Below are 115,343 nucleotides of genomic sequence, written 5' to 3'. Positions count from 1 at the left end.
CAAAGAATAAGAAGAACTGCCTTTGTAGCTTTAAATAATATTGCCAATCTAGGATTGGAAGATTATATGAATGATACTTTTGTGGAATTTTCAAATTCTATTTTTAGCTTTGAGGAAGTAAAAAAAGAAATGGATTATATAAGAGGTAAAAATTCAGAAAGGGGGTCAGTTAACGTCAAGAAATTTTTGGAAGGCGTAAGCTATTACATTGATAAATAAGGGTTATTTGAAATTGTTATAATTATAACAAAGATGCTTTTTGATACTTTTTGAAACTTTTTGAAATTCAGCTTATACAATTTGAATAATCAATAAATTCAGAAAATTAACCAATCGAGAAGTTGAAGAGGAGGAAGTTTCATATGATAGAAATTTTAAAGGGAATGGGTCTCTTGCTATTTACATTAGGGCTATTTTCATTATTCAGTTTTAAGGCTCCTAAGGGAAGCAAAGCTATGTCAGGACTAGCAAACGCAGCGGTGGCAACTTTTTTAGTTGAGGCTATTCATAAATATATAAGTGGGGATTTTCTGAATTTTGCTTTTTTAGGAGAAGTAGGATCAGTAGCAGGATCTATGGGAGGCGTAGCAGCAGCAATCTTAGTACCAATATCTATGGGTGTAAATCCAATTTATGCAGTTGTAGCAGGTGCAGCATTAGGTGGTTATGGAATATTACCAGGATTTATAGCAGGCTATATTATAGGACTTATAGCACCAGTATTTGATAAAAAATTACCAGAAGGATTAAATACTATATTAGGTGCATTATTAATAGCCCCTCTTGCAAGATTTATAGCATTTGGGGTAGATCCTATAGTTAATGCTACATTGGTTAATATTGGACAAATGATATCAGTAGCAGCACAACAATCTCCACTAGTAATGGGATTCTTACTTGGTGGAATAATGAAAGTTACTTGTACATCACCTCTAAGCTCTATGGCAGTAACAGCCATGCTTGGGTTACAAGGGTTAGCAATGGGAATTTCAGCGCTGGCTTGTGTTGGAGGATCATTTACAAATGGAATTATTTTTAAAAGACTTAAACTTGGTAATAAAAGTAATATAATAGCTGTTATGTTGGAACCTTTGACTCAAGCACCTATAGTAACGAAAAATCCAATTCCTATATATGGATCAAACATTTTAGGTGGTGGATTAGCAGGACTATCAGCAGCATACTTTAATATAATAAACAATGCACCTGGAACAGCATCACCAATACCAGGGCTTTTAGCTCCATTTGGGTTTAATAATCCCAAAACAGTTCTTATAGCTCTTTTCTTTGCAATAATAGGTGGTACAATAGGCGGTCTTGTGGGATCAGTTGTCTTTAAAGGCTTTGCAAGAAATAATGATAACTCAGAGGATAATCAATTTAATAATGAAGTGAAAGTTAAAAGAGAGATATCTTAAACTTTTATGAATATAATGAAATAGAAAAATTTGAAAAATAATTAAAAAGCTAACTTCAATTTAATATAAATTACCCTAAATATTATGTTTCAGCTAATACTTAGCCGTAAAAAGCATTGTTAAATTTCATTTTTGATTTATTTTGAATCTAAAACGAAATGAGCAATGCTTTTTATGTTGAAATTTATATATTAATATTTACATAAATAACATTCTGAGTAAATATTAATATACTATAGCGTATATAATTATATTGGAGGGACACATGAAAAACAAAAATTCAGGCAATGAAACCTACTTAACTACTGATTTAGGGGAACCTATAGCAAATAATCAAAGTTCTTTAACAGTAGGTGAAAGAGGACCAGTTTTACTTCAAGATGTGCAACTTATAGAAAAATTATCTAGCTTTGATAGAGAGAGAATACCAGAAAGGGTAGTACATGCAAAGGGAGCAGGAGCACATGGATATTTTAAGCTATATAATTCTATGGAAAGATACACAACAGCAAAATTTCTAAATGATGAAAAGAAAGAAACTCCGGTGTTTGTTAGGTTTTCTACAGTAATAGGCTCAAAAGGTTCAGCAGATACAGCACGTGATCCAAGAGGATTTGCAGTGAAATTCTACACAGATGAGGGAAACTATGATTTGGTTGGGAATCACTTACCAGTTTTCTTTATAAGAGATGCAATGAAATTTCCTGATTTAATTCATGCCTTTAAACCATCTCCAGATACAAATATTCCAGATCCTAATAGATTTTGGGACTTTGTATCTAATACACCAGAGGCTACTCATATGATAACCTTACTTTTTTCAGATAAGGGAACTATTAAAAGCTTTAGAACTATAGAGGGATTTGGAGTAAACACATATGTGTGGGTAAATAAAAAAGGAGAAAGAGTACTTGTAAAATATCATTGGAAACCTATGCTTGGTGTTAAAACTATAACAAGACAAGAAGCACAAATATTAGCTGGAATTGATCCAGATGTAGCTATAAGGGATTTATATGATACCCTTAATAAATGTGAAATTGTTGAATATGAGTTATTTGTTCAAATTATGAAAAGAGATGAGGAATTATGTCAAAGTTTTGATCCATTAGATGCAACGAAAACTTGGCCAGAAGACAAATTTCCATTAATGAAAGTTGGAAAACTTACATTAACAGAAGCCCCTAAAAATTTCTTTCAAGAAGTTGAACAAGCAGCCTTTTGTCCAGCAAATTTGATTCCAGGAATAGAAGCTTCAAATGATAAGTTATTACAAGGAAGATTATTCTCATACAGTGATACGCAACACCATAGAATAGGAGCTAATTTCAAACAATTACCAATTAATAGACCTAAGGTTCCAGTTGTAAACAATCATCAAGATGGACCTATGAGATATCATTCAAATAGTGGAAATGTTAATTATGAGCCAAACACTTTAAATAATGGAAATCCAAGAGAAAATCCTTCCTTTGATGTAAAACCAGATTTTGCTGAAGGAAAAATTGAAAGAAAAAAAATAAGTTTAACTGATGATTTCACTCAAGCAGGAGAAAAGTATAGGGCGTATAGTGATGAAGAAAGAGATCATTTAATAGATAATCTAGTGAATGACTTATGGTGTGTTGATAAAAAAATACAACTAAAAGTTATAGAATATTTCACAAAAGCAGATAAAGAGTACGGAATAAGAGTAAAAAAGGGTCTTAATATTAGATAGTTTTTATTCATTAAATGGACAATATGTGAAAAGTATTTTTTATATCAAGATTTAATGAGGGGAATATTAACAGATATCTTACACTAAGGATAATAAATTACACTTAGTGCAACTTATATTTTAATGAATTCATTACTTTGACACTGGATGTAAATTAGCTCAAAATGACTTTCCAAAAATTAAAGTACTTTTCATTGTGTTTTGAATACCACAGGTTATACCTGTGGTTCTAAAGAGATTTTAGCTATGAGTGGAAAAAACAATACCTCCATTGTAAGATAATAGTAGGTTTTTTGACCAAAATTAAATTACAAGGAGGTATATACATAATGGATAATAGTAGTTTAGCACATAGCAAATAGAATTGTCTTATTTTGAAATTCTTCTATATATTATTTTTGACCTCCTGCCATTATAAATTCTTCTTTCCCTTTTTTATATTTTAAAGTGTTCGGCTTTTTGTATATACAAATATTATGCTAACAATTATTGACATAAGTTTAACATTTTGGTATATTATTATTGTAAGTATTATGAACGTTTTCAAATCAAGTTTTAGATTATGAAAGTTCATCATCATTTGTATTTTTTGCAATCATTCGGCTGGAGAGTTAATATTTTAAAATTATATGAGGGGTGTTAAATGTGGAAACTTTAAAAACAAGGTATATTGATTTACCTACCATGGCTAAATATTTAAAATCAGTTGGTCCTGAAAATATTATAGAGCGTCTTATCCCATATTTAGAAGATGACTATAGACGTTGGGAGGATTTTTCTAAAATTCCAAGAACGGCACACCACACAGATGTAGGTGTTCTCGAATTAATGCCTATAGGTGATTCAGAGACTTATTCATTTAAATATGTGAATGGACATCCAGAAAATCCTAAACATAACTTTTTAACAGTAATGGCTATCGGTCTTTTAGCAGAAGTATCAACAGGATTTCCTTTGCTTTTAAGCGAATTGACATTGACAACTGCTATTCGTACAGCAGCTACCTCAGTAATGGCTGCAAAGTATTTGGCTAAACCTAATCCGAAGAAAATGGCACTAATTGGAAATGGATGTCAAAGTGAATTTCAAGCACTTGGTTTTCATCACATATTAGGCGTGGAAGAAATTTATTGCTACGATGTAGACACAAATGCTACTGGCAAATTGATGGACAATCTAAAAGATGTAGAAAATCTTAAGTTAATAAAATGTAACAGCACAAAAGAAGCATGTAAAGATGTTGATATTATAACAACTATTACTGCAGACAAGAAAAATGCTATAATCATTACACCAGATATGGTGGAACCTGGTATGCACATAAATGGCGTTGGCGGAGATTGCCCAGGAAAAACGGAACTTGATTCAGAAATTCTTCATATGGGAGATGTCTATGTGGAGTTTGAGCCTCAAAGTCGTCTAGAAGGAGAAATTCAGCATATGAATAAAGAATTTAAAGTGACTGAAATTTGGAATGTAATTAAAACTGGAAAGCCAATAGACAGAAAGACCGATGAAATTACTATTTTCGATTCAGTAGGTTTCGCTTTAGAAGATTTTTCAATTTTACGATTGATGTATGACATTGCCAAAGATGAAAATATAGGTGTACCGCAATCTCTTGTGCCGATATTGGAAAATCCTAAGAATTTATATGGTATGTTAAGATAAAAAAGTAGGAAAATTTGCAGCAACAACTTTATAATTAAAAATCCGGGTAATTAATTATATCCCGGTTTTTTTTGTTACTCGTTATAATAATTATAAAACAATATCTAAACAAGTAAGCACTTACTAAGTAAAATAAGTTTAACCGATGGTTTCACTTAAGCAGGAGAAAAGTATAGGGCATATAGTGATGAAGAAAGAGATCATTTAATAGATAATCTAGTGAATCACTTATGGTGTGTTAATAAAAAAATACAACTAAAAGTTATAGAATATTTCACAAAATCAGATAAAGAGTACGAAAGAAGAGTAAAAAAGGACCTTAATATTAAATAAAAATATGAATTTGATATGTTTTATGTGAAAAATCAGGAGGATTTATAGCCCTCCTGATTTTTACATTTTTTCATAATCTGTTTTATGGCAGCGTGGACATGGTGGTAAAGTGTCACTATCTTGATCAAGATTTACTATTTCTCCACAGACAGTACATTTATAACTTCCCTTACCTGGCTTTTCTCCAGTATGATACATAAATATCACCTCCTCTAATTAAAATTCTATATAATACACAAAAACCCTTCATAAAATGTAAAATAAAAGAAGAAAATAGGAATAATTAATATTATAAAATAATAAATAGTGATTCGTATAGAGTAAACGTTGCAATATTGAAGATTATAACTAAATGAAAAGTAGTTTCATTTAGTTCAGGGGATATATTATAATATGATTGAAAATCAAGTAATAGAGTGTTTGCTAAGTTTGTACATAAAATTTTATAATAATATTAAATAATATTCAGTGTATTAGCAAAAGATAAATTAGATTATATTGAAGTAAAATATATATGATTAATATACAGCAGTGGAAGAAGGAGTGGATAATATGAGAAAGATATCAATAATAGGAGCAGGAGCAGTAGGAGCAACAACAGCCTTTGCATTACTTCAAAAAGGAATATCATCTCAAATAGTTTTAAATGATGTAAATCAGGAAAAAGCTATGGGAGAGGTTCTTGATTTAATGCATGGTAGTTCTCTTTTAAAACCTGTTGATGTTATTTTAGGAACTTTACAGGATACAAAAGATTCAGATATTATAATAATAACAGCTGGAGCAACTCAAAAACCTGGGGAAACAAGACTAGATTTAATATCTAAAAACTATCAAATATTTAAAAGTTTTGTGCCAGAACTTGCAAAACAAAGCCCTAATGCTATATTTTTAGTAGTAGCTAATCCAGTAGATGTATTATCCTATATAACTTATAAATTATCAGGTTTCCCAAAGGAAAGAGTTATAGGTTCAGGAACAGTATTAGATACAGCAAGGTTAAGAACTCTTTTAGGAAAGTATATGGGAATAGATGGACGTAACATACATTCATATATAATTGGTGAACATGGAGATTCTGAACTTGCAACATGGAGTTCAACTAGAGTATCTAATTTACCAATAAATGAATTTGCAAAACAAATGGATTTGCCATGGGATAAAGGATTAGAAGATATTATAGAAAAAGATGTTAAAAATGCTGGATATGAAGTTCTTAACAAAAAAGGAGCTACATATTATGCAGTAGCAATAGCTGTAACTAGAATATGTGAAGCCATTGCAAGAAATGAAAAGTCAATTTTAACAGTTTCATCCTATGTTGAAAATATGTACGGCGTTGATGATGTATATATAGGAGTACCAGCTATAATATCAGAAAATGGTGTGGAAAAGCTACTAGAAATAGATTTAGAGGAAGAAGAAAAACTAAAATTAAAGAATTCTGTTGATGTTTTAAAAGGTGTTTTAAAAAGTATAAATTTTAAATAGATACTGCTTGTCATTTAGATGCATAAATATGTTTGCCTATGGATAATTTAATATTAAATAGATATTAGGAGGTAAAATTTTATGAATAATTTAAATGATGGAATGATAGGAAATTTACCTAAGAATATTAACAAGGAAGTTCCAACACCTAAAAGTGATGCTAAATTTATAACAAAACTGGTTAAGCATTCAGGAGAGGTTGTTGGTTACGAACTTTCAAATGGTGAAAAAATTTCAAAAGAAGAAGGTATAGCCTTAGCTAAACAAGGTGAAATACAAGGTGTAGCTGTAGCTACTAGAGAAGGGGAAGAATATCTTAGAAGTTTACCAGATGAAACAGAGGGAAATAATTTAAGTAGTCTACCAGTTATATCAGATTAACAATCTTAACTGATTTCCATTATAGAATTTATGTTATTCTATAATGTTAATTTAATAGCTAAAAGATGTTACTTAATATTAAACTCATTCACACCTAGTAGGTTTTAAAATAAAAAGCATAGTAACTATTTAAATAAAACAATAAAAAGTCTCTATTAGGGGCTTTTTTATTGTTTTATTTTATATATTTATTTTGTAAATATATAAAATAATATGATACTATATATTGGTATACAAAAGTAATAAATGTATAAATTAAAATATTGAAATTTATACATAAATACCATGAAATAGAATGCTTTTAATAAAAATTATGCTAATGTAATAAAAATTTAACAAAAATAAGATATTTATGATTATAATTGATAATGTAGAATTATAGCAAAATAGAGGAGAGAAAAATGAAAAAGAAGAGGAGAAAAAAAAGATTTGAACAGAGATATCTTTTAGTTTCTTTTGCATTAATTGTCATAGCAACAGGGGTAATTATGACAAAAAGCTACATAAATACTAAAAGAGAAAAACAGGATATAGAAAATGGATATTTGACTCTTAAGGGGTTAGAAAATAAAGATATGGAAGCAATAGAAAAAGAAGTATTTGCTGTAAATGAAAAAGCTGAAGCTGAAAAAAATAAAAAAGATCCTAATTTAAGTAATGAGGAGTATTTTGAAAATTCAGTATTTATGGGAGATTCAATAACGGAAGGGATGAGTTTCTATAAAGCAATAGATTCTTCAAGAGTTGTTGCTGTAAAAGGTCAAAATGTTGTTGGTGCTAAGAAAAATGTGGACAAGGTCATGGAGAAAAATCCAAATGAAGTTTTTTTATTATATGGAATGAATGATTTAGAGACATTTGATAAGAGTAGAGATTTTATTAGGGAATATACATCTTTAATTTCATGTTTAAAAGAAAAACTTCCTAATACTAAGATATACATTGAGTCAATTTTACCTACAAGTTCAAAGGTGAAAAATAAGAGCCTTACGAGACAGAGAATTGACGAGTTTAATAAGGCTATAGAAGAAATGTGTAAAACATTAGAGATTAATTGTATAAATACAACTACTACAATAGATGGTAGAGAGGATTTATATGAACCTGATGGATTACATCCCAAAGCTGTTTACTATGATGAATTATTAAAATACATAAAAAATAATATATAAAAGGAATTTAGAAAGGCTACAATAATGAAAGATAAAGGACTAAACAAGTATTTCTTAATTATATTTTCAATAACTTTAATAGTGTTATTGGGTATAAGTTCTATTTTAACAGTAAAGGTAAAGGATGTAGATCTTAATGAAATAATGAGCAATATAGAATCTAACTGTGATTTTTCTAAGTTAAATCTAGGATCATCAAAAGACTTAAAAAGAACATATGGAATAAATCCCGATGATATAGAGGATTTTAGAATATATACTCCAATATCAAATATGAATGCAGATGAATTGCTTTTAATAAGAGTTAAAAATGCAGATGATACTGAGGCAATAGAAAAAAAGATTGAGGAAATAACAGAGAAACAAGGCAATAGTTTTAAAGACTATGCACCAGACCAGTATGCTTTAATAGAAAGTAAACTGCTTTATTCTAAAGGCAAGTATTTTATATTGTTTGTAGGTAAAGATGTTGAAAATGCAAGTAAAGCATTTAAACAGTGTTTTAGATAGAATGAATCTTCATTCTATAATTTTAGTGTTAGATGAGTAAATCTATATGGTGGTAATCAGATAAAAATTTGAAATTTGTTAATTGGAGTGATATACGTTGGTTTTTAGTAGTTTAATATTTATATTTATATTTTTACCTATAACATTGGCTATTTACTATATTTCACCTAGGAAGTTTAGAAATTTTGTGCTTCTTTGTGCTAGTTTGGTGTTTTATGGATGGGGAGAACCCGTATATATAGTTATAATGGTTTTTTCTACGATTTTTGATTATATGAATGGTTTATTTATATCAAAATATAGAAAAAATAAACCTATATGCAATGCAATATTTTTAAATTCAGTTGTTATAAATTTAGGAATATTATTTTTCTTTAAATACTATGGATTTTTAATAGATAATATAAATTCTATTTTGGGATTAAACATAAATTTTCATAGTTTACCACTACCTGTAGGAATATCATTTTATACATTCCAGACATTATCATATGTTATTGATGTGTATTTAGGAAAGGTAAAAGCTCAAAAAAATATAATCTCATTTGGAGCATATGTTACAATGTTTCCACAGTTAGTTGCGGGGCCTATAGTAAGATATTCAGATGTAAATAAAGAATTAGATAATAGAAAGGAAACTTTTGATAACTTTGGCTGTGGAGTTGAAAGGTTTATAACAGGGCTAGGGAAAAAAGTTCTACTTGCAAATAATATAGGATTATTATGGACAAGTATTAAAGCTTCTAACATAAGTGAAATATCTGTATTTACTAGTTGGATTGGAATATTAGCATTTACTTTCCAAATATACTTTGATTTTAGTGGATATTCAGATATGGCAATAGGACTTGGAAAAATGTTTGGATTTAACTTCATAGAGAACTTTAATTATCCATATGTATCAAAAAGCATAACAGAATTTTGGCGTAGATGGCATATATCACTTGGGAGTTGGTTTAGAGAATATGTGTATATTCCACTTGGTGGTAATAGAAATGGACTTAGAAACCAATGCAGAAATCTTTTGGTGGTATGGTTTTTAACAGGGCTTTGGCATGGTGCTAGTTGGAACTTTATATTTTGGGGATTATATTTTGGGTTTTTCATTTTAATAGAAAAACTATTTTTATTAAAATACTTAGAAAAAAACAAAGTTGTTGCTCATATTTATACCATGATTTTAGTTATATTAGGGTGGGTGTTCTTTGATTTAGATACACTTACTAACGCATTTACATATATAAAAACTATGTTTGGACTTAATGGAGCTAAATTTATAGATAGTGCTTCAATATATTATTTAAAAAACAATATATTTTTATTTATAATTTTAGGTATTACATCAACTCCAATTATAAGTAATATAATAGAAAAATTAAAAGAAGATATGAATGGAAAGGTTATGAATATGCTTATTTTAGCTAATATATTTATAATGCTTATATCAATAGCATTTTTAGTAAATGAAAGCTATAATCCTTTCTTATATTTTAGATTTTAAAATGAGGTATATATATGGAAAAAAACAAAAAAATTAAAAAGGATAAATATAGAAGAGCATACAAAAGAATTCTATCTTTAAGTTTTATTTTAGTTATTTTAATGTTTGGTGGTTTAAATATCATTAAACCAGTTAAGACTTTTTCAAGTGAGGAAAATAGAATTCTAGCTGAAAAACCAAAGTTTTCAAAAGATCTTCTTATGGATGGTAGATTTACTAAGAAATTTGAAAAATATTTTTCGGATCAATTTGTATTTAGAGATTTTTTTATAGGGGTAAAATCAGACACTGAAAGATTAATTGGAAAAAAGGATATAAATGGAGTCTATATTGGGGACGATGGATATTTAATGGAAAAATTTCAGAAACCATCTAAAGAAAAGATGGATGAGATTATAAAGAGTTTTGATACATTTTATGGACTCGAAAAAGATATCAATAAGAATATAGCAATTGTACCTAATGCTATAGAAATATTAAAAGATAAGTTGCCTAAGAACTCAACTGATGAAAGTCAAAAGAAGTATATAGATAATTTGAAAAATTCTTTAGTGGATAAATTTAATTTTATAGACGTATACAAAGAACTAGAAAATCATAAAGATGAAAATATTTATTATAAAACAGATCATCACTGGACAACAGAGGGAGCATATTATGGATATAGAGCTATAATGGAAGGACTAGGTTGTACACCAAAGAATAAAGAAGATTTTTCAATAAATAAAGTTACAAATGATTTTTATGGGACTCTTTATTCAAAAGGTGGATTTAGACATTTAGATGGAGATGATATTAATGTATATGTACCTAAAGGAAACACTGATGTTTTAGTTAACTATGCTGAAGAAGATAAAAAGGCAACTACATTTTATGATTTAGATGCTTTAAATGGAAAAGATAAATATGCTCTTTTCTTTGGTGGTAATCATAGTGTTGTTAAAATTAATACTCCATGTGAAAATGGAAAAAAGCTTCTTATTATAAAAGATTCTTATGCCAATAGCTTAGTTCCATTTTTATCACAGGATTTTAGTTCAATATCAATGGTGGATTTAAGATACTACAATGGTGATATATATGAATTTATAAAAGAAAATCAAGTGGATAATGTGTTGTTTTTATATAATGCAAATACCTTTTTCCAAGATGATTCAATAAAAAATCTTATTCCCTTAGAATAAACAATAGCTGAAATAGAACTTTTATTTTCTATTTCAGCTATTTTCCTATTTGAATGTAATTTGAACTGCTATATGTATAATAGGTAAACTTTGCATATAACAAAATCAAATAATAAAAACACACATATACTAATAGTATATAAATTCATGAAAAGTAAGATATTTATTATTGACAAAGCAAACCCATAGTTGCATAGTATAAATTGAATAGATATTTATTAGTGAAATCAAATAATTTACTAAAGAGACAGCGATATTTAAACGAATTTCAGTGTGTTAGAAATATTAATCCTATGTTTAGGAAAAACTTGTATAGTAGACATAATAGAAAATCAACATAAATAACGTTTGTTATAGAAGTGTGATGGAGGATTTTATATAGGTATATAAATAGTTAATGTTACTTTTGTAATTAGGTTAAGGAGGGGTGTTCTTGAAGAATTTAAATGAAGAAAAACAATTAAAATATATTGAGAATGAAAAAGAAATAGAAGAAGACGGGATAGTAATCGATGATATTTTTATAAATAACAAAAATTTTTTAAGAACTATACTTAAAAATAAAATATCTATTGAAAGAAAAGGATAATTACTATAGTTATATTTAAATAAGCATGTATAGGCAAATTGTTAAAAACAATTTGCTTTTTTATATTTGTTTTTCAAATAGAAAATATATAATTTATTTAAAATTCCTATTTGGAAAAAGTAGTATAATAAATTATAATGGAATTTAGAGGAAAAACAGGAATTTTGTAAAATTTGGGAGTGATAAAGTGAAAAAAAGAATTGTTTTTGTAAGTCATTGTATGCTTAATTCATTTTCAAAGGTAAAAAATGAATCAAAGTTAAGAAGTGAAGAGTACATAAAAAATAAAAACAAATTTTTAGCTTATTTAATAGAAGAAGAAATAGGAATAATTCAATTACCTTGTCCTGAATTTACTTTGTATGGTCTTAAGAGATGGGGACATGTAAAAGATCAGTTTGATACGCCATTTTTCAGGAATCATTGTAGACTTATACTTATGCCCTTCATAGATGAAATGGAGGAGTACTTAAAGCAATATGATGTAATTGGAATTATTGGAATTGACGGTAGTCCAAGTTGTGGAGTTAATAAAACTTGTATAGGACATTGGGGCGGAGAATTAAGCAATAATGACAAATTGCAATCAGTAATAGGGTCAATTAAAGAAGATAATACAAGTGGTGTATTTATTGAAGAATTCAAAAAGCTTTTAAATGAAAGAAATATAAGTGTACCATTTGAGGGGTATTTACCTAGTTCCATAGAGAATTTATATAAATTTTGCACTAGAGTAGATGTAGAAAATTAAAGCTAATGAGCGAATTTAGTAAATGATTTTTGGCTTTATATGGAATTTGATCATATAGTTTTATATTATTTAAGATAAGTTGTATAGAATAAAGAGGTGACGAAAGCACATATGAGTTTAACAATAAAAGACTTAACAGTGAAGTTTGATAATGTAACGGCAGTAGATAAGTTAGATTTAACAATTGAGGATGGTATATTAGTTAGTCTTTTAGGGCCAAGTGGTTGTGGAAAAAGTACAACGCTTTTTACTATTGCTGGATTTAACAAGGCTGAAAACGGAAATATATTGTTTGATGATAAATGTGTAGATGAGGTTAAACCAGAGAATAGGAATATAGGTATGGTTTTTCAAAATTATGCATTATATCCTCATTTAAATGTATATGAAAATATAGCATTTCCACTTAAAATGAAGAAATTTAAAAAAAGTGAAATTAAAGATTTAGTAGAGGAGATTGCAAAGCTTGCAAAGATAGAAGATTTACTTAAAAGAAAACCTTCTCAAATTTCAGGGGGACAACAACAAAGGGTAGCAATAGCAAGAGCATTGGTAAAGAAACCTAAAATTTTACTGTTAGATGAACCACTTTCAAATCTAGATGCCCACCTTAGAATTGATATGAGGGAGGAAATAAGAAGAATTCAAAAAGAACTAAAAATAACAACGGTTTTTGTAACTCATGACCAAGAGGAAGCAATGACCATATCAGATAAAATAGCTTTATTAAATAAGGGAAAGCTTCAACAGTTTGATAAACCACAAAACTTATATATAAAGCCTAAAAATTTGTTCGTATCTAAATTTTTGGGAAATCCTCCTATAAATATAGTTGAAGGGTACATAGAAGGCAATACTCTAAATGTACTTAATAAATCAATAGATATAACTAACTTATTAAAGGAAAAATCTTTAGAAGATTGTAGCTATGATATAGGAATAAGGTGCGAAGATTTTTATGTGGTGGATTCTTTAGAAAAATGTGATATAGAGGGACAAGTATCTATGGTGGAAATAATAGGGCGTGAAGCTATTGTAAAAATAATAATTAAAGATAAAATGCTCCGCTGTATAGTTCCATATGAAAAATTAAATTCTATTTCAGAGAGGATTTTTCTTAAGATTAAAAATGAAAAGATTTATATTTTTAGCAAGACTACAGGTGATAACTTGTTAGTATAGGAGTTGATAGATTTTGAAAGAAGAAAAAAATATTAAATCCTTTATAAGAGGGATTGTATACATATCTCCTGTATTAATAATACTTATTATTTTTAGTGTATATCCAATTATAAAAACCATAGATATGAGTTTTTATAATAAATATAATTACATAAAAGATATTGTTTTTCAAAGAGGACTAAATAATTACAAATATATTTTTAATGATACTGAGTTTTTTATAGCACTAAAAAACACAGTGATTTATGTCTTATGGGTTATGCCATTATCTATAAGTATATCTTTATTAATCGCTGTATTTTTAAATTCAAAGATAAAATTCAAAGAATTATTTAGAACTATTTATTTTATACCATTTGTAACATCAACTGTTGCAATATCTATGGTTTGGAGATGGATATTTAATAGCGAGTACGGAGTTTTAAATTATCTACTAGGAATAGTTAATATTAATCCTATTAATTGGCTTACAGATCCTAAATATTCAATGGTAGCATTAATAATACTAAGCATATGGAAAAGTTTAGGATATAATATAATAATTTTTTTGGCAGGTCTTCAAAATATAGATGACCAATATGGTAAAGCTGCTCAGATTGATGGGGCAAACAAATGGAGAATATTAACTAAAATAACAATACCATTATTATCTCCAACCATATTATTTGTATCAGTTGTAAGCTTAATAAACTCCTTTAAGGTTTTTGGTGAAGTATATGCTCTTTTTAATAAAATACCAGGACCTTTGAATAGTTGTTTAACAATGGTTTATTATATATACAATAAATTTTATAACCAATATCATTATGGAATAGCCTCAGCAGCTGTTGTGGTTCTTTATATAATAATACTTATTTTAAACTTTATTCAATTTAGGGTAGGAAAGAAAAAAGTTGAATACACAAATTAGATCAAGTGACAAATTACAAGTTGTAAGTGATGAAATGTAATTATAGTTTAACTTGATTTAATTCAACTTGTAACTTGAAATAATGCTTTCAATTCATATAGAAGTTGGGAAGGTGATTATATGATTAAGGATAGGTTTACTAAAGTTTTTGTATATACAGTATTAGTAATAGGGGCAATTATTACTATAGCACCATTTCTTTGGATGCTAAGTACCTCTTTAAAACCCTTTGGTGAGGTGTTCCAAATGCCACCAAAGTTACTACCTTCTAAATTTATGTGGAACAATTATTTAGAGGTTCAAGAAAGAATACCTATTATAAGATTTTTCTTCAATAGTTTTACCATAACCTTAGGAGTTACAGCTGGAACATTAATTACTACAATACTTGCAGCCTTTGGATTTTCAAGGATAAAGTTTTGGGGAAGGGATGTTATATTTTCAATATTTATTGGAACTATGATAATTCCAGGGGAAGTAATTTTAATTCCAAACTATATAACTATTTCTAAATTGGGATGGATAAATACTTACAAGGGATTGATTATTCCATGGACAATAAGCGTATTTTCAGTATTTTTGTTAAGACAATTTTTTTTAACGGTGCCAGAAGCTTTGTATAAGGCAGCTAAAATAGATGGTTGTAGTGATTTTAAGTTTTTGTGGAAGGTGATGGTTCCAGTATCAAAACCAGCTCTTATAACAATAGCATTGCTTAAGATTATAAATAGTTGGAATGAATTTTTGTGGCCACTTATAATCACAAATATACCAGAAATGAGAACATTACCTGTTGCTCTTATGACTTTTACGTCTGAGGCTGGCAATGATTATCATCTTTTGATGGCTGCAGCAACTATTATTATAACTCCTATGATAATAATATATTTTGTTCTTCAAAAGTATATTATCTCAGGAATAACTAAGTCAGGAATCAAAGGGTAATAATAAGATTTAATCTTATTAAAATATATAAGTTAAAGTGGGGGACACATATGAAAATTAAAAAACTCATAGCACTAACAATGGCTCTGTCGTTAACATTTGGTATGACGGCTTGTGGTGAAAAAAAGGATAGTACATCTAATAAGGAAAGTGACAAACAAATAGCTACAGAAATAAAAGATCCAGTAACTATTGAGTTTTGGCATGCTATGAATGGAGATAATGAAAAGGCTCTTAAAGAAATAACAGATGATTTTAATAAGAAAAATCAGGGTAAAATCACTGTGAATTTGGTTTATCAAGGACATTATAAAGAATTGTTCTCAAAACTTGAAGGTGCATCTAAAGCAAATAATTTGCCAGCACTTACAATGATATATCCAAATAGACTTACAGCTTATGTAATGAATGATTTAGTAGAAGACTTAAATCCATATATAGACAATGAAAAAATTGGATTTAAGAAAGATGTTTGGAATGACATACCTGAATTCTTAAGAGATAATGGTATGTGGAATGGAAAACATCATTCTCTTCCATTTAACAAAGCAACATATTTACTTTTCTATAATGAAGATATTTTAAAGAAGAATAACGTAGAAGTTCCAACTACTTGGGATGAGTTAAAGAAAGCTTCAGAACAATTAACTAAAGATACTAATGGGGATGGAAAAAATGATACATACGGATTATCATTAAATGCTTCTGTTGGAGTTGATTCAAGTTTTTGGGTTGAACAAGCAGGTGGACATCTTATAAATGAAGATAAAGAAGAATTATTATTTAATTCTGATACAGGGGTAGAAGCTTATGATTTCTTATCAGGATTAGTTAAGTCAGGTAGTGCAAAAATAGCTAAAGAAGATAACTATATAACAGGTCCTTTAGGTAGGGGAGAAGCTGCTATGGGAATATCATCAATTTCAACTTTACCTGATATAACAAAAATATGTAAAGAAAATAATATAAACTTTAAAACAGCAGTATTACCTCAAGGTAAAGAGAATGCAGCTCTTTTCTCAGGAACAGATGTAGCAATCTTCAATACACCATCTCCTGAAGAAAAGTTAGCAGCATTTGAATATATAAAATACTTTATGGAAACAGAAAGTCAAGTAAAGTGGGGAATGAATTCAGGATATCTTCCACTTAGAAAATCAATACTTGATTCTAAGGATTTTAAAGAATATATAAATAAAGATTGTCCATCTAAGGGAGATGCTATTAAAGAATTTGACTATGGATATTGCGATCCAAAGGTTTTAAATGGATATGCTATACATGATAATATGTCAAAGGCTCTTGATGAAGTTTTACTAGGAAACAAAACATCAAAACAAGCTCTTGACGAGGCATTAGAAAGAGCTAAAAAGGAAATGGAAGAAGCTAAAAACTCTGTTGGACAATAGATAAGTTGTTTTTTGATTTTAAAAAGGCATTTTACTATATATTTAATGGTGAAATGCTTTTTTTTCATATCTTACAATACTTTGTGCTCATTAAACCTCAATTTTGAAAATTGTACATTCTTATAACAATATAATTAGATCAAGCGTTACTTATATTAAAAATTTTAAAACCTAAAGAAAGGTTAGGTCTAAGTATTAGCAAAATATCTGACGAACAAGTAATAGTGTTGGTATAAGGCACATTCAAAAAAATAACAAGTCAATATACATGGTATCTTGGACTTGTTATTTTCTTTCATGTGCCTAAAAAACTTTGTGTAGCCAGCTAGTTTGAGTTACTTGGATCTAACTTTTCGGGTTAGATGAATTTTTTGTGTTAAAGAATGATTCTCTTTTTTAGTGAAGCCTTTTTTACAGAAAGTTCTTCTATATCTGCATTTACAAGTTTAAGCTCTTCTTTTAATATAAAGTTCAAAATGGTCTTAGGAGTGAAATTGTCAACGAATATTTTAATTTCATCTTCATTTATGTTAAGTATATCTTCTTTGTTATTGCAAGCAAATTTCTTAGAAAAATCCTTTTTAGAAGGTTCAAACCCTTTATGCTCAAGTGTCTTACTTAAGTTAGCTATCTCTTCATCTATATTTGATACTGTTATTGTAGAAATATTAGGGTACATTATTTCTAAATAATTTAAATTAATACTACTTAAAGATAGATTTCTTTCTATAACATAATAGGAAGTTGTTTCTAACTCAATTACTTCTTTTAGTATGGTATTTACAATATGAGTTAAATGGTATCCAGAGTGAAAGGTATTAACAAAATCAGGAAGTTTAGACTTTGTTAATTTTAAAAATGATTTATTCATTCCACCTATAAAGTAATAGCTTACATTCTCATCCTTAAACAGCAAACCTTTTATAGAAGGATCATCTTCAGTTACAAATTCAATTCTATTATCATTAACAAGAGTTAAAACATCCTTCGAGGGAGTTTTAATCTTGTCATGAAGAACTTCAGTGATTAATGAAGCAATAGGTTGAATATCATTTTGATTTTTATATATTACTTTTACAACAGATTCATTGGCCACAGTAAATGGCACCTCCAAAAATCATATTTTATTAAAGTATATTCATTAGGATGTAATTAAATGTTAAATATCATAATATAGAACACCAATTAATATATTGTATATATACTAATATATGGAAGTGATATAAATTATTATGAAGTTAATTTGTTCTATAGGTCCTATAGTTAAATCTATTTATGATATAGACAATATGTTATGTAGTGGTATGGATATACCTAGATTTAATTTTTCTCATATAAGCTATGAGAAAAGTGAGAAGTTCATAAACTATATTCAAAATAAATACAAAGAAACAAAAATATTAGGAGATATTCAAGGAAATAAAATTAGAGTTTCTAATATTTATGAAGATAAAGAAATAAAGGTTAATACTGGACAAGTTATAATTTTTTCAACAGAAGACTTTTATAGAAAGAGCTTAAACAAAAATAATATAGTTCCCATAGTTTATAATGGCGAATTTGATGATATTTTAGAGGCAAAAGAAATACTAATGAAAGATGGAACTATGAAATTTAAAATAGTTGAAAGGAATAAAGACAATATAAAAACACAGGTTGTTTTAGGAGGCATAATAAGAAAAGAAAAAGGTATAAATGCTAAAGGAATGAAAAGAAAATACACTTATTTAAGTTCAAAAGATAAAAAAGATATAAAATGGTGTTTATATAAGCATTTAGATATAATATGTTTATCTTATGTAACTGGGGAGGAAGAACTAAAGGAAGCAAGAGAGTATATAAAAAGTTTTGAAAATTTTATAGAAAATTTTAAAATGCCACTTATATGGGCCAAAGTTGAGTGTAGAGAAGCTTTTGATAAATTAGATAGTATAATCAATGAAAGTGATGGGATAATCTTAGGAAGAGGAGACCTTAAAAGTGAAGTGAATATTGAAGAAATACCCATACTTCAAAGGAATATAACTAGTAAAATGAAGAATAGCAAAAAAGATTTGATAATAGCTACCTATGTATTGGAGTCATTAAAAAAATCTCAGATTCCATCTATAAGTGAGGTTAATGATATATTTAATTTTATAGAAAAAGGAGTTAATGGGTTTATGCTTTGTGGAGAGGTATCTATATCTAGGTATGCACTAAATAATATAGAATTTATGAGAAATTTGGTTGAAAAATATACTTTTGTAAAAGAATAGAGTTATAGAGACTTATACACAATTAATATAATAAGGAGTTGTTGTATGTTAAAAGATAAAAGAAAGTCGGTTATTTATTCATTATGTATAATAGTTCTTTCTTTGACATGTATAATAACATCTGCAATAGCAGTAATTAATTCAGCTAAAGGAATAAGAAATCCTTATATAACAGATATAGTAACCCTTACATTAGGTGGAATAAGTTTTGTAAATGGATTAAAATATTATGATGAAGTTAAGGTGAGAAAACACTCTTACTTATTTTTTATAATAGGAATATCACTGGTGTTTTTATCAATATATGGTTTACTTAGTAATTAACAAGATTAAGAAATTGATATTATTATAATAACAAAATTATCTGATAGAAATAGAGTGATAAGAATTAGTAAACCAATTTATTTAAGTAAAAAGAGTTAATGATATGTTTTTTACGTCGTTCACAAAAACTTACAATAAATTATATATACAAAGAAAAATGAGGGCTAAGCATTAGCAAACTATCTGATGAACAGTTAGTATGCTAATACTTAGCCCTCACTTTTCAGCTTATATGAAATTTCTTGGTTAAATATAAGGTTTACAATATGGTGTATAGTAGGTGAAATGTTAAATTTTCTTTAAAAAAGTAAAAATATGTGATAAAATTGTTATGGATTTATATGAGATATTATAGAAAGGATTGATAATATGGGGGATTATAGAGAACTATCTATAGCTATGGAGAATGCTCTGCAAATGAATGAATACAATGAATTTTTTTCTATATGTAACAGGGGTATAAATAGTAACTTTTCTACTAAAGAAAAGGCACAAATATATTTTATAATGGCTTCAACACATAGAGAATTAAATGAATTAACAAATGCATTGAAAGCATATAGCTCAGCTATTAATTTAGATAAAGATAAGCTTTATGCATATGTTAGAAAAGCTGAAATTTTAAGAGACCTTGGAAGAATAGAGGCTTGTGATCATTGTTGTTTACAGGGGCTAAAGGTGTTTCCAAATGATAATAAGTTATTAAGTATAAAACAATCAGTTGCACAATCATCAACATTTATAGAAAGCAATATGATAGAAAGAGATAGAAGGCAAAATTCTATTTATCAAAGAGATAATGAAGATAGATTTGATACTTCGGTAAATGAGTTATATGGAAATAATATAAATGAATTAGAGTATGAAGATGATGACGAGTATGAGGACTACTATGATGATGAAGAAAGGAATAATACTTTAAAAACTGTAGTTGAAATTGTAGCATGCATAGTAATCTTAATTTGCTTAGGCCTTGGAGGATTCTTCGGGTATAAGGCTCTTTTTGTTAATAAGGCCATAGATAATAAAGATACTATAACATCTTCAAATAAAGATGATGATGCTACAGAAGAAGTAAAAAAAGATGCAAAAGAAGATACTAGTGAATCTAGAAAAGAAGAACCTAAAAATGAAAAAAGAATTATAAATAATAATAGAATGAAATATTTAATTAAAGATGAAGATCCAAGTGCTGCTTTTTCATCATATATAATAGGCAACCCAAGTTATATTTTTCCAGAAAGTGATAGGATTAAGCTAAAATATGAAGATGTTATAAATAAAACCTTAGATGAATTATTTGTAGCGAGGAATGAAATTTTTGCAAGGTTCGGATATATGTTTGAGAAAAATAGTGTACTTGATAATTATTTTAGAAATAAGCCTTGGTACAAGCCATCTCCTGCAGCTAAATCAAATACTGGTAATGAAATAGAAGCATCTAATTCAGATTTAATAAGACAAGTTGAGGTGTCTAGAATTGCTCATTATAACTATGGAGAAAATGGCATAGATGGATATGTAATAGAAGACAGTAACACAAGAAAAATAAATAGGGATGAACTTAAAAATTTAAAAGATTGGGAAATTATTGTTGCTAGAAATGAAATCTTTGCAAGGCATGGATTAGCATTTTCAATACCGCAACTTGACGATCATTTTTCAAATCAAACTTGGTATAAAAAGGGTGGATTTAATGATAAGGATTTGACAAGTTTAGAAGTTGAAAATATAGATTTAATAAAGCAAGAAGAAAATAGTAGATATAATAAAATACTTAAAAGATGATTATAGGGAGGAATACAATAAAATGATATGTAAGGTATGTGGAGAAAAAATCAATCCTTCTATGAGCTTTTGTACAAGCTGTGGAGAACCAATAGAAACTAATAAGGGTAACATGAACAATGGGTATAAGAATAGTAATTTTAATGAGGAATCAAGCTATAGAAATAATAACTTTAATAGACAAAATAAAGACTATGCAGGTGATTTCAAGATAGGATTCAATAGCTTTATACAATATTTTATAATGATATTAAAGAATCCTATTATGGATATAAGAGAAATACATATGTATTTAAGCAATAGAACAGCTCTAATATTTACAGCATTTTTATCACTAATATATGGATTAATTCAATGCTTAAATATTCATGTAATTTATAAAGGAATAATAGTTGGGTTAAATGGGTTTTTATCTGAAATAGCATTTGGATACTTATACAATATAAATAACTTTGGATATTATGGAGAACTTCCTTATTTGAAAATATTTATACAGGGATTAATTTTTATATTAATAAATATTGGGTTAATATGTACAATAACTATGTTAGCATGTAAGACTTTTTTGAAAAAACAAGTAGAAATTATAGATATTTTAAAAGTAACATTAGGATCCCTAGTTATTTTAAATATAATAACATTAATAAATACATTAGCTATGGCTATAAATATAAAACTTTTAATTATTGTTTCCGTTACTGGATTATTTATTTATTTAGGAACTTTAATGTTCAATCTAGCAAAATTTTTTGAAGGGCATTCTAAAAAAATATATATAATACCAACTATAATATCATTAACATTAATAATAAATTATTATATATTTGTATCGTTAATATCTTAAGAAAATAAGGTCTAGAGCGTATTCAAAAAAATAACAAGTCAGTATCCTAGTATATTTGATTTGTTATTTTCTTTCATGTGTCTAGGATAGTAAATCTTAGGACTTATATAAAAATATTATTATATATAACTTTAATGATATAATATAAACAGGAGGCAAAATATGTTTTGTAATAATTGTGGGGAAAGAATAAATAATAATAGTGCTTTTTGTGGAGTATGTGGTGAAAGGGTAAATAATAAAAACCAATTAGCTAATATTAATTATGCAAATAGTAGTAGAAAAATGTATACTAAAAATAGAAAGAGAAATCCTATCGCTAAAATAGTTGCTATTTTAGTTTTATTGTTATGTGTAGGTGGAGTATATGGGTATAATAATTATATATCTGTAAATAGCTCTAGAGAAAAAGTATCTAGGGAATTTTTAATGAGTCTTAGAGATGCAGATTATGAGAGGTTTCTTAAAACTATATATATTTCATCAGAAGAGTATATAGATAATGCAAATGTGAAAAAAAATTTTTTAAAAGAAACTAGGGGATTTAGAAGCAAAGTAGTTGGAGAACTGGGAGAAGGCTGGGAAAATAAACTTATATACATCGAAAGACAAGGCGATAATAAAGTTGAGGTTTTATGTGATGGAAAAAGTATTATAGATATACCAACTGTAAAAATTAAAAATAAATATTATATAGATACATCATTGGAAGACTTAATTTAATATTTTGGTAAAAGATAAGAATATAAGTAATAGTTAGTTAAGTGAGCCAAAGGTCTTATTGGAGGAATATTAATGGTAGATGAAGTTAAAAACGAAAAGGTATATAGAAGTATTATTAATCATATAAAAGAAGAAATATTAAAAGGGAACTTAATGAAGGGAGATAAACTTCCTTCAGAAAGGGATATGGCAGATAAATTTAAGGTAAGTAGAGCATCGGTTAGAGAAGCTCTTATAGCTTTAGAAATGGTTGGTTTAATTGAAAGTAAAAGAGGTTCGGGTAGTTACATAAGAGAGTCTTTTGATAATAGTTTTTTTGAACCAATGTCTATAATGTTTATTTTAGAAAATATTTCAGTAAGATCCATATATGAGTTCAGATGTGCATTGGAATTGGAAGCTATAGTAATAGCAACTGAAAAAATAGAATATGAAGAAATACTAAATTTAGAAAATATATTAAATAATCTTATAAAGTCAGATAATGAAGAAAGTAAATCAGTTTTAGATAAACAATTCCACTATGCAATAGTAAAAGCTACAAAGAATTTTATTCTAATTAACTTCTATGAAACAATATCAAGACTTATGGATAATTTTATAAAACAATCAAGGGGAAAAATCTTATCTTCAAAGGGTAGTGAGGTTTTAATAGAATATCATACTAAAATTTTTAATGCTCTAAGGGATAGAGATACAAATTTATCATATAAAGAAATGAAAGGTCATTTTGAACTTATAAAACAATCATTAAATCTGTAGATTAAGTGAAATGATTTTTATGTGTTATTAGAAAATGAAATAATTTTACATAAATAACCAGTGGTTTTAAGCTACTGGTTATTTTTATGTTTTTAGAAAAATAAGAGTCTAATGAAATAAGAATTTTGGTTATAGGTGAGTATACTAAAACACTATACCTTTTATTTTGGTTTTTGTCTCATGGATATAACTTAAATAAAATTGGTTTTATAAGAAAATTATAAAATTACATTAATAAATTGTTTTATATTGTTGGAAATTTTGCTTTTAATTTAGATAAAGACGATATATATTATAAAAAGTATCAATAAGTTAAGACTTTTTTGAAAAAGTAATATTTAGTTAAATTTATAGCAAAATACCTATGAGAATATTAAGAAAATTAAAACTTATAAATTTTTTTAATTTTCTTAACTCCTTATATCAGAGGATGTAAAGGGTTTTATTATATTTTTAGAGAAAGTTATTTTTTTAACAATTGTAGAAAATGTTTACACCAGGGTATATAATGAAATTACAAATTGGTCTTACCAATTAGCTTTATTGGTAAGATGGGTCCAAGGATTAAGATTTAAATTAACATATATTGAAAGGGTGAGGTCAGTGAATATATTAGTATGTATAAAACAAGTTCCAGGAACTAATAAGGTAGAGGTTGATCCAGTAACAGGAGTACTTAAAAGAGATGGTGTAGATTCAAAAATGAATCCATACGATTTATATGCACTAGAAACAGCTTTAAAAATTAAAGAAGAAAAGGGAGGCACAGTAAAAGTTATTACTATGGGACCTCCACAGGCAACTAAAGTTATAAAAGAAGCTTATGCTATGGGAGCAGATGAAGGAACCCTTATTTCAGACAGAAAATTTGCCGGAGCAGATGTACTTGCAACATCTTATACATTATCTCAAGGGGTTTTGAAATCTGGAGAAGTTGATTTAATAATATGTGGAAAGCAAACAACAGATGGGGATACAGCTCAAGTTGGACCAGAAATGGCAGAATACTTAAATATACCTCATGTGTCTAATGTAAGAAAATTAATTGAAATTAAAGAGAAGTCAATTGTGGCGGAAATGGACATGCCAAATACAATAGAAGTTACAGAAATTATGTTCCCAGCATTAATCACTGTAGAAAAAGATATTTTTGAGCCAAGACTTCCTTCTTATAGAAAGAAAGTTGCAACAGAAGACAGAGAAATAAAAGTTGTAGCACTTAAAGATTTTAAAGATAAAGATGAAAATAAATATGGTCTTAATGGATCACCAACTCAAGTTGAAAGAATTTTCCCTCCTACAGTAAACGATAAGAGAGAAATGTGGACAGGTAGTGAAGAAGAGCTTACAAGCAAAATTTCATCAAAACTTAAAGAATTAAAGTTTGTTTAGGAGGTATTTATTATGGGTAAATTAGTTGTAAATCAAGAAAAAATTAATAATATAGATGAACTTATCAAAATTTGTCCTTTTGGAGCTTTAGAAAATGTAGGTGGAAAGTTAGATATAAACTCTAGCTGTAAAATGTGTAAACTATGTGTCAAAAAAGGACCTAAGGGTGCAGTAGAATTTGTTGAAGATAATGAAAAAGTTAAAATAGATAAAAGTAAATGGAATGGAATAGTTGTTTATGTAGACCATGTAGATGGAGAAATACATCCTGTAACTTATGAATTAATAGGAAAAGCAGAAGAACTTGCTAAGAAAATTAATCACAAAGTTTACTGTGTATTTATAGGAAACAACATTAAAGAAAAAGCAGAAGAACTTCTTCATTATGGAGTAGATGAAGTATTAGTTTATGATTATAAAGACTTAAAGCATTTTAGAATTGAACCTTATACAAATGCTTTTGAAAATGCAATAAAAACTATAAAGCCTGCAGCTATACTAGTTGGAGCAACTACAGTTGGTAGATCATTAGCTCCAAGAATAGCAGCAAGATTTAGAACTGGTCTTACAGCAGATTGTACAATATTAGACATTAAAGAAGATACTGACTTAGTTCAAATAAGACCAGCTTTTGGTGGAAACATAATGGCTCAAATAGTAACTCCAAATTCAAGACCACAGCTTGCAACTGTAAGATATAAAGTTATGGATGCACCAGAAAGAAGCGAAAAAGCATTAGGAAAAATAACAGTCTGCAGTTTAGAAGAAGACAAGCTTCAATCAAAATTAACAGTTTTAGATGTATTTAAGAAAGAGCAAGAAGTTAGTATTGCTGATGCAGAGGTTATAGTAGTAGCAGGTAGAGGTATAAAGGCTGAAAAAGATCTTCAAATGATAGAAGAACTTGCTTCATTACTTGGAGGAAAAGTAGCTGCAACAAGACCTTTAATTGAAAGTGGATGGTCAGACAGTAAAAGCCAAGTAGGATTAAGTGGAAGAACAGTAAGACCTAAATTAATAATAACTTGCGGAGTATCAGGGGCAGTTCAGTTTACCGCAGGTATGAATAATTCAGATTATATATTTGCAATAAACAAAGATGAAAAAGCTCCAATATTTAAAGTAGCACACTATGGAGTAGTTGGAGACTTATATAAAATAGTTCCACAATTAATCGAAGAAATTAAAATGGCTAAGGAGGCATAGTGCTATGACTTATAAAAATGTTGATAAAAAAGATTTAGAATATATAGTATCTTTAATAAATGATGAAGAAAGAGTTTTATTTGGTGAAAATATAAGTGAAGACTATAGTCATGATGAACTTGGTGCTGTAAAGAAAATGCCAGATGTTGTAATTAAAGTTTCTTCAACAGAAGAAGTATCAAAAATAATGAAATATGCTTATGACAATTCAATTGCTGTAACTCCAAGAGGTTCAGGTACAGGACTTGTTGGTGCAGCAGTTCCAATACATGGTGGAATAATAATAGATTTAACTTTAATGAATCAAATATTAGAATTAGATGATGAAAACTTAACATTAACAGTTGAACCAGGTGTACTTCTTATGGAAATAGCAAAATTTGTAGAGGACAATGACTTCTTCTATCCACCAGACCCAGGTGAAAAAACAGCTACTATAGCTGGTAATATAAATACTAATGCTGGTGGTATGAGAGCTGTAAAATATGGAGTAACTAGAGACTATGTAAGAGGATTAGAAGTTGTTTTACCTAATGGAGAAGTTATAGAAGTTGGTGGTAAGGTAGTTAAGAATAGTTCAGGATACTCAATAAAGGACTTAATAGTAGGTTCTGAGGGAACTTTAGGAATAATAACAAAGGCTATATTAAAGCTTTTACCATTACCAAAGAAGAAAATAAGCTTATTAGTTCCATTTGAAAACTTAGATACAGCTATAGAAACTGTACCTAAAATAATAAAATCAAAATCAATTCCAACAGCTGTAGAATTTATGCAAAGAGAAGCTATAGTTGCTGCTGAGAAGTTCTTAGGTAAGGCTTTCCCAGACAGCCAATCAGATGCATATTTACTATTAACTTTTGATGGAAATAGTGAAGAAGAAGTTGAAAAAGCTTATGATAACGTAGCTAAGATTTGTATCGAAGCTGGAGCAATAGATGTACTTATATCTGATACTGAAGAAAGACAAGAAGGTATATGGTCAGCAAGAGGAGCATTCCTTGAAGCTATAAAATCATCAACAACTGAGATGGATGAAGTTGATGTAGTTGTACCTAGAAATAAGGTTGCAGTATTTGTTAAGTTCATACATGAACTTGAGAATAAGTTTGATATTAGAATTAGAAGTTTTGGACATGCAGGTGACGGAAATCTTCATATATACATTTTAAGAGATGATTTAGATGAAACAACTTGGAATAAGAAGTTAAATGAAGTCATGGATTGTATGTATAAGGAAGCAAGTAATCTTAATGGCTTGGTTTCAGGAGAGCATGGAATAGGATATGCTAAGAAATCTTATTTATCTACATCTTTAGATAAAGAGTCATTGAATTTAATGAAAGCTATAAAATTATCTTTTGACCCTAAGAATATTTTGAACCCTGGTAAGGTGTGTCAATAGAATAGTGATTTTGTGAAGGCAGCTAAGTGTTTAGCTGTCTTTTTTTATAACTATTTTTCTTTGGACAATTTTTAAATTTTATTAAATGAATCTCTTCATTTAAAACTTCCTAAACAATTACTTGTAAGTAACTTACTATTTTCAGATATAATAAAATATATAAAAACTTTACATAAACTAAAACTATTTAAGTCTTAATTACGAATAAATAAATGAAGCTTCAAAAAGGAAATAAAGAGGTGCAAATGGAGGAAGAAAAACTAGTAAAACAGATAAGAAACAAGGGTGACAAAGATGCAGCTAACCAACTTATAAATAGCTATTATAAGTACATATATCTTTATGTATACAAGCAAGTAAATAATCAAGAAATCTCAAAGGATATAACGCAAGAAATATTCATAAGTATGTTAAGGTCAATAACGAGCTATGAAACAAAAAAAGCATCTTTTAAAACATGGCTCTACAAAATAGCCAGTAATAAAATCATAGATTATTATAGGTCAAAAAACTATAAGTACACCACAAAAATAGTTGGTATAGAAGAAATAGATATATCAAATACAAAAGACATTGAGGCAGAAATAATACAAAAGGAACACATAAAAGAAATAATAGACATAGTAAACAACTTAGAAAGCAACATACAACAAATATTCAGACTAAAAGTGTTTGGAGAAATGACATTTAAAGAGATATCAGAAATACTTGAGATAAGTGAGTCCACAGTTAAAACTAAATACTACAGTACAATAAAGAAAATAAAGAAGGAGTTAAAGTGAGGTAAAAATGAGGAAAGAAAACCTAGAAAATACACAGAATGAAATCCTAAAACTAGATTTTATAGATAATGAAATAGGGGAAATAATCAATAAAGGAATAAAGCCTAAAATAACTTTTTTCCAGTATATAAAAAACATGTATACAGAGTTAGGCTTTAAGGTAATATTCCACGACATAAAAGAACTATTAATACTTACAGCAATAATCATAGTATTTATCTTAAATATATCGGCTAACATAGTGTCTATAGAACAAATAAGAATAGAACAAGTATATGGAGTAATGTTTTGTACTTCACCATTAATTTACCTAGGAAACTCATTCTACTCATTCTTTAAAACAAAGCAAAGTGGAACATTTGAGCTAGAACTTACCTGTAAATATAATATATATCAGCTTGCATCACTAAGAATGTTTGCATTTTCAATAGTTACTGTATTAATCAACACAGGATTAATAATAATGCTATTTTTTTTAAATAGAGAAATAAACATCCTTAGAGCTTGGGGGATTTCAGTATCATCAGTATTCTTATTTTCAAGCTTACTATTATATATCGCAACAAAAATAAAGAATAGAATTTCAAAGTACATAGTAGTTGCTATGTGGATAATAGCGAATCTATGGATAAACTTATTTCATAAAGAATTAGCAATTATAATATTTTTAAAGCTACCAATGGTAGTACACTTAGGAATAACATTAATATGCACAATACTTTATATAAAAAGCCTAAAGAAGCTAACTTATATTAGAAGTAATAAGGGAGAGATATAGATGTTAATAGTTAACAATCTAACAAAGAAATTTGGGAATTTTACAGTTCTTGAGGAAATAAATTTAGAATTAATAAACGGAGTATATGGTTTATTAGCTCCAAATGGGGCAGGAAAGACAACCTTGATTAAGTTGTTATCAACCTTAATATTTCCAACTAAAGGAGAAATCCTTTATGATGGGGAGAATATAATAAAATTGGATGATTGTTATAGAGACATACTAGGATATTTACCTCAGGACTTTGGATATTACAAGAACTATACAGCAGAGGAGTTCCTAATATATTTATCAGCCTTAAAGGGAATTGAGGGAAGTAAGACTAAGGAGAGGGTAAGGGAATTACTAAAGCTAGTAGCTCTTGAGGATGTAAGCAAAAAGAAGCTTAAGAAATTTTCAGGGGGAATGATTCAAAGAGTTGGTATAGCTCAAGCACTTTTAAATGACCCCAAAATCCTAATACTAGATGAACCAACAGCAGGTCTTGATCCAAAGGAAAGAGTAAGATTTAGAAATCTTTTAAGTGAGCTTTCAAGAAATAGAATAGTAATTGTTTCAACTCATATAGTTTCAGACATTGAGTTCATTGCAAATGAAGTAATTATGATAAAGGATCACAAAATACTACATAAAGACAGCATTAAAAATATATGTAAAACAATAGATGGAAAAGTATATGAAACTGAAATAGAATTTGATAATGCAAGAGAATTTAGAAATAAACATATAGCACTATCGGAAAAGCAGGAAGATGGGAAAATGAAAATTAGATTTGTATCTAATGATGAATGTAACGATACTTGGGTAAAGGTATCACCTAACCTAGAAGACTTATTCCTTTATGAATATAGTGAATCTTTAGAAGGGAAAAAATAGCCTATGAAATTAATTAGGCATGAGTTTAAAAAGGTAATTACTTCAAAGGTATTATGGGGACTAACCATTATATTTATAATCTTTAATGGCTTTATAATATATGAAAAGTCATATAATAAGGACGAATTAAAGGTATTAAATAAAATAATAAGTAAAGTAGGAAATAAAATAACTCCAGAAATGAAGGGAAACTTTAAAGTGTATTATGAGGATGAATTTTCTAATGCTCAAAAAATAATTAAGGATAAGACATCTCTAGAATTTGATACTATAGGAGAATTTAATAGGACATTTACACCTAATAGTGAATTTACGACGAAAGAGTTAAAATTCATTGAAGAAGTTGGTATTGTAGAGGGTTATTATAATTCTATTGAGAATCTAGAAGTAGCTTATAATGATATAGAGATAATGAAGATTGCAGAAGGGATAATAGAAGAGGGACGACTAACAGGAACGGATGCGGAGGAGATAAGAAGTACCTATAAAAAGTTTGAGAAAAGGTTTAATGAATTAAAAGGAAATGAAGAACACAAGTATTTGTTTTTTATGGGAAAACCTTATAAAATGCACAGTTTATTATTTAAAGATATTTTTGGTAAATTAAATATTGAAATAGCAATAATAGTGGTTCTACTTACTACATTTTTATTAAATTATGAGTTTGAAAATAAAACACATCTTAATATTTATTCTTCTAAAAGGGGAAGAGAAAATATTAAGGATAAAGGAATAGCAGCTATAGTTTGCACATTGATTTTTACTACAGTTATCTTATTTTCAACCTTATTAATATTCTTTACAGTATTTGATTACTCAGGAATATGGGGAACTTCTGTAAATAGCTTTTTCAACTGGGAAAGTGGACTACCATATATGTGCTGGTGGAGCTTGCCAGTAATACAATATTTAGCTTCATTAATAGTTTTAATGTATATATTGCAATTAATATTTTCAGGAATAACATTTGTAATATGTAAATTTATAAGAAACACATATATGGTGTTTTTCGTTTTTTTTGTTATTTATGGTATAGGAATTGTATTGCCACAATTAGTATCAAGTAATCAAGGGTTATTTACTTTGTCATCCTTTACACCATATACCTTGGCATATAATCTAGCTTTAAGGTTCATGATGGTAGGAGCAGTATTTCCAATGAAGTTTTATGAAATTACTAATTTAAGTCTATGGATCATTGGAATATTTGATGCAGTTTTAGTATGTATAAAAAGCTTTAAAAAAGAAAGTATAGTTTAAAGACGAGGAGAATATAAATGAGAATTATAATAAATGAAATTAAGAAGATTTTTAATATTAAAATGATCCTTCTTATGATTGTTGGAGTTTTAATTTTATATAAGTTATATGCTTCATTTGAAATTGAGTATTTCCCAAATGGAAGACCTGATGGCGATACTTATAGGATAACGATTGAAATGCTAAATAAGTATGGAACCTCCATGGATGAGGATGAGTTTAAGGATTTAAAAATTTGGAGAGAAGAAAAGGAAATAGAAGCAGATAAATATTTAAGCTCTAGAGAAGAATTTACTAGTTTGAATATAGATACCTATAAGAAATTTCAAGAGAAAGATCATGAAGAAATACATGAATTAAGTAATAAAATCTTCTTTAAAGAAGGTGTAGATGTTTTTTGGGAGTTACAAGGCATGGACTCATTAATTGGGTTATATGAACATAAAGACAGCGTTATAGATAAAAGTCAAAAGAAAGCTTTAGAGAATAGAGAACTAGAAATTATCGAAAAGGAAAGTAATGAATCTATACTTACAAATATTATATTTGATAATTATAACAATTTTATAGGTGGTTTTGCTCTAATTATATTATTTTCAATAATTTTCATGCTATGTCTAATATTTATAAAGGATAGAGTGAATAAGGTTGAATATTTACAATATACAAGTTTTGTAGGAAGAGGATTATTTAAAAAGAAAATCATTGCAGGAGTAATTTCATCATTATTATTAACTACATTATTTATAGCTATAGCCTTTAAGTTATACGCTGGAAATAATACAAGTATGTTTTATAACTGCAACATTAATGGATTTTATAACCATACCTTTTGGTATGATTTAACCTTTTATCAATATATAGTTATAACTGTTGTACTAACATATATTTTATCAGTGATTACAGCTCTTATTACTATGTATTTATCAAGTATGGCTACAAGTTATATTAAGGTAATAGCAATGATTGTTCCTATTGGAGGAAGTCTTGTATATCTAGGTTATAATTCAATAATTACAAAAGGAATGTTTGTGTATGTCTCACAATTTAAGACTCCAATTATCTATGCAGTATTGATTATTAGTACTTGTATTTTAATAGTTAAGAAGTTAAGAAGGACTAAAAGGGTGGATATATTGTATTAAATTCATCTCTTTAGTCACATTTGTTAGTCTCTAAACTAATAAGTTTAGAGACATTTTATTCAGTTTATGAGTTTTATATAAGATCTATTCTTTCTTATTTTATAGACTCTATGAATTTAATGGCTTGGGTTCAGGAGATCATAGAATATGCTAAGGATCTTATTTATCTACGTCTTTAGGTAAAGAGTCATTGAATTTAATGAAACAGCAAAATTTCTGATAAATTATAAATTATTTTAAATAATAAATACACTATGTTTTAAATACTACAGTTTATATCTGCGGTTCTAAATAACTTTCAGCTATAAGTGGAAAAAATAATACTTTGTTTAATAGGTACAATAGATAGTATATAATAATAGTAATAGACTGTAATAATAAAAATAAAAGTTTGAAAGATACTTAGGAGGTAACTTATGAATTTTAAGCCCCTTCCAATAGGAGTAGATAATTTTAAAGATTTAATAATAAATAATTATTACTATGTAGATAAAACTTTATTAATTAAAGATATTATAGATAATAAAGCAAAGGTAAATCTTTTTACTAGACCAAGAAGATTTGGAAAAACTTTAAATATAAGTATGATAAAACACTTTTTTGAGGCTAATAAAGAGGATAATTCTTACCTTTTTAAAGATTTAAAAATAATGGCTGAAGGTGATAAATATACATCACAAATGGGTCAATATCCAGTGATAAATCTTTCTTTAAAATCAGCAAAACAACCAACCTTTGAATTAGCTTATGAATGTTTATTGAATGAAATTATTGATGAATTTAAAAGACATGATTATGTTTTAAATAGTGATAAATTAAGCTATGAAAAAGATGCTTATATAAATATTATCAATAAAAAAGAAAATAAAGGTAAGGTTGTAACTTCTATAAAATTTTTATCGCAATGTTTAGAAAAATATCATAATAAAAAAGTAATAATATTAATAGATGAGTATGATGTACCCTTAGAAAATTCTTTTTTCAGAGGATTTTATGATGAAATGATTGATTTTATAAGATCACTTTTTGAATCTGCACTAAAAACTAATGATTACTTAGAATTTGCAGTTTTAACAGGATGCTTAAGGATTTCAAAGGAAAGTATTTTTACTGGTCTTAATAACTTAGATATAATATCAATTTTAAATAAATATTATGATGAATATTTTGGTTTTAAGCCTGAAGAAGTTAATAATATGCTAAAGGATTATAACTTAGAGGGAAAAGAAGATATAGTTAAAGAATGGTATAATGGATACATATTCGGGGATGCTGAAGTTTATAATCCATGGAGCGTTGTAAAATATGTGAAAGATTTATATATTGATAAGGATGCTTTTCCTATATCATATTGGGCAAATACAAGTTCAAATAGCATCGTAAAAAGCTTAATAGAAAAAGCAGATGATGATACTAAAGCAGAAATCGAAGAACTTATTGCAGGAAAAATAATAGAAAAGCCTATACATGAGGATATAACTTATGGAGATATAGATACTTCTATGGATAATTTATGGAATTTCTTGTTTTTCACAGGTTACTTAAAAAAAGCATGGGTTAAAATGAATGAAGATAATGAAATAGTTGTAGGATTGACTATACCAAATGAGGAAATTAGAATAATTTATAAAAATACAATTTTAAATTGGTTTGATACAAATGTTAAAAGTCGTGATTTAACTAAGATGTATGATGCTATGTTAACTGGAGACACTGAAGCTTTTGAAAATGAATTAGTAGAGCTTTTAACAGAAAGTATAAGCTTTTATGATGCTTATGAAAACTTTTATCATGGATTCTTACTTGGAACTTTAGTTAATATAAAAAGATATATTATAAAATCTAATAGGGAATCTGGAAAAGGTAGGAGTGACATAGTAATAAGATATCCTAATAGGCGTGGTGCTGCAGTTATTTTAGAATTAAAGGTAGCAAAAAACATACGAGAACTAGAAAAGAAATGTGATGAAGCCTTAAAACAAATAGAGGATAAAGAGTACGATAAACCTCTATTAGAGGAAGGTTATACAAATATATTAAAGTATGGAATAACATTTTATAAAAAGGATTGTATGATTAAATCCAAGTAACCAAGGACATGATCTTGTAACAAAATTTAATTTATAAATGAAGTATGGTGCTAAGGAATATTGGATTATAAATCCTATGCAAAAAGCAATAACGGAGTATACTTTAAATTCAGAAGGGTTATACGAAAAGGCAGATATTAAAGTAGGTACTAGAATAATAGAATAAGTTGTTCTTGAAGGGGTTAAAGTGGGGTTAGAAACATTATTTTTATAAAATCTTAATTAATAGAATACAAAAGAGTGTCTAGATAAGAAAAACTTTACTAAATAAAAAGAAGCTTGATAACCAAGCTTCTTTTTTTCATGTATCATTTGATATAAAGATAAAAAAGAATATTAGTAAAAGTACGTGTTGTTTTCTTTCATGTGCCTTATGCATTTAAAGATTCTTTTGAGTTTACAGGATAATCTTTGGATTAGGGGCAATCAGGTTTGAGTGAAGTAATAAATAAGCGACATGTATTGCATATATTTATATTAATGTATTATATTTACAAATAATAATTTGAGGTGTATAATAAATATTACAAGTAATATAAGTAATACAAGTTATACCCAATATGCATATTGCACAAGAAAGAAGGAAGAAATATGAATATTAAAGTACCAGAAGGTAGATTTATAAGTACGGTAAAAGTGGGTGAAAAGGGTCAGATTGTAATTCCAAAAGGAGCCAGGGATTTATTTGATATAAAGCCCGGAGATACGTTGCTTTTGCTTGCTGATAAAGAACAGGGAATTGCTATTGTACAGAACGAAGGGTTCATGAATTTTGCAAATGAAATTTTTAAAGCACAGGAAAATCCTGAGGAAGCAGAGTAATAAGTAAAAGCATTCTGATATTGTAATATTATTTATTTTTGTTTGTAGTGGAGGTTAATATGAAAAAGAAAAAAATAGTAATAGTTGGCGGCGGTATCTCTGGTCTTACAGCGGGTGTTTACGCATTAAAGGCTGGGTTCGAGGCTGAAATATATGAAAAACACAGTATCGTGGGTGGTGAATGCACTGGCTGGGATAGGGAAGGTTATCATGTGGACAATTGTATTCATTGGCTAATTGGGACCAAAGAAGGATCCTGTCTTCATAATATCTGGAAAGATGTTGGGGCTTTAGAAAACGATTTAGAAATCATTCAAGCAGATAAAATGTACACTTCAGAACTCAATGGTGAAAAAATAACTTTTTGGAAAGATGTTGAGCGTACTGAAAAAGAATTGATAGATTTATCTCCTGAGGATGAAATGGAAATCAAGAAACTTATGAAATATGTAAGAATAGGGGAACATGCAAAAATTCCAGCAGACAAGCCACCAGAAATGATGAGTGCCATAGATTATATTAAATTAGGAGGTTCAATGAAAGATACAATGAAGTTATTTAAAGAGTTAGAAGGAAAAGATACAAAGGATTTGATGAACTGTTTTAAGCATCCCCTAATAAAATGTATGCTTTCTGATTTCTGTACAAAGGCTTCTTTGGCATATTCATTTCCAATGATGTATGGCAATTTCATTTCTGGAGATGGAGGTATACCAAGAGGTGGATCACGTGCAATGGCTTTTCGTATGCAAAGAAAATTTGAAAGTTTAGGTGGTAAAATTTGCACTAATGCTGATGTTGTAAAAATTGAAATAGGTGACAATGGAGAAGCAACAGGTATTAATTTGGCTAATGGAGAGCATATTAGTGCGGACTATATTATTTGTTCTTGTGATACAGATTATACGTTTGGACATTTGATTGATGAATCATATATGGATTCAATCTTAAGAGAAATGTATACAAATAGAAAAGCATATCCTGTTTATGGTATGTTCCAAATTGCCTTTTCAGTTAATAGCGACATTGATGCAATATGTGGAGAGATTATGCTTGAATGTAATAATATACAGGTTGCAGATTGGATGAGTGATAGGATGAGTATAAAATCATATGCCTATGAACCAAGTTTTGCTCCCAAAGGAAAACAAATCATACAAGTTCTAATTGGATTACAAGAAGAGGCATATGATTATTGGATGGAATTATATAAAAATAAAGATGAATATCAAAGTAAAAAGGAAGAAATTGCAAATAAGGTGCTTAAGAAAATCGAGGAGAGATTTATAGAATATAAAGGCAAAATGAAAATTCTAGATACTTGGACACCAGTTACGTATCATCGCTATTGTAATGCTTATAAGGGATACAATCAGAGCTTCATGATTACTAAATATAGTGCAAAGAATAAACATCCATCGGCGAACATCAAAGGAATTGATAATGTTGTTCTTGCAGGTCAATGGCTTAATCCACCTGGTGGACTACCAGTAGCAGCTATTCAGGGCAAATATTCTATCCAGAGAATCCTTAAAAAGGAGAAACGAAGCATTAAGATATAAAAGAAGATTATGAGCAATACACGTATAAGAACAAAATCAACTAAGGACAAAATAATAATATTTATACAAAGTAGCAGGCTGGCATATTTGCTAGTCTGTTTTTGAAAAACTAGGAAACATAGATATTTAATGAATATTTTATATTAGTACACGATAAAGCTACAGTTGAATTAGGAGAAAGTGGTAACTGAATTTCTAGAATGAATTGCATAGTAGATTTTAATTTATCTGTATCTAGGTGAGATAAATCATATAGACTAAATTAACAGTCAGGTGTAAAATGTAAATAATACCAAATTTAATATAAAGGGGGACTTAAAATGGGGAGGATTTTAAAAGAGAGAAAAGATGTAGATAAGTCACTTACTTGGGATTTAACTGCTATTTATGCAACAGAAGAACAGTATAATTTAGCTGTAAAAGATTTGAAAGAGCTTGTTTGGGAGATAGAAAAAGATTATAAAGGAAAGCTAAATACCCCAGAAAGTATTAATGATTGCTTGGATAAAATAAGAAAGGTAAATCAGCTTATGCACCTTACATCATATTATGGAAACCTTGCAGTTTCAGTGGATCATACTGACAATGAAAACCAAGACAGATTTATGAAATTTATGAATATAGAAGCTGATATTGGCAGTAGGTTGAGTTTTATAGACAGTGAAATCATACAAGGTGATGAAAATGTTATAGACAATGCAATAAGTCAATCAAAAGAAAACAAAAATTATTTAAATGATATAAAAAGAAATAAAGCTCATGCACTTCATCCAGAAGTAGAAAGGGTATTAGCTGCATTATCAGGAACATTAGAGTCTCCTTACAATATTTATGAAAGAGCTACGCTTGCTGATATGAATTTTAAAGACTTTACCGTAGACGGAGTGGAGTATCCTCTTAGTTTTGGACTTTTTGAAGATGAATGGGAATATGATAATGATACAAAGGTACGTAGATCTGCTTTTGAAGCATTTTCTTCTAAATTAAGAGAATATCAGAATACTGTAGCAGCTGCATATCAAACTCAAGTGCAACGAGAAAAAACAATGGCTACCCTTAGAGGATTTGATTCTGTTATAGATAGTTTATTATTCACTCAAAATGTTGATAAAGAATTATATAATAGACAGATAGACTTAATAATGGAGAAGTTAGCACCTCATATGAGAAAGTATGCTAAACTTCTTAAGAAAATTCATAAAATAGAAGAGATGACCTTTGCAGATTTAAAGCTTGCAGTTGATCCAGGATATGAGCCTGATGTAACTGTAGAGGAATCTAAGAAATATATTGAGGGAGCCTTATCTATATTAGGTGAGGATTATTTGGAGATAATTAAGAAAGCTTATGATGAGAGATGGATTGATTTTGTACAAAATAAAGGAAAGTCAACAGGAGCTTTTTGCGCTACTCCCTATGGAAGTCACCCTTTTGTTTTAATTTCATGGACTGACAAAATGAAAGAGGTCTTTGTATTAGCTCATGAACTGGGACATGCAGCACATTTTTATTTATGTAATCAAAGCCAGAATATATTTGATACAGGAGTTTCCACATATTTTGTAGAATCACCATCTACAATGAATGAGATTTTAATGGCAAATTATCTTATGAAAGTTAATGATAATCCTAGATTTAGGAGATGGGTTTTATCTACAATGATAGGATGTACCTATTATCATAACTTTGTAACGCACCTTTTGGAAGCTACTTATCAGAGAGAAGTATACAATATAATTGATCAGGGCGGAAGTGTCCAAGCTACAACACTTAATGAAATAAAGAAGGATGTACTTGAAAAATTCTGGGGAGAAGACGTTAAGATAATTGATGGGGCAGAACTTACTTGGATGAGACAGCCTCATTATTACATGGGACTTTACTCTTATACTTATAGTGCAGGACTTACTATAGCTACAGAGGTAAGCAAGAGAATTTTAAAAGAAGGACAGCCGGCTATAGATGATTGGAGAGCTGTACTTGAAGCAGAAGGAACTAAAACACCGGTGGAACTTGCTAAAATGGCTGGTGTAGATATAACTACAGAAAAGCCACTACTTGATACTATAGAGTATATTGGTAACATAATTGATGAGATAGTAAAATTGACTGAAGAAATAGAAGGTTAACTTTTGCTCAATCAAGTATATCTGAGCAAATTCGATTGTTGGAGAATGAATTTGGTTGTAAGTTATTTGAACGTCTAGGTAGGAATATTTGCTTAACTAATGAAGGTAATGAATTCTTAATTTATGCTGAAAAAATTTTAAGTTTTTGTGATGAATCAAAACAGAGTGTAGTAGGTGAATTGACCCCAATAGGTGCGTTGACTATTGCCACCGCTAAAACCCTCTGTGTATTTCGACTACCAGATTTGTTTAAAGAATATGTCTGCTAAAAAATATTCAACATGACATTTAATTCTTCAAATGACATTAGAAATCTTACAAAACTAAGCAATCTATAATGAAGATAATATATATTAGTGCATTTCTAAAGTTTATAGGAAATGGTGGAGCTAAAAGGTCGTGATTTACCTCCACCATAAATAATCATCAATTCTTAATATTTACATATTAGTAAATGTTACAATTGCTTTAACAAGAGCAATGGAAGTCTTCGCATATTATTTCTTCCCACCAACCAAAGGCAACTATTGCACTATCAAATGTAACAGGTAGGAAACCACCAAGATAAACAATAAGAGATTCTCCAGGTGGAATAATTATTTGTCCACCATCAATTACTAAAGTTGAATATGGTGAAACTATTCTACTAAATATAGCTACACCACCTGTTGGAGGTTCGGTAGCTGTAGCTAAATATTTAATTTCTCCTTCGGGAGTTGGTTCAGGAATAATAGCTAAGTTAGTACAACTAACTAAATTACTAATTATTCCATGGTTAAAGGTAGATTTAAGATAAAATTCAGCGGATAAATTAAGTTCAGAAATATTTGTTACAGTTATGGCATTTACATAAATATTTACGTTTGAAGTGACTGGATTTACTAATGCTGCTAAAGCATGTTGATCTTGACCAATTAATATTGGTGTCTGACCAATGAAATATTCTCCTTTTTCTGATTGGTACAATGGATAGGGTATGGATACTTCCTTTCTAATTTTATTATCAGAACAGGACATTTGAATCACCTACACAGAAAAAATTTAGGGAAAAGAGTCATCCCTATATATTATTATATCTACAATATGTGTAATATGTGATAAATCTCGTGTTGTTTTTTATATGTTATTAAAATTATATAAAAAAGTATAAGTATTTATCTAAAGATATTACGGGTAACATCTCGATTCAACCATAAAATCTACGATGGAGATAGTACGATTTTTACTTTGTGCATTATACTAATCATTAAACCCACGACATATCATCGTGGGTCTTTACATTATTCTAGTATTTCCAATATTTCTATTGTATATTTTTCTCCTGGAGCATCAACTTCAATTATATCTCCAACTTTTTTGTCGGATAATGCTTTTCCTAAATCTGATTCTATACTTATACGCATATTTTCGGGGTCTAAATCCATAGTAGTTACTAATGTCACAATAGCTTCATCTTCATCCTCTATAAATTTAATTCTAGCTCTACTATTAATTCCTAATATTGATTTATCTACATTTTTATCATCTATTAAAGTTGCTGTTGAAATCATAGTTAATAAATATTGAATTCTATTATCATTTTCTCTATAGTTTGCACAAGCCTCTTTATACTCTGCATTTTCTGACCTATCACCATGTGCAGCAGCTACTAATTTTTCCTTTGCTATTTCAGCTCTTTTTACAGTCATTCTATAGTCTAAATCTTCTCTTAAATTTTTTATATTCTCTTCTGTTAGTCTATTATTCATAAAAAACTAAACCTCCCTGAAAGATATTATGTATATATTATATAATATATAGAGAAAAATAAAAGTTATTTTGTTTAGCACTAGAAACTGTTATCTAAAGATAATAGTGGTCATCATTAGGGAAAATTATAAGATTAAATAAGTGAAATCGTAGATTTTTTTAAAGTCCATGCTTCTCAGAGAATTGTAACTTTGAAATAGTGGAAAAAAGGAAATTAAAATACAATGTCATAAGTATATCAGCTTTAAATATGCTTAATAAGTATACTATGCTAAATGATATGCTTTATGAAAGATGTGTTGGTTTTACAGTGGAAGGTTTACGTTATTAAAAAAATATAGTATCCTTAATAAGAGACAAAAATAAGGGGCGGATACTGATGGTTAATGAAAAAATAGATAATGAAATATTAAATAGTATTTATACAGCAATTCCATGTATTAATACCTTTTTTGATAACGACATAGAATTAATGCTAACTGATAGGGAAAAAGTATTATACTATCAAGGAAGCAAGGAAATAGATGCAAAGATAAAGGTAGGAAGTGAAGCAGGAAAATTTGTTAAGGAAGCTATGGAAAAGGGAAAAACAGAAATTAAGGTTCTTCCAGAAGATTTTCTTGGAGTGGCTTTTAAGTCCTATATGATTTGTTTAAAAGATGGAAATAAAATAGTAGGATCTATATCTATTGGTAAAAGTCTTTCTAAGAAGAAAGCAGTAACTAATATTACAGCGGACTTGATAAGTGGATTATCAGAAATAGTAACGAATGTAAATTACATATCATCTGGTGTTAATGAATTAGCAACAATGAATACAGAAATATTAGATGAAGCTAAAAGTGCTAATAAAATGACTGATGACACAAATGGAGTAGTAAGCTTTATTAGGGGTGTAGCATCCCAAACTAATCTTTTAGGATTAAATGCATCTATTGAGGCAGCTAGAGCTGGGGAACAAGGAAAAGGGTTTAATGTTGTTGCCCAAGAAATTAGAAAGTTATCTAGTTCTTCTAATGAGTCTATTGGAAAGATTGAAGATGTAATTAAAAACATTTCTAACTCTATAGATAAGATTAATAGTAAGGTTACTAATGTTGATGAGATATCTGAAAAGCAAGTAAAATCTTTAGAGGATATGACTGGAGCTATTAATAGGTTAAATGAGACAGCAAAATTGTTAAGCAAGCTTTCAAATGAATTGTAAATACCACTAAAAAGCACCATTAAATAAAAAAATGGTGCTTTAAACTATTTAATTATATCTTTACATTTTTTATATGTTTTTCTCCTGTTTCATAGGTTTAATATATAATAAAATATATTTTTAAATTTATAATTTACTAGGAGTTAAGAAAATAAATAATAAAGATAATGGTTGTTTTTTGTTCCTAAAGTTACGATAATAATATATTATCGTAGTAATAAAAGCAGATAAGATTTTTATAAGCAGATCTGATGCTGTATCTTCAAGTCCACCATTTACCATATTTAAATTGAATAGATAATCGCCTAAGAACTCAAACATTTCCCAGAGAGTACCTAAAGTAATTGAAAAACTAAATGCAAATACTATAATAAAAATACCAAATTTTTTTTCAGTTACTGCTGTATCTTTTATAATAATTCCTTGTATTAAATGCAATGCAATAATAACTGCATATATACCAAATATAGAATGAAGAAGTAAATCCCACCACCAGAATATAACATAGAATTTTTTTATTTCTCCAAAGTATAGTGAGAGGAAAATAAATAATAATGATATTAATTTAAAGCTATAAGGTAATATTAAATTTTTTGTATTAGCAATGTGAGTAATTATAAAAGGGAGTATAATACATGCAATGGCCAAGAGTGATAAGATTAAAGTATTCCATTGTTTTGACGAAATACTTTCAATAGATGTAATTATTAATATTATTTCAAATAATATTGCTATCCAAATAGTTGGTTTATTGTTTTTGTTATTCATTAGAAATTCAATCCTTTATAGATTTTATATTTGTAAAGAAACAAGTTTATTTATATAAGAAATTTATTGCTTAATTAGTTATATGGTTTCCTTTCTATATAAAAAATATAGGATTATTAGTGAAAAACAAATAGTATAAGCAAAAGTCTCAAAAATTAAAGTGTTTATTTTAGCTAAGAATCACTTGATAACAAGTGTATAAGGGGTATATAAAAATAAAAATGTGACTGTAATGAGAAAAAGGTGTATAATAGACAAGTTATCTATAGATAATAGATAACAAATAAAGATGTAAAGTGAGACATACATATGAGATATGAAAAATTAGAAAAGGCTATTAATAGAATAGATAATGATATTGAAGCTTTAAGAGTAGCTAAAAAATATTTAGCAAACATAATGGAAATAAACCAAATTATTGACGACTTAAACAAAAAAAGACAAGGATTAGCAGACGAATTATACTGTGAAGATAAGAAGTCATATGAAAGTTGTTGTGAAATAATAAGAGAACTATTAGGTAAGGAATTAGATAAAGATGATCAAATTGAATTGTTAGAAAAAATAAAAGAAGAGTTTGGAAGAAAATCTCCTAATGTAAGCAAAAAAAGTCATGGACTTAATGCTTGGTTAAAAGAACTTAATATTCAGTATAATTGGATAGAAAATCCAGAAAATGATTGGCTTATATTAGTTATAGAAAATTTTGGACCTAAATAGTAAGAAGTTAAATTAAGTTATGGAATGTATGTATGAAAATGCAAATAAACTTAATTAATTAGGTTCAGGATAACACGGAATAAGTATACGATGGAACACTAAAAATAAAGCAGTTCTCAGATAATAGGTGGGAACTGTTTTTATTGTATAATAAACTAATATTATATCAATATTGTATTATTAATATAATATTGATATAATACATTAAGTAAGTTTATTATAAACTTACTTTGATTGTTATAATTTTGGATTAATTTTATATTTAAGTTAAAGAATAACCAATTCATTCATATCTTAAATATTTTTTTAAATAGGAGAAAATGGATATGAAAGAATTTAGTATTAATACAAAGGTCTATTTTGGACAAGGTTCTTTAGATAGACTAAATGAAATTAAAAATAAGAGAGTATTGATTGTATGTGATAAATTTATGGAAACTTCAGGTATGGCTACAAAAATACAAGAAAAGTTTGTTGACTGTGAAGTAGCTATATATAGTGATATTGTACCTGATCCATCTGTAGAAATTATTGCTGCTGGTATTAAAAAGTTTCAAAGTTGTAATGCACAAATTATGATAGCTCTTGGTGGAGGTTCATCAATTGATGGAGCTAAGGCTATAAGAGAATATGCAAAAAAAATTACTGGAGAGGTTTCTTCTATAGAAGAATTTTATGCTATACCTACTACAAGTGGTACAGGTTCTGAGGTAACTGAATATGCAGTAATTACAGACAAACAAGAAGGATTAAAATATGCTCTTGCAGATAAATCTCTTCTTCCAACGGTTGCTATTCTTGATCCTGAACTTGTAAAGACTGTACCTAAGGCTATAACTGCTGATACAGGAATGGATGTAATCACACATGCTATAGAGGCTTATGTTTCAAAGAATGCTACTGATTTTTCAGATGCTCTTGCAGAAAAGGCCTTAACTTTAGCTTTTAGATTTTTACCACAGGCTTATGTTGATGGAAATGATATAGTAGCAAGAGAAAAACTTCACAATGCATCATGCCTTGCTGGTATGGCGTTTAATGCAGCTGGACTTGGAATTACTCATAGTTTAGCTCATGCTGTGGGGGGTAAATTACATATTTCTCATGGAAGAAGTAATGCAATAATACTTCCTTACGTAATTGAATATAATGCTGATTTAAATAAAGATACTTTAAAGTGTGAATATAACATAGCAGCTAAAAAATATCAAAGACTTGCAAAATTATTGAAATTACATGCACCAAATGTATATATCGGTGTTAATAATTTAATTAGAAGTATTGTAGAACTTCAAAAGACATTGATGATTCCAAAAACATTGAAAGAACAAGGTGCTGACATGAATTTAGCCCAAGCATCAATAGATGAAATTGTTACTGCAGCTCTTAATGATATTTGTACAACTGCAAATCCTAGAGAAGCAACAAGTGAAGATTTATTAAAACTTTTAGATGAAATTTTAGGATAAAATATTGTATTTTAAGCCACTCATTAATGGGTGGCTTTTTTATTTTTTGCAAAATGTTAAAAAATTAGCTAATATAAAGTATAATTAAAAATAATGACAAAAAGGAGAGATTAATATGAGTGAAGAATTATATACAATAGGGAAAGTAGGGGAAATATGCCAGATAACGACGAAGGCATTAAGATATTATGACAAAATGGGCATATTATCTCCTGATAAAGTAGCTAATGAAAGTGGTTACAGATATTATAGCAAGAAAAATTTATTAGCTGTACCAATGATAAAGTATTATAAGCAGAGTGGATTTAAGCTTGAGGAAATGAGAGGATTCTTAAAAGGGACAACCTATGATTTTTTTGATAAAAGGTTTAGAAAAAAAATTGATGAATTAAATGAACTTGAGAAGGAAATAAACTTAAAAAAAAGATCCATTAAAGATTGGCATAATCTCATAGTTGAAGCACAGATGGTAATCGAAAACAATGTCTGTGATGTGGCTGTGAAATATATAAATAGTCATAATTTAACCTTTTTAAATCAAAGTTTTGAATACGATTATATGGATTCTATAATTAATATAGAATTTAATAATTATATAGATAGTATAAATAATGCAGTAACAGGACCTGTAATTATATGTTTTCCATCTTTTGAGGACAAAATTAATGGAAAATGTAATAAGATAAAAATAATGCAAGAGACTATTTTAAAGTGTAAAGAGGAAGTAATTATAGAATTTGGTGGCTGGATGGCAGTTGCTTGTTATCATATAGGAACTCATGAAACAATTAATGAAACATATAAAAAAATACAAGAGTGGACGAAAGGTCATGGTTACATATGTTCTGAAGAATCATATGAAAGATATGTAACAGATTATTGGACAACTAAAAATATGGATAAATTTGTAACAGAAATTTTAGTTAAAGTTAAGAGAGAAAATTAATTTTATAAAAAAACATTGACCTTAGGGGAAGGTATAAAAGGATAATAAGACTAATTGTTTGAAAAATTTTAATATTATTAAAAGAAAAAATATTTATTGTTTTATAAGAGTCAATTAAAAGTATATTTATTGTCTTCATAAAATTCAATCTATACGTACATTATCATATGAAAAACCTAGTATAACTAACGTTACAAATAGTTTGTAATTATTTGTTAATTTTGAAGTGAAGCTAAATTTATAAGATTTTAAATATTTTTGGAAAATATATGTTGACTTTACCCTAAAGGGAAAGGAATATAATTTACTTGAGAACAAATAAAACACTTATGAGATATCAAATGAAAAGGTGTTCAATGCTTCGAAAATAAAATGCTCCAAATTATAACAATCTAAAACATATATTGGTTAAGGACATTTTTAATTAATTTATTAAAAAGCTCAATACTATAATGTAAAATTTACAAGATTATAATGTAGAGTTTACAAGAGTATAATTAATTATTAATATACAAGAAATTATTATATTGAAGGGAGTTTCATTTTATGTATGAGGTTTCAGAAACAGTAAGTTTAGAAGCAATTGCTGCAAAAAAGAAATTATCAAGCAATTTCTTCAAAAAGGGTATATCCCTAGCTTTATTTTCAGGACTTGCCTATGGATTGTATACTGCATTTTTAACGATGGGTATGACTAAAGGAGTTTGGGGGGATTGGTATGGTTCTAACACAGCTGGCTTATCAGCATTTGTTGTAGCATACTTACTTGCAGCACTTGCTAATGCAATAAATGACACATGCAGTGCTATTTGGGCTCTGTCATATGCACTAGTTAAAGGTAAATTTAGAGATTTTTTAAGATGCATCAATACGGCCCCAGGACGTATCATGATATTAGCAGCTCTTATCGGAGGACCTATAGCTGGTACTGCTTATGTTATAGCTCTTCAAATGGCTGGATCAATAGTTGTTCCAATATCAGCTCTTTGTCCTGCTATTGCTGCTATATTAGGTAAAATTTTATATAAGCAGGAATTAAATAAACGTATGGCATTCGGTATTGGAGTATGTGTATTTGCCAGTTTTTTAATTGGTAGTACAGGCTTTAGCGGTGGTGCTTCAAAAAGCACTGTTATTGGTCTTTTAATAGCTATTATTGCAGCTCTTGGATGGGGATTTGAAGGTTGTGTTGCTGGATATGGTACAGCGATGATTGACCCAGAAATTGGTATTTGTATTCGTCAAGTAACATCAGGAATAGCAAATCTATTTATCTTAGTTCCTGTTTTTGGAATGATGGCTGGTGGAGTAAATATTTCTGTTGATCTTGCTATGCAAGCATTTACAAGTGGTCCTGCAATGATTTGGTTTGCTTTAAGTGGTCTTTTATCATTTATCACATTTATGTCATGGTATGCTGGGAATAGTATGTGTGGAGCAGGTCTTGGTACTGCATGTAATGGTACATATTCATTCTTTGGACCATTATTCTGCTTATTGTTATTAGGAGTATATGGTGGAATGGATGGATGGTCTTTACCTTCAGTTGCTTGGCTTGGAGCTATAGTAATGATGTTTGGTATTCTTACAATATCTATGAATCCACTTGATTTATTAAGAAGAAAAAAAGAGGAGGTTTAAATAGATGAAGCCGCTTAATTACGCAATTTTAAAATATTTTACTAAAGTTGAAGAAGCTTGTGCTTATGATGTTATAAATGGATTAAAAGGGGAATATGGAAATTTTAAAGCGTTGAAAAAGAATGCTGTAGTTAATGCTTTAATGACAGCAGAAGCAAATGGACTTATTGAGGAAACAAGATTTGAATTAGATAAAAATAAGGAGTTAATGGTTTATTATCATGCACATGAAGAAGGAGCTGCTACAATTAATAAATATATTAGAGATTAACTTTTAACATTATAATAAGGGTAATTTTTTATAGAATAAAGCTCTTAAGATTGTAGTTAATTAGGATAAAATTTTAATCTTAATAAAATACTTCACAACACAATTGTTTGAAAATTTTTGCAATTGAAAGTGTGTTATTTTTTCTGCAAGATAATAAATAGAATGTGTGTGATTTAATAAAAGTATGTATGAGCTAAAACCAGGGAGGAGGAATTGTCAATGAGATATTATGGAAATGAGGCTTTGGGGCTTGTAGAAACAATAGGATTAGTTCCTGCACTTCAGGCTGCAGATCAAATGCTTAAAGCAGCTAATGTTGAATTAATTTCATATGAAAATATTGGTTCAACTCTTGTAACCATTATGGTAAAAGGGGATGTTGGGGCAGTAAAATCTGCCGTAGAAGCAGGTGCTAAAGCAGCAGCAGCTATTGGTAAATTAACAGCACACAATGTTATGCCACGTCCTATTAAACAAGTTGGGGATATTGTTTCAGTACACGATATTGATTTATAAAACATGGAAAGGAAAGGATATACATATGGCAAGATATGAAGCTTTAGGACTAGTTGAAACTTTTGGTTTAGTTTTTGCTTTAGAGGCAGCAGATGCTATGTGCAAAGCTGCAAACGTTGAACTTGAAGGATATGCAAATGTTGCATCAGGTTATATAACTGTATTAGTTCGTGGTGATGTGGGTGCTTGTAAAGCAGCAGTAGATGCAGGCGTTTCAGCAGTGGAAGGAATGGAAGGTGGAAACCTTTATAGTTCAATGGTTATCCCAAGACCACATCAAGATCTTGAAAAAATAATAAAACGTTATGACATTACAAATCTTATACCAGAATAAAAAAGTGAAAATTTTTCTAAGGAAAGGGGGAGAGAAAAATGAATATTATTGATAACGATTTACTCTCCATGCAGGAAGCGAGAATTCTTGTTGAAAATGCTCGTGAGGCACAAAGAAAATTAGCAACCTTCCCACAAGAAAAACTCGATGAGATAGTTGAACATATGACCGAAGAGATTGAGAAACATTTAATGGAACTTGCAAAAATGTCTAATGAGGAAACTGAGTATGGAAAGTGGGAAGATAAATATATCAAAAATGACTTTGTGTGTAATTATCTGAAAAATAGACTTAGAGGTATGAATTGTGTAGGTATCATTAAGGATGATAAAGACAATAGAACAAAGGATGTTGGAGTGCCAGTTGGTGTTATTATAGCTTTTCCTCCTGCAACGAGTCCAGTTTCTACAACAATATATAAGGCTTTAATTGCAATTAAAGCAGGAAATGCAATTATATTTTCACCTCATCCAAGGGCTAAAAATACAATTTCTAAAACAATTGATATTTTAATTCGAGCTGCAGAAGGGGTGGGACTTCCAGAAGGTGCCATTGCATATTTGCATACAGTAACACTAGGTGGTTCATTAGAACTTATGAATCATAGAGATGCCTCACTTATAATTAATACTGGAGTTCCAGAAATGCTTGATTCAGCCTATAGAACTGGTAAACCGGTAATTTATGGCGGTAATGGAAATGGTCCGGCATTTATAGAGCGTACAGCTGATATAGAACAGGCTGTTAAGGATATTATTGATAGCAAGAACTTTGATTATGGAGTTGTTTCTGCCGCTGAACAATCAATTGTTGTTGATAGTTGTATTGTAGCTGAAGTAAAACAAGAGCTTCATAAAAATGGTGGGTACTTTATGACAGAAGATGAAGCTGAAAAGTTGGGAGCATTGTTTTTTTATAAAGATGGAAGCCCTGATTTAGAGATGGTTGGTAAATCACCACAATTTTTAGCTAAGAAGGCTGGTTTTATCGTTCATCAAGACGTTAGAGTTCTTATTTCAGAACAAAAGTTTGTTTCCAAAAACAACTCTTATTCAAGAGAAAAACTTTGTCCAGTGTTAGCATTTTATATAGAAGATGACTGGATGCATGCTTGTGAAAAGTGTATAGAATTGTTACTAAGCGAGCGATATGGACATACACTTGTTATACATTCAACGGATGAAGAAGTTATTCATCAATTTGCATTAAAGAAGCCAGTTGGTAGAGTGTTGGTTAACACCTCAGGAACCTTTGGAAGTATGGGAGCAACTACAAATTTATTCCCTTCAATGACCTTAGGTAGTGGATCTGCAGGTCAGGGAATGACTTCGGATAATGTTTCACCTATGAATTTAATATATGTGCGTAAAATTGGATATGGAGTTCGTAAAGTAGATGAAATCGTTAAAACAGTAAGGAATAAAGAGGATTCTCCATGTACAGTTTTAAAGGATAAATTAAATGCAAATGAAATCGATAATGTTAAGTTATTAGAGTATATTTTGAAAAAAGTTATAGATGAATTAAAATAAGAAATTATATTTAGGATATAAAATATGTTAAAGGATAATATGCGAAATAAGGTAAAGAATGTGAGGTAATAAAGTGGATATTCGTGAATTTTCAAATAAACTTAAGGAAGCTACTCAAAACATGTCTGATGAAGAACGTGCTAGATTAATGGAGATGTTTAATAAAGTTTCTAAAGACATAATAAAAGAAGAAACAACTACTAATAATGTTGTATGTGAAAACAACGGTGAAATTCCAGATGGAATAACAGAGCGTTTAGTTAAGTTAAAGGAAACTTACTTAAAGCATGTTCCATCTATAACAACTCATCGTGCAAGAGCTATCACTAAAATAGCTAAAGAAAACCCTGGTATTCCTAAATCAGTTTTACGTGGTAAATGTTTTAAATATTGTTGTGAAACTGCACCATTAGTAATTCAAGACAATGAGATTATAGTGGGAGCCCCAAATGGAAAACCTCGTGCAGGAGCATTTTCTCCTGATATAGCTTGGAGATGGATGGATGATGAAATTGATACAATAGGAACTCGTCCACAAGACCCATTCTATATTTCAGAAGAAGATAAAAAAGTTATGCGTGAAGAGTTATTTCCATTCTGGAATAGTAAATCAGTAGATGAATACTGCGAAAACCAATATCGTGAAGCTGGAGTATGGGAACTTTCAGGAGAATCTTTTGTTTCAGACTGTTCATATCATGCAGTAAATGGTGGAGGAGATTCTAACCCAGGGTATGATGTTATCTTAATGAAAAAGGGTATGCTTGACATAAAAAGAGAAGCACAAGAAAAATTAGCTGAGCTTAGCTATGAAAAGCCAGAAGACATTGATAAAATTTATTTTTATAAATCAATAATTGACACTGCTGAAGGTGTTATGATATATGCTAAACGTATGTCAGATTATGCTGCTGAATTAGCTGCAAAAGAAACTAACCCTAAGCGTAAAGCAGAGTTACAAAAGATTTCTGAAGTAAATGCTAGAGTTCCAGCACATAAGCCAAGGACTTTCTGGGAAGCTATTCAAGCAGTTTGGACTGTAGAATCATTACTTGTAGTTGAGGAAAATCAAACAGGTATGTCTATAGGACGTGTTGACCAATATATGTACCCATTCTATAAAGCTGATATAGAATCAGGACGTATGACTGATTTTGAAGCATTTGAATTATCAGGTTGTATGCTTATAAAGATGTCAGAAATGATGTGGATAACAAGTGAAGGTGGTTCTAAATTCTTCGCAGGTTATCAGCCATTTGTTAACATGTGTTTAGGTGGTGTTACTAGAGAGGGTCGTGATGCTACAAACGAATTAACTTACCTTTTAATGGATGCAGTTCGTCATGTTAAGATATATCAACCATCTTTAGCTTGCCGTATACACAAAGCATCACCACATAAATATCTTAAAAAGATAGTTGAAGTTATTCGTGCAGGTATGGGATTCCCAGCATGTCACTTTGACGATGTTCACATAAAAATGATGTTAGCCAAGGGTGTTTCTATAGAGGATGCAAGAGATTACTGTTTAATGGGATGCGTTGAACCACAGAAATCAGGAAGACTATATCAATGGACTTCTACAGGATATACTCAATGGCCTATATGTATAGAACTTACTCTTAATCATGGTGTACCACTATGGTATGGTAAGCAAGTATGTCCAGATAATGGAGACTTAAGTAATTTCAAAACTTACGAACAATTTGAAGAAGCTGTTAAACAACAAATTAAATATATTACTAAATGGACAAGTGTTGCTACAGTAATTTCTCAACGTGTTCACAGAGAGCTTGCACCAAAGCCACTTATGTCTATGATGTATGAAGGATGTATGGAAAATGGTAGAGGCGTAGAAGCAGGTGGAGCTATGTATAACTTCGGACCAGGAGTAGTATGGAGTGGTCTTGCTACTTACACAGACTCTATGGCAGCTATAAAGAAATTAGTATTTGAAGAGAAAAAATATACGTTAGAAGAAATGAATGAAGCACTAAAAGCTGATTTTGTTGGATATGAAAAATTAAGAAAAGATTGTTTAGAAGCACCTAAGTATGGTAATGATGATGACTACGCAGATTACATTGCTGCTGATTTAATTAACTTTACTGAAAGAGAGCACCGTAAATATAAGACATTATATTCAGTACTTAGCCATGGTACTTTATCAATCTCTAACAATACTCCATTTGGACAACTGACTGGGGCTACATCAAATGGACGTAGAGCTTGGATGCCTTTATCAGATGGTATAAGTCCATCACAAGGAGCTGATTATAAGGGGCCTACTTCTATAATTAAGTCTATTTCTAAGATGTCTTGTGAGGATATGAATATAGGTATGGTTCATAACTTTAAGTTAATATCTGGTCTTCTTGATACAAAAGAAGGTGAAGAGGGAATCATTACATTATTACGTAGTGCATGTGCCCTTCAGCTTGGAGAAGTACAGTTTAACTATTTAGATAACAATACTTTAATAGAAGCACAAAAGCACCCAGATCAATACCGTGATTTAATTGTTCGTGTTGCTGGATATAGTGCATTCTTCGTTGAGTTATGTAAAGATGTTCAAGATGAAATCATTAGTAGAACTATGCTTACACACTTTTAATTTAAAAAAATTTTTGAAAGTATAAAACAAAATTTAAGCTAAATTTTATGAAGACTGTAATCTACAGATTACTTCTGTAGATTATAGATTTCAGTTAAGATATATATTAAAAACCAAGGTAAATGAAACTGGAGAATGAAGAATATGAGTAATGAAAATTTAGGTATAATCGAACGAAAAGCGACGATTTTTAATATACAAAAATATAATATGTATGATGGAGATGGAATAAGAACTATAATATTTTTTCAAGGTTGTCCCCTTCGCTGTAAATGGTGTGCAAATCCTGAAGGAATGATTAAAAAACAGAGGGTTATGTTTAAAAACAATTTATGTGTTAATTGTGGAGATTGCGTTTCTGCTTGTCCTGTTGGAATACATACTATATCTAATGAAACTCTAAAACATGAAGTTAATCGTGATATTGATTGTATCGGATGTGGTAAGTGTAAGGATGCTTGTGTTAAATCTGCTATATCAATAATTGGAGAATTAAAAACCATATCAGAGCTTTTAAAAATTGTAGAAGAAGATAGAACTTTTTATGAAATGTCTGGTGGTGGAGTTACATTAGGTGGCGGTGAAGTTTTAATGCAGCCTGAAGCAGCTTGTAGTTTATTAATGGCATGTAAGCAAGAAGGTATAAATACTGCAATTGAGACTTGTGGTTATGCAAAACTAGAATCAGTACTTAAGGTTGCAGAGTTCACAGATCTATTCCTATTTGATATTAAGCATATTGATTCTGATAGACACTTTCAGTTAACAGGTGTGAGAAATGAACAGATTTTAGAAAACCTGAAGGAACTTATCCGTGGCAAATATAATGTAAAGATTCGTATGCCTTTACTTAAAGGTATAAATGATTGTCAAGAGGACATTGAAAGGGTTATGGAGTTATTAACACCATATAAAGATTATAAAAATTTTAAAGGAGTTGATTTACTTCCATACCATAAGATGGGGGTAAATAAATACAACCAATTAGGGATTGAATACCCTATAAAAGATGACCCTAGTTTAAAAAGTGAAGATTTAGATAGAATAGAAGGATGGATTAAGAAATACGATTTACCTGTAAAAGTAATCCGTCATTAAATAGAAAATAAGATGGAAGGTAAGGTTTATGGAAGATTTTCTTGATAGAAATATACATCGTATTATACAAGAGACAGTTCCAGGAAAGCAGATTACCGTAGCTCATGTTATTGCATCCCCTATGCCTGGTATATATGAACGTCTTGGAATCGATGAAAAGGGAGCACTAGGTATTTTAACTCTTTCTCCAAGCGAAACTGCTATTATTGCAGCAGACATTGCTACAAAGGCTGCAGATGTTGAAATTGGATTTCTTGATCGTTTTACAGGTTCTGTTGTAATAAATGGTGATGTACAAAGTGTTGAAACAGCACTTAATTCGGTAAATGATACATTAAAACATATGCTTGGATTTACTCCTGCTCCTATTACAAGAACATGAGAAGAAAGCGCATAATGGTAATTGGTCCTTCAAGGTGTGGTAAAACTACATTAGTTAATGTGTTAAATGATTATGAAGGTCCATTAAGACGAACGCCAGATTTGATTTATGGTGAAAATACCATTGATGTTCCAGGCGCTTATATAGAGAATGCATGGATGTACAAACATATAATTGCAATATCTCAGGATGCATCTCATATTCTTATATTGGTTGACCATTCTAATTGCACTGAAATATATCCCTATGGATTTGCAAAGTGTTTTAGATGTCCGGTAATTGGGGTTATAACCAAATGTGACTTGATATCTGAAAATGAAGAAAAATGTTTGCAACAACTAAAGGACATTGGAGTATCAGAGCCATATTTTCATATCAGCTTTCCCATGGGAACAGAAATTGATGCTTTAAAGAAGTATTTATTTGAAAAAGATGAGGAGTAAAGGTAAATGATGAAATTTATTACCGAAGAGTATTTGAGGAATTTATATAAAAAGGAACCTTTTAATACCTACAAGTTACAACAGGGACAGCGTCTTACACCTGGAGCAGCTCAATATTTATCTGATAAGGGAATAAAGATGAATAATAATGATTCAAAGGTAAGTAAAAATGTTTCTAAGAAGAAACAGGTAGAAACAATAAAACAAGAGAGAAACAGTAATTTGAATTTGAAAAGGAAACTTTGTTGCAAATTGAAATCTGTAGAGGCAATATTTCTTGTTAATAGTAGTGAAATATTAAGGGAAGATATTATTTTAGCACAAAATGTTATAAATTTTGGTAAGAAAATATCAAATATCAGAAATGTTGTGGATGGAAAAGGTACTCTTGAGTCTATTTGCTGCAAAGAGTGCACTGGAATGAGTTCATTAAATTTCACAACTGATCTTGGTGATTGTTTTGAAATAACAGATTTTCATATGCAGCTTAAAGAAAGTAATTCAATTTTAAAAATGCATACACTTCGTTGTGCTTTACAGGAATTACAGTTTGAAATAATTGAGACCTATGAAAATGATGATGATTTAAAAAACAAAATTATGGAAAATGTTAATTCGATAATTAATTCCATGTCTCAATTGATTTGTTCAGCAGTAGGAGGGAAAAAATGTCAAAGAAAAGAATAAATTTTGAAAATTGCGATAAAATGGTTAAAAAGTTTGAAGAAGTTATAGAAAAACCAATTCTTAACGGATCTTCTGTTTATTATACAGGCGTGGATCTAGGTACTGCTTGTGTGGTATTGGCTGTTTTAGATGAAAACTATAAGCCTGTTGCCGGTGCATACAGGTATGCAGATGTAGTTCGTGACGGTATGGTTGTCGACTATATTGGAGCAATAAGGGTTGTTAAAGAACTTAAGCAGGAGATTGAGGAAAAACTTAATACTAAGCTTCTTTATGCAGCTGCTGCAATTCCCCCTGGAACTGATGCTTTAGATTCTGGAGCAATTAAAAATGTAGTTCAGGCTGCAGGATTTGAATTGACATGCATTTTAGACGAACCTACTGCTGCAAATCTTGTACTTAAAATTGAAAATGGTGCAGTTGTAGATATCGGTGGTGGAACAACTGGAATATCAATTTTAAAAGATGGAAAGGTTGTTTATGTTGTTGATGAGCCTACAGGTGGTACTCATTTCTCATTAGTTATTTCAGGTGCATATAAAATTCCTTTTAAAGAAGCGGATGAATTCAAAAGAGATAATAGTAATCATAGAGAGATTTTACCACTACTGAAACCAGTAGTTGAAAAGGTATCATCAATTATAACTAACAATATTAAAAATTACGATGTAAAGGAAATTTCATTAGTAGGTGGTACCTGTTGTTTGACAGGAATTGAAGAAATTATTGAAAAAAGGACTGGAGTGTATACTCATAAACCTAAAAATCCTATGTTCGTTACACCACTTGGAATAGCATTAAGTTGCACACAAGATATTCTCGAATAATGAAGATATTGTTTAAAATTTAAATTTTTACATTCTCAGATACACATAATTAGTTGAATCCAAATTAAAGGATATTAAACTGAAAATGAAAGAGGGAATAGCAATATGATAATAGCAAGACTTATTGATAATGTATGGGCCACTAGAAAGGCAGAGTCACTTAGTGGACTTAAATTTATGCTGGCTGAGGAGATTAGTGGAACATATGAAGGACGCAGATTTATTGTTGTTGACATTATCAGTGCAGGTATTGGTGATAGAGTTATAGTTAGTACCGGATCATCTGCTCGTAAAATGTTAGGTGATGATAATATTCCAGTAGATGCAGTTGTTGTTGGAATAATCGATAATGATTGCAATTGCGGTTAAAACATAATCTTTTTTATAATCATAGAATTTTAAGATTTGTATAGATACTAAGGCACATTATTTGAAAGGATGTGAACCCATGAGAAAGTTAATCTGTGCAAAAGATGTTGAAGCATTAATATTAAAGAAAGAAAAAGTATTTTATGTAGATGGCAGTGAAATAATTACACCAGCAGCTCAAGATTTTGCAAAAAATAATGAAATAGTATTTACTACAGAAGCTCCTGCGCCTAAAAAACAACATTTAGGAGTTAAAAAATCCCCAGGCATAGATGGGATGGATAGTGAAATGATACTTAATTTATTTAGAACAATGATGGATAAGGGTCTTTTACAGGAAATTCTTGAATGCCTAAAGCCAAAGAATCTTCTATTTGAAGCTGAGTGTGACACTAGTGGACTTAAAGTTGTTAGAGGAAGTACAGTAAAAATGGATGCATTTGACACTGGTAATCCAAACGCAAGAGTCTATTTTCAAGAGTTAGTAAGTAAAGAAGAATCAAAAATGAGTGCTGGATTTTTAATTATTGAAAATTCAAAATTTGATTGGGAATTAACTTACGAAGAAATTGATTATGTTATTGAGGGAACTTTAACAGTTGAAATCAATGGAAAGACATACACAGCTTATCCTGGAGATGTATTATTTGTACCATCAGGTTCTAAAGTAGTTTGGGGATCACCAGACAAAGCTAGGATATTCTATACAACATATCCAGCAAACTGGGCAGATCTTTTATAGAAGACTAGGAGGATGAATCTATGGAAGCACTTGGTTTAATAGAAACAAGGGGATTACTTGCAGCTGTTGAGGCTGCTGATACAATGGTGAAATCTGCAGATGTAAGTATTATTGAAAAAACTTATGTAGGTGGAGGTCTTGTTACAATTGTAGTTACAGGTGATGTAGGTGCAGTAAAAGCAGCTATAGAATCTGGTGAGGCAGCTGTTAAAAAACTTGATCAAAAACATTTAGTTTCAGTGCATATAATTCCAAGACCTCACGAGGAATTGCAAAGTATAATTGGATATAATACTCCACTAGAGGTTTTAGAAACTCCATCATCTGATAAAGATGTAGATATAAAAGATGTAGAACATGTAGAGGATATAGAGCATGTAGAAGATATAGAAGGAACTAAAGATCAAGTTAAAGAGACTAAAAATATTCTAGAGACAGATTTGGATAAACTACATAAAGTAAGTTTACAGAACTTACATAAAGGAGATGTAGATGATTTAGTAAGCAAAAATGGTATAGAAAAAACCATTTTAATATTATCTAAGTTAAAGGTAGTTAAGCTTAGAAATTTAGCACGTGAATATGAAGATTTTGTAATTACAGGAAGAATGATTTCAAAGGCAGATAAAAATTTATTAGTTACGAAATTTAAATCATATTATGATAAAAATTAGTTAATGTAAGATTTACGAAAGGAAGTACAATAAAATGGATATTTTTGACAAAGATTTATATTCAATACAAGAGGCAAGAAATATTGCTAGACTTGGAAAAGTAGCATCTAATAAAATTGCTGATTATACTGAAGAGCAAATTGATAAAATTTTATGCAATATGGTTAGAGTTGCAGAAGAAAATGCTGCTTGTTTAGCACAAATGGCAGTTGAAGAGACAGGCTTTGGTAAAGTTCAAGATAAAACTTTTAAAAACCATTTAGCAGCTACTGTATTATATGATTCAATGAAAGATATGAAAACTATTGGTGTAATTAGAGAAGATGAGAAAAATAAGCTTATAGAAATTGCTGAACCAGTTGGTTTAGTTATGGGGATAGTACCTTCAACAAATCCAACTTCTACTGCAATTTTTAAAGCTATGATTTCTATTAAGTCTCGTAATGCTGTAGTGTTCTCACCACACCCAACTGCTGCAAAATGTACAATTAAAGCAGTTCAATTAATGAATGATGCAGCTGTTGAGGCTGGTGCACCAGAGAACATTATAAGCTGCATGACTAATCCAACAATTGGGGCTACAAATGAGTTAATGAAATGTAAAGAAGTTGCTATAATAATAGCTACAGGTGGTCCAGGAATGGTTAAAGCTGCCTATAGTGCAGGAAAGCCAGCTCTTGGTGTTGGTGCAGGAAACTCCCCAGCATATATTGAAAGAACTGCTAATGTAGAGCAAGCTGTTAGAAACATTATTGCAAGTAAGACTTTTGACAATGGTACAATTTGTGCTTCAGAACAATCAATAATCTGTGAAGAATGCAATCACGATATAGTTGTCCAAGAGTTTAAGAAGCAAGGTGGATATTTTATGACAGAAGAAGAAACTGATAAAGTTTGTAAACTGTTATTCAAAAAAGGAAACGCTATGAATGCTAAGTTTGTTGGAAGAACTCCACAAGTTATTGCAAGTGCTGCAGGAATTAAAATTCCAGAAGGAACAAAGGTACTTATAGGAAAGCAAAATGGAGTAGGCGAAGGTAATCCATTATCATTCGAAAAACTTACAACAGTTCTTGGATTCTATACAGTAAAAGATTGGCATGAGGCATGTGAATTAAGTATTGAATTACTTCAAAATGGAATTGGACATACAATGAGTATACATACTGAAGATAGAGATATGGTTATGAAGTTTGCTAGCAAGCCAGCTTCTCGTATACTTGTTAACACTGGTGGATCTCAAGGTGGAACAGGTGCAAGCACAGGGCTTAACCCTTCATTTACTTTAGGTTGTGGTACATGGGGAGGAAGTTCTGTATCTGAAAATGTTACACCAGAACACCTTATAAACATAAAGAGAGTTGCTTATGGTTTAAGAGATTGTTCAACATTAGCATCTAATGACCCAACTTTCAACTGTATAAAAACTGCTGAAAACTGTCATGGAGTTCAAAATCAATTTATGGATATGAGCCCGGCTCAAATTGCGTCAGCTGCAGAAACTTTAAACAAAGTTAATGATTCTGTTGAAAATAGTAGCAATTGTACTGAATGCAGTAGTGAAAGCACAAAAAATGAAGAACTTATAGACTTAGTTAATCAAATAGTTGCAGCTATGAAGGGGAATAATTAATGGACAATTGTGAAGCATTGTTAAAGCTTTTACTAGAAGCTGTTAAGGATAAAGGAATAAATACTATACTTTCTGAAAATTCATCTGAGATTCCAGTAGGAATTTCTAATAGACATGTGCACCTTTCACAAAAAGATATAGATAGTCTTTTTGGTAAAGATTATAATCTTATGAAACTTAAAGACTTATCTCAACCTGGACAATATGCATGCAAGGAAACTGTAACAATATGTGGACCAAAAGGTGCAATTGAGAAAGTTAGAATTCTTGGACCTATAAGAAGTAAGGCTCAAGTTGAAGTATTAATGGGAGACTGCATTAAACTTGGAGTAGTACCACATGTAAGACTGTCTGGAGATTTAAGCAGAACATCTGGCATTACATTAGTTGGACCAAAAGGTTCTGTTCAAATTGAAGAAGGATTAATAGTTGCACAAAGGCATATTCACATGACACCTGAAGATGCTAAAAACTTAGGAGTATGTGATGGAGATATAGTATCAATAAAATTTGATGATTTGAGAGGCGGAACATACAGTAATGTAGCTATTAGAGCTAATGATGTTTCAAAGCTTGAATGTCATCTTGATATTGAAGAAGCTAATGCAATGAGTGTTAATGGAAAATCAAAAATAATAATAGCGAAATAAAAAATCAATAAAAAATAAGTGTTTATAATTAAAAAATATAATATATAAATAAAAAATATTTAGGAGGATTTTAAAATGAAATATGATGCATTAGGAATGATAGAAACAAAAGGATTAGTAGGTGCAATAGAGGCAGCAGATGCTATGGTTAAGGCAGCAAATGTATATTTAATAGGTAAAGAATATGTTGGAGGCGGACTTGTAACTGTTATGGTTAGAGGTGATGTTGGAGCTGTTAAAGCTGCTACAGATGCTGGTGCTGCTGCAGCAGAACGTGTTGGAGAATTGGTATCAGTTCACGTTATACCACGTCCACATTCTGAGGTTGAAGTGATTCTTCCAGCACATAAAGAAGTTGTAAAATAAGATTTAATTAAAATGTAAAAAATAAAACGTCACTAGATTTAGTGACGTTTTTATTTTATTTAGGTATATTTTTCAAGTCTATTGAGGTAATAACTTTTGTGTTTTTGTCAAAGTAAATACGAAGTTCTTGTCCATATTCACCAATGTCGCTAGTAAAATATGTAACCCATCCTGAGTGTTCCATTTAACCTATAGTTTGTTTAGTCCTTCCATTATTATATTGTCACTTATATATTCAATTGTTAACTTATCAATAAGATTTATCATAACTTTATTTTATTAATCCAATCAATTTGGCAAAAGAATAAGCAACTTTTTTGTGAAAGTAAAGTGTCTTTTAGCCTTTTAAATAATTATATGGAAAATAAAACCTTTATAACTATAATAAAACTATTTATCCAGTGAAATCTTATCCACCAAATGAATATAATGTTTTTCAAAGTTAGATACTTAAATAGAGAAGCAATAAAGAATGGAGAGTGAGAATGAATAGTTTTAATGTAAAACCTAACATATATTTTGGGCAGGGTGCTTTAGAAATTTTAAGAGAAATTTTAACAGAAAAAGTATTAATAATAACAGATCCTTTTATGGTTAAATCAGGAACTATAAATAGAATTACAGATAATATTACATCAAAAAATATAAGTGTATTCAGTGATATAGTACCTGACCCTCCAATAGAGCTAGTGGTAAAAGGCATAGAAGAACTAAGCAAGATTAAACCAGATGTGCTTATTGCATTAGGTGGAGGATCTGCTATAGATGCAGCAAAAGCAATAATGGATTTTTCAAAGAAAATATTATCTCTTGACCATATGGAATTCATAGCTATACCAACTACAAGTGGTACGGGATCAGAAGTTACTTCTTTTTCAGTTATTACAGACAAAGAAAAAGGGGTTAAATATCCATTAGTTTCAGATGATTTATTACCTGATAAAGCAATTTTAGATCCAGATTTAGTAAAAACTGTACCGGATTTTATAACAGCTGATACAGGGATGGATGTTATAACACATGCATTAGAAGCTTATGTATCCATTGATGCAACAGATTTTTCAGATGCACTGGCAGAAAAAGCCTTAGTTTTGTCTTTTGAGTATCTAATAAAAGCATATAAAGATGGTAGTGATATAGAGGCAAGAGAAAAGATGCACAATGCTTCTTGCTTAGCAGGAATAGCCTTTAATGCTGCTTCATTAGGTATAAACCATAGTATTGCTCATGTTTTAGGTGGTAAGCTTCATGTGCCACATGGCAGAACTAATGCAATATTACTACCTTATGTAATTGAGTATAATGCCAATATTATAGGATACGATAATAAAGATTTATCAAGGGCAGCAAAGAAATATCATAATATAGCAAAATTGATAGGATTACCAGCTAACAATGTAAGAATGGGTGTAAAAAACTTAATATATGGAATAAAAAACTTGGAAAAAAGTATGAAAATGCCAGTTAATCTAAAAGAAGCAGGAGTAGATTTAGATAAGTTGAAAGAGGGTAGAGAAAAGCTTGCAGAAATGGCCTTAGAGGATGGCTGTACCAAAACAAATCCTAGAGTACCAACTAAGGATGACATCATTAGGATAATAGAGAGAATTACAATGTAAAAATTAAGTCTATAAAATCTTAATGGGGTGCCATTAGTAGAACACTGAAGGGAGGTAGAGAAATGAAAGAAGAACTGTTAAGTGTTGGAATCGATATAGGTACTAGTACAACTCAATTGGTATTTTCAAAGTTAATAGTAGAAAATACAGCATCAAGCTTCAGTGTTCCAAGAATTTCTATTGTGGATAAAGAAATTATTTATAGAAGTGAAATTTATTTTACACCATTAATATCTATGACAGAAATTGATGCATTAAAAGTAAAAGATATTGTGGAAAAAGAATACAAAAAAGCTGGAATAAATAAAGAAGACATTGAAACAGGAGCTGTAATAATAACAGGAGAAACTGCAAGAAAAGAAAATGCAAATGATGTTTTACATAGCTTAAGCGGCTTTGCAGGAGATTTTGTAGTAGCTACAGCAGGTCCAGATCTAGAAAGTATAATATCAGCTAAAGGTGCAGGGGCTCATACATATTCAAAAGAGCATTCAACAAGTGTAGTAAATATAGATGTTGGAGGAGGCACTAGTAATCTAGCCCTTTTTGTAAGAGGAGAATTAAAGGATACAGGATGTTTAGATATTGGAGGAAGGCTAATAAAGATTGACCCAATAACAAAAGAAATTATTTATATAGCTCCTAAAATACAAAGACTTATTGAAGACAACAATATCCCTATTAAAGTAGGAGATAAAGCAACAGTAGAAAATATCATACCAGTAGCAAATGAAATGGTAAGGATGCTAGAAGAAAGTGTTGGAATAGGGAATCAAAGCTCAGAATTTCAATACATAGTAACTAATAAATCAATTAATCCAAATGAAGAAATAAAATGTATTTCATTCTCTGGAGGAGTAGCTGACTATATATACTATGAGGACTCTATTGATGATTATTTTAAATATGGCGATATGGGAATTATTTTAGGAAGGCAAATAAGAAGGTCTAATATTTGTAAAAACTTAAAGCTAGTAAGGTCTGTAGAAACAATTAGAGCTACTGTTGTAGGAGCAGGGTCACATACCACTGAAATAAGTGGAAGTACCATAACCTATACTTATGATAATTTCCCAATTAAAAATATCCCTATTTTAAAATTATCACTAGAAGATGAAGATAAAGATGAAAAGGGAATAGAAGATGCTGTTAAAGCAAAACTGAATTGGTTTAAGTTAGAAAATGATTTGCAAATGGTAGCTATTGCAGTCAATGGAAAAAATAGTCCGTCATTCACATATGTACAGCAATTAGCAAAGGGTTTAGTAAATGGAATGGATGGATTAATTGAAAAGGATATTCCACTAGTAGTTATTGTAGAAAAAGACATGGCAAAGGTGTTAGGACAATGTATGTATTCTTTATTAGATTATAAGAAAGAAGTAATATGCATTGATAGTATAAAGGTTGATAATGGGGACTACATTGACATTGGAAAACCTATTGCTGTAGGAAATGTATTACCAGTAGTTATTAAAACATTAGTATTTAATTAATGGAAGGAGGATTATTGTGATTTTAAAAACAAAACTATTTAAGAAAGTTTATGAATTTAAATCTATAAATGATGTAATGGCAAAAGCTAATGAGGAAAAGTCAGGAGATAGATTAGCAGGATTAATTGCAGAATCAGCAGAAGAAAGAGTGGCTGCAAAGGTTGTATTATCAAACTTAACACTTGCAGATTTAAGAAACAATCCAGCAGTTCCATATGAAATAGACGAAGTAACAAGAATCATTCAAGATGCAGTGAATGAAAAGATATATAACGAAATAAAGAGTTGGACTGTTTCAGAACTAAGAGAATGGATTTTAGATGATAACACAACTTCCTACGATATAAGAAGAATATCAAGAGGGTTAACATCTGAAATGATAGCAGCAGCAGCAAAAATTATGTCTAATATGGATTTGATTTATGGAGCCAAGAAGATTAAAGTTACTGCACACTGCAACACAACAATTGGAGAGGATGGAAGGTTATCCGCAAGACTTCAACCAAATCACCCTACAGATGATCCAGATGGAATAACAGCATCATTAATGGAGGGTTTAAGCTTTGGTATAGGAGATGCTGTACTAGGATTAAATCCAGTTGATGACTCTGTGGAAAGTGTTACTAAGGTATTAAAAAGATTTGAAGAATTTAAACAAAAGTGGGAAATACCAACTCAAAACTGTGTGTTAGCTCATGTTACCACTCAAATGGAGGCAATAAGAAAAGGCGCTCCAACAGATTTAATATTCCAATCAATAGCAGGTTCTGAAAAAGGAAATGAAGCTTTTGGATTTAATGCAGCAGTTATAGAAGAGGCTAGACAGCTAGCATTATCAGAAGGAACAGCAACTGGTCCAAATGTAATGTACTTTGAAACAGGTCAAGGTTCAGAACTTTCATCAGAAGCTCACCACAATGTAGACCAAGTAACAATGGAAGCAAGATGCTATGGATTTGCTAAAAAATTTGAACCATTCTTAGTAAACACTGTTGTTGGTTTTATAGGACCAGAATATTTATATGACTCAAAACAAGTAATTAGAGCAGGGTTAGAAGATCACTTTATGGGTAAATTATCAGGACTACCAATGGGATGTGATGCATGTTACACAAATCACATGAAGGCTGATCAAAATGATATAGAAAACCTAGCTGTACTATTAACAGGAGCAGGATGTACATATTTTATGGGAATACCACATGGAGATGACGTAATGCTTAATTATCAAACAACAGGTTATCATGAAACAGCTACTTTAAGAGAACTATTTGGACTAAGACCAATTAAAGAATTTGAACAATGGATGGAAAAAATGGGTCTTATGGAAAATGGTAAATTAACTGAATCAGCTGGAGATGCATCAATATTTTTAGGTTAGGAGGGTAGAGAAATGAATGAATTAGAATTAAAAGGAATGGTAGAAAAGCTTTTATCAGAAATGATAGGAAATGTATCACAAGATACTATTAAAGAGAGCACAATAAGACCAATAAGCAATACACTTGTCGATGATAATGGATGTATTGACGATATAACAGAAATTGATTTAAAGAAACAATTTTTAGTAGTTAACCCAAAGGATAGGGAAGGCTACTTAAGTATGAAGCAAAAGACACCAGCAAGACTTGGAATAGGTAGAGTTGGTCCTAGATATAGAACAATTACAGCCTTAAGAGTTAGAGCTGACCATGCAGCAGCACAGGATTCAGTATTCTCTTATGTATCAGAGGAATTTGTGAAAGAAAATAATTTGATTGCTGTAAATACTAAATGTACAGAGAAAGATGAATATTTAACTCGTCCTGATTTAGGTAGAAAGTTTGATGATGATACTTTAAAATTCATAAAAGAAAAATTTGGAGGAAGTCCAAAAGTTATTTTAGCAGTAGGTGATGGATTAAGCTCAGCTGCAATAGAAGCAAATTTAAGAGATATAGCTCCCTCTATTAAACAGGGGCTAAAAATGTATGGAATTGAAATAAAGGATATTTTATTTATAAAACACTGCAGAGTTGGTGCTATGGATCCTATAGGAGAAGTAACAGGAGCAGAGGTAGTTTGTCTTCTAGTTGGAGAAAGACCAGGACTAGTAACAGCAGAATCCATGAGTGCTTATATTGCGTATAAACCAAAAATAAATATGCCAGAAGCTAAAAGAACAGTAGTTTCCAATATACATAAGGGTGGAACTCCACCAGTTGAAGCTGGAGCTCACATAGCTGAATTAATCAAGAAAATGTTAGATAAAAAAGCATCTGGAATTGATTTGAAATCATAAAAATAGGAGGAATTAAAGTGATAAATGAAGCTATACGTCCAACGGTATTAAGTATAAAAATAATATCTAATGTAAGCCATGATTTGGCCAAGAAATTAGAGTTAGGACCAGAACATAAAAGCTTAGGCTTAATAACTACAGATGTTGATGATGTAACATATACAGCTTTAGATGAAGCAACAAAAGCAGCAGAGGTTGAAGTTGTATATGCAAAGTCAATGTATGCAGGCTCAGCAAATGCTTCAACTAAACTTGCAGGAGAAGTTATAGGAATATTAGCAGGACCAAGTCCAGCTGAGGTTAGAAGTGGATTAAATGCTGCTCTTGATTTTATGGAAAGTGGTTCTCACTTTACAAGTGCAAATGATGATAATTCAATAGTTTATTATGCATACTGTGTATCTAGAACAGGATCATATTTGTCAAAGGTTGCAGGAGTTAATGAAGGAGAAGCAATAGCTTATTTAGTAGCACCACCATTAGAAGCAGTATATGGATTAGATGCAGCATTAAAGGCAGCGGATGTAGAATTAAAAGAGTTTTTTGGACCACCAACTGAAACTAACTTTGGTGGAGCCTTATTATCAGGCTCACAATCAGCTTGCAAAGCAGCATGTGATGCTTTTGCTGAAGCAGTTAAATCAGTTGCCAATGAGCCAAGAACATATTAATGATTAATCTATGCAAGCATTAGGATTAATTGAAGTTAATGGATATCTCGCCGCTATAGAAGCTGCCGATGCTGCACTAAAAGCGGCAAATGTATCCTTGATTAATATAGAAATAGTTAAGGCAGGAATTTCAACAGTAGAAATAACTGGGGATGTTGGATCTGTAAAAGTAGCTGTTGATGCAGGAGAAAGAGCATCTAAAACATTAGGAGCATTAAGAAGTGTAAGTGTAATACCAAAGTTACATGAAGAAACTTTAAAAATTGTTCCTGACATGAAGGTAGAAAAGGAAAAAGAAGTAATTTTAGAAGAGTCTAAAGATATAGAAGTGACTAAAAGCTTAGGGAAACCTAAAATCTTAGAAGAAGTCGAAGATTCAAAGGAAAAAGAGAGTTTAGATTATGAGAAGCCTTTAGAGGAAAATAAAATAGAAGAAATAAAGAAGATAGATGAAACCAAATCTTCAGAAGACCAAAAAGGAATGGAAATAAAAAGTGATCCAAAAGAGTATAAGAAAAAGAAGAAATCAGAAAAAAACTATGGTTCTATGAAGGTTGAAGAATTGCGTAAACTAGTAGAAAATTTAAATTTATCAGGAATAACAAGCAATGAAATAAAAGTTGCTAAAAAAGATGTATTAATAAAGATACTATTAGATAATAAAAAAGCAGGTGATAAGTAATGCAATTAACAGATAAAGATTTGATTTCAATACAAGAGGTTAGAAACTTACTTAGAGAAGCAAAAGAAGCACAAAAAGAATTGGCAAAAATGAATCAGGAGCAAATTGACAGAATTGTTAAGGCTATAGCTGATGCTGGATATGAAAATTCTGAGAAACTGGCAAAAATGGCTGAAGAAGAAACAGGCTTTGGAAAGTGGCAAGATAAAATACTTAAAAATACTTTTGCAGCAAAGCAAGTATATGAAAGTATTAAGGATTTAAAGACTGTTGGGATTACTAAAGAAGATCAAGATTTACAGACTATGGATATTGCAGTACCTATGGGTGTAATAGCAGGTATAGTTCCATCAACTAACCCAACTTCTACAGCTATATATAAAACTTTAATATCATTAAAAGGAGCTAATACAATTGTATTTTCTCCTCATCCAAGTGCAAAGAAATGTATTTTAGAAACTGTAAAAATACTATCTGAAGCAGCAGAAAGGGTTGGATGCCCTAAAGGAGCAATTGGATGTATTTCAACGCCAACACTTCAAGCTACTAATGAGCTTATGAAAAGTGATGATACTGCTATGATTCTTGCCACTGGTGGAGCGGCAATGGTTAAGGCAGCATATTCATCAGGGAATCCAGCATTAGGAGTAGGTGCTGGAAATGGACCTGGATTCATTGATAAAAGTGCCAATATTAAGCTAGCAGCTAAAAGAATAATTGATTCTAAAACCTTTGACAATGGTACTATTTGTGCATCTGAACAATCAATAGTTGTGGAAAAGGCAATAGAATCAGCTGTAATATCAGAACTTAAAGCTCAGGGAGCATATTTTCTAGATGAAGAGGAAAGTAAAAAGCTTGAAAAATTCATAATGAGACCTAATGGAACAATGAATCCTCAAATAGTAGGAAAAACCGTGGAATTCATTTCTAATCTAGCTGATTTAACTAGAGTACCAAAAGATGCAAAGGTACTGATAGCTAGAGAAACACGAATTGGTCATAATGTACCATATTCAAGAGAAAAGCTAGGACCAGTTTTAGCTTTCTATGTAGCAGATAATTTGGATGAAGCATGTAAATTATGTAGAGATATATTGCTTAATGAGGGTGCAGGACATAGTTTTATGATTCATGCTGAAGATAAGGAAGTAGTTAAAAAATTTGCTTTAGAAATGCCTGTGTCTAGAATACCAGTAAATAGCCCAGGGGCTCTTGGAGGAATTGGAGCTACAGTAAACCTAGCACCAGCCTTAACATTAGGTTGTGGAAGCATAGGTGGAAGTGCAACTTCAGATAATGTGGGACCATTAAATTTAATTAATACCAAGAGAGTAGCCTATGGAATAAGAGAAATAGAAGACCTTAGAGGTGATGGATCAACTTCCAACTATTGTTCTAACTCATCTTTAAGTAATAATAGTGAAGCACTTATCGATTTACTTGTTAAGAAAATAATAAAAGAATTAAATTAAAGTTTAAGGAGGAATTAAAATGGTAACTGCAAATGCATTAGGAATGATTGAAACTAAAGGATTAGTAGGTGCGATTGAAGCTGCTGATGCTATGGTAAAAGCAGCAAATGTTCAATTAATAGGAAAAGAACAAGTAGGAGGCGGTCTTGTAACTGTAATGGTTAGAGGTGATGTAGGAGCTGTCAAGGCAGCAACTGATGCTGGAGCTGCTGCTGCTGAAAGAGTAGGAGAATTAATTTCAGTACATGTAATACCAAGACCACATTCTGAAGTTGATGCTATATTGCCAAAGGGTATCCAATAATCACTAAATAATAGTGTTAATTATCAATGAGGAGAATTTCTTCTCATTGATAATTAAACTTAATAATTTAGTATGGAGGATGAAAAATTGAGTGTATTAACAGAGGAAGAACTAAGAAAAAGATTGAAAAATGAAGACCTAGATAAGTTAAAAGAGTTTCATATAAAAAAGGGAGAAATAATTACTCCGGCAGCTATATCATTTTTAAATGAACATAATATTATTTTAAAGTATGGTATAGAAATCAGTGAAATTATTGGAAATGTAAATAATGAAGTTGGAGAGGTTATAGAAAAACCTAAGTATGAAACAATATTTGGAATACCCTTAAATGAAAAACCAGAATATATGACTCATCTAAGGGGAGATTTGCTCGTATTTAAGGATCATAGAAGAATTATTTTAAGAGGAAAACTTGATTCACTAGAATCAAAAATTTTAGAGGTTCAAATATTATGCCATAAAGAAAAATTAAATAAATTAGTAGAAGATTTAGAAGAAATAATAATGTTTATAAGAGGGCTAGTAAGATGTGAGGTTGCAGAGGAACCAGTTAAGAAATTTTTTCTTTTAGGTATGAATGTAGAGGAATTAAGAGACAGATCTCACCACACTACTAAATATTATGGAATAGGTTTTACCCCTCCTAATTACAAAATGGGTGAAATTGTAATTTCTTTAAATACTCTTAGAACATTAACAAGAGAAACGGAACTTTCTGCTTTTAAGGCTTTTAAAGATGAATATGGCAAGGTAGAAAGAGAAGATATAATAAGAGCATTAAACAGGTTGTCTTCTGTATTTTGGATTATGATGTTTAAGTTTAGAGCAGGTCAATATAACAAATAACTGGAGGATAAAAATGCAAGATATTTCATTAGATTATATAGTAAAAGAAGTAATTGATAGAGTGAAAAAGGAAATATTTATTGAAGTAGAAGCATCAGGGAGACATATTCACTTATGTGAAAAGGATATTAATATTCTTTTTGGCCAAGGATATAATTTAACTAAAAGTAAGGAATTATCTCAGCCAGGACAATATGCTTGCAATGAAAGAGTAACATTAATAGGACCCAAAGGGACTATTAAGAATGTTGTGGTGCTTGGACCATCAAGACCCCATACTCAAGTGGAGTTATCATTAACAGATGCTCTTTCCTTAGGTGCTAAAATACCTGTAAGAGAAAGTGGAAATATAGATAACACTCCAGGTATAACAATATCCACAGAAAAATCCTCAATAACATTAGATAAAGGAGTAATCGTTGCAAAGAGGCATATTCACATTACACCTGAAGATGCAGCTAAATTTAAGGTAAGAGATAAAGAAGAAGTTAAGGTTGAAGTGTTAGGAACTAGACCGTTAATATTTGAGGATACTGTTATAAGAGTGAGTAAAAACTTCAGAACTTATATGCATATAGATTATGATGAAGCAAATGCTTGTGGATATAAAAAAGGAACTTTATGTAGAATAATTAAATAGTTATTACAAGGAGGTGTATGTATGGAATACGATAAACTTGTAAAACTTATTGTTGATGAAGTTTTAAAAAGAATAGATGAAAAAGCTGTGGGTGAAAGTCATGGGGATAAAAAAACAGTTGTAATCTTTGATAAAGATGATATGCATAAATATTCTAATTTCCTAGAAGCACAATATGAAGCTATCTTGTTTAATGAAAATATTAGAGATTGTAATGCAGTATTAATAAGCAGATTATGTCTTAGAGGAATGGGCAATCTAGCTAATCTAATATGTTCTACAGAAGAAGAAAACTTTATTATAAAAATGCTAATGAAGGGAAGAAAGATATATATTGCTGAAGAGGGTTTATTATACAAAAAATATAAAAATTCTGCACCAAAACAAGTGTACAATAAATATTTAGAATTTGAAGACACATTAAAAAATTATGGTTTTGAAGTTATTTCAAATGCAATAAATATGAGTAGAGTTAATAATACAGATGATGAAAAATTTATATCAATTAGTAAAAAGCTAATTACTGAAGATGATATTAAGAAAAATTACATAGCTGAAAGTAAGGTTGTTTTTATAGAGGATAAAAGTATAATTACGCCTTTAGCAAAAGATTATATTCAAACTAACCATATAGAAATTAAAAGAATAGAAAGGTAAGTAATATGTTAATAGGAAAAGTCGTTGGTAAGCTTTGGGCAACAAGGAAAGACGAAAAATTAAATGGTATAAAATTTCTCATAGTACGATTAATGAAAAATAGTGTTGAAGAGAGTGAGAGTATTTATGTAGCAGCAGATACAGTAGGTGCAGGAACAGGAGATTTAGTTATGATAACTCGTGGAGGTTCTGCAAGAAGTAGTTTAGGGTTAAAGGATGTACCTATTGATTCAACTATAGTAGGAATAATCGATTCTATGGAGATTGATGATGCATAAGAGTATAGGGGCCATAGAGTTTAGATCAATAAGTAAGGGAATTGAAGTTGCAGACTTTATGGTTAAAAAATCAGAGGTTGAAATTATCTTTTTTAAAATGGTTTGTCCAGGTAAATTCATAGTTATTATTTGTGGCAATGAGGATGCTACTAAGGAAGCTGTGAATTTTGGAATAGAATTAGGTGAAAATACTATAGTTGATAGTTTTATAGTAAATGCGGTACATGAAGATATAATTGATGGATTGAAAAATAAATATAAGAAAGGTATTCAAGGGGCATATGGCATTATGGAGACAGCTAGTATATGTAGTGGCATAAAAGCTTTAGATAGAATGCTAAAGAATGCAAATGTAAGTGTAGTAAAAATACAAACAGCATTTTTGATAGGAGGAAAGTTTGTTTTTATAGTTTCTGGTGAAGTAAGTGATATAGAAGATGGGATGAAAGTAGCTAAAGTAGCTATTAATGAGAATAAAATAGTAAATATAGCTATTATTCCTTCACCAGATCCTATGATAATAGCTATGTTAACATAATAGGAGGAGTAATATGGGAATAAATGAAATTATTATTTATATAATGGTAATTTTTATGGCTTTAGGAGCTTTAGACAAATGTATAGGTAATAAATTTGGATTAGGAGAAAAGTTTGAAGAAGGAATTATGGCAATGGGTTCTTTAGCTTTAGCCATGGTTGGGATAATAAGCTTATCACCAGTTTTGGCTAATGTATTAAAGCCTGTTGTAGTTCCAGTATTTAATTTTTTAGGGGCAGATCCAGCTATGTTTGCAGGCTCATTACTTGCAAATGATATGGGCGGAGCGCCACTAGCTATGGAGCTAGCTATAGATCCACAAGCTGGTCTTTTTGGAGGGTTAATAGTAGGTGCTGTAATGGGACCAACTATAGTTTTTATAATACCAGTTGCATTGGGAATAATAGAGTCTAAGGATAAAAAATACCTAGCTACAGGAATACTAGCTGGAATTATAACTGTTCCTATTGGTGCATTTTTTGGAGGCTTAGTAGCAGGGTTCCCACTAATGATGGTAGTAAGAAACCTAATTCCAATAATAATATTTGCCGTGTTAATAACTATTGGACTCATATTCTTTCAAAAGAATATGATTAGAGGGTTCACTTATTTTGGAAAGTTTGTATTGATAGTTATTACAATAGGTTTAGGAGCAGCAATAATTGAGGCTTTAACAGGATTTGTAGTTATTCCAGGTATGAATCCAATACATGATGGATTTTTGGTAGTTGGTGATATTGCTATAGTTTTAGCAGGAGCATTTCCATTAGTTTATGTTATAACTAAAGTATTTAAGAAGCCATTAATGGGTTTAGGTAAGATCTTAGGTATGAATGAAGTTGCAGCGGCTGGTCTTGTAGCAAGCTTAGCTAACTGTATACCTATGTTTGATATGATGAAAGATATGGATAACAGAGGAAAAATAATTAATGTTGCCTTTGCTGTATCAGCGGCTTTCGTATTTGGAGATCATCTTGGATTTACTGCAGGTTTTAACTCAGATATGATTTTACCAATGATAGTTGCTAAATTAGTAGGAGGAATTACTGCAGTAATTGTAGCTATCTTTATTGCAAACAAAACATTAGGAAAGGAAACAGTGAATAATGGATAAGAAAGACTTGGATAAAGAAGTATTAGAAAGATTAGTAAGACAAATAATACAAGAACAATTAACAGGAGCTAAAAAGGAAAATACTGATTTTGAAAGACATAGAGACATTAGCGGTGTAACATCAGTGAAACTACAAACCGTTAAGGTTGATGTAACTAATAGATTAGACACTGGTAAAGCCACAGATGAAGTATATACAAAGGATTTATTTTCTTTAGAAGAAAGTCCACGTCTAGGTTGTGGAGTAATGGTTATGAGGGAAACAACATTTGATTGGACTTTAAATTATGATGAAATAGATTATGTAATTGAAGGGCACCTTGATATTCTTATAGATGGAAGAACAATATCAGCAGACCCTGGTGAGTTAATTTTAATACCTAAAGGAAGCAAAATTAAATTTTCTGTACCTGACTATGCTAGATTTATATATGTTACATACCCAGCAGATTGGGAATCACAAGGATAAAAATAAGCTAAATATTAATATAAAAAAGAAGGACTTAATTGTGAGGTGATATTCACCATCACAAAAGTCCTTCTTTTCTATTATACAGTAGATTCAATTTTTGGAGCATGTCTATTATTACGATCTGAAAACACTATTTTTAATAATAATGGTGTAACTACAGTTGTTACGATTATCATTATTATAATAGGACCAAAAAATATAGAGGACATAATGCCTAAAGCAGCACCTTTATTTGCAACTATCAAAGCAACCTCTCCTCTAGATATCATTCCAGTTCCTATTTGAAGAGATTCTAAAGAAGAAAATTTACATAATTTTGCGGCAAATCCACAGCCTATAATTTTAGTCAAAATAGCAACTATTACAAGTAATATAGAAAATATAATAATAGAAGGAGTCATTGATGGTAATTTAAACTTTATTCCAATACTTGCAAAAAATACTGGAGAAAGTAGCATATACGAAATTATTTCAAAGCGCGTTGCTATATATTTTGAATACTTAGTTTTTGAAATTATAAGTCCAGCTATAAATGCCCCAGTTATATCAGCTACTCCAAAGAACACTTCTGCGCAGTAAGAAAGTATTAAGCAATATACAAAAGAAAGTATTACAAATCTACGCATACCCTTATCATGTCTCAATTGAACATTTGAAAAGAATCTATAAAATATAAAACAACAAATGGCTGCAAAAATAAAGAATGCAAAAATTTTAAATAAAACTACCCAAACATTTATATTTGGATCTGCAAAGCTAGTAACTATAGTAAGGGCCACTATACCTAAGATATCATCTATAATTGCTGCACCTAAAATTGTATTTCCTACATTGGTATTAAGCTTGCCCATTTCTTTTAAAGTCTCAACTGTTATACTAACAGAAGTAGCTGTTAATATAACTCCGATAAATATATTTTGTAAGACTATACTTGCAGATACATCTGAAATAGATGGATCATTGTTAAAGAAATAGGCAACAATAGTGCCAAATATAAGAGGTACAATCATACCTATTAAAGCGATAATAAAAGATGATTTGCCACTTTTCTTTAATTCATCTACATCTGTTTCAAGACCAGCACAAAACATTAAAACAATTACTCCAATCTCAGAAAGTTGTGTTATAAATTCTGTCTCATTTAAAAGGTTGAGAACAGTAGGCCCAAAGATTACTCCGGCCATTAAAGCACCAACAACTTGAGGAAGTTGGAAACGTTTATTTGCTAATCCTAAAACTTTTGTAGTTAATAGTATTAATGCTAAATCAAATAAAAAATTATAAGAATCCATAATAATATCCCCTTTTCTTTCTTCAAATATTATACAAAAAAACATATATATAGTATAACATATCATTATTAGAGATATGTTACAAGTATTGCTAAAATTATGAATAAAATTTAAAGTCAATACATAAAAAGAATAAGTGTTTAATACTGTGGTAAATCAACGATTATGCTGAAAAAAATATTTGCTATCTATTTTAAATATTTATGTTTTTTTAATAGTTTTGTTCTTTATCATATGAAGTATATATCTAAACATAAAGAATAATTAACTAGAAATAATGATTTTAATTAAGAAATACGAAAAAATTATTTAAGTTTATTTTTACAATATTTAAAAGTATTGTTATTTAATTTTCTTAATAATCTAGTAAAGTGCTATAAAAGACTAAGGAGTATCATTTTGTGATTCATGAGACATGACTCATATATTTTAAAGATTAGCATTATAATTAGATTTAAATTAATAGAAGTAATAAGGTTTTTATTTTGTGTTTTATGGGTTATAATTAAAGATAAGTAAATTTTGTGGTGGTGATAAAAATGACGTTATCTATAGATAATTTAATGAATATATTAATAAATGGAGAGAATTCTTTTATAGAATTTAAAGAACATAATGTTAGGGCAGAGAGTGTAGCAAAAGAATTAGTAGCATTTTTGAATTTTGAAGGTGGTACATTATTTATTGGAATTAATGATGATGGAGAAATTATTGGTGTAGATAATAAAAATTATGAAGAATGGATAATGAACATATGTAGAAGTTCTATTTATCCTCCAGTTATACCTGTTTATGAAGAAATTATTATAGATAGTAAAAGAATTATTAAAATACAGGTTTCAAAAGGTGTTAATAATCCATATCATACTTCTAACAAGTACTATATAAGAGTTGGATCTACATCTAGGGAAGCTTCTCAGCATGAATTAATTAGATTATTACAATCATCAAATGCTTTACATTATGAATTAATTCCTATGCAAGGAGCAACTGTTTCAGATATAAGCAAGATACGAGTGGAAGATTATTTTTCTACTAGGGGAATTGATATTAGTGAGTATAGTAAAGTAGAGCTTGAAAATCTATTATATAATACTGAGATATTAGTTAGCACAAATAATGAGAAATATATAAGTTTAGCAGGTATGATGTTTTTTGCAAAGAATCCATCTTTATGGCTAAAAAATTCAGGGGTGCAATTAGTTAGATTTAGAGGTAATGATGTAACTAGTGAAATTATTGACAGGAAAAACCTTGAAGGTAATTTGCCAGATATAATAGATAAAACTTTAGATTTTGTAAACTTAAACAATATGGTAAGTGAAAAGTTTGATGGGATTAGACGTATAGATGTTCATGAATATAATAAAAATGTATTAAGAGAAATAATAGTTAATGCTTTCGCACACAGAGATTGGAGTCTAATCGGAGCAAAAATTAGAGTTTACGTATTTGATGATTTTATTGAAGTTAGAAGCCCAGGAAAAATACCTGATACACTAACTTTAGAAAGAATGAAAATGGGTATATCATATTATAGAAATCCTCTAATTATGCAAATGTTAGTTGATTATGGTTATGCTGATAAAATTGGTAGAGGAATTATGAGTATAATAAAATATCATGAGAAAAACAATTTAATTCCACCTGAATTCATAGAAGAAGGATTTGAGTTTAGAGTTAAAATATTTAAATATGAAGGCTAATAAAAGTAGCCATATAACTAGTTTTGAACTAGTTATATGGCTTAATATTTTGTGGGAGTTAATGTAGTTTATTATGTTTTTATATTTGTATAGAGTAATTGAAATTTGAGAAAATATTCCTTTCAAATCAAAGGTTAATAAGTTTATATTATTGCTAAGAAATAGATGAGATAACATGATTTTTAAAAACCTTTGTAATGGGAGACATATAGGAATTTTTAAGCCACGCCATATAAATAACTTTATCCTTAATATTTTCTTTAATGTTTATAATAGAAACAGCATTTGTATTAATGATTGGCGTATTAGGAACTACAGAAATACCAGCACCAGCAGCCACTAACCCCTCAAGCATACTTGCCTCGCTAGGGTGGATAGATATTTTGGGAATGTAACCTAAGTATTCAGCATAAGAAAGCATTTTATCTTTATTTCCATCACAAAATGCAACAAATGATTCATCTTTTAATTCTTTTAAAGAAACCTCGAATCTATTTGAAAGAGCATGTTTTTTAGGAACAATTAAAACATATTCTTCTCTTTTAATTGCTATTGATTCAATTTCATCATTAGAATCAATACCGTCTATGTTATGGTAAAAGCCTAAATCTATTTTTCCACTTTTTAAATCTTTTAATATATCTGGTATAGATTGATAGTTAAATTGAAATTTTGTATTAGGACTAGTATTTAAAAAACCACTAATTATAAAAGGCATAAAATATGTTCCTATACTAGAGGTAGATGAAATAGAAATAGTACCAGTATTAGGGTTAATTATATCCTCCAGTTCTTTTACTCCTTTTTCAATTTCCATTAAAGCTATATTGCTATGATTTAAAAATATTCTTCCAAAACGAGTAAGTTTAATATTACGACCATTCTTTTCAAATAAGGGAACATTGAGTTCATCTTCTAACTTTGATATTGATTTACTTAAAGCTGGTTGAGTTACTGATAGTAAATTTGCAGCAACTGTAAAATTTTCAGTTTCAGCTATTGTTTTAAGATATTCTAATTGTTGTAAATTCATTTATATACTCCTTAACGTTTAGTCTATTTTAAAGTTATAATATATAATTATCATTAACAAACTATAACTTAAAGTTATAGTTCTATGAAAAATATGAATTAGACATAGTTTGAATTGTAATGATATAATCACAATAAATAACTTGTGGATAAATAAACTGTATAGATCAATTATAAAAATTATTTATAATTATGTCAAAAATTATGTCTTATGAAATTGTATAATATTACTTTTACTTATCCCATGTCTAGTGGATATAATACTCTAATTTTCTATAAGTTGGAGACCTGTGTTTTGTAAGTTATAAGAGATATAATAAGAACATAAACAAAATAAAATTAGTTAGGGAGAAATGTTTTATGATGAATGTAGATAAAGATAAATGTATAGGTTGCGGTTTATGCGTTAAGGATTGTTTTGCAAGAGACATAGAAATTGTAGGTGGAAAAGCTAAAATTAATAATGTAACCTGTTTTAAATGTGGACATTGTATAGCTATTTGTCCTAAAAATGCTGTAACAACAGATGAATATAATATGGAAGATGTAAAAAATTATAATAAAGAAGACTTTACAGTAGAAGCTGAAAACTTATTAAATTTTATTAAATTTAGAAGAACTATAAGACACTTTAAGAATAAAGAAGTAGAGGTAGAAAAGCTTTCTAAGATTATAGAAGCAGGTAGATTTACTCAAACAGGAAGTAATAGTCAAAATGTATCTTATATAGTAGTAAGAGATGGCATAGAAGAATTAAAAAGTATGGCATTGGAAAGCTTAAAGGAACTAGGACAAAATATTATTTCTAACTTAAACCCTCAAACAATAGGTTTCAAAAGATACGCAGAAATGTGGATAAGTATGTATGAAGATTATAAGACAAATGAAAATCCAAAGGATAATTTATTCTTTAATGCACCAACTATAATACTTGTTGCATCTGATTCTCAAGTTAATGCAGCTTTAGCATCTTCAAATATGGAACTTATGACTAATGCAGTAGGTCTTGGAACATTCTTTAGTGGATTTTTTGTAAGGGCAGCTCAAGGAAATAAAAAAATTATGGATTATTTAGGGTTAAAAGAAGGCCAACAAATTGTTACCTGTATGGTAATAGGATATCCAGATGTAAAATATTTAAGAACAGTACCTAGAAAAAATCCGGAAATATGTTGGAAATAAATTTAATGTTTACTAAATAAAAAAAATATTACTGGAAAGAAAAATTTCCAGTAATATTTTAATAATATAAAAAACTATCTAGAATCTCTGTTTATAATTGTATTTTACCTAAGAAGATATATTTAATAAGGAAGATTATTTAACATATCTGCCCATTGAACGAACTGGTTTTGAAGATACTTACGATAAATAGGGTTATGTTGTAATACTACCTCAATATGATCTATGTTGTTGATTTCTCCAATGTAGTTCCATACACCTTTTTCAGGGAGAACGTTAGGGTCGTGAGTCACAATTTTATCTTCAGAACCTTCGTGAGGGCCTATAGCAGATTTAACGCTAACTATACCGTCATTTCTCCACCAACTACTATCGACTTGAACTTTTCCAGGAGTAAAATTTGTGTATTTTCCCATAAAGATAGAACTTTTTAAAAGAAGAGGATTCATATTAATATTAGGTACTTGATGGCCAGTTAATAAATCTTTATGTGTATCTACACAAGAGATAGAAAAATAGTAAATATTTTTTTGAGCCTTAACCCAACTATTTAGCTCTTTTGCTCCTTCTTGAGACAAATCCCAAATACTTAAATCATTTGTATCTTTCCAAATGTTGCTGCTAAATACTCTTTTATAATAACTTTCGTAGGATTCATTAGCTTCTTTCTTAAGTCCCCATTGATCTAGCTTGAAATCAAAACAAGGATTGGTAGAATCAAATCTTCCAGTGCTACTAGCAATAGCAGCGAAAAAATCATGGACAAGAGGTTCGAGATTTTGTTTCCTTTCATCTTCTTGGCTTCCATCATGTGGAGTTGCTATAGTTGTAACACTATCAATCCAATGGTTGTCTCCTTTAAACAAAGGATTTAAGTTGGTTTTACTATAGTTCATTTCATCAGCATCACCATTTTCTAATAATTGAGCCAATATTCTAATTGTTTCTCCACCCATACTGTGCCCAATTAAGTGAATTTTTTTTGTTCCATTTGTATCTGAAGCCCCCCATTCAGGATAAACTCCAGGATAAGTTCGACCATAACGGTAATGTCCATCTTTTTTTGAATGAGCTTCACCATAGTCTACAGTGCCACCTTTTAAGTAAGCATACAATTCACAAGCTCTATCCCAATTACTAGATATAGAACCTATAGTGGGAGTAAAAACTGTATAGCCTTTTTGAGTTAAAATATCTTTTAAATTGTTTTCACCTCCCCAATAATTTATGCCATAAAGTTCATCATTTCCCCAACCAAATAAACCATGGACCATTACAATAGGATAATTATTATTTAATTTGGGTAATGAGGAACTTGTGATGGAATCTTCAGAAGAAGTAGTTGTAGCAAAAGCGTTGGTGGAAAAGGTTAAAGTTAATACCATGAAAGAGATGAGTAGTAATAATGTTTTTTTAAAAGATTTTTTCATAATAAAACACCCCATAAAATATAAATTTATACTTGAATACAGTATATCATTATTTTCAAATAAAGTATAAATATGGAATACGCTTTAAAATAGGCAATAAATCTATTGTAATGAGTAGTATAAATATAAAGCTTTAAATATCTCAATAATAACCATTAAAATATGATAAACAAAGTAAACTACTTAAAATAAAAATATGGTATTAATTCAAGCAACTCTTAAGAAATTTATATTAAAATTATTTTAATATAAGATTAGAGGGTTTAAGAGGTATATAAAGTAAATAATGATAAAAGCATATAAAGAATAGTTAAAAATAAAAAAAATAAAAAAAAAGGTAATATAACCCTTGCATTAATATGTATATGTGTTATACTAAGTGAGTAAGTTAAATTAATACTTACTAAAAAATAAAAAATAAAGATTTGATTATAGATGAGTAATTTCTCCTAATTAGAGAATACGTTAATCAAAGAGAGTCTTTAATTTTAAGGAGGAAACAAAAATGGCAGATAAGACAATAGTATGTAGAGATTGTGGTCAAGAATTCATATTCACTGAAGGTGAGCAAGAATTCTACAAAGAAAAAGGATTCGATAACGAGCCAACTAGATGTGCAGCTTGTAGAAGAGCAAAAAAAGAACAAAATAGAAGATAATTAATATTTTCATAAAAGAACTATCTTAAAAGTAATTTTAAGATAGTTCTTTTTTATTATTATAAAATGATAATAATATAGATAGGATATATGTAAAATTTAACTAAGATTATATATAATTAAAAGGTTTAGGAAAAACTTTTAAAAGTAAGTTAATCCTAAACCTTTTGTGGTAGTATACTATTTTATTAAATTTTAAATTTGTTGACAAAGAACTTTAAATCATAATAGGGTAGAAACTTATATTCATTAAATGTAACAGTCATGTATATGTTTAAGAAATATAGAATAGCTTTAGAAATACGGTTTATAAAAGTTGAGGGAAATAAGCTTACGGTTTGTCAATAAGAGGTTAAGAAAAGTATGGTTATCTATATAACTATAAATTAGTTGTTTACTTTGTAGATAATTATATATAATGTAATTAAGGTTAAACATTATGAATAAGCAAAGGAGATTATGATGGATTGGTATTGTGCAGTTTGGAATAGTGATAAAGTTAGCAGTGAAATGGGAGCACAATTCTTATATGAAAAAATATGTAAAGGAGATACATCATTAGTAGGAGATATAGATATACTTGACGAGTTTTATGAGGATCTAATGGGAAAAAATCAAAATATTAAGGTAGACAAGGGAGATGGCTTTGTAATAATAGGTTGTGATTTAGAAAATGCTGAATTTATTAATAATATAGTTCAAGTATTAGCTAAAGACCATGGATTATCATTTTATGAGCCACAAAATATGACTTATATATTTTAGTTTTAAAGAAAAGAAAAATTCATCAAGTATGGATTGTTTATAGAAAGGTAAGGGAAATATGACATTAATAAAGAGAGAAGACATACTTAAGAATTTGAATGTAGAAACCAAGATTAATGGGCATATTATTGGGGTAGCTACAGGTTCAGGTATTACAGCAAAATATGCTGAAAATGGTGGAGCAGATTTTATATTGGCTTTAAATTCAGGGAAATTTAGACAAATGGGAAGAGGTTCTCTTGCTGGTATGCTTCCATTTTCCAACAGTAATGATATGGTAATGGATTTTGCTTCTAGAGAGATTTTACCATTAGTTAAAAGAACCCCAGTAATATTTGGATTTAATGCAACGGACCCTACAAAAGATATGAAAGAATATATTAGATTTATTAAGGAACAAGGTTTTTCTGGCATTAATAATTTCCCAACTATTGGAATTGTAGATGGCGAGTTTCGTGAATCATTAGAAGAAAATGGTTGTTGTTATGACTTAGAAGTTGAAGCTATAGGTATTGCACATGAAATGGGCCTATTTACTATTGCATTTGTGTTTGATGAAGATACTGCAAAAAAAATGATTAATGTTGGGGCTGATGTGATTTGTGTGCATCTAGGTTTAACACAAGGTGGCATGTTAGGTGCAAAAAAAATACTTTCTTTAGAATCGGCAAGAGAGAGGGTAGAAAAAATTTTTAAAGTGTGTAATGAGATAAACCATGATGTAATCAAATTAATTTATGGAGGACCTGTAAAGACTCCAATTGATGTTCAATATATGTATAGTAATAATAAATTGGTTATGGGGTATATTGGCGGATCTTCCTTTGAAAGAATTCCTTCTGAAAAATCAATAATTAATATTACAAAAGCATTTAAAACTTCCGGTAATTTAAGTGAAGATGATTTAATGATTAAAATGTTAGATGGTATTACAAAACATTATGATTATGTAGAATTTGTAAAGGAATACGTGGATAAGAATTATATGAATGATATATCATTTTTGGACTTGGCTAAAGTTGCACATATATCAAGAAGCCATTTAAGTAATTTATTTAAAAAGGATGTTGGTTGCAGTTTTCCTCAGTATTTGGTTAAATATCGAATAGATAAATCAATAGCCATTATGAATAGAGAAAAAATTCCACTAATACAATTAGCTTATTTAGTTGGGTATAATGACTACTCCCAATTCAGTAAAATGTTTAAAAAATACAAAAGATGCTCACCAACACAGTATTTCTCAGATAATAAAAAGAACTCATAAAGTTTTTAAAGGGTTTTAGTAAATAAAATTATATTTTCTGACAAAGGATACATAAGCTCAAGGTTATAGTACATAAACACATTTACCTTTATTAAAATAAACAGTATTATTAACTTGTGATCATTAATACTGTTTATTTTAATTGTCTAATTAATGGGTAGTTATAAATGTAAATAGTACACATTCTTATTTTTACTCAGGAGGAGGTTTTTTGATTTATGAAAACGATAGCAATTGCAGGGACTTTTGATTCAAAAGGGGTGGAATACACTTATGTTAAAGAATTAATTGAAAGCTTAGGAATTAAAACTTTTACAATTCACACAGGTGTATTTGAACCAACTTTTGAACCTGATGTTTCTAATGAGGAAGTGGCAAAGGCTGCTGGAGCAGACATATATGAAATAGCGGCAAAGAAAGATAGAGCATTAGCAACTGAGATTTTATCAAAAGGAATGGAAATAATAGTTCCCAAATTATATGATGAAGGAAAATTTGATGGTATAATTTCCTTTGGCGGTACAGGTGGAACATCTTTAGTAACACCAGCTATGCGAAAATTACCTATTGGAGTACCTAAGGTGATGGTGTCAACTGTGGCTTCAGGCAATACGTCACAATATGTTCAAACAAGCGATATTATTATGATGCCATCTGTAGTTGATGTGGCTGGATTAAATTCTATATCAACAAAAATATTTACTAATGCAGCATTTGCTATAACAGGTATGGTCAAATTTACAAACAATAAAAAGGTTGAAAAGAAGCCACTTGTAGCAGCTACTATGTTTGGTGTAACAACACCTTGTGTAAACTATGCAAGAGAATATCTTGAAGAAAGAGGATACGAGGTTCTAGTATTCCATGCAACAGGTATTGGTGGAAAAACAATGGAAAGTCTTATTGAAGGTGGATTTATTGAGGGAGTATTAGATTTAACTACAACCGAATGGTGTGATGAAATTGTTGGTGGTGTATTAAATTCAGGACCTCATCGTTTGGAGGCAGCTGGGAAAAATCATATTCCTCAAGTTGTTTCTGTTGGAGCATTGGATATGGTAAACTTTGCGGCGATAGAGACTGTGCCAAGTAAATTTGAAGGCAGAAATTTTTATAAACATAATCCAACAGTAACATTAATGAGAACAACAGTAGAGGAAAATAGAATAATTGGAAAGAAAGTAGCAGAAAAGCTTAATATAGCTTCAGAAAAAACTGCATTATTTATTCCCCTTAAAGGCGTGTCTTTATTAGATGTTCCTGGACAACCTTTTTACGGAGAAGAAGAAGATAGTGCGCTATTTGATATTTTAAGAAATAATGTTAATAAAGATATAATAGAAATTGTTGAAATGAATAATGCAATAAATGATAAGGAGTTTGCAGAAGCGGCAGCTGAAAAACTAATTAATTTAATGAATAAATAGAATAATTTATATGAAGGGTGAGATAACTATGAATAAATTAACAAGAGTAGAAATAATGGAAAAATTTAAAAAAGAGGTATCTAATGGAAAGGTTTTATTAGGCGTAGGTGCAGGAACAGGTATCACAGCAAAGAGTAGTGAAGCTGGTGGAGCAGACATGCTTATTATTTATAACTCTGGAAGATATAGAATGGCAGGGCGTGGTTCTTTAGCAGGCTTATTATCTTATGGTGATGCTAATCAAATAGTTGTTGAAATGGGGTCAGAGGTATTACCAGTTGTTAAAGAAACACCTGTACTTGCTGGTGTTTGTGGAACTGACCCATTTAGAGTTATGGAAGTATTTTTAAAGCAATTAAAAGACCAAGGATTTGCAGGGGTTCAAAACTTTCCAACGGTAGGATTAATAGATGGTGTATTTAGACAAAATTTAGAGGAAACAGGTATGGGATATGGTCTTGAAGTAGAGATGATAAGAAAAGCACATGAACTTGATATGCTTACTACTCCTTATGTATTTAATCCGGAACAGGCTAAAGCAATGGCAGAAGCTGGGGCAGATATTTTAGTAGCACATATGGGTTTAACTACAAAAGGAACAATTGGTGCTAAAACAGCTCTTACTCTTGATGATTGTGTAGAAAAAATTGAGGCTATTATAAAAGCTGGTAAAGAAGTAAATCCAGATATTATGATTATCTGCCATGGTGGTCCAATTGCTGAACCAGAAGATGCATCATATGTAATTAAGAAAACAGAGGGAATTGATGGTTTCTTTGGAGCATCTAGCATTGAACGTTTTGCAGCTGAAAAAGGAATCACTTCACAAGCTTCTGCATTTAAATCTATTAAAAAATAATAAGTGAATTAAAAGGGTAGGTTAGACATAAAGTTTAACCTACCCTTAAAACTAGATGTAATTTATACTAATCTTTCAATATTAACTAGTCTAGGTTTGTGTCCCGCAGGAGTTGCTGTAACATATATTTTTACTAGTCCAGTTTTAGGTTGTTCTGTAACAGAAGTAGATTTAGCTATAAATAGATAATTCATTCCATTTACAACTTGGGTAGCAACCAATAGAGGCTCAAAAGTTGATCCTACAAATCCTTCTAACGCAATATCAAGTACCTCCCTATTCTCACAACTAACACATTGTTGAACTATCCATCCTCCAAAGCTATTGCTCATTTAATATCCTCCTAAAATAAGTAATATAGTAATAATTTGCCATTATATATTCTATATGTCAATATATTGGTTCAATTTTAGAAATAAAAATGTAAATATTAAAATATATTAACTTTACTTATTATACAAATTATTGTTTCCACTTAAAACTTTTTCCAGGAAAATATATAGTGAGACCAGATATAATCCATTAAGAGGACTGCCTAAATTTTTGATGGTCTTAGTAGGAATATTAAATATAGTGTGTGGGTTCATAATATCAGTTATTATATAAGAAAAATACTATATTTTCACAAGACTATTACACTTATTATGTTGTTATTGATTGGATGGCTTGTTCTTGTAAATAGAAAAGCAGGACTAAAAAGTTCAATACTGTTATCGTTGCTCCAAGGAGTTAGCGGTACAATTTTTATTATATTACTTATATTAGAGAAAGTTGCAGGTGGGGTAATAATAAGTAGGGTAGTAGAGACATTATCTATAGATGATAGTACACACCCATATTGTAATCATAGTAATAGCTCTTTAGAAAAGTAGAAAAAGTTTGTAGGAAATTATAGTTATGGAATAAAATACATAACACCTATCAATAGACCAATGATATACAAGATATCATTGGTCTATGTTATAATTACCATATTAATGTATTAAGTTAACTTAATAGGAGTGAAAAAATGATTGATATGACTAAGGGTAATGCAAATAAATTGATTCTGAAATTTGCATTGCCAATGATTTTGGGAAACATATTTCAGCAGGTTTATAATTTAGTAGACACTATAGTAGTAGGTAAATTTGTAGGAACCGATGCCTTAGCTGCAGTAGGTTCTTCATTTGCAATTGTTGTATTTATAACATCAATAATAATAGGATTAACCATGGGAGTTGGAGTTATTCTTGCTCAGTTTTATGGAGCAAATGAAATGGAGAAATTTAAGATAGCTGCAATAACTTCATTTATATTTATAGGTTTAATTACTATTGTACTAATGATTATTTCTATAGGATTCATAGATCCAATATTAGAGTTGTTTAATATGCCATCTAAGCTTATAAAAGATGCAAAGTCCTATTTACTTATTATAATTATAGGTTTGATTTTTACTTTCGTATATAATTTGGGCACAGCTTTACTTAGAGCTATTGGTGATTCTAAAAGACCTTTATATTTTCTGATTTTAGCTTCTTTAATAAATGTAGTATTAGACTTAGTGTTTGTTTTACAATTTAATTTAGGCGTTAAGGGAGTTGCCATAGCTACTACAATTGCACAAGGAGTATCGGCAATATTATGTACAATTTATGTTTGTAGAAAACTACCTTTTATATCATTTAAGAAGGAAGATATAAAGATAGACAGGGGTATTTTAAGGCTTGTAGCAAAGTATTCTATTTTAACATCAGCTCAACAATCTATTATGAACTTTGGAATACTTATTGTACAAGGATTAGTAAATAGCTTTGGAATTACAGTAATGGCAGCATTTGCAGCAGGAGTAAAGATAGATTCTATTGCATATATGCCTGTACAGGATTTTGGAAATGCTTTTTCTACATTTGTGGCACAAAATAAGGGAGCGGACAAGCCAGAAAGAATAAAAGAAGGAGTGAAAGGGGCAATAAAAACTATAATAGCTTTTTGTGCTGTAATTTCCACTTTAATATTTGTATTTTCAAGAAATATAATGCTGTTATTTATAGATAAGGGAGAGGAAGAGGTTATAAGACTTGGCATAGAGTATATATCTGTAGTAGCAATATTTTATGTGTTAATTGGATTTTTATTTATGTTTTATGGTTTATATAGAGGGTTAGGTTTATTAAAAATGTCAATAATTTTGACTGTGGTATCACTAGGTACTAGAGTAGTACTAGCATATATTCTTTCAGCAACATCCCTAGGAGCTAGTGGTATATGGTGGTCGATACCTATAGGATGGGCTTTAGCTGATATTTTAGGTTTTATTGTATATAAGAAAAATAGAATTTAACTAATATTTAGCATGATGAAAGTAAATAATTTGAATAATTAAGTTGATATAGCAAACAAAAAAAGCTGTATACATATTAATTTTTTAAAATTAATATGATACAGCTATTTTTTATTGTTACGAAAATACATAGAGTTTTATTAACTAATTTTCTTTAGAGCACTTGCCACGACTTCATAGGTTACAGAAGTTCCTTTTTGTAGTTTGGCTTCATTTTCTGTATTAACAATTTGTAGTCTATCAGTTGCTTCTAAATATTTAAAAGTAATCAAAGTTCCTTCTTCAAGAGCAACTATCTCACTGTTTTTAGGATAATTGGTAGTTCCAATAAAATCCTTAGAATATATAGTTTCTTTTTTAGTATTTTGAATTAAGATTGAAGCATAACTGTCAATAAAATCAACGTGTGAGTTACCATTTTTCATATCAATTTTAGTTTGCTATGAAGATAAATCTAAGTTTAATTCTGCAAAAAAAATCTTCTAAGCCTTTAAAAACAATTTTTATATTTATTAAACTCTTCCCTAAAGTGATGGAGTCACTATTGGTGTACAGCTATATATAGCTGTATGCGGCTGAATACATTTATATTTAAGACTGTTGTAAGTTACTATATCTCCAGGTTTATAACTTGTACCAATTTTCCACTAATTAATTTCTATAGTCTATCTTTTTATAATTAAGTTTCCTTCTTTAAGTGTCGTTGTTTTTCCATCTTCTAAGGTTGCAACTATTTTATATGGGTAGCTATTTTCACTCCATCTTGAACAAGGTAAATTAAATTTAAATGCTGCTTGCGATAAATTGTAGCCTTTATATTTATTTTGAGAATCATTTAATATGCTACGAGTAGCATCTATAGACTTCACACTATTTAAGTATATCGCTAGATTTGTAATCTTATCTCCACTTACACAATCACCGGTTATTTCTAAATCACCTGTTACTGCTTTTGTATCATCAAAATTAACTTCATATTTAAGTGGTAATTTTTTGATTTCATTTTCTGATGATTTAACTAATCCAGTATCATTAATTTTATAAGTGATACTCGTATCTTTATCTAATTCCAATTTATTGTCTGTATTTGTAATTAATAATCTATTATTTATGTTTGGCTCTTTGTGTTTTATTGTAATATAGTACCCAGGTTTAATAGAAATATTTTGGACTGAAGCTTGATTTACTTTATTACCAATAAAATCTTTTGTATAAACAGTATTTCCTTCAGCATCTCTAATTAAAATTGATGAATAACTGTCAGTAATAAGATAATGGGCATCACCATTTTTTATATCAATTTTAGCTTGCTTTGAAGATAAATCTAAGTTTAATTCTGCAAAAAGCCATTCTTCTGCACCTTTAAAAGTGAATTTAAAGTTTTTACCAACATAGGCGTTATTATTAGGTTTTGGTATAGTTCCTGGATCAACTGATTTCAATTCATTTTTGCTAATCTTATATGAATTAACAGAGTTTGTATCAAGTGATAGCTTATTGTTTTCATTGGTTATGAAAAGTCTACCTTTAAATTCTCTGTGTTTTACAGTTAAATAATAACCTTCTTTTATAGGTATATCTTTTGTTAAAGCATCATTGACTTCATTACCAATAAAATTCTTGTCAAAAACAGTTTGTCCTTTTTCATCTTGAATTAAAATTGAAGCATAACTGTCATTAAAATAATAATGTGTCTTAATATTTTCAACTACAAGTTTGCTAGTTAAGTTCCCTAAATCTAAATCCAATTCACCAAATTGTTTATCGCTGTAACCCTTAAAGTTAAAGGTAAAGTTTGAACCTATATAAGGGTTTTCACTAGGTTTTGGTATAGTTCCTGGATCAACTGATTTCAATTCATTTTTGCTAATCTTATATGAATTAACAGAGTTTGTATCAAGTGATAGCTTATTGTTTTCATTAGTTATGAAAAGTCTACCTTTAAATTCTCTGTGTTTTACAGTTAAATAATAACCTTCTTTTAGAGGTATATCTTTTGTTAAAGCATCATTGACTTCATTACCAATAAAATTCTTGTCAAAAACAGTTTGTCCTTTTTCGTCTTGAATTAAAATTGAAGCATAACTATCATTGAAATAGTAGTGTGTTTTAATATTTTCAACTGTAAGTTTACTAGTCAAATTTTTAAGGTCAAGATCAAGTTTAGCAAACTGCTTATCACTATATCCTTTAAAGTTAAATGTAAAGGCTGAACCTTCATTTGGTTTTTCAGTACCAGTTTCTCCATTACCTCTTTGTCCATTTATAACAACATCAAAATTAGCAGTGCCTGCTGATATATTTATATTTTCTAAACTAATTCCACTATTAGTTCCATTAGATAAGAATAATTCACTTGAATTAATGCTTGTCCTATTACTTCCTAGTGCCGCGTTATTTATATAGCCATTGCTATATAATGATCCTGATGGTCTATATAGATATATTTCATCTTGACTACTAGATTTACTATTCGCATTTCCCTGACCTTTATAAGCTGTATTTATTCTATATACAAGCAATCCTTCTCCTGGTAATTTTGACTCATAAAGTCCTTCTCTTTTTCTATATTCAACAACAAAATATTCTGATGCAGAATTTGGTGATTTTATAATATAACTATTATTAGTTGAATTATTTATTGATTTTATTGAATATTTACCCGGTTTATTTATTTCACTTATATTGTTCATCCACTTTCCATAATACATTTTCATATAAGAACTTACTTGAGGAGTAGGATAACAATTGTCCATAATATCCCAAGGCCCAACAGAAGTAATTTTATTATTAGAATCATAATGATAAAGATCTGGAGCACCTAAAGTATGGAACATTTCATGACTTAAAACAGCTATACCATTGTCTCCTATAAAATCTTCTAATTGAAAATTATAAGTATCAACTTTTTTGCCATTTATTTCTGGATGTTGATAATACATACCCCATTTATGAGGCCACAGTAATGATGACCATTCATCTGATCCACCCTTTATTATAAAACATACATTGTCAATTTTGCCATCATTATCAGAGTCTATATTTAAGTCTTGAGGAATTTGACTTTTAACAGCATTTATTGCATTTGCAAGCAATGTTTGCTCTTTCATTCCTCTTTCACTTTGTGGAACATTTGAATAGTAACTTCTTGGGTGATTATCCGTATAACTTAAGACTCTTTCTCCTTGAGGCTTTGGATAAAAAGTTGTGTTAACATCTAATTGTCCATAAGAAGCCTCTTTATAATAACTAGCTAGAGACGCTTGATTTTGTGAATTAAATTGTCTTTCATATGATGAAATGCCTCTTGTTATTTCATTTTGATCACTAAATTTTATAAAAACAACTATGTTATTAAGTGTTCCAATATTTTTCGTTGTGCTCTGAACTGCTTGATTGGCTCCAAGTAATTCTCTTTGCTTTTCAATTTCTTCTATTGGTTCCTTAACTTCACTCATATTAACTCTACTATCATTATCCACATTTTTCAAAGTTTCAACTTTATCTTTAGTTACTCTTTCTCTAGATGGTATTACTTTGTTTTTAACATATTTACCAAAAACATAATACTTTGTTTTTTCATCCTTAACTATAGCTCTTCCTTTTGAATCGTGGATATAATTATAAAACTCATCTCCTGATGCATAGCAATCAATAGATTGTCCATCAGGTTGTGTAAGGGTTATTTGTGCATCCTTTATTGGAGCTGCACTAACTTTTACTTGATTTGCACCTAAGATTCCTGTAACTGCAATCATTGTAGTTACAATTAATTTTAATAAAAGTTTCTTTTGCATATTTTATCCCCCCATTTATAAATATCGATCTGTTAAGTCATATGAACATTGCTTTTCAACCCTTTAAGAATATAATGATTTTGATAAAACTACTTTTAATCTTACAAAGTTAAAAAGCAATGAATAAATCTAATTTATATTTAAGCAATTCTTCCCCAAAGTGCAGGAGTTACTTTTGGTTCCCAACTATATATAGCTGTATGAGCTTGAATACATTTATATTTATAACCATTGTAAGTTACTATATTTCCAGGCTTATAACTTGTACCAGGTTTCCATTCATTTATTTGTTCTGTTCCTCCAGATTGTTTTTTTACAATTAAAGTTCCTTCTTTAATTGTTGTTTTTTGTCCATCTTCTGTTGTAACAATTATCTTGTAGGAATAAGGATTATCAGACCAATTAGACCAATTTAAATCAATCTTAAATGCACCCTGTGATAAATCATATCCTGCATATTTGTTTTGAGGATCACTTAACATGCTACGTTCAGCTGCATATTTTGCTCCATTTACATTTATCTCTATATTGGTAACTTTATTGCCTGATACACATTCACCTGTTATTTGCAAATCGCTTGTTATAGTTTTTGTGTCATCAAAATTTACTACATATTTAAGTGGTAGTTTTTTGATTTCGTCTTCTGAAGATTTAACTAATCCAGTATCGGTTATTTTATAAGTGATACTCTTATCTTTATCTAATTCTAATTTATTGTCTGTGTTTGTAATTAATAATCTATTATTTATATTTGGCTCTTTGTGTTTTATTGTAATATAGTAATTAGGTTTAATAGAAATATTTTGGATTGAAGCTTGATTTACTTTATTACCAATAAAATCTTTTGTATAAACAGTATTTCCTTCAGCATCTCTAATTAAAATTGATGCATAACTGTCAGTAACAAGATAATGTGCATCACCATTTTTTATATCAATTTTAGCTTGATTTGAAGATAAATCTAAGTTTAATTCTGCAAAAAGCCATTCTTCTGCACCTTTAAAAGTGAATTTAAAGTTTTTACCAACATAGGCGTTATTATTAGGTTTTGGTATAGTTCCTGGATCAATTGATTTCAATTCATTTTTGCTAATCTTATATGAATTAACAGAGTTTATATCAAGTAATAGATTATTATTTTCATTGGTTATGAAAAGTCTACCTTTAAATTCTCTGTGTTTCACAGTTAAATAATAACCTTCTTTTAGAGGTATATCTTTTGTTAAAGCGTCATTGACTTCATTACCAATAAAATCTTTGTCAAAAATAGTTTGTCCTTTTTCGTCTTGAATTAAAATTGAAGCATAACTGTCATTGAAATAGTAGTGTGTTTTAATATTTTCAACTGTAAGTTTACTAGTTAAATTTTTAAGGTCAAGGTCAAGCTTTGCAAACTGCTTATCACTATATCCTTTAAAGTCAAATGTAAAGGCTGAACCTTCATTTGGGTTTTCTTTATTTGTTGTAGGCTTTGGTAAAAGGTCTTTGTATTTTGTTAACATTTGAGTTTTTAAAGGTTCTACTAAAGCATCTATTGCAAGTTTTAGCTCTATTTTTGATTCTGCACAGTCACTTTTAGCCATTAATTGTTCAGCATAAATTTTTGATGCAAATGCATCAATTCTTTGAGCTAACTCTTGATTTAAGTTTTGATTTAATATTTCATTTTTGAGACCTTGATTAGTTACAAGTAATGTATTAGTCTTAACATTATTAAGAGCAGTTTTATTGTCTCTAATCTTTAAACGTGATGGTTCTAGGTGATTTATTCTGATTTTATAACCTTCTTTTAATATTTGACTACTAGTTTCGAGTTTCTCATTTGTACCAGTAATTAATCTTGTGTAAGTTACATTATTATTTTGATCTAGAATTTCAATTTTAGCATAAAAAGGATATTTATCACTTGGAAAATAAAAATGTGGGTCTTTGTTATTTACTTTTATATTTAAGCGTTGATTTTCTAAATCTACAGTAGCTGTAGCAAATAAATTATCAGATATACCTAAAAAGTCAATTTCTTGATTCACCAAGCTACTTTTTGCACGTAATGAGTAGTTTAATGACACATTATTAGTAGCATCCTTAACTCTTAAATAATGAGTATCAAGGGTATATGATTTATCGTCAGTATTTGTTGTATAAATAGTATAAATACCTACTGGTAATTGACCTAATGAAAGGCTTGGATCAGTAATAGTAATCTTTTTAACTTCTTTTTCTCCATTCATTAAATAAAGAGTTTGATTTTTAATTTGATTAAAATCATCAATTTTAAAGTTTAAAGTTACATTGCCCTTTAAGCCAGTAGTGGCTAAATCATCTGTAGTTACTAAAGATAAAGGTGTTTCTAATTTTAATGATTGTTGTATTTGTCCAACTTGGCTATCAGGAACAACTTCATTTAGTGGTGCAACAGGCTTGTAATTTTTATATCTATTTTGTTCCTTTTGCCAAGAAGTCATTTCTCCACCAAAAGATTCTATAACTGGTGTAAAATCAAGTTTACTTATTTCTCCATAATACTTACTAATTAAATCAAATTGTTTATAGTCAGATTTATTAAATCCAATAGTATTAGCAAGTTTACGACCTTCTTGATTAAGATGAGCAAAACTATCTTCTCCAGCTTTATCTTTTAAAAGAACATGACCATAAAGTTGTTCTCTTAAACCCCAAGTATTAAAAGCTGATTTATTTTGATGCCAAAGTTTATTGACGGTATAGTCAACCGTACTTTTTCTGCCATAATCATATAACCATCCATTAGTATAGATGTTTACATCAGGATCTTTTTTTTGAAAACTATGAGCATAGATATTGTTCCAAACTTCTCCATGATTAAAAGTATCTTGATAACCATGACCTATTTCATGGAGAGCTCCCCAACCTTTTGATAACCAAAAACCAGCTACTGAATCAGAAGTTTCTGCAGTATGGTCACCGCCATAGTAAGCACCTCCGGGACCACTTTTATCAGCTTTCATAAAATATTTGTTAGGAATATTTTTATCAGTTTTCACATTTGTATCAAAGCTAATACCTGTTAATTTATTGTAATATGAAAAAATATCACGATAATAAAGTATTAATTGATCAATAGAAGCAAAGTCTCTCATATTTTTCATATAAGCCTTGTCTTTTTGGGGAACTAATAATTGAAAATCATTATCTACTACTAGTGCAAAAGGAGCAGCTGTTTTATCCCATTGGGTAAAAAACGTTTGCTCATTATCACCTTTTCTATAAGTAGGCAAAGTTTGCATGTTGCTAGTTACTGTATATTCAACTTTAGGTTTTTCAGTTCCACCATAAATAGTATCTACAAAAGGCACTGAATTATATGGATTAGATACAGTAATTGATGTTTGATTAAATTCTTTAGAGATTTCGTGTTGATTGTTATCATTATACAATTTCAATTTTAGATTTCCTTTAAAATTAGGATTTGTTTGTCTAATTGTAAATTGAGTATTTGCAGGTAAAATAATTCCTAGATCTTGACGATCGTGACCTAATCCTTTGGAAAAGTCAGTTTTTCTAAGCCATGTAGGATCTTCTAGTGTATAAAGTTCTTTTTGTTTTACTTCATCAGCATAAACATTTATTGCACTCCCACAAATAGCGCACATAAAGAATAATTGAAGTATCAAAAATTTGCTAAAACGTTTCATTTTTTTCATCTCCTTTTAATTTTAATTTATCTGTTAAGTTATAAAAAATTATGTTTGAAATTTAAAAAATCAAGAAATCGCATAAAACTTAAGTTGCATATTGATAAATACTTAACAGAGTTGTTCATGAGTATATTAAAACTCACTTTTTACTTTGAAATAATATTTATACAAATGTAAAAAATGATATTTTAAACTAATATAAAACTTACATAATGATGCTATATTCAAACAATTTATCCAATAATGTAAAAAAAGAACTTGGAATTGATTTCAAATTGAAGTTTATCATAAAAATATCCTTTTTTCAATATAAATGGTATGAATAATCTTTAAATTGAATATAGTTTTTAAATATATTTAATATTTTATAAAAATAGAAAGGTAAATAGCTATTTTTACTTTTAAATATTGATGAGAATATATTAGTATAATATACATTTAAACTTTATAATGAAATTAGATATATTTACGATAAATGTAGTCATATAAATACAATATAGTTAACTAAGAAAATAATTTTACTTAGTGATTCTTACTTGAATAAAGTTTTATCTAATTAAATAGAAAAGTCATAAATTGAAATCATAATATAAATACTACATTGTAAAATCCACAAATAGTTAATAGAATCTTTGTTTTTATGATAAAATATAGTATAAATTAAACAAATACGATTAAATAAATTAATGAACTTTTAGAAAGATTACTTTTAGTGTTTAACCTATGATATGTTAAGAGTAATATAAGTAAATATATTGGAGGATTATATTCAATGAATTTCGAAAAAAAAAATAGTATGGAAATAAAAAAAATAAATAGAAATATTATATATAGATTAATATATAAAAGCAAAAAAACTTCTAAGCAAGAAATTGCTAATAGACTAGGAATGAGTCTTCCTACTGTTACCCAAAACCTGAAAATATTGAAAGAAGAAGGATTAATAATGGAAGACGGGGAGTTTGAATCCACAGGAGGAAGAAAAGCAAAGACTATTATTTGTATTAAGGATTCTAAAGTTTCTTTGGGAATGGATATTACTAAAAATCACATTAGTATAGTTAGTGTTGATTTAATGGGTAACATAATAAAAAGTAATAGGGTTTTTAAAAAGTTTAAAAATACAGATTGTTATTTTAAAGAACTTAATGAAATATTAGAAAATTTTGTTGAAGATAGTAAAATAAGTAGAGAAAAAATACTTGGAGTTGGGATTTCAGTTCCAGGTATCTTATCAAACGATAAAAGATATGTATTATATTCGCATGCTCTTGAATTAAGTAATATGGAGTGTAAAAATTTTGATGAGTTTATATCATATTCATGCGTTATAAGCAATGATGCCAATGCAGCAAGCATAGCAGAAACTTGGAACCTAGATGATATTAATAATATAGTATATATCTCTCTTAGCAATACAGTAGGGGGTGCTATTTTATTAAATAATAAGATTTATGAAGGTGGAAATCAGAGGAGTGGGGAAATAGGACATATGACAATAATCCCTGATGGGAAAGGGTGTTATTGTGGAAAAAAAGGTTGTGTAGATGCGTATAGTTCAGCATTATGTTTATCTAAGCATACAAATGGAAATTTAGAAGAATTTTTTAATATTCTTAATAAAGATAATAATAAAATAAAAAAAGTTTGGGATGATTACTTAAACTATTTATCTATAGTAATTAACAACCTAAGAATGTTGTTTGATTGTAATGTAATTTTAGGTGGCTACGTAGGAGCGTATATGGAAAAATATTTTAACGATTTAAAAGAACTAGTCAATAACCGCAATGCTTTTGAAAGAGAAAGTAATTTTTTAAGGGTGTGTAGATATAAAAAAGAGTCTAGTGCTGTAGGGGCTGCATTAATACATATAGATAAATTTATAAATAGTATTTAATATAAAGTTTTAATTATAGATTTTGAATGATTCAAGTACAGAGGTATGCTTGGGTCATTTTTGTTATAAGAAAATTATAATAGTAAAAAATTTAGAAGAAACATTTTAATTAAGATGATAAAAATATATGTAAAAAATAAAAAGTGATAAAAATAATAAATTAAGGAATAACATCCTAAGGGCCCATTATTTATTTAAAATGTCAATAAAAATTATAATTATATTTTTATTGACATTTTTTGCAGATGGATTTATTATATATACAAAGAACTTATGCAAAATAGTTTTGTATAAGTAATTTACATAAGAAAAGGGGGACATTAGGGGATGAGTTTTACCGAGAGAAAAAGAAACAATAATTTTTTTGACAAAGGGGTAACCGATATCATAAATAAATTAATTGATGTAATATCAGGGCTGTTTTTACCATTAGTTAATGTAATGAGTGCCTCAGGAATTTTAAAAGGGATTTTAGCTATTCTTGTAGCATCTACTGTGATTTCTGAGACAAGCAGTACATATGTAATACTACACTCAATATCAGATAGTTTTTTCTATTTCCTACCTATTTTTTTAGCATATACAGCATCTAAAAAATTTAATACGGATTCATTTACATCAATTCTTATAGCTATGATTTTAGTACATCCTAGCATTACTCAGCTATTTCAGTCAGATAAGATTATAGATTTTATTGGGGTTGAGGTAATACCTGCAATTTATTCTTCTAGTGTGATACCAATTATTTTAGCTATTGGAATTCTTCATTTTGTAGAAAAATTTATTAGTAAAATTTTACCAGAAGTTATCAAGGGCTTCTGTATACCTCTTTGTTCTATTTTAATTATAATACCACTTACTATTTTGGTGTTTGGACCTATAGGAATTAAGATAGGGGATTTTTTAGCAGACCTATACTCGATAGCGTATAACTTTAGCCCAACGATAGCAGGATTTTTTATAGGATCGTTAATACAGGTTATGGTTATATTTGGGTTCCACTGGAGTCTGGTTCCTTTAGCAATCAACAATATTGCAGTAAATGGCTATGATACAATACTAGCACTTATGGGGGCTGCAGCCTTTGCTCAAGCAGGAGCAGCATTAGCAGTTTGTATAAAAACAAAGAATAAGAAATTAAAAACTATCTCACTATCAGCTGCAATATCTGCATTATTTGGAATAACAGAGCCTGCTTTATTTGGTGTTAACTTACCGCTTAAAAAACCATTAATATTTGTTTGTATAGCTGGAGGGGTTGGTGGAGCAATAGCAGGAGCAACAGGTGCTGCGGCTACATCATTTGCTTTCCCAGGATTGGCAACACTTCCAGTGTATTTAGGAGAAGGATTTAGTGGATTTTTAGTTTCTTGTATAGTTGGATTTTTGCTTAGCTTTTTACTCACTTTCATATTTAAATTTGTAGATAAGAAAGAAGAGTTATATATAAAAAATTAAATAAATTATATTGTGAGAGGAGATAAATATATGAATAATAAAATGAAAGTAGCAGTTATGAATGGAATAGGTGAAATGGGGTTTGAAGAGAGAGTCATACCTAAAGTAGCAGATGACGAAGTTTTAGTTAAAACTGAATATGTAGGTATTTGTGGATCAGACCTTCACTACTATGAAACAGGAAGAATAGGAGATTATATTGTTGAGCCACCTTTTGTACTAGGACATGAGGCAGCAGGAACTGTAGTTGAAATAGGTAAAAATGTAAAACATCTTAGAGTTGGGGATAGAGTAACTCTTGAACCTGGAAAAACATGTGGAAATTGTGAATTTTGTCGTTCAGGAAAATATAACTTGTGTCCAGATGTAATATTCTTTGCAACACCACCAGTAGATGGAACATTCCAAGAGTATGTTTCTCATGAAGCCAATTTATGTTTTAAGCTTCCAGATAATGTAGATACAATGGAAGGAGCATTAATTGAGCCACTAGCAGTAGGATTTCATGCAGCAATGCAAGGAGAAGCACATGCGGGACAGTCAGCAGTAGTATTAGGTGCAGGATGTATTGGGTTAGTTACTATGTTGGCTTTAAAATCTATGGGACTTACAGAAGTATACGTTGTAGATATTATGGAAAATAGATTGCAAAAGGCTTTAGAATTAGGGGCTACGAAAGTAATTAATGCAAGTAAAATTGATGCAATAAAGTCTATTATGGAATTAACTAATGGATTAGGATGTGACCTTGTATTTGAAACTGCTGGAACAGAAGTAACATCTCAACAGTCAGTGCATATGGCAAAAAAAGGTGCGAATATTGTATTAGTTGGATATGGAAAGACGGGAATGATGAATATGCCTATGAGTTTAGCATTAGATAAAGAAATTACATTTAAGACTGTATTCAGATACAGGCATATATATCCAATGGCAATTCAAGCAGTGGCTAATGGTTCTATTAATTTGAAGAGAATAATTACAAATATATTCAATTTAGATGATGTTCAAAAAGCAATGGATTTTAGTGTAAATAATAAATCAGAAATAGTAAAGGCTGTTATTGAAATATAATAATACAAATGTGAGTTTAAGTTAAATACAAATAATACACAAGTATAGTATTAATATAATAAAGAAGGTGAAGAAATGTTTGATGTAACTGCAATTGGAGAAATATTAATAGATTTTACGCCTGTAGGAGTTAATGAGCAAGGATATAAGGTGTTTTGTCAAAATCCTGGAGGGGCACCAGCTAATGTATTAGTAGCTAATAGTAAGTTTGGCGGCAAAACAGCATTTATTGGGAAGGTTGGAAACGACTCATTTGGGAAATTTTTAATAAAAACATTAAAGGATGCTAATGTCAGCACTGAAGGCATAATTGTTGATGAGGAAGTTAATACTACCTTAGCATTTGTACATTTAGATACAAATGGAGATAGATCTTTTAGTTTTTATCGAAAACCCGGTGCTGATATGATGCTAAACAGTAATGAAATCAACGAGGAATTAATTAAGAACTGCAAAATTTTACATTTTGGTTCTGTATCATTAACAGATGAACCATCAAGAACTGCAACACTTGAGGCTGTAAAACTAGCTAAAAGTATGAATAAGATTATAAGCTATGATCCAAATTATAGACCTCTATTATGGGATAATGAAGAACTAGCTATAAAAGAAATGGTGAATTCTATTAAATTTGCAGATATAGTGAAGGTATCAGAAGAAGAGCTATTTTTACTTACAGGAGAGAAAAATCTCGAAGTTGGATCAAAAGTTATAGCTGATATGGGTGTCAGTTTAGTCTTAGTTTCTCTAGGAGAAAAAGGAGCATTTTATAGAAAAAATAATGAATTTGGACTTGTTAAAGCATATACAGTAGACGTAGTAGATACTAATGGAGCAGGAGATGCCTTTTTAGGAGCTATACACTATTGTATAAAAAATAAAAGTTTAAAATATATTATAGAAATGTCTAAAAATGAGTTAGAAAAAATACTTGAATTTGCTAATGCATCGGGAGCGTTGGCTACTACAAAAAATGGAGCAATTCCTGCAATACCTACATTAAATGAAGTTAATGCCTTATTAAATAAATAATTAAGAAACCGTACCATAGATAGGTGCGGTTTTTTTGTATTAAGCATTTGTGTGAAGATTTACAATTAATTATTGGAAAAATATTTATAAATATATAAAATATGGTATAATTAATTAGTATAAAATTTAATTCAAGGAGTGTTAAGAAGGATGAGTTTTATAAAAAAAGTATTAAGCTCAAATATTACTAAACTATTATTTGGTATTTTTTTCTTCATAGCGTTAGTATTAGTAGGAAACACAACCTATGCAAAGACTAATAATGGAGGTGAAGATATTGTTGGAACATGGCAAGGAATTGTAGATGGTAACCGTGGAGAGGGAGGATTAATTTATAGACTAGAATTTAATCCAAAGGGAACAGTTACAATAATAAAGCAATTTGGGAAAGGCCAAATAACTGAAAAAAAGTCATGGAAGAGAGATGAAGACAAGATTATTATTAATAGTAACATAAATGATAACATAACTGAACTTGATAACGGAACTCTAAGAGTTATAGATGAAAAGACAATAGGGTATGAAAATGGATTCTATAAAACTGAGTTTAAACAACATAACTCAGTTTTATCAGTTTTTCATTGGTTTGCTGCATTAACTGGATTAATGATTCTAAATGAATTATTTAGAAGAAAAAAGTGGGCAGCAATAGGATTTTTCTTTGTATTACCAATAGTTATGATTCCATTATGGGCAAGTAACGGTGTAACATACTGGTTTAAATGGGTTAAGGTTTATTCTGCTGTTGCAGGGAGTGTATGGTTTACTCTTGTAAGGTTTACGAAACTAGGAAGGAAAAATGCTGCTAAAATGGTTGCAGCTTTGATACTTTCAGCTAATATTACAGAGGCAGTTATTCAAGATTTTTCTATGGGCAACCTTCCTAATATTTTAAATGGTATTGCAGGTATATTGTCCATTGCAACCTTATTTTATGGATGGAAAGAAATTGGTCCAGATGATTCAAAGGAAAAAGATATGGTATGGAATAAGATGTCTTTATTTTGGATTATAGCTTATGATGTTTGGAATTGGGCTTTTGTATATTTGAATTTTCCAGGATCTGCATCATTGCAATTTATAGTAATAATGTCATGTACAATTCCAGCTATATTTATTAAAAAGGGAACTTGGCTTCAGGCAAGAGCATTTACCCTTGCAGCTTGGTTTATGTATTATTTTACATTCCCTCGATTTACAGAATCAGTTGAACTATTAGTTCCAAGAAAAACTTCATTTATGCTTGCAATTGCAATACTAAGTATTACATTAAATCTTATATATACTTTTATTTCAATAAAAAGATATACAGATAGTAAAAAAGATACACCAGAAGTATCAGTTTAAATTATCATTTATAATTTTGTAAGTATATTAAATATAGCAATATAAATTTATGGTTGGAGAAATTTTTCCAACCATATTATTTTTAGTAGTAAAATTATAACTAAGGCAATAAGGCATTACATTGGTAATTTATATAGTTCTTTAAGTTCAATTGAAAATGTAATGTATAAGGATATATTGATAGATTTAAAATCTATATTAATTTAAATGAAGTAATCCCTAAAACATTGTGAGTAATAAGGATATGTCATCTTTGGAGTAAACATTTATTAAAGTATATAACAATTAGAAAAATTATATGTAGAAATTTTAGAACAAAGAAAACAATATATCCATAAGGTATAACTAAGATAAGTTATTGACTATGTACTATATTTACAGTATTTAAACTATTAGTGGTATATGGTAAACAATAGAGGGGGATTATAATGAGTTATAATTGTTGTATATTAAAAAATAGATGGGACGCAATTCCGTATCCAGAAAGTAATCTTACACCAATTGGAGAAACTCCTAGTGCAGGAAGTTGGCCATTATATTATTTTAAAAGGGATGTCAACGGCGGATTTACTGATTTAAATGGAAATCCTATAGCCTTTAATATTAAAACACCACAACAAAGTGATGGATTTAATACAATTGAGTTACAACAAGTGATTGAAGCTTCTAAAAATCTAACTGAAGATCAAAAAACTATTGCAAGCTATTGGGGGTTAGGTGTGCCTCAAAATCAATTTATTCCAACAGTACAATGCCTAATAAACACTTATTTAGTTCCACCAACTTTGGCAACAAGAATATATAGTGTATTATATACAGCTCTAAATGATGCTATGGTAATATGCTGGTATTACAAATATGCTTATCAAATACCAAGACCAGTACAATATAATCATAATTTTACACCATATTTAAAAACACCTATGCATCCAAGTTATCCAGCTGGACACTCTGTTTTTGCTGGATGTGTTGATGGAATATTATCATTCTTTTTCCCAAAGGAATCTTCTAAGATAACTAATTTATGTAATGAATGTTCTATATCAAGACTTTATGCTGGAGTGCATTATATGTTAGATTTATCTGAAGGTCACAAGTTAGGATTAGACATTGCAAATAGAGTATTAGAAGAAATAAGAAATTCAAAGGATGAATATGGAGTAACGGTTAATATTATATTTAACCAATATAAAGATGCAAACCTAATGCCACCACCATATAAACAAATAGATTATTGTGGTGGTTGTAGATAAATAATTATACGCTTTGTATTAAGTAGTATATAAGATGGAATTTTGAATAAATTAAAAAAGCTTCAGTAGAAATAAAAATATACTGAAGCTTTTTTTGTATGTATAATAAAAATTAAAGTTAATTTGTACTTACATAATTATAAATACAAGTTTTAATAGCGTAAAGACATATAAAATTATATTTTTAGGAAGAAATATATACAAATTATTAAATTTTTGAAACCTACCTAAGAATTGGAGCATCTAAATAGATGTAAGAACTTTAGGAGGTGTAAAGATTGGAAATAACTATAGAAGGGAGAGGGGCTTCTTTGGAATTTACGGAAGTGACTTTAGCTAAAAAAGGAAGTAAGGAAGCCTTTGCAAGCATTATAAGAAAAAATGAAAAGACTATGTACCGTGTGGCAAAGAACTATCTTTCAAGAAATGAGGATATCCTTGATGCCATGTCAGCAGCTACTTTAAAAGCTTTTGAAAAAATAAATACCTTAAATAAAGAGGGGTATTTTAAGACTTGGCTTATAAGAATATTGATTAATGAATGCTTAATGATAATTAGAAAAAGCAATAACGAAGTTTTAGAGAATGATGAGTTAGTTTTGAACAAGGGATATAAAGATAGCTATGAAAATATAGACTTAAAGAGAGCTTTAGAGCTACTACCTAAAAGCATTAGAATAATATTAACTTTATATTATTATGAAGATTTTTCTGTTAAAGATATAGCTGGAGCTTTAGATATGAATGAAAATACGGTAAAGACTAAGTTAAAGCGTGGCAGAGAAAAATTATATAGTATTTTAGGGGAGGATTATCATGAGTAAGGATATTAATAATAAATTAGACCATAGCTTTGAAGATAAAGACAAAAAGGTTAGAAGATTATTTGAAGAAAATAATAGTACGGAAGATGATTTTAACTTGGATGAGTTTTTTAAGAAAGAATTTAAGAATGATGATGATTTAAAGGTACCTAGTGAAATTCATAATGGGTTGGAGGAGATACTACTTAATCTACCACAAAAAAAGAAAAGTAATAAAAAGAGAGGGGCATTAATAGCTGCATCTGTTGCAGGAACCTTGTTTATAACATCATTATTTACTATACCATCTTTTGCTGAGAGTCTACCTTTAGTAGGAGATTTCTTTAAGGTTCTTCATGAAACTAGCGGTCAAAAGAACATAGTTGAAGAAGTAGAGAAAAATAGTAAAGAAGTTATAGGTACAGCAATTGATAAAAATTTAGAAGTTAATATGTATTCAGTAATTGGAGATAGCACAGGTATGACTATAGCATATTCGGTAGAAAGTTTAGATGAAAGTGTTGATTTGCCTCAAGTTTGGAGTTGTGACATATATATTGATGGTAAGCAATACGACCCCGATATTGACAACATTATTCATGAAGAAAAAGATGGATTGCACTACTATATTACTAGATTAGAAATAAAGGATTTACCAAATAAATTTAACTATAAAATTGATATGAAGAATATAACCAATGTATATGGACTGTGGTCATTTAGTGGTACAGCAGATATTAGCAATTTACAAGAAGATACTATAGTAAAAGATATCAATGAAACGAAGAATACCATTATTGGAGAAGTAACTGTAAAATCAGTAATTAAAACTCCTTTATATATTCAAATACAGTGTAAATATCCAGAGCAATCATTAAGAGAGTCTAATGAAGATGATAATGACAATAGATATTATAAAACTTTTAGGTTAAAGTATGATAGATTTGATAAACATAGAGATTCTATATTTATTCGTGGCTCTGAAGATGGGGATAGGAGAATATTAATTGCAAACTTTGATAAAAATGTTAAATATATAGATTTTGTAGCTGAAGAATATTTTACAGGAGAAGCAAATGTTAAGGAAATAAATATTAAGGATTCCATAGATAAAGTTGTTTATGATGAAAAAGATGGTTCTATAAAAATACTTGATTATAAAGAAGAAGGAAATAAAAAGTTAGTTAGGGTTAAATTAGATAAAAAGTTAGTTAGGGTTAAATTAGATAAAAAAGTTAGAAATGGTTTATATAATTTAGCATATAGATTAGTTTGTGGTGAAAGGGTAAATAAATATGGTGATATTATAAATGGAAGGGTGGCAGGAGTACCTAAAGAATCCTTTGATAAAAATGAATATGAGTTGTGGCTAGAGTATGAAGGAGATAAGTTCTTTATTAATGGAGATAGAACAGGAGAATATTCAAAGTTTGATGAGAACAATAAAATAAGAATAGATTTAACTAGGTAACAAATAGATTTTTATAAACTAAAGAGGTATGTATAATTATTATTTTATGTTAAGATAATAATTATACATAGAGGGTAAGGAGAAAAAATATAACATGATTCAATATTTAAAATTAAGTATTTTAATATTATATAGTACAGTCATAGGAGCCGTTGTTGGTTTCTTAACATGGTTTTTTTTATCTGTGCTTAATTTTACAACTAAATTTTTGTGGATTACATTACCAAATTTATTTTATATTCAAAATTGGACTTTACTATTATGTTTAGTAGGAGGAGTTGTAGTAGGTATATGTCAAAAGAAATTTGGTAATTATCCTCGAAAAATGGATGAGGTCCTAGCTGAATTTAACAAAACTAAAAGAGTTGATTATAAATCATTACCTAAGGCTACAGTAGCTGCACTTTCATCTCTTTCCTTTGGTGCTAGTCTTGGACCAGAGGCGGCATTGGTTGGAATAGTAGGAGGTCTTTCTACATGGGCAGGAGATATTCTTAAATCTTTAGTTAATAAAAAGCAAGTTATAAAAGAATATGGAAATATATTAACAGAGTATAGTATAGAAACAACAATTGGTATGATTTTTCGAGCACCACTATTTGGACTTACTACATTCTTTGAGGATAAAAAAGATTCAAAGTTTATAAAAATAATAAAAATAATTGTATATTTAATAACTACTATTGCAGGTTTTGGGGTGTTTATACTATTATCCAAAATAGATAATAGGGAACTTTCTATAGTTAATTTTGGTAAAGCTACAGTGGGTAAAAATGAAATTATAGCCATAATACCACTTATATTTATAGGGGTGTTATTTTCAATGTTATATGAGTTTTTTGGATATATTATTCATAAGGCAGTTAAGCCACTTGAAAATTATAAAGTAATAAAAGCAGTTATTGGTGGTTTGGCACTAGGGTTACTAGGTACCCTTCTTCCCAATATTTTATTTTCAGGGGAACATCAGCTAACAAAATTAGCAATGGAATGGAAAGAGATGTCTATCTATTTGTTGTTCATAACAGGAATGGCAAAGTTATTTATAACAGAGTTTTGTTTATCAACTGGATGGCGTGGAGGACATATATTTCCAGTTATCTTTGCAGGGGCAAGTATAGGATATGGAATTGCTATGTTATTTTCAATAGATCCAGTAACGTCAGTTGCACTTGTAACTACTTCAATTACAAGTAGTATACTTAAAAAACCAATAGCAGTTGTACTTATTTTAATCTTTTTCTTCCCAATAAAGTTAATTATACTAATGATATTGGCAGCGTATATTCCATTGTATATATTTAAACTTAGGAATAAAGGGTTCAATAGGTAGTGATTAAAATAGACAATGATTTAGAAAATCTTTAATAATATAGATAATTTATTATAATGGAGGTATCAAGACTTGTTTTGATATCTCCATTATTTATTTGATAATATAACTACACAAATATTTACTGATTCTAAAAGAGTTTTTTCCATATTATTTATAATTTGATTACTCTATTTAGTGTGATTAATTACAAAATATATTAAAAGATAATTATATGTAGACAATAATATACATTATAAGATTTGTATTAGATATGAAATAATAAAAGAGAATGTAAGTATATTTGTTTTGAACAAATATACTTACATTCTCTAAGTGTTACCCGTTTTTGATTCAACTATATGGTTTTTATATATTAATTAACTCTAAATTTTCTCTTCTGTTATCAAGTGGATTAAGATTTATGTGATGTATAGTTTTATTTTCATCAGGATTCATAAGAACTCTATCTAAATGAATTCTGCCATTTAGAGTGTTAGCTATAACACAACTTTCACCATTTACTTTGTGGTTAACCCAAGTATACTCATCATTTATAATAGTGTCTAAATCTTCAATAGAAATTAAAGCTTTTGAACTTATATTGCCATATTTATCTTTTAAGATTATAGCAACTGTGTCTTTGTCGATTGTTTCAACTTCATTTAAAGCATTTCTTTTGAATATCTCTAAGTTGCATCTTCTATTATCTAAAGTGTCGCCATTAATATGTTGAACTGGTGTAGTTGCAGTAGTATCCATAATAAGGGTTTGTAAACTTTGTTTTAAAGGCTTAGATTTTTTATTAACTTTCGTTGAACTTATATTTTGAACTAAGTAATTGTTAAAATCTTTATGCCATTCTGCAAACCAAGTTCCAGCACTTTTTACTTTCTCTAAATCAGCAGTATTGATTTTAGCTATAAGTGGAGTTCCATTTTTCTTTAATATAGTCATTAATGTAAAGTTATCTTTGATTTCAAATTTATTCTCTGTATTTTTGTAATTAGTATTTATAATAGGACACCTCTTTCTATATATAAAGTATTTTTAATACTATCTACCTATTATAACAAATTAACGCAATAAAAGATATTAAAAATATAGAGTTTATATTAACATAAATAGAGTGAGGTTAACAGTTATAGTGTTATTAGAATCTACATAATTATCACGGTTTTGCAAAGTTTAATAAGTTTCATTTTGATAATACTTTAAAGTTAATAAAAGGATACTATAAATAATTTAAGCTAAGATCCTAAAATTAAGGAAGAATTAAGGTTAACTAAATTTAGGGTTAAATTAGAAGGATTATACTTTACTTGTAAGTTAAAGATGATTTAGGGGGAGAAAAAATGAGTAATTACATAGTAGAAACAAAAGAATTAACAAAGGATTTTAAAGATTTTAAGGCGGTAAATAATTTAAGCTTAAGAGTCAAGGAAGGAACAATTTATGGATTTTTAGGACCAAACGGTGCAGGGAAATCTACAACGATAAGAATGTTATTAGGCCTAATTAAGGCAAGTTCTGGTGAAGTACATGTGTTTTCAAAGGATATTAAAACACATAGAGAAGAGATACTTAAAGATGTAGGTGCTTTAGTAGAAAGTCCTTCATATTATGGACATTTAACTGCCTATGAAAATTTAGAAATAACGAGAAAAATTTTAAAACTTTCTAATGAAGATATTGAGAGAGTTCTAGAGTTTGTAAAGCTAACACAAGTTAAAAACAAGAAAGTGAAAGAATTTTCACTTGGAATGAAGCAAAGACTTGGAATAGCACAATCATTAATGGGAAATCCAAAATTAATAATTTTAGATGAGCCAACCAATGGATTAGATCCTTCAGGTATTCAAGAAATTAGAGAACTAATAAAATCATTACCAAAAGAAAGAGGAATTACAGTTATAATTTCTAGTCATATTTTAAGTGAAATAGAACTTATGGCAGATGAAGTTGGAATTATAAAAAAAGGTCAATTAATATATCAGGGAAGTATAGAGAGTTTAAGAAAAGATAGTGGTTCTAACGTATATGTGGAAGTTTCAGATAAAGAAAATGCTATAAGTTTGATTAAAAAAAGAGGTTATAGAGTTAATGAAGAAGAGCAAAGATTAGTAGTTAAAGGTGAAAAATTAACAGCTTCAAAGTTATGTAAAGAGTTAGTGTTAGCAGGCTTTGATGTTAATTATTTATCATGTGAAGAAAAATCTTTAGAAAATATATTCTTAGATTTAACTAAGGAGGGAAAGGTATGTTAAAGGATTTAGTTATAAATGATATTTTTAAACAGAAGAGAACTATGCTAATGATTATGGTTGTGGCTATACCTGTTTGTTCTTCATTACTTTTATTTATTGATTTTATTCTTAGATATGAGAGCTACCTATTTCCATTAGCTAGTCAAAAGGGTATAACATCATGGCAAATGTTGTTAAAAGAACAGAGTCTAGTTTTTTTCAAAGAATACTTACCTTTATTTGGAGCAATGATTTTAGGATCAATATTTGATAATGAATATAAAAACAATGGGTGGACATTAGCTTTAACTCAACCAGTTAGAAGAGAAAGGATAATCTTATCAAAGTTTATAACTAGCTTAATATTTATGATGATTGCTTTACTGATAAATTTAATATGTTTAATTTTAATAGGAAAGTTTATGAAGTTTCCAGAAAATATAGATTTAGTTTATTTTTTTAAAATGCTCAGTATTCAATTTTTAGCAGTTATGTCTGTTATGACAATTCATTTATTCTTAACATTAAAATATAAAAATACTTTGATTTCAATAGGAATAGCTGGAGTTATATGTATTACATCATCAAATTTATTTTTTAATGGGAGTAGTATAAGTAATTATAATCCATATTCATTTGCATCATTTTCTTCATATGTAGTTCCTTTTAGTTTAAAGACAATAGGGATAATCGCATTAACATTAACTATATCAGGAATAGTATTTATATTGAGATTCTTCAATAAAAAAGAAAGTTATTAGTTATACAAGGGGGAATATATTATGGAATTATTTAAAGCTGAATTATTAAAAATAAAACATACATCTGTTTTTCAATTAGCAGTATTTTTACCAATGATATCAATAATAATGGGAGTGAATTTTTATTCAAATATGAAAGAGCGTATGACAGATATGTTATCTTTAGACGTTGTATCATCAGTATCATTTATATCATTTGTAGGTTTTCTACTACCATTAATTATAATATATGTAGCTATAACAATAGGTAGGATTGAAAATATAAACAATGGATGGAAACAAATTTTAACAATGCCAATTAAGAGAGAAAATTTATATATAGCTAAATATTTAGTTTTACTTTTAATATTTACTATATCGATAGTTTCATATTTAGTTGAGTACACCATAGGAGTGTATTTAATTGGAATTAAAGATATAATTCCAATTAATGAGATTATAAATATGGTATATGTTTTTGTAGCATCACAGCCTTTTATATGTTTATTATTTGTATTATCTAATAGATTTAATTCAGTATCAGTACCTATAGGAGTGGGAATGACATTTGTTCTTTCATCAGCAATTATAGTGCAATCAAAATATTGGATATATGCACCATGGACTTATGCCTTAGTGGTAGGACAACAAGGCTTAAGCTTGATTACTGAAATATTACCTATAATTTCAGTAAGTTTAGTATTATTTGCAATTATCTTCTTTTTTGATATTGTAAGTTTTAAGAAAAAGGATATTATTTAAAGACAAATTTGTAGTATAATGTAAAATATGAGACTATAAAGGGGTTGCTTTAAAATGATAACAGAATATACTTTATTAGATAAGAAGATACTATTAGTTGATGATGAGGAGCAATTGATTAGTCTTTTAGAAGAGGTATTGAAAAAAGAGGGGTTTAAAAATATATATAAAGCAGTTAATGGGGTAGATGCTATCTTAACCTCAAAAGATATAGAACCAGATATTATACTTTTAGATGTGAATTTGCCAGATATAGATGGATATATGGTATGTGATAAGATTAGAGTATTTTCCTTTTGTCCTATTATATTTCTTACAGCTAAAGGAGATGATGAAGACAAGCTAAATGGTCTTGAAGCTGGTGGGGATGATTATGTAACCAAACCATTTAATATAAAAGAGGTGATACTAAGAATAAAAGCTCAGCTTAGGAGAAACAGCTATAATCCATTAGAGAATCATGAAAAACAAAATACATTAACTTTTGGTGATATCACTGTAAATGAAGAAAATGGCGAAGTTTCAAAGGGTACTAATCTAATAACATTAACAGCAAAAGAATATCAATTATTATTATTTTTAGTTAAAAATCCAAATAAAATATTTAGTAAGAATAATCTTTGTGCTAATATATGGGGATTTGACTATGATGGATATGATAATACAATAATGGTACACATAAGGCACTTAAGAGAAAAAATTGAGGATAACCCAAGTAAGCCTAATTATATAAAGACTTTGAAAGGATTAGGCTATAAGCTTGTGGTTAAATAATATGAAAAAAAGATTAACACTGCAGTTCCTATTTTGGAATATAATTATTATATATATAGTTCAATTTATATTTTTTTCCGTAAACTTACTTGCTGTACATAAGGGATTCTCTTTTTCAAATAAGTTTTATAATTTTACTTTTAGTCCTAGTGAAGTTTGTGAACAATACAAAATTAAATTATTAAATAGTAGTGATGATTTTAATTTAAATAATGAGAATATAAAAGTTTTAACTGATAATAATGTTTGGCTTCAGGTATTAGATGAAAGTAATAAAGAAATTTTTAATATTAATAAGCCTCAGGAAATTCCAAAGGAATATTTAGCTGGAGATCTTGTACAGTATTCAACTAGGGGATATAAAATGCCAAAACCATCAACAATTTCAGCTAAGACATTTGAAAAGAATGGACAAAAATACAGTGTTATTATGGGGTTTTCTGCAAACGATACATTTACCTATACCTTAGATTTTACAGATGAAGCATTTAAATTTTATGAAGCACTTATATTATTAACTTTTCTTTTAACAATAATTGCAGGATATTTATTCAGTAGAAAACTTGCAACACCTGTCTCAGATATAATTAGTAATATTAAGTTATTATCTAAGGGAGATTTTAATATTAAGACTAAAAAGAAGATAGGGTTATATAAAGAAGTTAATGAGAATCTAAAGAATTTAGCAAATGTATTATATGAAAACCAACAAGAAAGAAAAAACATGTATAAGCATAAAGAAGATTGGATAGCAAACATAGCTCACGATTTAAAGACACCATTAGCTTCTATAAATGGATATGCTCAGCTTTTAGCTAATAAAGATTATGAAATAGAGGCACAGGATGCTAATAGATATGGAGAAATAATTATAGATAAAGCAGCTTATATAGAAGATTTAATTAGTGATCTCTCCTTAATTTATAAGTTTAGGAATAAGGTGGTTCCTATTAAATATAAAAAAGAAAATATATTAGATATTATAAGAGAAACAGTAATAGATATATTGAACAATCCTATTTATGAGGATAGAGATATTAATATAGATTACGATTCAGAGGAAATATATTTATTGTGTAATAAGAAATATATAAAGAGGGCTTTAAACAACTTTATATTTAATGCGTTAATTCATAACCCTAAGTATACAAGACTTGATATTAATATTTCATCTAAAAATGGTGTTGTTTTAGAAATAAAAGATAATGGAAATGGTATAGATAAAGAAGAATTAAAAGTATTATTTAATAGATATTACAGAGCAAGCAATACTGGAGAAAGTCACAAGGGATGTGGACTTGGAATGGCAATAAGCAAAGAGATAGTAGAGATTCATAATGGACAAATAGATGTACATAGTGAACTTAATTTAGGTACAACAATAATAATTTCTTTTAAAAATTAATTAGCATATTTTAAATAGGATATCATAAGATTTTATTTTGTGACATCCTATTTTTATATTTCGGCAACTATTGAATAAACATTAATATGTATATAGTAAAAATATAAGGATTTTACATTAATAGAGTTGATATATATGGCATCATTATTGTATTATTGTATAGAAAATTAATTTAGGCACATTTAAAATAAAGGTAAAATTAGATTTTAAGTTTTTAATGTATAAGAAATTATGAAAAATTATGGGATTAAGAGGCTGACAAAATGTAAGATTAGAGATATTTTTAAAATTGAGAATTGAAGAGTGATAATTGAGAAAACACGTGGTTTTCAACTATAAATGTAAATTATCAATTCTCCATTTTCAATTAAAAAGAGGTGTAGTCACCTTTGTTATATGTGCCTTAAAAATAAATGATAAGGTGTGTTAAAATGGATGATTTAAATAAAGCAATTAATGAGATTATAAAGGAAGATATTATAAAACTAGTTGTTAGTAATAAAACGAATAAAGAAGCTACATATAATAAGATAACATTTGAAGTAAAAGAAAATGATAGAAAAAAGTATTATCAAATAGAGAAATTCGCTGATAAGCAAGTATTCCATGAAAATATTGATACAAATGTTTTAGAAGAAAAAGTTTTAAGATATGTATCAGTTGGATATAAACAAGTTTCAGCTTGGTCAAGTGACAATACATTTGATATAAAAATCTCTAAAAAAGGTAAAATTCTTTTTAATAAGAAAAAAAGTGATAATACAAAACTTATTAAAAAGGAGCATAATAAAGAAAAAAACTATATTCTTAAAGAGGGAATGATTATAGAGCCTCTTATAGATTTAGGGATTTTTACAAAGGAAGGTAAAGTAGTTAATTCAAAGTATGATAAGTATAAGCAAATAAATAGATTTGTAGAAATTATTGATGATGAAATTAAGAATAATGATTTCAAAGAACTTACTATTTTGGACTTTGGATGTGGTAAGTCTTATTTAACATTTGTATTATATTATTATTTTGTAGAAATTAAAAAAATTAATGTAAAAATGATTGGCTTAGATCTTAAAGCTGACGTAATTAACAAATGTAATGATATAGCTAAACGATATAACTATGAAAATCTACATTTCGAACTTGGAGATATAAACGGATTTAAATATAACAATAAAGTTGATATGGTAATTACATTACATGCTTGTGATACAGCTACCGACTATGCTTTATATAATGCGATAAAGTGGAATAGTAAAATGATTTTCTCTGTTCCTTGTTGTCAGCATGAATTTAATCACCAGATGAAAGCAGAATCATTATCTATATTAACAAAGTATGGAATAGTACAAGAGAGAATTGCAGCTCTTATGACAGATTCAGTAAGAGCCAATTTACTAGAATCTATAGGATATAAAACTCAACTTCTAGAATTTATAGATATAGCACATTCTCCTAAAAACATATTAATTAGAGCATCAAAGAATCATATATCTAAGGAGAAAAAGGCAAAAGCATTACAAGAAGTGGAAGATTTAATGGGTCAATTTAATCTTGATTCAACATTATTTAATTTATTAAAGAAAGATAATTTAATTTAAAAATTTATAAATTTAAGTTAAGAGGATAATAACAAAATGATTTTTAGTCATTTTCTTATTATCCTTTTTAATTTCGTGTTCGGTTCATAAAACTAAAATAGAATAACAGAATCAAAAGTAAATGTAAATATTGATGAATATGATATTAGAAAAATAAATACAAATCAAGATGTATCAGTAAGATTAAATGCATATACAGATAGGATTAGGTTATAAAATTGAGGAAAATTAAATGAGAAAAAAAGGTATTGAACTTTTTAAATTACTATTATAAGAAGTAAAAAGAATATTAATAATAACGATTGATTCTAATTAAAGTATTAAAAATAACTTTTAAATTTATATTATAAAAAAATTAGTCATTAAATTAAAAATTTAATAATAAATTACAAATAATTAAGAAAACATTTATTAAATAGATATATCTTTATTATTGTAACAATAAAAAAAAATCTTGCGTATAATACATAAGGAAGTTTTGTGAAAAAATATATACTAAGGAGAATATAATATGCCAAATAATTTAGTGTTTAATAGTGTTGCATCAAAATTATTGGTTTTAATAAATGGTCAAGATTCACTGGGTAATGCAAAGCCAATAAAAGTAGATAATAATGGAATGATTCAACTATCCACAGTAACAGTAACAGCTCTAGACTTAGATATTAGAAATTTAAGTGGAGTAACAGATAGCGTATTAATATCAAACGCCTCAGTAACAGTAAC

General features: G+C 29.1%; 111 protein-coding genes and 1 pseudogene (1 of these 112 running past the window's edge). 98 read left to right on the top strand and 14 right to left on the bottom strand.

Annotated features, from left to right (window positions below):
- The 5 genes and pseudogenes from BM119_RS06900 to BM119_RS20560 all read left to right on the top strand — a co-directional run.
- Window positions 1–219: the 3' portion of a response regulator gene (locus tag BM119_RS06900; RefSeq protein ID WP_090040065.1), read on the top strand. It extends 594 nt beyond the left edge of the window; 219 of the gene's 813 nt are visible here — the last part of the coding sequence; the start codon falls outside the window, past its left edge; the stop codon is at window positions 217–219.
- Window positions 220–365: 146 nt separating this feature from the next.
- A complete protein-coding gene (locus BM119_RS06895) occupies window positions 366–1,418 on the top strand; it encodes a PTS sugar transporter subunit IIC (protein WP_090040139.1) in 1,053 nt (350 codons plus the stop codon).
- Between the two features lie 265 nt (window positions 1,419–1,683).
- Window positions 1,684–3,138, top strand: a complete 1,455-nt coding sequence (locus BM119_RS06890; RefSeq protein WP_090040063.1) for a catalase — start codon at window positions 1,684–1,686, stop codon at window positions 3,136–3,138.
- 636 nt (window positions 3,139–3,774) lie between these two features.
- Window positions 3,775–4,809: an ornithine cyclodeaminase gene (locus BM119_RS06885; RefSeq protein WP_341465748.1), complete on the top strand. Its 1,035-nt coding sequence runs from the start codon at window positions 3,775–3,777 to the stop codon at window positions 4,807–4,809.
- A 171-nt stretch (window positions 4,810–4,980) separates the two neighbouring features.
- A pseudogene (locus tag BM119_RS20560) lies at window positions 4,981–5,142 on the top strand (catalase-related domain-containing protein); the annotation flags it as partial.
- Window positions 5,143–5,202: 60 nt separating this feature from the next.
- On the opposite strand, the gene BM119_RS06875 reads toward BM119_RS20560, so the two are convergent.
- Window positions 5,203–5,340, bottom strand: a complete 138-nt coding sequence (locus tag BM119_RS06875) for a zinc ribbon-containing protein (RefSeq protein ID WP_090040059.1) — start codon at window positions 5,338–5,340, stop codon at window positions 5,203–5,205.
- A 354-nt stretch (window positions 5,341–5,694) separates the two neighbouring features.
- Here BM119_RS06875 and BM119_RS06870 point away from each other — a divergent pair, with 354 nt between their 5' ends.
- The 12 genes from BM119_RS06870 to BM119_RS06820 all read left to right on the top strand — a co-directional run bounded on the left by BM119_RS06870 (window position 5,695) and on the right by BM119_RS06820 (window position 17,167).
- Entirely contained in the window at window positions 5,695–6,633 is a 939-nt protein-coding gene (locus BM119_RS06870; RefSeq protein WP_090040058.1) for an L-lactate dehydrogenase, read from the top strand.
- Window positions 6,634–6,714: 81 nt separating this feature from the next.
- Window positions 6,715–7,014: a DUF3892 domain-containing protein gene (locus BM119_RS06865; protein WP_090040056.1), complete on the top strand. Its 300-nt coding sequence runs from the start codon at window positions 6,715–6,717 to the stop codon at window positions 7,012–7,014.
- Window positions 7,015–7,415: 401 nt separating this feature from the next.
- Entirely contained in the window at window positions 7,416–8,186 is a 771-nt protein-coding gene (locus BM119_RS06860; protein WP_090040054.1) for a GDSL-type esterase/lipase family protein, read from the top strand.
- A gap of 24 nt (window positions 8,187–8,210) precedes the next feature.
- On the top strand, window positions 8,211–8,696 hold the full coding sequence (locus tag BM119_RS06855; RefSeq protein WP_090040053.1) for a DUF4358 domain-containing protein: 486 nt from the start codon (window positions 8,211–8,213) through the stop codon (window positions 8,694–8,696).
- Window positions 8,697–8,793: 97 nt separating this feature from the next.
- Window positions 8,794–10,197 carry an MBOAT family O-acyltransferase gene (locus BM119_RS06850; RefSeq protein WP_090040051.1) on the top strand — a complete coding sequence of 468 codons (1,404 nt, stop codon included), beginning with the start codon at window positions 8,794–8,796 and terminating at the stop codon, window positions 10,195–10,197.
- A gap of 14 nt (window positions 10,198–10,211) precedes the next feature.
- A complete protein-coding gene (locus tag BM119_RS06845; protein ID WP_090040049.1) occupies window positions 10,212–11,381 on the top strand; it encodes a DHHW family protein in 1,170 nt (389 codons plus the stop codon).
- A 433-nt stretch (window positions 11,382–11,814) separates the two neighbouring features.
- Complete coding sequence (locus BM119_RS19775; RefSeq protein ID WP_177199327.1) at window positions 11,815–11,970, top strand: hypothetical protein; 156 nt, start codon at window positions 11,815–11,817, stop codon at window positions 11,968–11,970.
- Between the two features lie 187 nt (window positions 11,971–12,157).
- On the top strand, window positions 12,158–12,721 hold the full coding sequence (locus tag BM119_RS06840) for a CD3072 family TudS-related putative desulfidase (RefSeq protein WP_242948341.1): 564 nt from the start codon (window positions 12,158–12,160) through the stop codon (window positions 12,719–12,721).
- A gap of 111 nt (window positions 12,722–12,832) precedes the next feature.
- The gene (locus BM119_RS06835) at window positions 12,833–13,903 is read left to right on the top strand and encodes an ABC transporter ATP-binding protein (RefSeq protein WP_090040047.1); all 1,071 of its coding nucleotides are present in this window, start codon (window positions 12,833–12,835) and stop codon (window positions 13,901–13,903) included.
- A 13-nt stretch (window positions 13,904–13,916) separates the two neighbouring features.
- Entirely contained in the window at window positions 13,917–14,813 is an 897-nt protein-coding gene (locus tag BM119_RS06830) for a carbohydrate ABC transporter permease (protein ID WP_090040045.1), read from the top strand.
- 120 nt (window positions 14,814–14,933) lie between these two features.
- Window positions 14,934–15,758 (top strand): carbohydrate ABC transporter permease, encoded by an 825-nt coding sequence (locus BM119_RS06825; RefSeq protein WP_090040043.1) that lies wholly within the window; start codon window positions 14,934–14,936, stop codon window positions 15,756–15,758.
- Between the two features lie 50 nt (window positions 15,759–15,808).
- Complete coding sequence (locus BM119_RS06820) at window positions 15,809–17,167, top strand: ABC transporter substrate-binding protein (RefSeq protein WP_090040042.1); 1,359 nt, start codon at window positions 15,809–15,811, stop codon at window positions 17,165–17,167.
- A 376-nt stretch (window positions 17,168–17,543) separates the two neighbouring features.
- Here BM119_RS06820 and BM119_RS06815 read toward each other — a convergent pair whose 3' ends face one another.
- Complete coding sequence (locus tag BM119_RS06815; RefSeq protein ID WP_090040040.1) at window positions 17,544–18,263, bottom strand: hypothetical protein; 720 nt, start codon at window positions 18,261–18,263, stop codon at window positions 17,544–17,546.
- Window positions 18,264–18,399: 136 nt separating this feature from the next.
- Here BM119_RS06815 and BM119_RS06810 point away from each other — a divergent pair, with 136 nt between their 5' ends.
- The 20 genes from BM119_RS06810 (at window position 18,400) to BM119_RS20555 (ending at window position 39,582) form a co-directional block, all read left to right on the top strand.
- The gene (locus BM119_RS06810; RefSeq protein ID WP_090040038.1) at window positions 18,400–19,425 is read left to right on the top strand and encodes a pyruvate kinase; all 1,026 of its coding nucleotides are present in this window, start codon (window positions 18,400–18,402) and stop codon (window positions 19,423–19,425) included.
- Window positions 19,426–19,470: 45 nt separating this feature from the next.
- Window positions 19,471–19,749 carry a hypothetical protein gene (locus tag BM119_RS06805; RefSeq protein ID WP_090040036.1) on the top strand — a complete coding sequence of 93 codons (279 nt, stop codon included), beginning with the start codon at window positions 19,471–19,473 and terminating at the stop codon, window positions 19,747–19,749.
- A gap of 369 nt (window positions 19,750–20,118) precedes the next feature.
- Window positions 20,119–21,537 (top strand): YARHG domain-containing protein, encoded by a 1,419-nt coding sequence (locus BM119_RS06800; RefSeq protein ID WP_090040035.1) that lies wholly within the window; start codon window positions 20,119–20,121, stop codon window positions 21,535–21,537.
- Window positions 21,538–21,559: 22 nt separating this feature from the next.
- Complete coding sequence (locus BM119_RS06795; protein WP_090040033.1) at window positions 21,560–22,381, top strand: zinc ribbon domain-containing protein; 822 nt, start codon at window positions 21,560–21,562, stop codon at window positions 22,379–22,381.
- A 162-nt stretch (window positions 22,382–22,543) separates the two neighbouring features.
- Complete coding sequence (locus tag BM119_RS06790; RefSeq protein ID WP_090040031.1) at window positions 22,544–23,104, top strand: zinc ribbon domain-containing protein; 561 nt, start codon at window positions 22,544–22,546, stop codon at window positions 23,102–23,104.
- A 72-nt stretch (window positions 23,105–23,176) separates the two neighbouring features.
- Complete coding sequence (locus BM119_RS06785; protein ID WP_090040029.1) at window positions 23,177–23,866, top strand: FadR/GntR family transcriptional regulator; 690 nt, start codon at window positions 23,177–23,179, stop codon at window positions 23,864–23,866.
- 603 nt (window positions 23,867–24,469) lie between these two features.
- The gene (locus BM119_RS06780; protein ID WP_090040028.1) at window positions 24,470–25,258 is read left to right on the top strand and encodes an electron transfer flavoprotein subunit beta/FixA family protein; all 789 of its coding nucleotides are present in this window, start codon (window positions 24,470–24,472) and stop codon (window positions 25,256–25,258) included.
- A gap of 12 nt (window positions 25,259–25,270) precedes the next feature.
- Window positions 25,271–26,464, top strand: coding sequence for an electron transfer flavoprotein subunit alpha (locus BM119_RS06775; RefSeq protein WP_090040026.1), 1,194 nt, complete (start codon window positions 25,271–25,273; stop codon window positions 26,462–26,464).
- 4 nt (window positions 26,465–26,468) lie between these two features.
- Window positions 26,469–27,869: an FAD-binding oxidoreductase gene (locus BM119_RS06770; protein WP_090040024.1), complete on the top strand. Its 1,401-nt coding sequence runs from the start codon at window positions 26,469–26,471 to the stop codon at window positions 27,867–27,869.
- 245 nt (window positions 27,870–28,114) lie between these two features.
- Window positions 28,115–28,651, top strand: a complete 537-nt coding sequence (locus BM119_RS06765) for an RNA polymerase sigma factor (protein WP_090040022.1) — start codon at window positions 28,115–28,117, stop codon at window positions 28,649–28,651.
- A gap of 7 nt (window positions 28,652–28,658) precedes the next feature.
- A complete protein-coding gene (locus BM119_RS06760) occupies window positions 28,659–29,429 on the top strand; it encodes a hypothetical protein (RefSeq protein ID WP_090040020.1) in 771 nt (256 codons plus the stop codon).
- Entirely contained in the window at window positions 29,430–30,305 is an 876-nt protein-coding gene (locus tag BM119_RS06755; protein ID WP_090040018.1) for an ABC transporter ATP-binding protein, read from the top strand. It abuts the gene before it with no gap.
- 3 nt (window positions 30,306–30,308) lie between these two features.
- The gene (locus BM119_RS06750) at window positions 30,309–31,565 is read left to right on the top strand and encodes an ABC transporter permease subunit (RefSeq protein WP_090040016.1); all 1,257 of its coding nucleotides are present in this window, start codon (window positions 30,309–30,311) and stop codon (window positions 31,563–31,565) included.
- 17 nt (window positions 31,566–31,582) lie between these two features.
- A complete protein-coding gene (locus BM119_RS06745; RefSeq protein ID WP_090040014.1) occupies window positions 31,583–32,710 on the top strand; it encodes a hypothetical protein in 1,128 nt (375 codons plus the stop codon).
- A 416-nt stretch (window positions 32,711–33,126) separates the two neighbouring features.
- Window positions 33,127–34,800, top strand: a complete 1,674-nt coding sequence (locus BM119_RS06740) for an AAA family ATPase (RefSeq protein ID WP_090040013.1) — start codon at window positions 33,127–33,129, stop codon at window positions 34,798–34,800.
- Between the two features lie 37 nt (window positions 34,801–34,837).
- Complete coding sequence (locus tag BM119_RS06735) at window positions 34,838–34,966, top strand: PDDEXK family nuclease (RefSeq protein ID WP_143087304.1); 129 nt, start codon at window positions 34,838–34,840, stop codon at window positions 34,964–34,966.
- Between the two features lie 425 nt (window positions 34,967–35,391).
- Window positions 35,392–35,622: an AbrB/MazE/SpoVT family DNA-binding domain-containing protein gene (locus BM119_RS06730; protein ID WP_090040011.1), complete on the top strand. Its 231-nt coding sequence runs from the start codon at window positions 35,392–35,394 to the stop codon at window positions 35,620–35,622.
- Window positions 35,623–35,681: 59 nt separating this feature from the next.
- Window positions 35,682–37,184, top strand: a complete 1,503-nt coding sequence (locus BM119_RS06725; protein WP_090040010.1) for a phytoene desaturase family protein — start codon at window positions 35,682–35,684, stop codon at window positions 37,182–37,184.
- Between the two features lie 320 nt (window positions 37,185–37,504).
- Window positions 37,505–39,313, top strand: coding sequence for an oligoendopeptidase F (pepF, locus tag BM119_RS06720; protein ID WP_090040008.1), 1,809 nt, complete (start codon window positions 37,505–37,507; stop codon window positions 39,311–39,313).
- Between the two features lie 35 nt (window positions 39,314–39,348).
- Complete coding sequence (locus tag BM119_RS20555; RefSeq protein WP_423230998.1) at window positions 39,349–39,582, top strand: LysR family transcriptional regulator; 234 nt, start codon at window positions 39,349–39,351, stop codon at window positions 39,580–39,582.
- Between the two features lie 199 nt (window positions 39,583–39,781).
- Here BM119_RS20555 and BM119_RS06710 read toward each other — a convergent pair whose 3' ends face one another.
- A complete protein-coding gene (locus BM119_RS06710) occupies window positions 39,782–40,330 on the bottom strand; it encodes a DUF6143 family protein (RefSeq protein WP_090040005.1) in 549 nt (182 codons plus the stop codon).
- 263 nt (window positions 40,331–40,593) lie between these two features.
- Window positions 40,594–41,061: a GreA/GreB family elongation factor gene (locus BM119_RS06705; protein WP_090040004.1), complete on the bottom strand. Its 468-nt coding sequence runs from the start codon at window positions 41,059–41,061 to the stop codon at window positions 40,594–40,596.
- Window positions 41,062–41,441: 380 nt separating this feature from the next.
- Here BM119_RS06705 and BM119_RS06700 point away from each other — a divergent pair, with 380 nt between their 5' ends.
- Window positions 41,442–42,269 carry a methyl-accepting chemotaxis protein gene (locus BM119_RS06700; RefSeq protein WP_090040003.1) on the top strand — a complete coding sequence of 276 codons (828 nt, stop codon included), beginning with the start codon at window positions 41,442–41,444 and terminating at the stop codon, window positions 42,267–42,269.
- 126 nt (window positions 42,270–42,395) lie between these two features.
- Here the strand turns inward: BM119_RS06700 and BM119_RS06695 are convergent, their stop codons facing one another.
- Window positions 42,396–43,037 (bottom strand): DUF2238 domain-containing protein, encoded by a 642-nt coding sequence (locus tag BM119_RS06695; RefSeq protein ID WP_090040001.1) that lies wholly within the window; start codon window positions 43,035–43,037, stop codon window positions 42,396–42,398.
- Between the two features lie 309 nt (window positions 43,038–43,346).
- On the opposite strand from BM119_RS06695, the gene BM119_RS06690 reads away from it, so the two are divergent.
- The 35 genes from BM119_RS06690 (at window position 43,347) to BM119_RS06520 (ending at window position 74,024) form a co-directional block, all read left to right on the top strand.
- Complete coding sequence (locus tag BM119_RS06690) at window positions 43,347–43,757, top strand: hypothetical protein (protein ID WP_090039999.1); 411 nt, start codon at window positions 43,347–43,349, stop codon at window positions 43,755–43,757.
- Between the two features lie 326 nt (window positions 43,758–44,083).
- On the top strand, window positions 44,084–45,226 hold the full coding sequence (locus tag BM119_RS06685) for a 1-propanol dehydrogenase PduQ (RefSeq protein WP_090039998.1): 1,143 nt from the start codon (window positions 44,084–44,086) through the stop codon (window positions 45,224–45,226).
- Window positions 45,227–45,341: 115 nt separating this feature from the next.
- The gene (locus tag BM119_RS06680; RefSeq protein ID WP_090039996.1) at window positions 45,342–46,172 is read left to right on the top strand and encodes a MerR family transcriptional regulator; all 831 of its coding nucleotides are present in this window, start codon (window positions 45,342–45,344) and stop codon (window positions 46,170–46,172) included.
- A gap of 546 nt (window positions 46,173–46,718) precedes the next feature.
- Window positions 46,719–47,813: a hypothetical protein gene (locus BM119_RS06675; protein WP_090039992.1), complete on the top strand. Its 1,095-nt coding sequence runs from the start codon at window positions 46,719–46,721 to the stop codon at window positions 47,811–47,813.
- A gap of 4 nt (window positions 47,814–47,817) precedes the next feature.
- Entirely contained in the window at window positions 47,818–48,084 is a 267-nt protein-coding gene (locus tag BM119_RS06670; RefSeq protein WP_090039991.1) for a hypothetical protein, read from the top strand.
- A gap of 219 nt (window positions 48,085–48,303) precedes the next feature.
- The gene (locus BM119_RS06665) at window positions 48,304–48,600 is read left to right on the top strand and encodes a BMC domain-containing protein (RefSeq protein WP_090039989.1); all 297 of its coding nucleotides are present in this window, start codon (window positions 48,304–48,306) and stop codon (window positions 48,598–48,600) included.
- A gap of 25 nt (window positions 48,601–48,625) precedes the next feature.
- The gene (locus tag BM119_RS06660; protein WP_090040136.1) at window positions 48,626–48,934 is read left to right on the top strand and encodes a BMC domain-containing protein; all 309 of its coding nucleotides are present in this window, start codon (window positions 48,626–48,628) and stop codon (window positions 48,932–48,934) included.
- Window positions 48,935–48,972: 38 nt separating this feature from the next.
- Window positions 48,973–50,466, top strand: coding sequence for an aldehyde dehydrogenase family protein (locus tag BM119_RS06655; protein ID WP_090039987.1), 1,494 nt, complete (start codon window positions 48,973–48,975; stop codon window positions 50,464–50,466).
- Between the two features lie 73 nt (window positions 50,467–50,539).
- Window positions 50,540–53,080: a choline trimethylamine-lyase gene (cutC, locus tag BM119_RS06650; RefSeq protein ID WP_090039986.1), complete on the top strand. Its 2,541-nt coding sequence runs from the start codon at window positions 50,540–50,542 to the stop codon at window positions 53,078–53,080.
- Between the two features lie 144 nt (window positions 53,081–53,224).
- The gene (cutD, locus tag BM119_RS06645) at window positions 53,225–54,178 is read left to right on the top strand and encodes a choline TMA-lyase-activating enzyme (protein WP_090039984.1); all 954 of its coding nucleotides are present in this window, start codon (window positions 53,225–53,227) and stop codon (window positions 54,176–54,178) included.
- 28 nt (window positions 54,179–54,206) lie between these two features.
- Window positions 54,207–54,560, top strand: a complete 354-nt coding sequence (locus BM119_RS06640) for a BMC domain-containing protein (protein WP_090039983.1) — start codon at window positions 54,207–54,209, stop codon at window positions 54,558–54,560.
- A complete protein-coding gene (locus BM119_RS06635) occupies window positions 54,557–55,003 on the top strand; it encodes a EutP/PduV family microcompartment system protein (protein WP_090039981.1) in 447 nt (148 codons plus the stop codon). The genes BM119_RS06640 and BM119_RS06635 overlap by 4 nt, the downstream gene beginning before the upstream one ends.
- 6 nt (window positions 55,004–55,009) lie before the next feature.
- Entirely contained in the window at window positions 55,010–55,690 is a 681-nt protein-coding gene (locus BM119_RS06630; RefSeq protein ID WP_090039980.1) for a cobalamin adenosyltransferase, read from the top strand.
- Complete coding sequence (gene eutJ, locus BM119_RS06625) at window positions 55,672–56,517, top strand: ethanolamine utilization protein EutJ (RefSeq protein ID WP_090039978.1); 846 nt, start codon at window positions 55,672–55,674, stop codon at window positions 56,515–56,517. The genes BM119_RS06630 and eutJ overlap by 19 nt, the downstream gene beginning before the upstream one ends.
- A 105-nt stretch (window positions 56,518–56,622) precedes the next feature.
- Complete coding sequence (locus BM119_RS06620; RefSeq protein WP_090039976.1) at window positions 56,623–56,886, top strand: EutN/CcmL family microcompartment protein; 264 nt, start codon at window positions 56,623–56,625, stop codon at window positions 56,884–56,886.
- 79 nt (window positions 56,887–56,965) lie between these two features.
- Entirely contained in the window at window positions 56,966–57,628 is a 663-nt protein-coding gene (locus BM119_RS06615) for a cupin domain-containing protein (protein WP_090039975.1), read from the top strand.
- A 20-nt stretch (window positions 57,629–57,648) separates the two neighbouring features.
- Window positions 57,649–58,302, top strand: a complete 654-nt coding sequence (locus tag BM119_RS06610; RefSeq protein ID WP_090039973.1) for a BMC domain-containing protein — start codon at window positions 57,649–57,651, stop codon at window positions 58,300–58,302.
- Between the two features lie 34 nt (window positions 58,303–58,336).
- Entirely contained in the window at window positions 58,337–59,935 is a 1,599-nt protein-coding gene (locus tag BM119_RS06605; RefSeq protein ID WP_090039971.1) for an acetaldehyde dehydrogenase (acetylating), read from the top strand.
- On the top strand, window positions 59,935–60,585 hold the full coding sequence (locus tag BM119_RS06600) for a phosphate propanoyltransferase (protein ID WP_090039970.1): 651 nt from the start codon (window positions 59,935–59,937) through the stop codon (window positions 60,583–60,585). The genes BM119_RS06605 and BM119_RS06600 overlap by 1 nt, the downstream gene beginning before the upstream one ends.
- Window positions 60,586–60,660: 75 nt before the next feature.
- Window positions 60,661–60,951, top strand: coding sequence for an ethanolamine utilization microcompartment protein EutM (gene eutM, locus BM119_RS06595; RefSeq protein ID WP_090039968.1), 291 nt, complete (start codon window positions 60,661–60,663; stop codon window positions 60,949–60,951).
- Window positions 60,952–61,436: 485 nt separating this feature from the next.
- Window positions 61,437–62,570 carry a 1-propanol dehydrogenase PduQ gene (locus BM119_RS06590; protein ID WP_090039967.1) on the top strand — a complete coding sequence of 378 codons (1,134 nt, stop codon included), beginning with the start codon at window positions 61,437–61,439 and terminating at the stop codon, window positions 62,568–62,570.
- Window positions 62,571–62,632: 62 nt separating this feature from the next.
- Window positions 62,633–64,066 (top strand): ethanolamine ammonia-lyase reactivating factor EutA, encoded by a 1,434-nt coding sequence (eutA, locus tag BM119_RS06585; protein ID WP_090039965.1) that lies wholly within the window; start codon window positions 62,633–62,635, stop codon window positions 64,064–64,066.
- A 16-nt stretch (window positions 64,067–64,082) separates the two neighbouring features.
- Entirely contained in the window at window positions 64,083–65,447 is a 1,365-nt protein-coding gene (locus tag BM119_RS06580) for an ethanolamine ammonia-lyase subunit EutB (RefSeq protein ID WP_090039963.1), read from the top strand.
- Window positions 65,448–65,459: 12 nt separating this feature from the next.
- Complete coding sequence (gene eutC / locus BM119_RS06575; protein ID WP_090039962.1) at window positions 65,460–66,347, top strand: ethanolamine ammonia-lyase subunit EutC; 888 nt, start codon at window positions 65,460–65,462, stop codon at window positions 66,345–66,347.
- Window positions 66,348–66,364: 17 nt separating this feature from the next.
- Window positions 66,365–67,018, top strand: a complete 654-nt coding sequence (gene eutL / locus BM119_RS06570) for an ethanolamine utilization microcompartment protein EutL (RefSeq protein WP_090039960.1) — start codon at window positions 66,365–66,367, stop codon at window positions 67,016–67,018.
- A 10-nt stretch (window positions 67,019–67,028) separates the two neighbouring features.
- Window positions 67,029–67,700 (top strand): BMC domain-containing protein, encoded by a 672-nt coding sequence (locus BM119_RS06565; RefSeq protein ID WP_090039958.1) that lies wholly within the window; start codon window positions 67,029–67,031, stop codon window positions 67,698–67,700.
- Entirely contained in the window at window positions 67,700–69,175 is a 1,476-nt protein-coding gene (locus BM119_RS06560) for an acetaldehyde dehydrogenase (acetylating) (RefSeq protein WP_090039956.1), read from the top strand. Before BM119_RS06565 ends, BM119_RS06560 begins: the two co-directional genes overlap by 1 nt.
- A 19-nt stretch (window positions 69,176–69,194) precedes the next feature.
- Complete coding sequence (gene eutM, locus BM119_RS06555; protein ID WP_090039954.1) at window positions 69,195–69,479, top strand: ethanolamine utilization microcompartment protein EutM; 285 nt, start codon at window positions 69,195–69,197, stop codon at window positions 69,477–69,479.
- Window positions 69,480–69,566: 87 nt separating this feature from the next.
- Entirely contained in the window at window positions 69,567–70,328 is a 762-nt protein-coding gene (locus tag BM119_RS06550) for a cobalamin adenosyltransferase (protein WP_090039952.1), read from the top strand.
- 13 nt (window positions 70,329–70,341) lie between these two features.
- The gene (eutD, locus tag BM119_RS06545) at window positions 70,342–70,968 is read left to right on the top strand and encodes an ethanolamine utilization phosphate acetyltransferase EutD (protein ID WP_090039950.1); all 627 of its coding nucleotides are present in this window, start codon (window positions 70,342–70,344) and stop codon (window positions 70,966–70,968) included.
- Window positions 70,969–70,989: 21 nt separating this feature from the next.
- Window positions 70,990–71,625 carry a hypothetical protein gene (locus BM119_RS06540; protein WP_090039949.1) on the top strand — a complete coding sequence of 212 codons (636 nt, stop codon included), beginning with the start codon at window positions 70,990–70,992 and terminating at the stop codon, window positions 71,623–71,625.
- 5 nt (window positions 71,626–71,630) lie between these two features.
- The gene (locus BM119_RS06535) at window positions 71,631–71,903 is read left to right on the top strand and encodes a EutN/CcmL family microcompartment protein (protein WP_090039948.1); all 273 of its coding nucleotides are present in this window, start codon (window positions 71,631–71,633) and stop codon (window positions 71,901–71,903) included.
- A complete protein-coding gene (locus BM119_RS06530; protein ID WP_090039947.1) occupies window positions 71,896–72,441 on the top strand; it encodes a BMC domain-containing protein in 546 nt (181 codons plus the stop codon). The genes BM119_RS06535 and BM119_RS06530 overlap by 8 nt, the downstream gene beginning before the upstream one ends.
- A 13-nt stretch (window positions 72,442–72,454) precedes the next feature.
- Window positions 72,455–73,555: an ethanolamine utilization protein EutH gene (eutH, locus tag BM119_RS06525; RefSeq protein WP_090039946.1), complete on the top strand. Its 1,101-nt coding sequence runs from the start codon at window positions 72,455–72,457 to the stop codon at window positions 73,553–73,555.
- Window positions 73,548–74,024 (top strand): cupin domain-containing protein, encoded by a 477-nt coding sequence (locus tag BM119_RS06520; RefSeq protein WP_090039944.1) that lies wholly within the window; start codon window positions 73,548–73,550, stop codon window positions 74,022–74,024. Before eutH ends, BM119_RS06520 begins: the two co-directional genes overlap by 8 nt.
- Before the next feature lie 80 nt (window positions 74,025–74,104).
- Here the strand turns inward: BM119_RS06520 and BM119_RS06515 are convergent, their stop codons facing one another.
- Window positions 74,105–75,319 carry a cation:proton antiporter gene (locus BM119_RS06515; RefSeq protein ID WP_090039943.1) on the bottom strand — a complete coding sequence of 405 codons (1,215 nt, stop codon included), beginning with the start codon at window positions 75,317–75,319 and terminating at the stop codon, window positions 74,105–74,107.
- A gap of 539 nt (window positions 75,320–75,858) precedes the next feature.
- Between BM119_RS06515 and BM119_RS06510 the strand changes: the two genes are divergently transcribed.
- A complete protein-coding gene (locus BM119_RS06510; RefSeq protein WP_090039941.1) occupies window positions 75,859–77,025 on the top strand; it encodes an RNA-binding domain-containing protein in 1,167 nt (388 codons plus the stop codon).
- 154 nt (window positions 77,026–77,179) lie between these two features.
- On the opposite strand, the gene BM119_RS06505 is transcribed toward BM119_RS06510, so the two are convergent.
- Window positions 77,180–78,058, bottom strand: coding sequence for a LysR substrate-binding domain-containing protein (locus BM119_RS06505; RefSeq protein ID WP_090039939.1), 879 nt, complete (start codon window positions 78,056–78,058; stop codon window positions 77,180–77,182).
- 359 nt (window positions 78,059–78,417) lie between these two features.
- On the opposite strand from BM119_RS06505, the gene BM119_RS06500 reads away from it, so the two are divergent.
- Window positions 78,418–79,239 (top strand): nitroreductase family protein, encoded by an 822-nt coding sequence (locus BM119_RS06500; RefSeq protein ID WP_090039938.1) that lies wholly within the window; start codon window positions 78,418–78,420, stop codon window positions 79,237–79,239.
- Between the two features lie 122 nt (window positions 79,240–79,361).
- Here the strand turns inward: BM119_RS06500 and BM119_RS06495 are convergent, their stop codons facing one another.
- Entirely contained in the window at window positions 79,362–80,669 is a 1,308-nt protein-coding gene (locus BM119_RS06495; RefSeq protein WP_090039936.1) for an esterase/lipase family protein, read from the bottom strand.
- A 505-nt stretch (window positions 80,670–81,174) separates the two neighbouring features.
- On the opposite strand from BM119_RS06495, the gene BM119_RS06490 reads away from it, so the two are divergent.
- The 5 genes from BM119_RS06490 to BM119_RS06470 all read left to right on the top strand — a co-directional run bounded on the left by BM119_RS06490 (window position 81,175) and on the right by BM119_RS06470 (window position 85,645).
- Window positions 81,175–81,327 (top strand): zinc-ribbon domain-containing protein, encoded by a 153-nt coding sequence (locus BM119_RS06490; RefSeq protein WP_090039935.1) that lies wholly within the window; start codon window positions 81,175–81,177, stop codon window positions 81,325–81,327.
- Window positions 81,328–81,789: 462 nt separating this feature from the next.
- Window positions 81,790–82,092: a hypothetical protein gene (locus BM119_RS06485; protein ID WP_090039933.1), complete on the top strand. Its 303-nt coding sequence runs from the start codon at window positions 81,790–81,792 to the stop codon at window positions 82,090–82,092.
- Between the two features lie 58 nt (window positions 82,093–82,150).
- Entirely contained in the window at window positions 82,151–83,359 is a 1,209-nt protein-coding gene (locus tag BM119_RS06480; protein WP_090039931.1) for a phosphoenolpyruvate hydrolase family protein, read from the top strand.
- Between the two features lie 218 nt (window positions 83,360–83,577).
- Complete coding sequence (locus BM119_RS06475) at window positions 83,578–84,786, top strand: Tm-1-like ATP-binding domain-containing protein (RefSeq protein ID WP_090039930.1); 1,209 nt, start codon at window positions 83,578–83,580, stop codon at window positions 84,784–84,786.
- Between the two features lie 28 nt (window positions 84,787–84,814).
- Complete coding sequence (locus BM119_RS06470) at window positions 84,815–85,645, top strand: phosphoenolpyruvate hydrolase family protein (protein WP_090039928.1); 831 nt, start codon at window positions 84,815–84,817, stop codon at window positions 85,643–85,645.
- A 62-nt stretch (window positions 85,646–85,707) separates the two neighbouring features.
- On the opposite strand, the gene BM119_RS06465 is transcribed toward BM119_RS06470, so the two are convergent.
- A complete protein-coding gene (locus BM119_RS06465) occupies window positions 85,708–85,977 on the bottom strand; it encodes a hypothetical protein (RefSeq protein ID WP_090039926.1) in 270 nt (89 codons plus the stop codon).
- 312 nt (window positions 85,978–86,289) lie between these two features.
- On the opposite strand from BM119_RS06465, the gene BM119_RS06460 reads away from it, so the two are divergent.
- Entirely contained in the window at window positions 86,290–86,517 is a 228-nt protein-coding gene (locus tag BM119_RS06460) for a hypothetical protein (protein ID WP_143087303.1), read from the top strand.
- Between the two features lie 137 nt (window positions 86,518–86,654).
- Window positions 86,655–87,971 (top strand): MATE family efflux transporter, encoded by a 1,317-nt coding sequence (locus BM119_RS06455; protein ID WP_090039922.1) that lies wholly within the window; start codon window positions 86,655–86,657, stop codon window positions 87,969–87,971.
- A 140-nt stretch (window positions 87,972–88,111) separates the two neighbouring features.
- Here BM119_RS06455 and BM119_RS06450 read toward each other — a convergent pair whose 3' ends face one another.
- From BM119_RS06450 to BM119_RS06440, 4 genes are all read right to left on the bottom strand, one after another.
- Entirely contained in the window at window positions 88,112–88,396 is a 285-nt protein-coding gene (locus tag BM119_RS06450; RefSeq protein WP_090039921.1) for a putative mucin/carbohydrate-binding domain-containing protein, read from the bottom strand.
- Between the two features lie 99 nt (window positions 88,397–88,495).
- Complete coding sequence (locus tag BM119_RS20550) at window positions 88,496–88,612, bottom strand: carbohydrate-binding protein (protein ID WP_423230999.1); 117 nt, start codon at window positions 88,610–88,612, stop codon at window positions 88,496–88,498.
- Between the two features lie 24 nt (window positions 88,613–88,636).
- Entirely contained in the window at window positions 88,637–91,768 is a 3,132-nt protein-coding gene (locus BM119_RS06445) for a putative mucin/carbohydrate-binding domain-containing protein (protein ID WP_090039919.1), read from the bottom strand.
- 140 nt (window positions 91,769–91,908) lie between these two features.
- On the bottom strand, window positions 91,909–95,442 hold the full coding sequence (locus tag BM119_RS06440; protein ID WP_090039917.1) for a putative mucin/carbohydrate-binding domain-containing protein: 3,534 nt from the start codon (window positions 95,440–95,442) through the stop codon (window positions 91,909–91,911).
- A 775-nt stretch (window positions 95,443–96,217) separates the two neighbouring features.
- On the opposite strand from BM119_RS06440, the gene BM119_RS06435 reads away from it, so the two are divergent.
- The 9 genes from BM119_RS06435 to BM119_RS06395 all read left to right on the top strand — a co-directional run bounded on the left by BM119_RS06435 (window position 96,218) and on the right by BM119_RS06395 (window position 107,116).
- Entirely contained in the window at window positions 96,218–97,345 is a 1,128-nt protein-coding gene (locus BM119_RS06435) for an ROK family protein (protein WP_090039916.1), read from the top strand.
- Window positions 97,346–97,672: 327 nt separating this feature from the next.
- Window positions 97,673–98,803, top strand: a complete 1,131-nt coding sequence (locus BM119_RS06430) for a PTS transporter subunit EIIC (RefSeq protein ID WP_090039914.1) — start codon at window positions 97,673–97,675, stop codon at window positions 98,801–98,803.
- 30 nt (window positions 98,804–98,833) lie between these two features.
- Complete coding sequence (locus BM119_RS06425; RefSeq protein ID WP_090039913.1) at window positions 98,834–99,877, top strand: NAD(P)-dependent alcohol dehydrogenase; 1,044 nt, start codon at window positions 98,834–98,836, stop codon at window positions 99,875–99,877.
- A gap of 75 nt (window positions 99,878–99,952) precedes the next feature.
- The gene (locus tag BM119_RS06420) at window positions 99,953–100,909 is read left to right on the top strand and encodes a carbohydrate kinase family protein (RefSeq protein ID WP_090039911.1); all 957 of its coding nucleotides are present in this window, start codon (window positions 99,953–99,955) and stop codon (window positions 100,907–100,909) included.
- A gap of 150 nt (window positions 100,910–101,059) precedes the next feature.
- Window positions 101,060–102,256, top strand: a complete 1,197-nt coding sequence (locus BM119_RS06415) for a DUF5692 family protein (protein ID WP_090039910.1) — start codon at window positions 101,060–101,062, stop codon at window positions 102,254–102,256.
- A gap of 428 nt (window positions 102,257–102,684) precedes the next feature.
- A complete protein-coding gene (locus BM119_RS06410) occupies window positions 102,685–103,509 on the top strand; it encodes a phosphatase PAP2 family protein (protein ID WP_090039908.1) in 825 nt (274 codons plus the stop codon).
- A 278-nt stretch (window positions 103,510–103,787) separates the two neighbouring features.
- Window positions 103,788–104,333, top strand: coding sequence for a sigma-70 family RNA polymerase sigma factor (locus tag BM119_RS06405; protein WP_090039907.1), 546 nt, complete (start codon window positions 103,788–103,790; stop codon window positions 104,331–104,333).
- Entirely contained in the window at window positions 104,326–105,783 is a 1,458-nt protein-coding gene (locus BM119_RS06400) for a DUF4179 domain-containing protein (protein ID WP_090039905.1), read from the top strand. The genes BM119_RS06405 and BM119_RS06400 overlap by 8 nt, the downstream gene beginning before the upstream one ends.
- A 94-nt stretch (window positions 105,784–105,877) precedes the next feature.
- Entirely contained in the window at window positions 105,878–107,116 is a 1,239-nt protein-coding gene (locus tag BM119_RS06395; RefSeq protein ID WP_090039903.1) for a chloride channel protein, read from the top strand.
- 348 nt (window positions 107,117–107,464) lie between these two features.
- On the opposite strand, the gene BM119_RS06390 is transcribed toward BM119_RS06395, so the two are convergent.
- The gene (locus tag BM119_RS06390) at window positions 107,465–108,052 is read right to left on the bottom strand and encodes a hypothetical protein (RefSeq protein WP_090039901.1); all 588 of its coding nucleotides are present in this window, start codon (window positions 108,050–108,052) and stop codon (window positions 107,465–107,467) included.
- Window positions 108,053–108,450: 398 nt separating this feature from the next.
- Between BM119_RS06390 and BM119_RS06385 the strand changes: the two genes are divergently transcribed.
- The 7 genes from BM119_RS06385 to BM119_RS06355 all read left to right on the top strand — a co-directional run.
- Window positions 108,451–109,362, top strand: coding sequence for an ABC transporter ATP-binding protein (locus BM119_RS06385; RefSeq protein WP_090039900.1), 912 nt, complete (start codon window positions 108,451–108,453; stop codon window positions 109,360–109,362).
- Window positions 109,356–110,102 (top strand): ABC transporter permease, encoded by a 747-nt coding sequence (locus tag BM119_RS06380; protein WP_090039898.1) that lies wholly within the window; start codon window positions 109,356–109,358, stop codon window positions 110,100–110,102. The genes BM119_RS06385 and BM119_RS06380 overlap by 7 nt, the downstream gene beginning before the upstream one ends.
- A 21-nt stretch (window positions 110,103–110,123) precedes the next feature.
- Window positions 110,124–110,843 carry an ABC transporter permease gene (locus BM119_RS06375; protein WP_090039897.1) on the top strand — a complete coding sequence of 240 codons (720 nt, stop codon included), beginning with the start codon at window positions 110,124–110,126 and terminating at the stop codon, window positions 110,841–110,843.
- A gap of 54 nt (window positions 110,844–110,897) precedes the next feature.
- Complete coding sequence (locus BM119_RS06370; RefSeq protein WP_090039895.1) at window positions 110,898–111,617, top strand: response regulator transcription factor; 720 nt, start codon at window positions 110,898–110,900, stop codon at window positions 111,615–111,617.
- Between the two features lies 1 nt (window position 111,618).
- On the top strand, window positions 111,619–113,022 hold the full coding sequence (locus tag BM119_RS06365) for a sensor histidine kinase (RefSeq protein WP_090039893.1): 1,404 nt from the start codon (window positions 111,619–111,621) through the stop codon (window positions 113,020–113,022).
- 431 nt (window positions 113,023–113,453) lie between these two features.
- Window positions 113,454–114,617 (top strand): class I SAM-dependent methyltransferase, encoded by a 1,164-nt coding sequence (locus tag BM119_RS06360; RefSeq protein WP_090039891.1) that lies wholly within the window; start codon window positions 113,454–113,456, stop codon window positions 114,615–114,617.
- A 511-nt stretch (window positions 114,618–115,128) separates the two neighbouring features.
- A partial coding sequence (locus tag BM119_RS06355; protein ID WP_143087302.1) for a hypothetical protein occupies window positions 115,129–115,343 on the top strand: 215 nt, incomplete at its 3' end.

Origin of the sequence: Clostridium frigidicarnis, from assembly GCF_900111985.1 — a bacterium.
Classification (GTDB): Bacteria; Bacillota; Clostridia; order Clostridiales; family Clostridiaceae; genus Clostridium_Z; species Clostridium_Z frigidicarnis.
Note: the sequence above shows the minus strand (reverse complement) of the source record. Positions and strands in the feature narration are given on the sequence as shown.

Coding starts and splice junctions, on each gene's coding strand:
- BM119_RS06485 (WP_090039933.1), top strand. CDS start 81,790: ATGGATTGGTATTGTGCAGTTTGGAATAGTGATAAAGTTAGCAGTGAA.
- BM119_RS06520 (WP_090039944.1), top strand. CDS start 73,548: ATGGATAAGAAAGACTTGGATAAAGAAGTATTAGAAAGATTAGTAAGA.
- BM119_RS06435 (WP_090039916.1), top strand. CDS start 96,218: ATGAATTTCGAAAAAAAAAATAGTATGGAAATAAAAAAAATAAATAGA.
- BM119_RS06820 (WP_090040042.1), top strand. CDS start 15,809: ATGAAAATTAAAAAACTCATAGCACTAACAATGGCTCTGTCGTTAACA.
- BM119_RS06755 (WP_090040018.1), top strand. CDS start 29,430: ATGTTAATAGTTAACAATCTAACAAAGAAATTTGGGAATTTTACAGTT.
- BM119_RS06455 (WP_090039922.1), top strand. CDS start 86,655: ATGATTGATATGACTAAGGGTAATGCAAATAAATTGATTCTGAAATTT.
- BM119_RS06480 (WP_090039931.1), top strand. CDS start 82,151: ATGACATTAATAAAGAGAGAAGACATACTTAAGAATTTGAATGTAGAA.
- BM119_RS06810 (WP_090040038.1), top strand. CDS start 18,400: ATGAAGTTAATTTGTTCTATAGGTCCTATAGTTAAATCTATTTATGAT.
- eutM (WP_090039954.1), top strand. CDS start 69,195: ATGGTAACTGCAAATGCATTAGGAATGATTGAAACTAAAGGATTAGTA.
- BM119_RS06675 (WP_090039992.1), top strand. CDS start 46,719: ATGTATGAGGTTTCAGAAACAGTAAGTTTAGAAGCAATTGCTGCAAAA.
- BM119_RS06695 (WP_090040001.1), bottom strand. CDS start 43,037: ATGAATAACAAAAACAATAAACCAACTATTTGGATAGCAATATTATTT.
- BM119_RS06465 (WP_090039926.1), bottom strand. CDS start 85,977: ATGAGCAATAGCTTTGGAGGATGGATAGTTCAACAATGTGTTAGTTGT.
- BM119_RS06375 (WP_090039897.1), top strand. CDS start 110,124: ATGGAATTATTTAAAGCTGAATTATTAAAAATAAAACATACATCTGTT.
- cutD (WP_090039984.1), top strand. CDS start 53,225: ATGAGTAATGAAAATTTAGGTATAATCGAACGAAAAGCGACGATTTTT.
- eutH (WP_090039946.1), top strand. CDS start 72,455: ATGGGAATAAATGAAATTATTATTTATATAATGGTAATTTTTATGGCT.
- BM119_RS06475 (WP_090039930.1), top strand. CDS start 83,578: ATGAAAACGATAGCAATTGCAGGGACTTTTGATTCAAAAGGGGTGGAA.
- BM119_RS06410 (WP_090039908.1), top strand. CDS start 102,685: ATGAGTTATAATTGTTGTATATTAAAAAATAGATGGGACGCAATTCCG.
- pepF (WP_090040008.1), top strand. CDS start 37,505: ATGGGGAGGATTTTAAAAGAGAGAAAAGATGTAGATAAGTCACTTACT.
- BM119_RS06530 (WP_090039947.1), top strand. CDS start 71,896: ATGCATAAGAGTATAGGGGCCATAGAGTTTAGATCAATAAGTAAGGGA.
- BM119_RS06825 (WP_090040043.1), top strand. CDS start 14,934: ATGATTAAGGATAGGTTTACTAAAGTTTTTGTATATACAGTATTAGTA.
- BM119_RS06615 (WP_090039975.1), top strand. CDS start 56,966: ATGAGAAAGTTAATCTGTGCAAAAGATGTTGAAGCATTAATATTAAAG.
- BM119_RS06875 (WP_090040059.1), bottom strand. CDS start 5,340: ATGTATCATACTGGAGAAAAGCCAGGTAAGGGAAGTTATAAATGTACT.
- BM119_RS06425 (WP_090039913.1), top strand. CDS start 98,834: ATGAATAATAAAATGAAAGTAGCAGTTATGAATGGAATAGGTGAAATG.
- BM119_RS06690 (WP_090039999.1), top strand. CDS start 43,347: ATGAGATATGAAAAATTAGAAAAGGCTATTAATAGAATAGATAATGAT.
- BM119_RS06785 (WP_090040029.1), top strand. CDS start 23,177: ATGGTAGATGAAGTTAAAAACGAAAAGGTATATAGAAGTATTATTAAT.
- eutM (WP_090039968.1), top strand. CDS start 60,661: ATGAAATATGATGCATTAGGAATGATAGAAACAAAAGGATTAGTAGGT.
- BM119_RS06500 (WP_090039938.1), top strand. CDS start 78,418: ATGATGAATGTAGATAAAGATAAATGTATAGGTTGCGGTTTATGCGTT.
- BM119_RS06540 (WP_090039949.1), top strand. CDS start 70,990: ATGGAATACGATAAACTTGTAAAACTTATTGTTGATGAAGTTTTAAAA.
- BM119_RS06775 (WP_090040026.1), top strand. CDS start 25,271: ATGGGTAAATTAGTTGTAAATCAAGAAAAAATTAATAATATAGATGAA.
- BM119_RS06515 (WP_090039943.1), bottom strand. CDS start 75,319: ATGGATTCTTATAATTTTTTATTTGATTTAGCATTAATACTATTAACT.
- BM119_RS06365 (WP_090039893.1), top strand. CDS start 111,619: ATGAAAAAAAGATTAACACTGCAGTTCCTATTTTGGAATATAATTATT.
- eutD (WP_090039950.1), top strand. CDS start 70,342: ATGCAAGATATTTCATTAGATTATATAGTAAAAGAAGTAATTGATAGA.
- BM119_RS06630 (WP_090039980.1), top strand. CDS start 55,010: ATGATGAAATTTATTACCGAAGAGTATTTGAGGAATTTATATAAAAAG.
- BM119_RS06490 (WP_090039935.1), top strand. CDS start 81,175: ATGGCAGATAAGACAATAGTATGTAGAGATTGTGGTCAAGAATTCATA.
- BM119_RS06400 (WP_090039905.1), top strand. CDS start 104,326: ATGAGTAAGGATATTAATAATAAATTAGACCATAGCTTTGAAGATAAA.
- eutC (WP_090039962.1), top strand. CDS start 65,460: ATGAATGAATTAGAATTAAAAGGAATGGTAGAAAAGCTTTTATCAGAA.
- BM119_RS06760 (WP_090040020.1), top strand. CDS start 28,659: ATGAGGAAAGAAAACCTAGAAAATACACAGAATGAAATCCTAAAACTA.
- BM119_RS06770 (WP_090040024.1), top strand. CDS start 26,469: ATGACTTATAAAAATGTTGATAAAAAAGATTTAGAATATATAGTATCT.
- BM119_RS06685 (WP_090039998.1), top strand. CDS start 44,084: ATGAAAGAATTTAGTATTAATACAAAGGTCTATTTTGGACAAGGTTCT.
- eutJ (WP_090039978.1), top strand. CDS start 55,672: ATGTCAAAGAAAAGAATAAATTTTGAAAATTGCGATAAAATGGTTAAA.
- BM119_RS06795 (WP_090040033.1), top strand. CDS start 21,560: ATGATATGTAAGGTATGTGGAGAAAAAATCAATCCTTCTATGAGCTTT.
- BM119_RS06745 (WP_090040014.1), top strand. CDS start 31,583: ATGAGAATTATAATAAATGAAATTAAGAAGATTTTTAATATTAAAATG.
- BM119_RS06385 (WP_090039900.1), top strand. CDS start 108,451: ATGAGTAATTACATAGTAGAAACAAAAGAATTAACAAAGGATTTTAAA.
- BM119_RS06605 (WP_090039971.1), top strand. CDS start 58,337: ATGGATATTTTTGACAAAGATTTATATTCAATACAAGAGGCAAGAAAT.
- BM119_RS06560 (WP_090039956.1), top strand. CDS start 67,700: ATGCAATTAACAGATAAAGATTTGATTTCAATACAAGAGGTTAGAAAC.
- BM119_RS06865 (WP_090040056.1), top strand. CDS start 6,715: ATGAATAATTTAAATGATGGAATGATAGGAAATTTACCTAAGAATATT.
- BM119_RS06855 (WP_090040053.1), top strand. CDS start 8,211: ATGAAAGATAAAGGACTAAACAAGTATTTCTTAATTATATTTTCAATA.
- BM119_RS06655 (WP_090039987.1), top strand. CDS start 48,973: ATGAATATTATTGATAACGATTTACTCTCCATGCAGGAAGCGAGAATT.
- BM119_RS06710 (WP_090040005.1), bottom strand. CDS start 40,330: ATGTCCTGTTCTGATAATAAAATTAGAAAGGAAGTATCCATACCCTAT.
- BM119_RS06415 (WP_090039910.1), top strand. CDS start 101,060: ATGAGTTTTATAAAAAAAGTATTAAGCTCAAATATTACTAAACTATTA.
- BM119_RS06740 (WP_090040013.1), top strand. CDS start 33,127: ATGAATTTTAAGCCCCTTCCAATAGGAGTAGATAATTTTAAAGATTTA.
- BM119_RS06705 (WP_090040004.1), bottom strand. CDS start 41,061: ATGAATAATAGACTAACAGAAGAGAATATAAAAAATTTAAGAGAAGAT.
- BM119_RS06845 (WP_090040049.1), top strand. CDS start 10,212: ATGGAAAAAAACAAAAAAATTAAAAAGGATAAATATAGAAGAGCATAC.
- BM119_RS06590 (WP_090039967.1), top strand. CDS start 61,437: ATGAATAGTTTTAATGTAAAACCTAACATATATTTTGGGCAGGGTGCT.
- BM119_RS06395 (WP_090039903.1), top strand. CDS start 105,878: ATGATTCAATATTTAAAATTAAGTATTTTAATATTATATAGTACAGTC.
- BM119_RS06765 (WP_090040022.1), top strand. CDS start 28,115: ATGGAGGAAGAAAAACTAGTAAAACAGATAAGAAACAAGGGTGACAAA.
- BM119_RS06730 (WP_090040011.1), top strand. CDS start 35,392: ATGAATATTAAAGTACCAGAAGGTAGATTTATAAGTACGGTAAAAGTG.
- BM119_RS06805 (WP_090040036.1), top strand. CDS start 19,471: ATGTTAAAAGATAAAAGAAAGTCGGTTATTTATTCATTATGTATAATA.
- BM119_RS06800 (WP_090040035.1), top strand. CDS start 20,119: ATGGGGGATTATAGAGAACTATCTATAGCTATGGAGAATGCTCTGCAA.
- BM119_RS06635 (WP_090039981.1), top strand. CDS start 54,557: ATGAGAAGAAAGCGCATAATGGTAATTGGTCCTTCAAGGTGTGGTAAA.
- BM119_RS06505 (WP_090039939.1), bottom strand. CDS start 78,058: ATGAATTTACAACAATTAGAATATCTTAAAACAATAGCTGAAACTGAA.
- BM119_RS06870 (WP_090040058.1), top strand. CDS start 5,695: ATGAGAAAGATATCAATAATAGGAGCAGGAGCAGTAGGAGCAACAACA.
- BM119_RS06890 (WP_090040063.1), top strand. CDS start 1,684: ATGAAAAACAAAAATTCAGGCAATGAAACCTACTTAACTACTGATTTA.
- BM119_RS06610 (WP_090039973.1), top strand. CDS start 57,649: ATGGAAGCACTTGGTTTAATAGAAACAAGGGGATTACTTGCAGCTGTT.
- BM119_RS06565 (WP_090039958.1), top strand. CDS start 67,029: ATGCAAGCATTAGGATTAATTGAAGTTAATGGATATCTCGCCGCTATA.
- BM119_RS06535 (WP_090039948.1), top strand. CDS start 71,631: ATGTTAATAGGAAAAGTCGTTGGTAAGCTTTGGGCAACAAGGAAAGAC.
- eutA (WP_090039965.1), top strand. CDS start 62,633: ATGAAAGAAGAACTGTTAAGTGTTGGAATCGATATAGGTACTAGTACA.
- BM119_RS06670 (WP_090039991.1), top strand. CDS start 47,818: ATGAAGCCGCTTAATTACGCAATTTTAAAATATTTTACTAAAGTTGAA.
- BM119_RS06495 (WP_090039936.1), bottom strand. CDS start 80,669: ATGAAAAAATCTTTTAAAAAAACATTATTACTACTCATCTCTTTCATG.
- BM119_RS06445 (WP_090039919.1), bottom strand. CDS start 91,768: ATGCAAAAGAAACTTTTATTAAAATTAATTGTAACTACAATGATTGCA.
- BM119_RS06835 (WP_090040047.1), top strand. CDS start 12,833: ATGAGTTTAACAATAAAAGACTTAACAGTGAAGTTTGATAATGTAACG.
- BM119_RS06620 (WP_090039976.1), top strand. CDS start 56,623: ATGATAATAGCAAGACTTATTGATAATGTATGGGCCACTAGAAAGGCA.
- BM119_RS06640 (WP_090039983.1), top strand. CDS start 54,207: ATGGAAGATTTTCTTGATAGAAATATACATCGTATTATACAAGAGACA.
- BM119_RS06440 (WP_090039917.1), bottom strand. CDS start 95,442: ATGAAACGTTTTAGCAAATTTTTGATACTTCAATTATTCTTTATGTGC.
- BM119_RS06380 (WP_090039898.1), top strand. CDS start 109,356: ATGTTAAAGGATTTAGTTATAAATGATATTTTTAAACAGAAGAGAACT.
- BM119_RS06460 (WP_143087303.1), top strand. CDS start 86,290: ATGTTGTTATTGATTGGATGGCTTGTTCTTGTAAATAGAAAAGCAGGA.
- BM119_RS06735 (WP_143087304.1), top strand. CDS start 34,838: ATGAAGTATGGTGCTAAGGAATATTGGATTATAAATCCTATGCAAAAA.
- BM119_RS06370 (WP_090039895.1), top strand. CDS start 110,898: ATGATAACAGAATATACTTTATTAGATAAGAAGATACTATTAGTTGAT.
- BM119_RS06390 (WP_090039901.1), bottom strand. CDS start 108,052: ATGACTATATTAAAGAAAAATGGAACTCCACTTATAGCTAAAATCAAT.
- BM119_RS06860 (WP_090040054.1), top strand. CDS start 7,416: ATGAAAAAGAAGAGGAGAAAAAAAAGATTTGAACAGAGATATCTTTTA.
- BM119_RS06600 (WP_090039970.1), top strand. CDS start 59,935: ATGGACAATTGTGAAGCATTGTTAAAGCTTTTACTAGAAGCTGTTAAG.
- BM119_RS06700 (WP_090040003.1), top strand. CDS start 41,442: ATGGTTAATGAAAAAATAGATAATGAAATATTAAATAGTATTTATACA.
- BM119_RS06790 (WP_090040031.1), top strand. CDS start 22,544: ATGTTTTGTAATAATTGTGGGGAAAGAATAAATAATAATAGTGCTTTT.
- BM119_RS06470 (WP_090039928.1), top strand. CDS start 84,815: ATGAATAAATTAACAAGAGTAGAAATAATGGAAAAATTTAAAAAAGAG.
- BM119_RS06680 (WP_090039996.1), top strand. CDS start 45,342: ATGAGTGAAGAATTATATACAATAGGGAAAGTAGGGGAAATATGCCAG.
- BM119_RS06430 (WP_090039914.1), top strand. CDS start 97,673: ATGAGTTTTACCGAGAGAAAAAGAAACAATAATTTTTTTGACAAAGGG.
- BM119_RS06510 (WP_090039941.1), top strand. CDS start 75,859: ATGACGTTATCTATAGATAATTTAATGAATATATTAATAAATGGAGAG.
- BM119_RS06665 (WP_090039989.1), top strand. CDS start 48,304: ATGAGATATTATGGAAATGAGGCTTTGGGGCTTGTAGAAACAATAGGA.
- BM119_RS06725 (WP_090040010.1), top strand. CDS start 35,682: ATGAAAAAGAAAAAAATAGTAATAGTTGGCGGCGGTATCTCTGGTCTT.
- BM119_RS06420 (WP_090039911.1), top strand. CDS start 99,953: ATGTTTGATGTAACTGCAATTGGAGAAATATTAATAGATTTTACGCCT.
- BM119_RS06360 (WP_090039891.1), top strand. CDS start 113,454: ATGGATGATTTAAATAAAGCAATTAATGAGATTATAAAGGAAGATATT.
- BM119_RS06450 (WP_090039921.1), bottom strand. CDS start 88,396: ATGAAAAATGGTAACTCACACGTTGATTTTATTGACAGTTATGCTTCA.
- BM119_RS06660 (WP_090040136.1), top strand. CDS start 48,626: ATGGCAAGATATGAAGCTTTAGGACTAGTTGAAACTTTTGGTTTAGTT.
- BM119_RS06750 (WP_090040016.1), top strand. CDS start 30,309: ATGAAATTAATTAGGCATGAGTTTAAAAAGGTAATTACTTCAAAGGTA.